The sequence below is a fragment of the Bradyrhizobium sp. LA2.1 genome (assembly GCF_040547725.1).
Lineage (GTDB): Bacteria > Pseudomonadota > Alphaproteobacteria > Rhizobiales > Xanthobacteraceae > Bradyrhizobium > Bradyrhizobium barranii.
The window spans coordinates 110,781-193,461 of record NZ_JBEPQI010000017.1; the positions used below are offsets into that span (position 1 = coordinate 110,781).

Here is an 82,681-nt window from a genome sequence, read left to right on the forward strand (position 1 = left end):
AGCGAGCGCTATAGCGTTAAGCCGGGTGAGAGGCTGGCCTTCGCCATTCCTATGCGCCCGTAATGCAGCGATACGGGTCTCAATCTCAGCTAACCACTCGCCGTGCTGTGACTTCGCAAAGGGGATTGGCGTCCCGCTCGGTATCCGAAGCTGAGCTTCCCAGCGCACCCCATACAAGCGCCCATAGTCGTCGCGCACATCGGCCGGGATACCTTTTCGAGCGATAAAGCCGCCACCCTTCGCTCGAACTAACTCAACCATCCGCAATGCCATTTGTAGCGCCTTTTGTATTTTAGGCGGCGCAAATACATCAGGCCTATCAGTAAGTTGCTGGGAAAGCGGACTTATCCGCAACGGTGGTACAGTTGGGTGGGCTCGAACCACCGACCTCCTGTTCCCACAGACAGCGCCGAAGGGTCGACACGGGTTCGCTCAACTGTCAATCACAGGAGGCCTGCCACACGCAAAAGCCGCCAAGGTCTCCCTCGACGGCTCGTGCCGTTGCGTTTGCGTAGAGGTACTGTGTCGAGCGGTGCTCGAACGCAGCCCGTACTCGCTCTTATTGGACGCACGCGACCTTCAATGAGGGCCGGTGGGTGCGTTGCCAGTGTGCCGGGCCAACGATCCCCGATCCCTATGAGATGTGACTGGCGGCGATGCTCTTCAAGCGAGCACTGCTGTCCCATTCGATGAAATGGCAAAGCGCGTTTTCAATTGAGCACACTTCGATCATCATCAGCAATCAAGGTCAGCAACTGATCCACCACAACCCGGATACACGTTTCGAAACTCGTATCGGTGATGATTTCGCCGAGGGCGGAAGGGGTCTAGCGGCCTTAAAACGTGCGCCCGGCGTTCTACATGCTAGGCCTTCCGGAGCTAGGTCGGAGGGACCACTCTCGCTGCATCTCAAGGAAAACGGCCCGCCAACGGGTCACCGTCTTCGGCGCCGGCTTTGTTGCAAGCACGAAAGCCTCAAAAAGCTCCCAGCAACTCACACTGGGCGAGCGCGGCGCCCCGCCTGCGAACGGCGGGAAGGTATCGGGCCTCTCGTCACGGGCGTAGTCGCCATTCGCGCGCTTCTCCAATAGCTGGATTGCGGGCAACAGATTGTCGCTGACAGCGTCCACGAACAGCGCATGCGCGGTAAGGTTCAACGCCTTCCCCTCGTTGGCGAGGAAGGTTGCGACCCGCGCCAATTCGGCAATCTGCGGCCTCACGGCTTCCCGCACCTCTGGGTCATATTGCCAATCTGCGTGAGGGTCGGACCCTGGATCCTCTTCGTACTCGTCAGGCGCCTCTGGGCGGATCACATTCCACACGACGTGATCGCTGAAGTCCCGCCAGTACTTTGGCTTCCCTGGATCGGCCTCGTGCTGCTTCACGAACCAGTTGTACCAACGGCCCGCAAGCGCGATTGCGTTGAGCTTGGTGAGTGGTTGACCCTCGCCATTCCTTTGGGCTCGCAGGGTCGCGATGCGGGTTTCGACCTCGGCCTCCCACTCTCCGAGGCGGGCCTTGGCTTCGTGCTTAGGCGTACCGGCCGGAAGCTTGAGGTGCGCCTCGCGCTTGTGCCCATAGAGCCGTTGGTAGTCCTCGCGTACGTCCTCGGGGACGCCCTTACGGGCGAACCACCGACCATCTGCGGCTCGATTCAACGCGACCATTCGCAACGCCATTTGTGCAGCCTTTTGTATTTTAGGCGGCGCAAATCCTGCTGGTCTATCAGTAAGATGCTGGGAACGCGGTGTTATCCGCAATCTTGGTACAGTTGGGTGGGCTCGAACCACCGACCTCCTGTTCCACAGACAGGCGCTCTAACCAACTGAGCTACAACTGCATCCTTGCGAGCCGCCTTGGGCGCCTGGACGGGCCGTCGACCTAAGGGGGGCTGGACGGGGCGGAAACTAGGTGCAACGGGCGTTTTTGGCAAGGCCGCAAAACCCGAGAATCGCGCTTCCGACGAGGTTATTTCCAAAGCAAAACCCGGGCTCTAGGCCCGGGTTTCTTAATTTAAACCAGCCGGCCTGATCAGGCGGCGGGCTTGTAGAACTTCGAGGCAGAGGCCTTGATCGGCTCGACGGTCTCGGCCGCGACGCGCTGGGTCAGCTCGGCCAGCTCCTTGGCCTGGGACTGGAAGGTCTCGAGCTGGGTGCGGGTGTGGCCGGTCCACAGCTCCAGCGCTTCCGCCGGCGACTTGAGGCCGAACAGCTGCTGGGCGAAGTCCAGCTGGGCGCTGGTGTTGGCCTTCATGAACTCCACCAGCTTGGCGGTGTACTCGCTCGCGCCCTTGTTGGCGGAGGTGAACACGGCCTCGACGGTGCCGTTGTGGGTCTCGGCCGCGTCCTTGAACTTGGCGTAGCTCTCGCGGGCCTGCGACACGCCCTTTTCGGCGAACGCACGCATCTGCTCGGGAACCTCGAACGGAATGATCGAGGCAGAAAACGGATCAGTCGCACCTGTCATGATGTCCCTCACGATAAAGAAAAAATGGAGTGAGCCTTCTGGCGCCCCCGCCGGCCCCGACCTAGGCCTCAAATTCAGCGGGAACGAACACTGGAACGCGATGGCTCGCCCAGCGCGCATCACTATTGCTGCCTAAGATGTCAACATTGTGCAACGCAAACGTGATCCGGGCTGCGCCGCGAAATTTAATCGCGGTCAGGATGATGGTTCCGCCTGAGGGAACCCTGGGTTGAGGTAGTCTGGTGCCGGAAATTTGGTGACGGCGGCGCCTTTGCCCTCCCCTGGAGGGGTCGAGACGAGCGGAGCTCGCTCGGGGGTCGATCGCGCGTAGCGCGAGCGGGGTGGGGTGATCTCTCCCCTCGGGCACCGCGTCTGCAGAACCACTGTCACCCCACCTCGGTTCGCATTGCGCTTCGCTCCATGCGAACCGATCCTCCCCCTTCAGGGGAGGATGGGCACCTGTGATGCCGCGCCAGCCTTCCCTTTCGGCCAGATCTCCCTGCTTCGGCTTGGCTGTATCCATCGCCACGCGGCTGGCCCGCGAATCCTGCGGATGCCGTTGGGCTGCGGCTTGCGGGGGCGGCTACATTAAGGTTATCGCGGCTTTAGGCTTGGCCGTGTAGACCGGAGCCGTGGACCTGCCTGCGCCTGCGCGCGATACTAACCCTTTCTTAAGGCTGTCATTCCGGCAGCCTTGCACCCTGATGCTACCAAGCGAGACTTGAAGCCGGTCGGATGACGAGTTCGGATTTCCAGTTGCGAGGCGTGGGCGATCCCCGGCTGGCCGTGCACGCGACCTCCCCGCTGCCCGCCTGGCTCTGGTCGATCGACGGCACGCGCGTGCTCTGGGCCAATCCGGTCGGTGCAAAGCTGTTCGGCACGGCTAATGCCACAGCGCTTGCGGACAGGACCTTCGGCCCGGCCGACAGCCATCGCCGCCAGGTCGCCCGGCTCGCGCGCCGGCTGGCGCCGAACGGCGCGATCAGGCTCGAACGGCTGCACGGCTTCGGCGCCCGCTTGGGCATGCTGATGACCTGCGCCTGCGCCCGCCTCGACTTCGCCGATGGGAGCTCCGGCGTGCTCGTCACCGCGATGGATCCGACGCTGCGCTCCATGCCGCTGGTCGAACGCCTGCATCGTCTCGTCGAGGGCGCCAAGGTGCCGATGGCGGCGTTCGCGCCCGACGGCCTGTTCGTCGGCGCCAGCGAAGCCGCCCGCTCCCTGCTCGGCTTCCGCGATCTCGGCGATGCCGGGCTCGACCAGGCCCGCAGCGATGCGCTGATGAAAGGCCGCGCCGAGACGCCGATCGGAATCGGCCAGATGGTGCTGCAACGGGTCGGCGTCGGCGCCGATGTCGGTCTTGTCGCGCTGATCGAGCCGGCCGCCCGGCAGGCGGCGCCCGCTGCCGAAGAGAACGTCGCGCGCGAACAAGACGCTCAGCCCGCACCTGAGGCTCCGCCGCCGGTCCCTCCGGCCGCGGCGCCGGACCAAGCGCAGCCTGCGCAGTCGAACGAGGCTGCATCCGAAATCGCGCTGTTCGACGCCTTCGCCGAGCCGGTCGATACGCCGGCTCCGACCGAGACCGCCCCGCCATCAGCGACGATCGCGGACGTAGTCGCCGCGAGCGACGCGATGCCGGAGGTCGTCACGATCTCGGAGGCGGCCGAAGCGCCTGTCCAGGAAACTGTCAGCGAAGCAGTCGACGCCGCGCCCAAAACTCCGGTTGAAAACCCGCGAGAGGCCATTGTGTCGCCGCAGGCCGCGCCGATCACCTCACACATGGTCGAACCGCCGCCAGCGGAGCCGTCCGCACCGCGTCAGCATCCGCTGCGCTTCCTGTGGCAGGTGGATGCGGGGGGGCGCTTTGTGCTCGGCTCAGACGAGTTCATCCACCTGATCGGTGCGCACACCGCCGCCGGCTTCGGCCGCCCCTGGTGCGAGATTGCTGACGAGTTTGCGCTCGATCCTGATGACCGCGTGGCGCAGGCGCTTGCAAGCCACGACACCTGGGCCGGGATCACCGTGAACTGGCCGGCCGATGGCGGCGAGCATCTGCCGGTCGAGCTCGCGGGCCTGCCGGTCTACGACCGCGAGCGCAATTTCGCGGGCTTCAAGGGCTTTGGCGTCTGCCGCGATCTCGACGGGCTGAACCGGCTCGATGCGCTCAGGCGCTTTGAGCTGCTCGCCGCGCCGCCCGCACAGCACGGCCTCTCCGCCGATGTTGTCGAGCCCGATCCCGAGCCGGAGCCCGTGGCGGAGGCACCGCCGCCGCCGAGCGAGCCGCGCGCGCCCGAGCCTGAGCCTGAGCCTGAGCCGACACCTGAACCCGAACTGCCCGAACCCGTAGCCGACGCGAATTCACACCCAACCGATCCGGAAACACCAGTGGAAACGCCTCCCAATGTCGTGCCGTTCCGCCCGCCCGGCGATGCGCGATCGCCGACGCTGACTCCGGTCGAGAACAGCGCGTTCAACGAGCTTGCCCGGCAATTGTCCGAGCGACTCGAACGCGAACGCGAGACGATCGCCGCCGTCGCCGCCGAGCCGCCGACGGCGGACACCACGCCCGAACCGCCGATGCCGGAGCCCGAGGCGCCGCACGCGCCGGCCGAATGGCTGACCGAACCGGCGCCGCCCGCGCAGGGCCACAGCGTGCGCGACCGCGCACTGCTCGATTTGCTGCCGACGGGCATTTTGATCTACCGGCTCGACCGGCTGCTCTACGCCAACCCCGCCTTCCTCGTGCGCATGGGCTATTCCAGCCTGGGCGCGCTCGAGGATGCCGGCGGGCTCGATGCGCTCTATGTCGAGCCGGGCGTGTCGTCGGCGAGCAGCACGTCGCAAGCCGGCACGCCGGTGACGATCAGCGCGACGGTGGCGAACGGCGAAGAGCCGCTTCCGACCACCGAAGCGCATCTGCACACGATCGACTGGGACGGCGCGAGCGCGCATGCGCTGATCTGCGCGCTGCCGCAAGCGGCGCCCGTCGTTGCTGCGCCAGTCATCGCGCCGCCTGTCGTCGTCGAACCCGTCGTCGCGGAATCCTTCCCCTACGCGCCCGAACTCGAACCCGAGGCCGGCGATGCCGACGCCCAGGATCTCGCCGCGATCCTCGACACCACCGCCGAGGGCATCGTCATGTTCGATGCCGAAGGCAACATCCACGCCTGCAACCGCAGCGCGGAAGCGCTGTTCGGCTACGACGGCGAAACGCTGATGCAGCGGAACCTGGTGACGCTGTTCGCGCCGGAGAGCCAGCAAATCGTGGTCGACTATCTCGAAAGCCTCAAGAGCCAGGACATCGCGAGCCTGCTCGACCACGGCCGCGAGGTGCTGGGGCGCGAGAAGAAGGGCGGCGTCATTCCGCTCGCCATGATCATGGGCCGCACCAGGCCCGACGGCCCGAACTTCTTCGCCGTGTTCCGCGACCTCTCGCAGAGCAAGAAGGGCGAGAGCGAGCTCAAGAACGCCCGCCGTCTCGCCGACGGCGCTGCGAACGCCAAGGCCGACATGCTGGCGCGGATCAGCCACGAGATCCGCACGCCGCTCAACGCCATCATCGGCTTCGCCGAGGTGATGATCTCCGAGCGCTTCGGCACGCTCGGCAACGAGCGCTACGGCGAATACATGAAGGACATCCGCGCCTCCGGTGAGCGCGTCATCACCATCATCGACGATCTGCTGGAGCTGTCGCGGATCGAGACCGGCAAGCTCGATCTCAATTTCGCCAACCTCAATCTCAACGATCTCGTCGAAGCCTGCGTCACGGTGATGCAGCCGCAGGCCAACCGCGAGCGCATCATCATCCGCACCTCGCTCGGGCATGCGCTGCCGCAGGTGAGCGCGGACGCGCGCGCGATGCGGCAGATCACCATGAACCTGATCTCGAACTCGATCCGGCTCGCCAGCGCCGGCGGACAGGTCATCGTCTCGACCGCGCTCACCGACCGCGGCGAGATTGCCCTGCGCATCCGCGACACCGGCCATGGCCTGAGCGAGCGCGAGGTCGCCGCCGCGATGGAGCCGTTCCGCACGCCACCGCCCGGCGATGCCGCGGACAGTTCGGCGCTGAGCCTGTCATTGACCAAGGCCCTGGTCGAAGCCAACCGCGCCCAGTTCAACATCAAGAGCGCGGGCAATTCCGGCACGCTGATCGAGGTTGTGTTCGCACCGGCCCTGGCGAAAGCTTAAGCGACGGCGCTCAGGGACATTCGCGCGCCGCTGTGGAATCGTCGAACCATCGCGACGCGGCCTGAGCGGCCTCCTCATGGTCGGGTGCACCGTCACTGGCCCAGGCGACAATGCCATCGGGGCGCACCAGCACGGCGCTCAGGCCCAGCCGATCCTTAGGCTCATCCGCGACATAATCGATCCGGCCACCCCAGCGGCTTGCAATCGCTTGAAACGGTGCGCGAGCGTCGAAGTCCAGCAATATCCCTCTTGCTGTCCTGAGGCGTTCTCCAACCGTCGTCCCGTCGCGCAACTCGAAATCCGGCGCGCTCCGTCCCATCAGCGGATGGCTGCCACCGAGATCGTAGCGGAGCGAAACGCCGCGCACGCGCTCGGCGAAATAGGTCGCACCGTCCCGTGTCTCGATGAGATCGCGAATGATGGCTTGGAGCGCGCGGGTGCTCGGTGTCGGCCGCATGATCGCGACCTGCGCGCGCGACCAGTCGAGGATTTGCGCGCCCACAGGATGCCGCTCGCGCGAATAGCTGTCGAGGAGATCGGCCGGTGCTTGCCTGCGGATCGTCGCCGCCAGTTTCCAGCCCAGGTTCATCGCATCGCCGAGACCGAGATTGAGGCCCTGGCCGCCCAGCGGCGAGTGGATGTGAGCAGCGTCGCCCGCGAGGAGCACCCGCCCTCTGCGATACGTGGTTGCCTGATGGGCCCGATCCGTCCAGGTGGCGGCGAGCCGAAGCGCCGTGACGGTGACGTCGGTGCAGGAGACGCGACGCAGGACGCTCTGCACATGCTCGCGCGTGATCGGCTCGGTCCGGTGGAAAGCTCCGCCGTCGAAATCGACCATCGCGATCGTCCCGGGCTGCGCATAGGTATACATGCCGGCGAGCGTGTAGTTGCGGCCGTGACGAAGCTTGTCCGGATCGGCCAGCTCGACATCGATGGAATAGCCCGTGAACTCGGGGTCGGTGCCGACGAAGTCAAAGCCGCCAGTCTTGCGTACCGTGCTGCGGGCGCCGTCGCATCCGACAAGCCAGCGTGCCCGGAAGGTCTCGCCGGCCGCCTGCACTGTCACGTCTTCGCTCGAGGCGACAACGGCATTCACGCCAAAACCGCGCCGGATCTCGACGCCCATGCTGCATGCGCGCGCAGCCAGAACGGATTCAAGCGTTTCCATATCGACGGCGAGGTTGGCATCGGCCGACGTTGGCAGACGCCAGGACCACTTCGTGACATCGATGTTGTCCTGATAGAACTGGATGCCGGCGAAATGACCCGCGGGCCGTCGCGTCTGCTGCATCCAGTGGGCTGCGCTCTTGATCGCGCCTGAGGCAAGCTGCTGCGCGGCCACGATCTGTTCCAGCAGGCCGCGCCGGTGAAAGGCCTCGAGTGTGGGGATCGAAAGACCGCGCAGGCCAAACGGGAGTTGCTTCAGGGCCGAATGCGAATCTTGCGATTGCTCCAGCACCAGAACCTGGAGACCAGCGAGCCGCAACTCGCACGCGAGAAACAGGCCGACGGGACCGGCACCGGCAATGACGACGTCGTATGGATTCGAAGATTGATCGTGCATGGGACGCTCCTGAGGTCGATGTTCGACCGGAGCGTTCCCTGGGCTTGAGAATCACACGGACGAACGATTGGGCGCCCTGGTGGCGTCCGATGTTCGTCGCGGGGATCTCGTGCACAAGGCCAAAGAGCAGAGCTTTCGTTACCGAAAGGATTTGGGCTTACCAGACCAAATCTGCCTTTTCCGACACGAGCTGTATAGTTTCGTGACGATCGATCTGCAACGAAAAAGGCACGGCGCTTGCGGCGCCGTGCCTTTCACATTCATGTGGCTTATCTCAGCTGTAGATCTCGAACAGGCCGGCGCCGCCCTGGCCGCCGCCGATGCACATGGTCACGACGCCCCACTTGGCCTTGCGGCGCGCACCTTCCTGGAGGATGTGGCCGGTGAGACGCGCGCCGGTCATGCCGAAGGGATGACCGATCGCGATCGAGCCGCCATTGACGTTGTACTTGGCGGGATCGATGCCGAGCTTGTCGCGCGAGTAGAGGCACTGGCTGGCGAAGGCCTCGTTGAGCTCCCACAGATCGATGTCGTCGATCTTCAGGCCGGTGCGCTTCAGCAGCTTCGGGATCGCGAACACCGGGCCGATGCCCATCTCGTCGGGCTCGCAGCCGGCCGTTGCCCAGGCGACGAAGCGGCCGAGCGGCTTGAGGCCGCGCTTCTCGGCATCCTTGGCTTCCATCAGCACCACCGCGGCGGCGCCGTCCGAGAGCTGGCTGGCATTGCCGGCGGTGACGAACTTACCGGGGCCCTTCACCGGCTCGAGCTTGGCTAGGCCTTCCAGCGTGGTCTCGGGGCGATTGCACTCGTCGCGATCGACGACGTAGTCGACGATCGATTCCGCCTTGGTCGCCTTGTCGACGACCTTCATCCTGGTCTTCATCGGGACGATCTCGTCCTTGAACTTGTTCGCCTGCTGGGCCGCGGCCATGCGGCGCTGCGATTCCAGCGAGAACTCGTCCTGGTATTCGCGGCTGAGCTTGTAGCGCTCGGCGACGATGTCGGCGGTGTCGATCATCGCCATGAAGATATCGGGCGCGACCTTGAGCAGCTCCGGATCGATCGATTCCTTCGGCGAGCCGCCGCCCGGGATCGAGATGCTCTCGACGCCGCCGGCAACGATGCAGTCGGCGCCGTCGGAGCGGATCGAGTTGGCGGCCATCGCGATGGTCTGCAGGCCCGACGAGCAGAAGCGGTTCACGGAGACGCCGGCCGTGGTCGTCGGCAGGCCCGCGAGCAGCGCGGCCTGACGGCCGATGTTCGGCGCGCCATGGGCGCAATTGCCGAGATAGCAATCCTCGACATAGTCCTTCTCGACGCCGGCGCGGTCGACCGCGTGCTGGATGGCGTGGGCCGCGAGCGACATCGGCGGCGTGATGTTGAACCCGCCGCGGCCGGACTTGGCGAGGCCCGTGCGTGCATAGGAAACGATGACGGCTTCACGCATTGTCTTCTCCCTTTCGAACATTGGTACGGAGGCATTGGTACGAGGCGTTCTTGGGCGCCATTGGTACACAAAGTTCGACTGGCTTGGGAGAAATAAAGCGGGCCGCAGCATCAACAAAAACGCCGCCCTCTCGGGAGGGCGGCGTCGTTGTTCCGCAGGTCGGAATATATGATGGCCGTCATTCCGTGGCGCGCGAGCGTCTCAGAACGTCAGTGCCTTGACCTGCTTGACCTGCGGCAGGGCCTGCACCTTGGCGAGCAGATCGGGCGGCACGACGCCATCGACCTCGATCAGCGCGATGGCATCGGAGCCCGGCGCGACGCGGCCGAGATGGAAGGTCGCGATGTTGATCTTGGCGTCACCCAGCAGGCTCGCGAACTTGCCGATGAAGCCCGGCTTGTCCTCGTTGGTCACGTAGATCATCGACTTGCCGAACTCGGCGTCGACGCGGATGCCCTTGACGTCGACGAGGCGCGGCTTGCCGTCATGATACACGGTGCCGGAGACCGAGCGCTCCTGGCGCTCCGTCGCCACAGTGACGGTAATCAGGCTCTCATAGTCGCTCTGGGCGGCGCGCACGATCTCGTCCACCACCATGCCGCGCTCCTTGGCGACGACGGGGGCCGACACCACGTTGACCTCGCCCAGCATCGGCCGCAGCAGGCCCGACAGCACGGCCGAGGTGATCGCCTTGATCTTCATCTCGGCGACGTGGCCCTCATAGGTGATCTGCACCTTGAGGATGCCGGATTCGGTGAGCTGGCCGGCGAACGAGCCGAGCTTCTCGGCGAGCGAGATGAACGGCTTCAGCTTCGGCGCCTCTTCCGCCGTGATCGACGGGAAGTTGACGGCGTTCGAGATCGCGCCGGTGAGCAGGTAATCCGACATCTGCTCGGCGACCTGGAGCGCGACGTTCTCCTGCGCTTCCGTGGTGGAGGCGCCGAGATGCGGCGTGCAGATCACGTTGGGATGGCCGAACAGTACGTTCGCGTTCGCCGGCTCCTCGACGAAGACGTCGAAGGCGGCACCTGCGATGTGCTTGGAATTGAGCGCATCGACCACCGCCTGCTCGTCGACCAGGCCGCCGCGGGCGCAGTTGATCAGGCGCACGCCCTTCTTCATCTTGGCGATCGCGGATGCGTCGATGATGTTCTTGGTCTTCTCGGTGAGCGGGGTGTGCAGCGTGATGAAGTCGGCGCGCTTCAAGAGGTCGTCGAGCTCGACCTTCTCGACGCCGATGTCCTTGGCGCGCTCCGGCGACAGGAACGGATCGAAGGCGACGACCTTCATGCGCAGGCCGAGCGCGCGGTCGGCGACGATCGAGCCGATGTTGCCGCAACCGACGACGCCGAGCACCTTGCCGGTGATCTCGACGCCCATGAAGCGGTTCTTCTCCCACTTGCCGGCCTGGGTCGAAGCGTCGGCCTGCGGGATCTCGCGGGCGAGCGCCAGCATCAGCGTGATGGCGTGCTCGGCGGTCGTGATCGAATTGCCGAACGGCGTGTTCATTACGATGATGCCCTTGGCCGTGGCGGCGGGAATCTCGACATTGTCGACGCCGATGCCGGCGCGGCCGATCACCTTGAGGTTGGTCGCCTTCTCCAGGATTTTTGCGGTCGCCTTGGTCGCGGAGCGGATCGCGAGACCGTCGTAATTGCCGATGATCTCGGCAAGCTTGTCCTTGTCCTTGCCGAGGTTGGGCTGGAAGTCGACCTCGACGCCGCGATCCCTGAAGATCTGCACGGCAGCGGGAGAGAGCGCGTCGGAAATGAGAACTTTGGGCTTGGTCATGGGGATAATCCGTGGTGCGAGCTGCATTTACGGAACGTCGCCCGCGGGCCTGACCCGCGGGTCCATCTCTCTTGATCGATGGATGACCGGGCCAAGCCCGGCCATGACGAGAATGAGTTGGAACGCGTTACGCCGCCTTGGCGAGCTGCGCCTTGGTCTCGGCGAAGGCCCAGTCGATCCACTGGGTCAAGAGCTCGACGTCCCTGGCTTCGACGGTGGCGCCGCACCAGATGCGCAGGCCGGCCGGCGCATCGCGGTAGTAGGCGAAGTCGTAGCCCGCGCCTTCCTTCTCGACCAGCGCGACCAGCTTCTTGGAGAAGTCGGCCTGCGCGTCCTCGGAAAGCGAGGTGATCGCGGGATCGGTGAACTTTAGGCACACCGAGGTGTTGGAGCGGATCGCGGCGTCCTTGGCCAGGAAGTCGATCCAGGGCGTCTTCGCCTTCCAGTCGGCCAGCACCTTGGTGTTGGCGTCGGCGCGCGCGATCAGCGCCTTCAGGCCGCCGATCGACTTGGCCCAGTTCAGCGCATCGAGATAGTCCTCGACGCACAGCATCGACGGCGTGTTGATGGTCTCGCCGACGAAGATGCCTTCGTTGATCTTGCCGCCCTTGGTCATGCGGAAGATCTTCGGCAGCGGCCAGGCCGGCTTGTAGGTCTCGAGCCGCTCCACTGCGCGGGGCGAAAGGATCAGCATGCCGTGCGCGGCTTCACCGCCGAGCGCCTTCTGCCAGGAGAAGGTGACGACGTCGAGCTTGGCCCAGTCGAGCGGTTGCGCGAACGCGGCCGACGTCGCGTCGCAAATGGTCAGGCCTTCGCGGGTCGCGCTGATCCAGTCGGCGTTCGGCACGCGCACGCCTGAGGTGGTGCCGTTCCAGGTGAAGACGACGTCGCTGTTGGGATCGACCTTCGAGAGATCGGGGATCTCACCATAGGCAGCGTTGAGCTTGGTGACGTCCTTGAGCTTCAATTCCTTGACGATGTCGCTGACCCAGCCTTCGCCAAAGGATTCCCAGGCGAGCGTGGTGACGGGCCGCGCACCGAGCAGCGACCACAGCGCCATCTCGACCGCGCCGGTGTCGGACGCCGGCACGATGCCGATGCGATAATCGGCGGGCACTTCAAGCACTTCGCGCGTCAGATCGATCGCGAGCTTGAGCTTGGTCTTGCCGACCTTCGCGCGATGCGAGCGGCCGAGCGCTGCGTCCTTGAGATTTTGGGCGTTCCAGCCGGGGCGCTTGGCGCAGGGGCCGGAGGAGAAATGCGGCACGTTCGGCCGCGAAGCGGGCTTCGCTACAGTCATAATCTACCCTTCCAGATAGTAAGCCTCCCGTTGGGGGGAGGTGTCCCGCCGCGGCTAATACGGGAAACGGGAAGAGTCGTCAAGGAAGTTCCGGCGTCTCACGCTGGAGTGAAGGCGCTTCCGGCGCAATCTTGGGGGATTCGACCACGGCAAGCGCGTTCAGCAAGTCCGTGGCATCGCTGATCAATTGCGCGGCACGACGTCGGCTGCCGACTTTCAAAATGCATTTGTCATTGGCCTGCACGACGTAATCGTTGCCGACCTTGATCATGGAATAGCTTGTCATCGAAATCCCCGAACCGACCGAGCCCGGTGTCCGACGCTGCCGTAGCACCGATCGTTCCCGGCTCAACGTGAACGACGGCTGGGTAGTTTACCGGCTCTTAATATGAACGAATGCGCGATCCGAATTTGCTGATCGCGCAAGGCTCGCGGCGAGCTGCGTCAAAAGCGGACAGTCATGCCGACGTGACTCGCAGCGAAGCCGAGCCGCTTGTAGAAGCGCTGCGCGTCTGTTCGCGTCTGATGCGTCAGCAGTTCGACCAGATTGCAGCCGCGCGCTTTCGCTTCCGCGACCGCCCATTGCACCAACTGCTCGCCGATGCCGCGGCTGCGACAATCGGAAGCAACGCGGACATCTTCGAGCAGACCGCGGATGCCGCCTTGCGTGCTGATGCCCGGCAAGATCGCGAGTTGCAGGCAGCCGACCACCCTGCCCTCGCTCTCTGCCACCACGAGCGTGAGATTTTGATCGCGCGCGACCCGCTCGAACGCCTGATAATAGGACTCAGGCAAGGGATCCTCCACGCGCTCGCGGGCACGCCCGAGATGATCATCGGCAAGCATGGCGACGATCGCCGCAACGTCCTCGCGGCGCGCGGGACGGATGGAGACGGACTTCTCGTTCATGTCGGGAAACTCCAAGAATCAGCGCGCCTCTCAGCGCGCCGGTGGAAGGCCGAGCCAAGCTTCGGCCTCGCCGATCCAGCGACGGATGGCGGCATGGCGGCCGAGATCGAAGCCACCTTCATGCGCGAGGCGGGTATAGGCGAGCAGCGAGACGTCGGCGAGCGAAACCTCCTCGCCGGCGAAGAAGCGGCTTGCCGCAAGATGCTGCTCCATGCGGTCGAGCGCCGCATAGCCGCGCTTGACCTTGTCAGGATCGAGCTCGGATGCGTCCTTGCCGAGATAGACCAGCTGGAAGCGGCATACCGCGATATAGGGCTCGTGGCTGTACTGCTCCCAGAACAGCCATTCGTCCATCTTGGCCGCAGTGAAGGCATCGCGCGGAACGAGCGCGCTGTCGCGGGCGAGGTAGCGGATGATGGCATTGGACTGCGCCAGCGTGCGGCCGTCGTCGAAGGCGACAGTGGGCACCTGGCCGGCGCCGTTCATCTTCAGGAATTGCGGCGTGCGCGTCTCGCCCTTGCGGGTGTCGATCTCGATCCATTGGTAAGGCAGCGCGAGCTTGTCGCAGACCCACTTCACCTTGAGACAGTTGCCGGAATTGGTGTCGCCGTAGATCTTCATCGCCGTCGCCCCGTTTTGGAGCGACAGAGCATCAGGACTGACCGGGCCTGTCAATTGCCCCGGCGCACAAGATCAGAACTTGTAGCCGAGGCCCGCGCGAACGGTGTTGATGTTGGTGTCCACTTGGGCGGCGAAGCGGATATATTCCCACTCGGCGCGCATGAAGAGACCGCCCACGAGATTGATGTCCACGCCGAGACCGGCGCTGTAGCCGTAGATCAGATGGTTGTGCTGCACGTCGGTCGAGGAGATCGGCCCCTGCAGAACGCCGGCCGGGGTCACGAAATCCTGCGCACTCACAGACCGCGTGATGTCGGCATTTCCGAGCGCGAGTCCGGCGAACATGTAGGGCAGGAAGCATCCCCACGCATAACCGGCCCTGCCGCGGAATGTTGCCATATCCTTGATCGCGATCGAAGACGTCGAGCTCGCCGTGACCGAGTGCACGTTACCGTCGGACAATTGGTTGCTGCGGGCTTCGCTGGCCGTGGCCGATCCGCCGAAGGAGCCGTGGAGGTAGCTTGCTTCCAGGCTGAGGACGACATCGTCCCACTGGGCATTGTAGCCGGCGAAGAAGCCGTATCCGGTGGTGCGGCGGGAGGCCTTACCGAGGCCCAGATTCCACTGCGAGACACCCATTTCCGACTCGATCAACGTGTCGGCCAGCAGCGCCGCCATCATGTTGTTGGTCGAACCGTTGAAGTTCTCGTCGGAGGCCCCGTAACCGGCCTGGGCGCCGACGTAGCTGCCCTCCCAATTCGGCCGCGAGTTGGTCAGACCGTCGGTGAACGAGCCGCGCAGGATGGGCAGATCCGGCATGTCGGCCGCTTGCGCAGCAGACACCGTCCCCAACATCGCCGCCGCCAACATCAGCCCACGCATTGCAACGCTCCATCGAACTCGAACTTTCGCTCGTGATCATGGCTCGTTAACCTTAACCAATGGTTGCGTCTGACGTTTTCGTCGCCGCTCGCCATGAAAAATATGCAAAGCAAAACGGCGCGGGATGATCCCGCGCCGTTAAGAGACGTTAAGCGATGAGGCTGACGATCAGCCCTTGGTGATGAGCGGCGGCGGCATGTAGGCCGGCGGGCTGCTCAGGTCCCAGCGCACGCCGAGCTTCACGTCATGCGAGGTGATGTCCTTGACCTTGATCGTCGACGGGCCCGAGATGCTGTTGTCGTAGGCGCGGAAGTTGCCGGGATTGGCGTCGCCGAGATCCATGTAGCTGTAGGCGAGTTCGACGGTGAGGCCGGGGCTGACCTTGTAGGCGAGACCGGCATGGGCGGCCCAGGCGAAATTCCACTTACCGTTGTCGGCGAAGTAGGTCACGCTGTTGGAGAGCCCGCCGGGATTGATCCGGGTGCCGTCGTCACGGAAGCCGCTGAGCTTGTTGTAGGAACCGCCGACACCGGCGCCGATGAACGGGGTGATGCACCACCAGGTGCCGAGATCGACATAGGCGTTGGCCATGACGACCCACTCGGATTTGCTGCCGGAGTAGTTGTTGGCTTCGAAGTCGGTCGCGCTGAGCGTGACATTGTCCGAACCGTGCAGATTGGCCTTGCCGCGATACTGGCCGATCACGTCGGTGCGGAACCAGTTGTTGAAGCGATAACCAACGCCGAGGTCGAACAGCGGCGAGCTATCGAAGCCGAGGCCCACGGCCTGGGTCGGGAACGCCTGCGCGGTCGCGCTGTCGATCCGCTTGGCGCTCTGGTTGGTCATGCCGATGTCACCGCGGAGATACCAGCCGCCGAAGTCGGCGGGCGGAGCCGGCGGCGCGTACATGGGAGGCGGAGCGGCGATCGGCATATCGGCGGCGAACGCCATCGAAGAGATGAGGGTCGCCGCACCTGCGGCAAGGAGAGACTTAACGCTACGCATTTGGCTTCGTCCTTATGGCCGGTGAGGCAAAATGCTGACGCCCCACGTTCTGGAAACTCACGGGAGGACGATGGCACCAAATGTTTAAGCGCCACTTAACCCTAATTTTTAAGGTTGATTTTTTCTCACCACTCGCGCGCATGCCGCGGAAGCGTTGCAAAAATGCGGCGCCCCGACGCGCCAATTGCTAACGATTGATGAAGCCGCAATGCAGCGAGACAGGATTTTTTAACGCAGGTGCCGCGGCAGCTTGGGCAGGAACACCGCAAGCAGGCCGATCGCCGGCAGCCAGGCACAGACCTGGTAGACGAACTCGATCGAGGTGTGATCGGCGAGCTTGCCGAGCACGGCGGCACCCAGGCCCCCGATGCCGAAGGCAACACCGAAGAACACGCCGGAGATCATGCCGAAGCGGTGCGGCACCAGCTCCTGCGCGAACACGATGATCGACGACGTCGTCGAGGAGATGATCAGGCCGATGATGACGCTGAGCACCGCGCTCGCATAGAGCCCGGCATAGGGCAGCGCCAGCGTGAACGGCAGCGCACCGAGGATCGAGATCCAGATGACGATCTTGCGGCCGAAGCGATCGCCCAGCGGACCGCCGAAGAACGCACCGACCGCATTCGCGGCAAGGAAGATGAAGAGATAGATCTGCGCCGCCTGCGTCGACACGCCGAAGCGATCGATCAGATAGAAGATGTAGTAGCTCGACAGGCTCGAGACGTAGAGCTGCTTCGAGAACAGGAGCGCCACCAGCACCGCAAGCGCGACCGCGACGCGGCGCGAGCTCGGCGCGTCGGGATGGGCCTGCACCGTCGCCGTCTTCTTCGCCTTGATCTGCGGCTCATACCAGCGGCCGATGCGCCAGAGGATGAGGATCGCGAGGAACGCGATCGAGGAGAACCATGCGATGCTGCCCTGCCCGAGCGGCACCACGATCAGCGCCGCCAGCAACGGCCCCATCGACGTGCCGAAGCTGCCGCCGAGCTGGAACACCGATTGCGCGAAACCATAGCGGCCGCCAGAGGCGAGCCGCGCGATGCGCGCCGACTCCGGGTGAAACACCGCGGAGCCGAGGCCGACCAGCGCTGCGGCGACGAGGATGACGAGATATTGGTGTGCGGCGCTGAGCAGCAGCAGGCCGAAGAAGGTCGAGGCCATGCCGATCGCGAGCGAATAGGGCTGCGCTTTCTTGTCAGTGTAATGGCCGACCACCGGCTGGAGCAGCGAGGCCGTGAACTGGAAGGCCAGCGTGATCATGCCGATCTGCGCGAAGTCGAGCGCGTAGGTGTCCTTCAGGATCGGATACACCGAGGCGATCAGCGACTGCATGGTATCGTTGAGGAAGTGCGAGAAGCTGATGCCGGCGAGCACGACATAGGCCGGCCCTGCGGCAGCCCGGGCGGCGGGCGCCACGTCGCTGACGACGACCGGTTCGGTCAGCGTTTCCTCGGAGACGACGACAGGCTTGTTCAATGGAGCATCCCGGCGGGCACGGCAGATTGCCGCACCGCCTAACTACGATGCCGGCTGCGGCCGATCCACCGCCAATCGTCGATGGCTGGAATGCACGTGCCGGTTTCACCGCGAGGCGACACGGCCTGCATGGTTCGAGACGCCCGCCGTTGGCGGGCTCCTCACCATGAGGGTCCGGGGATTTCGTAGCCCGGATGGAGCGAAGCGTAATCCGGGACGTCTATGTCCGCCGGCTCGATCCCCGGATTTCGCTGCGCTCCATCCGGGCTACGATCGCGCTTCGCGTAGCGATGCGCCTCAGGCCGCGGCCTGTCCGAGCGCGGAGACGATGGTGTCGACGACGTCCTCGACCAGCAGGCGGTCCTCGCCCTCGCCCATGACGCGGATCACGGGCTCGGTGCCGGACGAGCGGATCAGAAGGCGGCCGTGGCCGTTGAGCCGCTTCTCGCCGTCGGAGATCGCCGATTTGACGTCGGAATCCTCGAGCGGCTTGCCGCTCTTGTAGCGGACGTTCTTCAGGATCTGCGGCAGCGGGTCGAAACGGTGGCAGACCTCCGACACGGGCCGGCGCAGCTTCTGCACCACGGCCAGCACCTGCAGCGCCGCAACGAAGCCGTCGCCGGTGGTGGCATAGTCGGACAGGATGATGTGGCCGGACTGCTCGCCGCCGAGATTGTAGCCGCCTTTCAGCATCTGCTCGAGCACGTAGCGGTCGCCGACCGGCGTGCGCACGAGATCGAGCCCCTGCCCCTTGAGGAAGCGTTCGAGGCCGAGATTGGACATCACGGTGGCGACGATGCCCGGCCGCGACAGCCGGCCGTCTTCCTTCCAGCTCTGCGCGATCACCGCGAGCAGCTGGTCGCCGTCGACGGTGTGGCCGCGCTCGTCGACCAGGATGACGCGATCGGCGTCGCCGTCGAGCGCGATGCCGATGTCGGCGCGCATCTCGCGCACCTTCTTCGACAGCGTTTCCGGCGAGGTCGAGCCGCATTCCTTGTTGATGTTGAAACCGTCGGGCTCGACGCCGATCGGCACGACGTCGGCGCCCAATTCCCACAGCGCTTCCGGCACCACCTTGTAGGCGGCGCCGTTGGCGCAATCGACCACGACGCGCAGGCCGTCGAGCGAGAGATCGCGCGGCAGCGTACGCTTGGCGAATTCGATGTAGCGGTCATGCACGCCGTCGATACGGCGGGCGCGGCCGAGGCTCGCGCTCTGAGCGAGCCGCTTGTCGAGGGATTCGTCGAGCAGCTGCTCGATCTGCTTCTCGACGTCGTCGGACAGCTTGAAACCCTGCGGGCCGAACAGCTTGATGCCGTTGTCCTCGAACAGATTGTGCGAGGCCGAGATCATCACTCCGAGATCGGCGCGCATCGACTTGGTCAGCATCGCCACCGCCGGCGTCGGCATCGGGCCGACCAGCAGCACGTCCATGCCGACCGAGGTGAAGCCCGCGACCATCGCATATTCGATCATGTAGCCGGACAGACGCGTGTCCTTGCCGATCACGACCCGGTGGCGATGGTCACCGCGCTGAAACGCAAGGCCTGCGGCCTGGCCGACCTTGAGCGCGAGCTCCGGCGTGATCAGTCCGTTGGCGCGGCCCCGGATCCCGTCCGTCCCGAAATATTTGCGGCTCATATCGTCCCCCACGCAACAATCAGGGACCCCTCTACAACTACGGGATGCCCGAAAGGGACCCGCATCCCTGATTTGCTGAGACGTTATAATGCCTTCGCGGCTAACTTGGCTTCAAAAAATGTGATTAATCATTACGGGACCGGGCCCAAGGCGCCCCGGTAACTTATTGTTAGCACTATATTTCCGGCCGACAGGGCGGAACGGAGCGGAACCCGCCCCTAGTCGGAGCGCTTCACATGGCCGTCCTGGCGGCTCGGCGCCGGCTGGGTGACGTTGACGGGATCGGACCCCGGGAAGGTCTCTTCCAGACCCTCCTCCAGCGCGTCGTCGAGATCCTGCTTCTCCTTGATCTCTTCCGGTGTCGGCTGGCCGCGCGGTTTGCTCATGGCGCCCTCCTCCCAAACGATTTGGCTGTGCATCCAACCATGCTAGATGACCCCTCGATCTTCCGATGCAAGACTTCTGAAGCAAGACTTCTGATGCAAGACGGGCCGGGGAAACGTTCATGAAGCACATCACCTGTATCGACGATCTTCGCACGCTGCATCAGCGCCGCGTGCCGAAGGCGTTCTTCGACTATTGCGACCGCGGCTCCTATGCCGAGGAAACGCTGCGCGCCAACCGCGAGGACATGCAGGCGATCAAGTTCCGCCAGCGCGTCCTGGTCGACGTCTCCAGGCGCGACACCTCGACCATGATCCTCGGCGAGTCCTCGACCATGCCGTTGATATTGGCGCCCGTCGGCCTCCTGGGCATGCAGTATGGCGACGGCGAGATTCATGCCTGCCGCGCCGCGCAGGCCGCCGGCATCCCGTTCACGCAGTCGACGATGTCGATCTGCTCGATCGAGGACATCGCCGCGAATGTCGAGAAGCCGTTCTGGTTCCAGCTCTACGTGATGAAGGACCGCGGCTTCATCAAGGAATTGATCCAGCGCGCGATGGCGGCGAAATGCAGCGCGCTCGTGCTGACCGTCGATCTCCAGGTGATCGGCCAGCGCCACCAGGACATCAAGAACGGCATGACGGTGCCGCCGGAATGGTCGCTGTCGAAGCTGATCGATTTCGCCACCAAGCCGGCCTGGGTGTCGGGCGTGCTGCAGGGCAAGCGCCGCACCTTCGGCAATCTCGCCGGTCATCTGAAGGTCAGCGACGACATCACGTCGCTGTCGACCTGGATCAACTCGCAGTTCGACACCTCGCTGAACTGGAACGACATCGAGTGGATCCGCAGCATCTGGCCGGGCAAGCTGATCCTGAAGGGCATCCTCGACGTCGAGGACGCCGAGCTCGCCGCGAAGACGGGCGCGCAGGCGCTGGTCGTCTCCAACCATGGCGGCCGTCAGCTCGACGGCGCACCGTCCTCGATCGAGGCGCTGCCGGAGATCGTCGACGCGGTCGGCTCGCAGATGGAGATCATGTTCGACGGCGGTGTCCGCTCCGGCCAGGACGTGATGCGCGCGCTCGCGCTCGGCGCAAAGTCCTGCATGATCGGCCGCGCCTACGCCCATGGCCTCGGTGCCGGCGGCCAGGCCGGCGTCGCCAAGGCGATCGACATCATCCAGAAGGAGCTGCTCACGACCATGGGCCTGTGCGGCGTCAACAGGATCGACGAGATCGACGATCACATCATTGCGGTGTGAGCGAAGCGGCGGCGCCGTAGGGTGGGCAAAGCGAAGCGTGCCCACCAATTTCGCGAAACGCGGGAAAGTGGTGGGCACGGCGCAAGTGCGCCTTTGCCCACCCTACGAGTTCAGCGCTAGTCCCTCACATCGGCGGCGTAATCCCGTCGCGACCGACGTTCACCCGGTTGGCCTCGAGCGAGCCGTCCTCCTTCTTCGCCGCGCCGAAGATGATCAGCTTGGCGCCGGGCTTGATCTCGGATTTGTCGCTGGCGACGAAGGTGACGATCGGCGTATCCGGCGGCACCACCACTTTCTTCTCGCCGTCCTTGTACTTGACGGTGATGTTCTGGCCGTCGGTGCCTTCCACAGTCTGCGCCACGGTCGCGTTAGTCATGGTCGAGTTGGCGCGCGCATCCCAGGGACGAAAACCTTCGGCCGCGCCGCGCTGGTTCTCGGGGAAGATGTGCACCGCGATCGCCTTCTGCGTGCCGTCGGGCTGGGGCATGCCGGTGACGCCGATATACGAGCCTTCCTTGATCTCCGACAGTGAGGTCTTCACCACGGCGAAGACCGCGACGTTGTCGGTCATGCGCACCTTGACGTCGCTGCCTTCGCGCGTCTTGATGCCGAGCGTGTTGCCGTCGACGCTCTCGATGGTGCCGCGGATGCGGACGGTCGGCGACTGCTGCGCCGAGGCGGAGAACATGGATGTGACGACGAACGCCGCTACGAACAGGCGCGGCATCCAGCTTGATTTCGACATGTTGCGATTCTCCATCACATCGGTGGTGTCAGGCCGTCGAGGCCGACACTGACACGGTTGGTTTCGAACGAGCCGTCCGGCAGCTGCTTCATGAAGGCGACGACTTTTGCGCCGGCCTTCAGCTCGGATTTGTCGCCGGGCACGAAGGTCACGACCGGCGTGTTGTCGGCGACGAACACCTTCTTCTCGCCGTCCTTGTACTTCACCAACAGCGTATGACCGTCATTGCCGACCACGCTCTCCGACACCGTGGCGTTGGTCATGGTGGAGTTCGGCTTGAGGTCATAGGGCCGCGAGCCCTCGCCGGTGCCGCGCATGCTCTCCGGAAACACGTGGACCTCGACCGCGTTCTGGCCGCCGTCCGGACCCGGCACCGTGGTGGCGCCGACGAAGGAGCCGACCTTGATGTCGGCGAGTGAAATTTTGGTAACGCCCGACACGTTCACGTCAGGGGCGATGCGGAGCTTGACGTCCTCGCCGCTGCGCGACTTGACCTGCATGGTGTCGCCATTGACGCTCTCGATCGTGCCGCGCACGCGCGTCGGCACCGGCGCCCTCTGCGCGACGGCATAGAGGGTGGAAGCGGCCACCATCGCGACGGCGATGAGCGGACGTGTGAAAGTTGCACGTTGAACAGGCATGACGGTCTCCGGATTGTCCCCACGGGGATAGAACTCCGGAGGTGGGGTGCTATTCGCCGTTATCCTTTCAAGTCTTTGTGAGATCGGCCTCGACCAGCGCGCGCAGCTCGGCCGTGACAGCAGGCCTTTGGCCGAACCACAGCTCGAAGCCGCGCACCGCCTGATGCAGGAGCATGCCGAGGCCGTCGGCGGTGTTCAGGCCGCGCGCCTTCGCAGCCGCCAGCAGCGGCGTCACCAGGGGAACGTAGACGAGGTCGGCGACGACCGCCCCGTCCGGCAGGCGCGCCACGTCGACATCGAGTGAAGGCTGGCCGTGCATGCCGAGCGAGGTCGTGTTGAGGAGAAGTCTTGCGCGCGGCAGCACGTCGTTGATGCCGTCCCAGGGGATCGGATGCACGTTCGGCCCGAACTGTCTTGCCAGCGTCTCGGCGCGCGCGATGGTGCGGTTGGCGAGGTGGATGCGCTTGATGCCGCGTTCGAGCAGGCCGAACACGACCGCGCGCGAGGAACCGCCGGCCCCGAGCACCAATGCCTCTTCCGCGCTGTCCCAACCGGCCGCTCCGGCATCGAGATTGCCGATGAAGCCTTCGACATCGGTATTGGTCGAGCGCAGCTCGCCGTCGGCAAACCACAGCGTGTTCGCAGCGCCGACGGCCCTGGCACGCGCATCGGGCGTGGACAGCGCCAGCACATCTTCCTTGTGCGGGATCGTGACGTTGGCGCCAACGAAGCCGCGCAGCGACAGCCGCAGCACGAAGTCGCGCAGATCCTCGGGCGGGACCGCCTCGATGACGTAACCTCCCTCGATTCCGAGCGTGCGCAGCCAAAAACGATGGATCAGCGGCGAGCGCGAATGCGCGGCCGGCCATCCGATCAAACAGGCTGCGGGAGTCCTGAGCGCGGTCATCTGTCCCTCGGGTCGTGTTCGAGGCGATCCATTTCGCGTCCCGCCGGCTCTGTCAAGCGCGCGGCCGCCGCATCGCCACTGCCACGATCGCGGCCAAAGCCAGCGCCGCGGCAGCGGCGAACCAGATCGCGGCGAGGTTGATCCGGGCATAGCCAAGCGCGCCGCCCGCCGCCCCCGCAACGAGCGCCGCCCACAACAGCAGGTTCGGCGCCCAATTCCAGCGCGGCCCGCCGGTGAGGCTCACCGCGAGGAACTGGCCGACCTTGACCAGCGCGCCCGTGACATAGGTGAGGCCGAGGCCCGCGCCACCATCGATCTGGAACACGGCGTTCTCCAGGCCCATCGCGAGTACGATGGCCGCGATCGCGAGGTTCGACAGGCCGTAAGCATGGCAAAGTCCGGCACCCGCAAGCAGCCCGGTTTCAATGAGAAGCAGCCAGGGCTGCCGCTCGGCCCCGCCGCCGAGCACGACGAGGCTGCCGGCCGCAGCACCGGCCACGAACAGCGCGATCAGGCCGAGGGCGCTGGCGGCCTGCCACCACTGCGCTTCCGCAAGGCTGACGCCGAGACGCGTGGAGTTGCCGCTCATGAACGAGACGAACAGGCCGCCGAGATGCAGGAAGCCGATGCCGTCGACATAGCCCGCCAGCATGCTGAGCGCGCAGGCCAGCGCGATATTGCGACGCGAATCCAGCATTCCCTGCACCACCGCCGTGACGCGGCAGTGTCGATCAAATCGGCCGGCTTGAGAAGTGCGCTGCCGTCAGGTCGCGGCCGCGTCATCGGCCACGGGCCGCGCCGCGCCGCCCTTGATGTCGGCAACGGCACGCGCGATCGTCTCGCGATAGCGCGCACGCGGCGGCGTCACGCCATGGGTGAGCAGCGCGCGACGAACCGGGGGCGACGCCCCCGTGATGAACAGCCGGATGCCCTGGCGGTGCGCCTTGGCGGCGACGCGGCCGAGCACGTTGGCGGCCGTCGAATCCAGGAACGGCACAGCGGCGAAATCGACCACAAGACCCTTGCGCTGCTCGGCGATGCTGTCGAGCACGTTTCCGATTGCCGAGGCGGCACCGAAGAAGAACGCACCGGTGATGCGATAGACCAGCACGTCGCGATCGATGGCGAGCGCGGGATCGTAAGGCACGCGCTCGCCATTGCCGTCATCGGGACGATCGGCGGCCACCAGCGGGGAGCGCTCCTCGATGCCCGTCATCTCCGCCATGCGGTGGATGAACAGCACCGCGCCGAGCGCGAACCCGACCAGGATGCCTTCGGTCAGGTCGCGGAAGATGGTGAGCAGGAAGGTCGCGAGCAGCACGACGGCATCGCCCCAGGATGAGCGCAGCAGCGTCGCGAATTCGTGCTTCTCCGCCATGGTCCAGGCGACCACGACGAGCACGGCGGCGAGCACGGCCAGCGGGATGTAGCTCGCGAGCGGCGCTGCGATCAGCATGAACAGCAGCAGAAAGACCGAATGCAGCATGCCCGCGAGCGGCCCGCGTCCGCCGGCGCGGATGTTGGTGGCGGTGCGCGCGATCAGGCCGGTGACGCAGATGCCGCCGAACAACGCCGAGCCGATGTTGGCCGCACCTTGCGCCACCAGCTCGCAATTGGAGCGGTGGCGGCGTCCGGTCATGCCGTCGGCCACCACCGCCGACAGCAGCGATTCGATCGCGGCCAGCAGCGCGAACGAGATCGCATCGGGCAGCACGGCCGTCGCCTTCGCGAGCGAGAACGCCGGCAGCGCCGGCGACGGCAATTCGCGCGGAATGCCGCCGAACCGGCTGCCAATCGTCTCAACCGGCAGCGACAGCACGGCAGTCGCCACCGCCGCGAGCACGACCGCGATCAGGATGCCGGGCCAGGATGGCCGCCAGCGCCGCAAGGCCGCGATGATGGCAATGCTGACGATCGCGACCGCGACGGCGGAGGGATTGATCGTGTGCAGGCCTCCGGCGAGCGCAACGAGTTTCGGCACGAATTCGCTGGGCTCTTTCCGAGCCAGCGTGATCCCGCCGAGATCGCGGAGCTGGCTGGCGAAGATGATCACGGCGATGCCCGCGGTGAAGCCGACCGTGACGGGGTAGGGAATGAACTTGATGTAGGTGCCGATCCGCAACAGGCCCGCGGCGATCAGGACCATGCCCGCCATTAGGGTGGCGAGGATGACTCCGTCGACGCCATGCCGCTCCGCGGTTACCGCGACCAGCACGATGAAGGCGCCGGCGGGCCCGCCGATCTGGAAGCGACTGCCGCCGAGCAGCGACACGATGAAGCCACCGACGACAGCGGTGTAGAGCCCGCGGTCCGGCGTCACGCCCGAGGCGATTGCGATCGCCATCGACAGCGGCAGCGCGACGATTGCAACCGTGAGGCCCGCGAACACATCGGCGCGGAGATCCGCGAGGCCGTAGCCTTCGCGCCAGACGGTGACGAGCTTGGGGAGATAGAGTTCGGCAAAGGTCGGTCGACGCAGCTGATGCAGCTTGCCTGCGTGTTCGCCAGTGATGCTCATGTCCGAAGAGTGCTCCGCTGCCCACAATGCTCCGGTGCATCGTGCAGCGCGCGTGCGACGATGCGCTAGCTCATCCAGAGCACGATCAACGCGATCATGCTCCCACGCGGCGCGGCGGCCCCGGCTCCTTCAGGCGAACGCCCCGCCCGCCGCTGTCGCTGCGGGCCTGCTCGCCGATCAGCTCGACACCGGCCCGGTCGAACGCCTCGACCACCTTGATCAAGGTCTCGACCACGCCGCGCACATTGCCGGTGCTGGCCTCCATCCGCTGGATGGTCGGCAGCGAAACGCCGGCGAGCTCGGCCAAGGCTTTCTGGTCAATGCCAAGCAGCGCGCGGGCTGCCCGCATCTGGAACGACGTGATCACCGTGGCCTCACGTATCAGAGTTTATAAGTGATATCTGGAGCATGTACAATGATGTAAAATACATCATTGTAAGGGGGAACGCAAGGGGCTGCCCCGTCTGCCTCCTCCGTCATTGCGAGGAGCTCTTGCGACGAAGCAATCCAGACCGCCTCCGCAGAGCCAGTCTGGATTGCTTCGCTGCGCTCGCAATGACGGAGGTTGGGCGCGGGTTCGGCCAAACGAAACACCGTGGGCGCGGAAACGGCCCCTCACCTCAGCCTCTCCCCGTAAAGAACGGGGAGAGGGAGTGAGAGAGCCGTGCTTCCCTTACATCACGCCGCGTGCTGATGCGCGGCGATGATCTGGTCGGCGGCGCGGCCGGTCACCTCGGCCATGTGGTCGAACTGACGGGTGAAGCTGCCGGCTCCAGCCGTGGCCGAACGCAGCTCGACGATGAGCTCGCCGATCTCCGCTTCCGGCATCATGGCGCGGACGCAGTCCCATCCGCTCCAGCCGTCACGGGTGTCGAAGCCGAGGATCTGGCCGCGCCGCGCCGACAGGATCGCGTTGATCTTGGCGGTGGCGTCGGTCGGGCAGACGATCTCGACCACGTGGATCGGCTCCAGCAGCACCGACTGGCATTGCGGCAGGCCTTCGTTGAGTCCGACCCGCGCCGCCGTGCGGAAGGCGAGGTCGGAGGAGTCGACGCTGTGATAGGAGCCGTCGGTCAGCGTCACCTGCAGATCGGTGACGGGGAAACCGAGCGGGCCGCGCGTCAGCCCGTCGACAACACCCTCTTCCACCGCGCCGATATAATTGCGCGGCACCGCGCCGCCGACCACCTTCTCGGTGAACTTGAAGCCCTCGCCGCGCGGCAGCGGCTTGATGTCGAGCACGACATCGCCGAACTGACCGTGACCGCCGGATTGCTTCTTGTGGCGGCCGCGCTGAACGATCGGCTTGCGGATGGTCTCCTGGTAGCCGATGGCGGGTGGATGCGAGGTGATCTTGACGCCGAAGCGGTCGCGCAGCCGTTCGCTCGCCACGCGCAGATGCATCTCGCCCTGGCCCCACAGCACGGTGTCGTGGGTCTGGGCGTTCATCACGACGCCGAGCGAGGGATCCTCCTCATGCAGCCGGGCAAGGGCCTGGCCGAGCTTGACGTCGTCCTTGCGGTCGGTGGCGGCGACCGAGATCGCGAGCACCGGCGGCGTCGGCTCCGGGGCGAACAGCGCAGCCGGCGGGGACTTGCCGCTCGAGACCGTGTCGCCGGTCTTGATCGGGTCGACCTTGGCGAGCGCAACCGTGTCGCCGGCTTCGGCCGCGGCACGCTTGGTATCGTAGGCGCCGTTGACGGCGAGGATGCCGGAGATGCGGCCGCTCCCGCCGGAGGCGGATTGCAGCGTCGCTCCGTCGTCGAGATGGCCGGCGAGCAATCGCGTCAGCGACAGCTTTCCGCCGTGCTGCGAATGCAGCGTCTTGAAGACGTAGCCGAGCGCCTCCTTGCTGGCCGGCACACCGAGACGCTTTGCAGTTTCCTCGATGCCGGGCGCCTCGTGGCGCAGGGCCTTCATCAGGCGCAGCACGCCGTTTTCGCGCGCGGCGGCACCCAGCAGCACGGGGCAGATCTGCCCCTCGCGCAATTCGCGGGCGAGATCGTCGAACACCGCATCGCGCGGCGGCTGGATGTCCTCGAGCAATTGCTCCATCAGCGCGTCGTCGTGATCGGCGAGCTTCTCCAGCATCGAGAAGCGGGCCTCCTTCTCGCGATCGAGATCTCCGCCTTCGAGCGCGACCACCTCGGAGGCCTTGTGCTCGCGGTAGATGAACGCACGTTCCAGCGCGAGATCGACGAAGCCCTCGATCAGCTCGCCCTTCCAGATCGGGATCTGGCGCAGCACCAGCGGTACGCGCGAGGCGGGCTGGAGTGTCGCCAGCGTCTCGCGGATGCGCTTGTTGGCGCGATCGATCTTGTTGAGGAACAGGAAACGCGGGATCTTCAGCTCCTCCAGCTCGCGCAGGATGATCTGAAGCTGCGGCAGCTTCTTCTCGTCGGCCTCGCAGACCACGACCGCGGCGTCGACAGCGGGAAGCGCTGCACGCATGTCGTGGGCGAACTCAACGGAACCGGGACAATCGAGGAAGGTGTAGCTGTCGCCCATGAAACTCGTGGTGGCGGCAGTCAGGCCGACGGTCATCTTGTGATGACGGGCCTCAGGCGAGGCGTCGCCGACGGATGTTCCGGCGTCGACGCTGCCGACGCGGGGGATTGCGCCCGTTCGCGCCAGTATTGCTTCGAGAAGTGTGGTTTTACCGCTTTGGAATGGGCCCACCAGTGCGATGCACCGTGGACCTCGGGGACTTCTGACGTCTTGTCCCATTCGCCGCCTCCTTGGTGTGGAGCTCGGCCCATGATTGGGTCGGCAAACGCCGATGCTCTGCCCGTCCCCGAGATTTGGCAAGCATCAAAAATCGCTGCGGTGCGTCGTTGCCGAGATCGCGTCGGACTGACGCGATCTGCACACGCGAAATTGTCAACGACCCGGACGGAGTTCCAGGCTCTCGAGGCCAGCGGCGACGTTGAGGCCGACCTGGCCCTGCACGCTGAGCGGCTGGAGCGCGATCGAATTGTTGGAGCCGCCGATCAGCGCGTTGCCACCGATACCGACGCCGACCGAGGCGCTGCCCTGCGCGCCGGCATAATTGCCCGAGAGATCGCCGGGGCCGAGCCGGTCGACCGGCGCGAACACGCCCCAGGCCAGCGTGGTCTCCTGGGTGATGCCGATGTCGAGGCCCACTTTACGAATGGTCGCGACGTAGCGATCTTCCGGCAAACCGTCGGCACGCAGGACGCAACCGAGATTGGTCACCGAGCCCACGATGAAGCCGACGCTGGCGCCGCCGCGGCATTCGAGCACGCCGACCCGGACCATCCGCTGCTGCTGAGCGCCGCTGTTTGCGACGGAGGCAACGAGGCTGGCCGCGGCGAGCCCGGCGAGGATGAACGAACGGCGCATGAATATCTCCGGCGATGAATGTGATGCGAGCAGAGAGAGCGCCCCACCCGTGTTGCGCGATGGTCTATGCCACAACAGCCGTACTGGTGCCAGATCACGCGTGACGATAAGCGTGCAAACAATAAAAAGGCCCGCCGGAGGCGGGCCTTTTCGAAAGGTATTCGCGACAGGCTCAGCGGAGATTACCGCAGAAGCGCTGGATGCGCTTGCAGGCGTCTTCGAGGTCCGAGGTCTTGGTCGCGTAGGAGATGCGGAACGCCGGGCCGAGGCCGAAGGCCGAACCCTGCACCACGGCGACGCCTTCGGTCTCGAGCAACTCGGTCACGAAGGTCTCGTCATTGTCGATCACCTTGCCCGACGGCGCGGTCTTGCCGATGGTGCCGGCGCAGGAGGGATAGACGTAGAACGCGCCTTCGGGACGCGGGCACTCGATGCCCTTGGCCTGGTTGAGCATGGAGACCACGAGGTCGCGGCGCTCCTTGAACACCTTGTTGTTGGCGGGGATGAAGTCCTGCGGACCGTTCAGCGCTTCGACCGCGGCCCATTGTGCGATCGACGACGGGTTCGAGGTCGACTGCGACTGGATCGTCGACATCGCCTTGATGAGCTGCGCCGGACCGCCGGCGTAGCCGATGCGCCAGCCGGTCATGCAATAGGCCTTCGACACGCCGTTCACGGTGAGCGTGCGGTCGTAGAGTTTCGGCTCGACCTGCGCGACCGTGGTGAACTGGAAGTCGTCATAGACGAGGTGCTCGTACATGTCGTCGGTCATCACCCACACATGCGGATGCCTGACCAGCACGTCGGTGAGCGCCTTCAACTCGGTCCTGGTGTAGGCCGCACCGGTCGGGTTCGACGGCGAGCACAGGATCACCCATTTGGTCTTCGGCGTGATCGCGCGCTCGAGCGCCTCGGCCTGGAGCTTGAAGCCGGTCGCGGCGGTGCAGACCACCGGCACCGGCTCGCCGCCGGCGAGCGCCACCATCTCGGGATAGCTGACCCAGTACGGCGCGGGGATGATCACCTCGTCGCCCGGATTGATGGTCGCCATCAGCGCGTTGTAGAGCACCTGCTTGCCGCCGGTGCCGACGATGATCTGGTTCGGCTTGTAGGCCACGCCGTTCTCGCGCTGAAACTTGCCGATGATGGCTTCCTTCAGCTCGGGAATGCCGTCGACGGCGGTGTACTTGGTCTTGCCGGCTTCGATGGCATGGATCGCAGCCAGCTTGATGTTGGCGGGCGTGTCGAAGTCGGGCTCGCCGGCACCGAGGCCGATGACGTTGCGGCCCGCCGCTTTCAGCGCACGTGCTTTATCCGTGACCGCGATGGTCGCGGACGGCTTCACACGGTCGAGCGCAGCGGCAAGGAAGGACATCGTCATCTCCTGACAAGCGTCGTGAACCCTTTGGCCTCACGACTCCGATTGTGGGAATGAGCCACCCTAAAACGTGTGCCGCTGCGCTGCAAGAAACTTCGGCCCGATCTCGAAAAAGTTTACGGATCTAGAGCGTTTCAAGGCGCGATTTCCCGCAATTTTCCGTAACTTTGCCGCCGGAATCCCTCATATCCGGCAAGGCCTGTCCTCGGAGCAATTTTGCGCGTTGCGCGCCGCCATGAAGCTGACGGCAGTCTGACGCTCGAGAGGACGCTTGAGACAACCTTCGAGCGACTTGCTTTGAAAGACTTTGGCCGTCAGCGGCCGAGGCGATCACGATCGTTCAACCGTCCCGCACGAACGTGCGGCCGCGCGCTAACGCAAGCGTGATCTGATTTGCAGCGTCGCACGAAAATGATCTTTCGCGGCATTGCGGTGCGGTAGGGTTTTCGAGTTTTTCTATGGCGCGGGTCTTGCGGCGGATTCGCAACGGCATCATTGTTTAGCCGCGGTGCGGGGCAACGAACACCGCGCCTTCCCGTCCTCGGAACGAACTCCAGAATGTACAAGCTCTATTCGATGCAACGCTCCGGCAACAGCTACAAGGTCCGCCTTGCGCTAGCCCTGCTGAACGTGCCTTACGAAGCGGTCGAGGTGGACATTCTGCGCGGCGAGAGTCGCACGCCGGACTTTCTGACCAAGAACCCGTCGGGACAAGTGCCGCTGCTCGAGGTCGGCGACGACCGCTATCTCGCCGAGTCCAACGCCATCCTCTGGTACGTCGCGGTCGGCACGCCGCTCGCGCCCGAGAACCGCATCGACCGCGCCGAAGCGCTGCAATGGATGTTCTTCGAGCAGCACGCGCTCGAGCCGAACATCGGCGCCGCCTATTTCTGGCTGTCGCTGGTCAAGGGCGGCCGCGATCTTCAGACCCACTCCCTGGAAGATTGGATGGAGCGCGGCTATGGCGCGCTCCAGGTGATGGAAAACCACCTCAAGACCAACGCCTATTTCGCCGCCCGCCAGCTCACGGTCGCCGACATCGCGCTCTACGGCTACACCCACCTCGCCGAGCGCTGCGACTTCGACCTCTCGACCTTCCCGGCGATCCGGGACTGGCTGAAGCGCGTGGAAGCTGCACCCGGCTTCGTAGCGATGGACTGGCGGCCGGCCGACGTCGACGACCCCGCCAGCATCGCGGCGGGCGCCTGACGGCGCGCTGGCTCCGGGAATAGCGGGCATAAGGGCAGCCTGTGCCGCATTCTCGCCATTTTCGACGCTATGGCCGCCCCAATATTGCCGGTTGAAACAGGGAAATTGTTCGAGTCGCGGGTGATTCGCTCGCACGTTGAAGGATTTAGAGCATGATTCGGGCGTCCGGCACGGCAGGCTTTCGGGGCCCAACCGTTACCGTTTCGTCTTCCCGGCTGACCAACGCGGTCGTGGCCTCGCTCGCCGTCGCCGCGCTCTCGCTGTGCCTGATCGTCACCCTGACTGTGCTGTCGACCAAGGCGACCATGGCGATGGGCCTGCCGGTCTGATCCCCGTTTCATCCCGGACCCGCCTTCAAGGTGCCGCGCGGCCCGCGCCGACCGGCATCGCGACAGGACACCGATGAAATCGCCTGTGGTAGTCGTTGCAATCACCCTGACTGCGGCCATCCTGGTCGCGGCATCGCTGTTGATTTTCACCGGCGTGCGCAAGAGCTCGGGGACGTCGACGCTGAATGCGCCGGCGCAGCAGCAGCGCCTCAGGCACGCGCATTTGGCTTAAAATCATCCGAAAGCCTTGCCCTTACCGGCAAGTGCTCCTTAAGCGCACTGCATGAAATCGCATCGCATGGGCGCAACGATCAGCCAGTGTTGCGGCCTTACCTCGTTCGGGAGGAGCGAGACTGGCCCATGCGGTTCGGATGGCGTGCGATCTCCGGTCCGGCGCTGACAGCGGCAATTGCGCTGCTGGCGATCCTGCTCGATCGCTATATCCATGTTCCCTCGCCCGCGCCCCTGTTCGTCTGCATCGTGGCGCTCGCCGGCTCACTGTCGGGTCTCGCTTCCGCCATGACCAGCGCTGCCGTCGCGGTGATCGGCGCGGCGTTGTTCTTTCTGGCCCATCGGGCCCTGCCGGGCTATGCGGCGGCGGATCTGGTCCGGCTCGGCCTCCTCGCCGTGACGACTGCCGGCACGGCCGCAATCACCGGCCTGATGCGCGAGCGGCTGCTCGGCACATTCGCCGCCGAGCGCCAGAGCCACGCCACCGCCGCGCGGCTGTCGGCCGCGCTCGACCAAGTCGATATCGGCATCGTGCTGCTCGACGCCGAAACGCGTGCCGAATTCATCAACCGCGCATTTCGCGACTATTTTGCGCTGCCGGACGAAGTGGCCGACGGCAAGCCGCCCTTCATTGCGCTGATGTATCACGGCCGCGACACCGGCGCGTTCGAGCTGCCCGAGGACGAGCTCGGCACCTTCATCGCACAGCGGATGCAAATGGTGCGGATCGGCGACGCCACGCCGATCAACATCGCCTTGCGCAATGGCGAGGTGCTGCGCTTCGTCTGCGCCGTCCTGCCCGATGGCGGGCGCATGCTGGGCTACACGCCCGTGACCGACCTCGTACGCCACACCGACCCGCCCGCGCGCGCCGAGTACTACCGCTCGCTGCGCGACCCTGCGGGCCGCAGGCTGATGCGGTACTTGCGCGTCGCGGAGTGATGCGACGGCGCGATTGATCGGCAGTGCGATCATCACGTATGAAGGACGCTTCATCGCCTTGCGTCCTCCGAGATCGCGGAAACTCACATGTCGCTCATCATTCGCTCCGTCACGAAGCAGGACTACGATCAATGGCTGCCGTTGTGGGATGGCTATAACGCTTTCTACGGCCGCTCCGGCCCGACCGCGCTGGCGCCCGAAATCACGCGCATGACGTGGCAGCGCTTCTTCGATGGCTATGAGCCGGTGCATGGGCTGGTCGCCGAGAGCGACGGCAAGCTGCTCGGCATGACGAACTATCTGTTTCACCGCAGCACCACGGCGATCGAACCGTCCTGCTATCTGCAGGACCTGTTCACGCTGGAGGCCTCGCGCGGCAAGGGCGTCGCCTCAGCGCTGATCTACGGCGTCTACGAGCGCGCAAAGCTCGCGGGGTCCCCGCGGGTCTACTGGCAGACGCACGAGACCAACGTCACGGCGCAGAGCCTGTACGACAAGGTCGCCGAGCGCTCCGGCTTCATCGTCTATCGCAAGATCTTCTGATCGCGGCAGCCGCGGAGTCCCTGTGGATAACTCTGCCTGTCACCCGCGCGTAACATAGCGGGACTACGTTGCACCTGCGTCTGATCAGGCCCCCCGTCACCGATCAAGCGCCCCAAAGCGGTCCCCGTCAGTCGCCGCGTCTGACAGGGGCCGCATTTTTTTGGCTTCAGTTCCCGGCAGCATGGCAGCAACGCAAGGCGACGCCTTGCCGCTAGCGGGCAGCGCGGCCACAATGGCCCGCTTTCTCCTGACAGGACCTCCCATGGAAATTCGTAATCTCGGCGCCTCCGGCCTCCGCGTGTCCGCGGTCGGGCTCGGCTGCAACAATTTCGGCCAGCGCATCGACCTCGAGGCCTCGCGCAAGGTGATCCACCGCGCGCTCGATCTCGGCATCACGCTGTTCGACACTGCCGACATCTATTCGGCCATGGGCGGCTCGGAAAATGTGCTCGGCGCCGTGCTGGGCGATCGCCGCAAGGACATCGTGCTGGCGACGAAATACTCCAAGCCGATGGCGGAGGACGGAACCAAGCAGGGCGCCTCGCGCCGCTACATCATGGCGGCCGTGGACGCGAGCCTGAAGCGGCTGAAGACCGATTACATCGATCTCTACCAGCAGCACGATTACGACCCGCTGACGCCGATCGAGGAGAGTCTTCGCGCGCTCGACGATCTCGTCCGCCAGGGCAAGGTCCGCTACATCGGCAATTCCAACTTTCCGGCGTGGCGGATTGCGGAAGCGGAGTATGTCGCGCGCGCGATGAATGTCAGCCGCTTCGTCTCCTGCCAGGACGAATATTCCCTGGTCGTGCGCGACATCGAGAAGGACCTGCTGCCGGCAGCAACGGAATACAAGCTCGGCCTGTTGCCGTTCTTCCCGCTCGCAAGCGGACTTCTGACCGGCAAATACAAAAAGGGTGAGTCTGCACCCGGCGACACCCGCTTTGGCCAAACTCCGCGACTGCGCGACCGCTACGTCACCCCGCGCAACGAGGCGATCGTCGAGAAGCTGCAGGCCTTTGCGCAAGCGCGCGGACACTCGATGCTCGAGCTCGCCTTCTCCTGGCTCGCCGGCCGCCCGCAGGTCTCGAGCGTCATCGCGGGCGCCACCCGCGTCGAGCAGATCGAGCAGAACGTCAAGGCGATCGCGTGGAAGCTCAGCGCCGATGAGATGGCGGAGATCGACAAGATCACTCAGGGCTGATGTTGATGGCGCGGCGCTACTTCGCGCCGCGTCCCACCGTCTGCATCACCTCAAAGCCTTCGAACTGGGGATGGCCGAGATAGAGCGGCTTGTTATCGCCAGCGCGCTGATGCGCCGCGCGAAACGCCTCCGACTTGGTCCACGCCTCGAAAGCGGCATGGTTCGCCCAGATCGTGTGCGAGGCGTACAGCGTGTGGTCCTCGAGCTCGGGACCGCGCAGCAGATGAAACTCGACAAAGCCAGGCACCCCGTCGAGAAACGTGTCGCGCGAGAGCCAGACCTGTTCGAAAGCGGATTCAGAGCCCTTGGTGACGCGGAAGCGGTTCATGGCGATGTACATGCGGGTGATCTCCTGATGCGCGGCTCATCATGTCGTCATTCCGGGACGCACCGCAAGGCGCGGGCCCGGAATGACGGCTAAGCAACCAATCCCTTCATCGGCCGCGCTCCCGCGCTGTCCGGGAACACCGTCTCCGCCAGCACGCGATCCGACAAACCAAACTGTCCCTGCAGCACGCCCTTGATCACGGAGCGCAAATCCGTGGTGGGCTTGAGGTCGCGTCCCTCATACAAGTTCGCGAGCTTGAGACCGGGCCAGTCGGAGATGACGCGGCCGCCTTTCACCGCGCCGCCGGCGAGCAGCGCGATCGTTCCCGTGCCGTGATCGGTGCCGTCGGTGCCGTTGATGCGCGCGGTGCGGCCGAACTCGGTGGCGACGACGATTGCGGTGTCGCGCCAGCGCTCGCCAAGGCCGCTTTCGAACTCGGCGAGCGCGCCATCGAGGCCGCCGAGCAGGAAGGCCAGACGCCCGACCGGACCGCCTTCATTGGCATGCGTATCCCAGCCGTCGAAGGCGAGCGCGGCGATGCGCGGGCCGTCATCGACCGCCATCAGCTTTGCGGCGCCGCGCGCGACCTGGCGCATCTGCGCAACCTGGTTGCCGGGTTTCGGCTTCATGTCGTCGCCGCTCGCTGCCTTCTCCAACTGGAGGCCCTGCGACAGCGCGGAGGCCAGCGCGGGATCGCGGTGACGGTAGAGATCGACGAGGCGCATGGCGGTGTCGTCGTCGGCTTGCGGCAGCGCCACCGGCGCCCAGCCGACGGTCGGCGCATTGCCGCGCAAGACCAGCGGCGTGGTCGGACCGACCGCGAGCCCACTCGACACACGCTCGCCGCGCGGCAGCGCTTCGAGCGCGCGATTGAGCCAGCCCGATTGAACGCGGCCGGGACCGGCATAACCGCTTTCGAGCACGTCCTGGCCATCGAAATGCGAGCGGTCGCGATAGGGCGTCGCCACCGCATGGATCACCGCGGCATGCATGTCGCGATACATGCGCGCGAACTCCGGCATCGCCGGATGCAGCGCGAAAAAAGTATCGAGCATGATCGCGGGATGCGCGCCGTCGGCGGCAAGCGCGATCGAGCCGTGCAGGCCGGCATAATCGGGATCGCCAAGCGGCGCGACGGTCGAGAGCCCGTCGAGCGCGCCGCGCAGGATCACCACGATCAATCGCGGATCGCGCCCGCCGGCCGCGCGCGCGAATTTCGGCAAATAAGCCCATGCCGCGAAGGACGCGCCGCCGAGCAGGAGGCCGCGGCGCGAGGTGAGGAGCCGGTTCTCGACGCAGTCGATCATCATCATCTCCTCTGCATTTCCGGCGACATCAGCAGCAGCGCCAGCGCCTGCTGCCGCGACTCCGCGCGCTCGATGGTTTTGCGCGTCTCGATGGAGGCCGCATCCGCAGCCGCGAACTCCAGCAGGTCGAGCGGATCGATGTTGTTGCCGAGCCGCGCGCCCATTTGTGCCGCGATGTCGAGCCGGAGCTTGATGCCTTCGGGTGCGGCCCAGGCCGCGCTGGTATCCGGAAAACCGTTCGGCCCGGCCGGCGACCACAGCGGCTGGCCGAGCAGGTTCAGATTATTGAGATAGCCGCCGGGATCTTCCGGCACGCGCGCGAGCAGCCGGCCACTCGCGACCACGAAGTCGTAGGGCGAGCGCATCTTGGTCAACGGCGCCTTCCACGCTTCGTCGGAATCGACGAGCGCCGCGGCAAGCGCCTTGAGATCACCGTCGGTCTTGACGAAGATGTCGCGCAATCGCGCCACGAGCGCCGGCGGCGGATCGTCGGCAACGAAATGACGGACGAATTTGGTGGCGATGAAATTGGCGGTCGAGGGATGCCGCGCGATGTCGGCGAGCGCGGCCTCGCCCTGCGCAAGGCCGGTCGGCTCGTAGGTCTTACCGAGCAGCGTCTGCGGACCGGGCTGGTGCGCGTTGACGTTGAACACGAAGGAGCCGGGCGTTCCCAGCTGCCCCTGCCGTCCCGCAAAGGTCCAGCCGGTGATGATGCGCGCGAGCGAGGTGACGTCGTCCTGCGTGTAGCCGCCACCGACGCCGAGCGTATGCAGCTCCATGATCTCGCGAGCGAGATTTTCGTTCAGCCCGCGCTTGCGGTTTTGCCCAGCGCGCGAGTCCGGCCCGAGCGATTGCTGGTTGTCGAGGAAGAACAGCATCGCCGGATGCTGCTCGACCGCCCTGAGCATGTCGGCGAAGCGCCCCAGCACATGCGGCCGGATCGCCTCGCGCTCGAACGCGCCGGCCCAGATCCGCGCCAGCTCGCCCTTGCTCGCGGAGATGCAGAAATGGTTGGACCAGAACACCACCAGCCGCTCGGTGAAGCCGCACTCGACCAGCGTCGCGCGCTGCAGGCGCGCCAGCGCCTCGGCGCGAAAGGTTTTCTGGATCACGTTGAGCGGCTGCGGCGCGGGCTTGACGGCAGGGGGCGCGGCAGCGTTGGGCTGCATCGTATCCGGCTTCGCCGAACTATCTGGCGGTTTCGCGTCAGTCATCTGCCCGGCGATCTCGGTCGCGGCCGCATTGAGCGAGAGATTGCGGCGCAGCCCCGGCTTCTGATCGCCCGGTGCCTGCTGCGACCCTTCAGCGGGCGCAGCGGCCTTCGCGGCCTCGCGCGCCTGCTTGACCTGGTCCTGATAGGCGAACACGGCCTGCCCGAGTTGCGGCGTCGATTGCAGCCCCGGCGCTTCCAGCAGCACGCCGTTGGGGCGCGCGAGTTCCGCCTTCACGAAGCCACGCGGATCGGACGCCGCGTTGATGAGATCGCCGGACGCCCCGCCGCGCGCTCCGAAACCGAAACGGTTGAGCGCGACGAGGGCAGCTTGCGAATCGCGGGCCATCGATGTGTCCTTCGCGCGTTGCCAACCGCTTTCCGAGTCTGAGCGCAGCGCCTATTATACCGTAGCGGGAGATGAACCCGGCATGAAAATGACGGCGAAGCCTTTGGGCAAATCATGACAAATCCGAAAGAATTTCCCTCCGATTTTCCCTTGCCGGAACCGCGCCGCCTCGCCTGCTCCCGTTGCGGCACCGAGTTCGGCTGCGATCTCTCGGGAAGCTGCTGGTGCGCGGAGGAAACGGCGCGGCTGCCGATGCCAGTCAAAGGCGAGGATTGTTTGTGCCGGGAATGTCTGAGGAAGGCGGCGGCGGTGCGTAGCCCGGATGGAGCGCAAGCGTAATCCGGGAATCCTTCCGCAGGCGCAAATCCCGGATTTCGCTTCCGCTCCATCCGGGCTACGAAGCTTAGACGGGATGTCCCGGCGATTTTCGCGCCATGCCGTCGAACGCGTCGAGCAGTTTTTCGCGCCACGCATAGACGGGATCATCCACTTCCAGCAGCCTGAACGGGCTCACCACACGCGCCCATTGAAAACCGCCGAACACGATATAGTCGGCATAGTTCGGCGCGCTGCCGCCGAGATAGGCCTGCGTCTTGAACGTCTGCCGCATCACTTCGAGCGACTTGCGGAACGCGACGACGCCGGTCTCGCGGCTCGCCTGGACCTCTTCCAGGGGCTTGCCGAACCGCGCCTCACGCGACTGGCGGAAATAGGCGGCGTCGACCTCGCCGAGGTTTTTCGGGATGTCGGCGACGATCAGCAGAGAGAGGCCGCCGACGATCGCGATATCGCCCCAGGCGTTGAGCAAGCGCGCCATGGCGCGGCCGCCGTCGCCGCCGAACAGGGACGGCTGGTCTGGAAAATTGTCTTCGAGATAATTCGCGATCGCCCAGGAATCGATCACGGGCTTGTCATGATGCAGCAGCACCGGGACCCTCTCCGAGCCGTGCGGCGATATCGCGCTCTTCTCGGTGAAGCGCCAGGGCAGCGATTCCGCCGACAGGCCCTTGTGCGCCAGCGCCATCCGCGTGCGCCAGCAATACGGGCTGAACGGGCGCGAAGCGTCGGTGCCGACGAGTTCGAAGAGTTTGAGCGACATGGCTGGTGTTCCGTCATTGCGAGCGCAGCGAAGCAATCCAGACTGCCGCCGCGGAGACATTCTGGATTGCTTCGCTTGCGCTCGCAATGACGATGTGGAGGCGGAGGTGTGTGTCACCGCCCGTTCGTGCGCAGCAACCTCTCGCCGTCCGTCGTCACCGCGATGATCAGCCCCACGCCTGCAATCGTTTCGCGGGTGACGTAGCCGCGCTCGGCGGCGTCTTCCCAGATGGTGAGGCGCGGGCACGAGGTCTTCCAGGTCGCGATCACCTCGGCATAGGCGCGCGGCTCGCGCGCGATCCATTCGACGAAGTCCAGCACCAGCGGGTCGGCCGTCTCGCTCATTGCAAACCTCCCTTGTCGAAGGCCGCCAGCACCGGGGTACGAAGCAGGAGCCAGCCGCCATAGGCGATGTAGTAGCAGGCGATGGTGGTGATCAGCTTGTTCGACCAGGTCACGAATTGCTGGTCGGTCATGGCTTCGAGGATGCGCCGCGCCAGCGTGGTGCCGAGCATCGAGGCGATAATCGCGACGCCCGCGAGCACGGGATCGAGGCTCGCGGCCTGGTCGATGATGCCGCCGAAATAGACGAGCTTGGTGAAATGGCTGACGAGCTGGCACATCGCCTTGGTCGCCACCTTCTCGCGCCGGCCGAAATCGCCGCCGAGGAAGAAGGTGTCGAGCAACGGTCCCGACACGCCGGTCATCAGCATCAAGCCCATGCAGATCGTACCATAGACGGTGCCCTGCCAGAGACGGTCGGGATCCGGCTTGATGTTCGACGGCAGCAGCCGCGCCATGAACGGGGTGATGCCGAGCAGCAGCAGCGCCATCGGCTTGTCCGGCACATAGCGGGTGAGCGACCAGGCCGCGAGCGCGACGGCAGCGCCGACCATGTAGTTCGCGACCGGCCGCCAGCGGATATGCGCCCGCCACAGAAATGCGCGCCAGCCGTTCGAGGCCATCTGCGTGATCGCATGCAGCACCATCGCGGTCGGCAGCGGCATCAGCGCCAGCAGCACACCGATCAGGATCAACCCGCCCGCCATGCCGAACAGCCCCGACAGGAACGCGGTGGCGACCATCAGCAATCCAAGGGCAGCGATCATGATGGGCGTCACGAGAGATTCTCCTGCACGTGCGTAAGAGACGAAGGCTGCATCACTCCCTCGCCCCGCTTGCGGGGAGAGGGTGGGGTGAGGGGGAGTCTCCGCAAGGAAGGTGGCAGAGGGACTCGCGGAGAGACCCCTCACCCGGAATTTGCTCTCGCAAATTCCGGCCTCTCCCCGCAGGCGGGGGAGGTGAAGAAGCAGCGGCGGCGGCCCCAAACACAACTTGGAATTACTCTCATTCTTGTGCCTCGCTTGCCCCGGCTTCGCAAACTGAGTTATCTTGGCCTTGCATCAGTTTTCCTGAGGGTGGGTCATTTGCGGCGGCTGCTGTTTCTCAACGGCATCAAGGCATTCGAGGCGGCGGCGCGGACCGGCAGCTTTGCTGCGGCCGGGCTCGAGCTCAGCGTGTCGGCGGCCGCCGTCAGCCGCATGGTGCATCTGCTGGAGGAACGTCTCGGCGTCGCGCTGTTCGAACGCAAGGCCAACAAGCTCGTGCTGACGCAGGCAGGCCGCGCCTATCAAAGCGGGCTGACGCCGATCTTCGACGCGCTGGCAAGTCTCACCGCGCAGGTGACGGCGCCCTCCAGCGTCCGCGTGCTCACCATCGGCGTCGGCCACACCTTTGCGATGCGCTGGCTGATTCCGCGGCTGTCGGAGTTTCGCAGCGAGGAGCCCGACATCGAGGTGCGTTTCACCACCGGTGGTGCCGAGGTCCCATTCGGCGAGGACTGGAGCTGCGGCATCAAGCTCGGCACCGGCGACTGGCCCGGCCTGGTCGCCGAGCCCTTGTTCGCCGGCGACCTCACGCCGGTCTGCGTGCCCCGCCTCGCCACCGGCCTGAAGCGGCCCGCCGACCTCAAAGGGCCAGGCCTGATCCGCGTCACGCATTCGCCGGAGGATTGGCCGATCTGGCTCAAGGCGGCGAACCTCACCCGCATCAACGCGCGCGGACCGGAATTCCAGTTCTACGGCCAGGCGCTCCAGGCCGCCGCCGACGGCCTCGGCATCGCCATGGGCATCCGGCCCTATATCGACGACGATCTCGCCGCCGGCCGGCTGGTCGCGCCGTTCGATCTCTCGGTTCCCAAGGGCATGCGCTGGTACCTGCTGTATCGCAGTTTTCAGACCGAGCAGCGCGACTTCGCCGCGTTCCGGCGCTGGATCATGCGGGCGGCCTCGGAGCCCGCCGCACGCCCCGCCAGGCGGATCGGCCGCGCCGCGCCGCGGAACTGACGCCCGTTCCACGAGGCCCTGGGCAAAAAAGCCGGCCGCTTGTGAATGGCTTCACATACTGAACCCGCCAAACGTGGTCCCCTGACCCTTCAACAAGACACTTACGGAACATTTGGGGACTACAATGACGACCATCTACGACGGCTTTGACATCGAATCCTTCGAGGCCGGCAAAGGCCTCTGGCATGCCCGCATCCGCCGCGCCGATCTCAGCCCCCTCGCCATCGACGGCGTGCTGTTTCCGGCCATGGAAGTCGGTTTCGCCTGGCCGGATCAGAACGCGGCGATCGCCGATGCCAAGCACCACATCGACCGCTTCCGCCGGCGGGCCGACGACCACGACGACGAATAAGCGCGGGACTCCAGGCGAACCAAGGGACAGCGCAGCATAAAGGGGGAACCGGTCATGTCGGTCATCGAATTCGAAGATACGCCGCGGCCGAGGATTTATGCCCGCAATGTGCTGTCGAAATGTCCCGAATGCGACGGCGACCTCGCGGTGCTCCGTGTGATCGGAGGCCGCGCCGGGTGCGAGTACTGGACCATGCGCTGCACCGATTGTGGCGGGATCCATCTCGACATCCTCGAGCCGCACCGGGCGAGCAACGACGACGAGGCCCCGCCGCCGGCGGCGTAAGGAGGCTGCTGCCAACCTGCTGTCAGCAGCCTGAGAACGGACGTACCTTCGCCCTTTTCTGAAGCGCTGACTCGTCCCATATTCGGGGCATGGCGAAGAAACCTGCTCCCCCGAAATCCCCCAAATCCAAAGCCCCGAACTCCAAGGCACATCGGCCTGACGTGCAGCCGATCGGGCCGGCGCTGGCCGAGTTGCTCAATCCCGCGATCAATCGCGGCGATGCCGGGCTGGGATCGGGCACCGGGCTGCAGCCGCCGCCGGACAATTCGCGCGACCGCCGTGCCGGGGGCGAAGCTGCCGCCCATCGGGCGCGCGCCTCGACACCGAAGGAGTTTCCGCAGGATAATGCCAAGCCGCTGCGGCCGAATCCGCAGCCGCCGGGCGCGCGCGCGACCACCGAAGGCTTTGAAGAAGCGCCGCAGGCCAATTACGGCACCGCGGCCACGATCCCGACGCTCGATCCGGAACTGGCGCGGCAGCTCGGGCTTCCCACCGAAGAGGACGATGCCGAGGCGCTGGCGCGTCCGCCACGTACCAAGATGGAGGCGCTCGGCGTCAAGGCGACCGCCGACGCGCTGGAATCGCTGATCCGCGAGGGCCGGCCGGAGTTCCGCAGGGACGACGGCTCCACCAAGGTGTGGACCCCGCACCGGCCGCCTCGCCCGGAGAAGTCCGAAGGCGGCGTGCGCTTCGAGATCAAATCGCCCTACCAGCCGCGCGGCGACCAGCCGACCGCAATCGCCGAGCTGGTCGAAGGCATAGAACGTAACGACCGCTCGCAGGTGCTGCTCGGCGTCACCGGCTCCGGCAAGACCTACACCATGGCCAAGGTGATCGAGGCGACGCAACGGCCCGCCATCATCCTGGCGCCGAACAAGACGCTCGCCGCCCAGCTCTATGGCGAGTTCAGGAGCTTCTTCCCCGACAACGCGGTCGAATATTTCGTCAGCTATTACGACTACTACCAGCCGGAAGCCTACGTTCCGCGCACGGACACCTACATCGAAAAGGACTCCTCGATCAACGAGCAGATCGACCGCATGCGCCACTCGGCGACGCGCGCGCTGCTCGAACGCGACGACGTCATCATCGTGGCGTCCGTATCCTGCATCTACGGTATCGGCTCGGTCGAGACCTACACCGCGATGACCTTCGCGCTGAAGAAGGGCGAGCGCATCGACCAGCGCCAGCTCATCGCCGACCTCGTTGCCCTCCAGTACAAGCGCACCCAGGCCGATTTCACCCGCGGCACGTTTCGCGTGCGCGGCGACGTCATCGACATCTTCCCGGCGCACTATGAGGACCGGGCCTGGCGCGTAAACCTGTTCGGCGACACCATCGAGACCATCGAGGAGTTCGATCCGCTCACCGGCCACAAGCAGGACGAGCTCGAATTCATCAAGATGTACGCCAACTCGCACTACGTGACGCCGCGCCCGACGCTGGTGCAGGCGATCAAGTCGATCAAATCGGAGCTGAAGCAGCGGCTCGACCAGCTACACGACCAGGGCCGTCTGCTGGAAGCGCAGCGGCTCGAGCAGCGCACCACCTTCGATCTCGAGATGATGGAGGCGACGGGAAGCTGCGCCGGCATCGAGAACTATTCGCGCTATCTCACCGGGCGCTTGCCCGGCGAGCCGCCGCCGACGCTGTTCGAATACGTCCCCGACAACGCGCTGGTGTTCGCCGACGAGAGCCACGTCACCGTGCCGCAGATCGGCGGCATGTTCCGCGGCGACTTCCGCCGCAAGGCGACGCTGGCCGAATACGGCTTCCGCCTGCCGTCGTGCATGGACAACCGCCCGCTCCGCTTCGAGGAGTGGGATATGATGCGGCCGCAGACGGTCGCGGTGTCGGCGACGCCGAGCGGCTGGGAGCTGAACGAGAGCGGCGGCGTGTTCGTCGAGCAGGTCATCCGCCCGACGGGCCTGATCGATCCGCCCGTCAACATCCGCCCCGCCCGCACCCAGGTCGACGATCTCGTCGGCGAGGTCCGCGCCACCGCGCAAGCCGGCTATCGCTCGCTGATCACCGTGCTGACCAAGCGCATGGCGGAGGATCTCACCGAATATCTGCACGAGCAGGGCATCCGCGTCCGCTACATGCACAGCGACATCGACACCATCGAGCGCATCGAGATCATCCGCGATCTTCGCTTGGGCGCCTTCGACGCGCTGGTCGGCATCAACCTCTTGCGCGAGGGCCTCGACATTCCCGAATGCGCACTGGTCGCGATTCTGGACGCCGACAAGGAAGGCTTTTTGCGCAGTGAAACGTCCTTGATTCAGACCATCGGCCGCGCCGCGCGCAACGTCGACGGCAAGGTGATCCTCTATGCCGACCAGATGACGGGCTCGATGGAGCGCGCCATCGCGGAAACCAACCGGCGCCGCGAAAAGCAGGTCGAGTACAACACTGCCAACGGCATCACGCCGGAGAGCGTGAAGAAGCAGATCGGCGACATCCTCAACTCGGTCTACGAGCGCGACCACGTGCTGGTCGAGGTCGGCGGCCACGATATGACCGACGATGTCATCTCGATCGGCCACAATTTTGAAGCCGTGCTCGCCGATCTCGAAACAAGGATGCGCGAGGCCGCGGCCGATCTGAACTTCGAGGAAGCCGCCCGCCTGCGCGACGAAGTCAAACGCCTGCGCGCCACCGAGCTCGCAGTGGTCGACGATCCCACCGTCAAGCAACGCACGGTGCAGGGCAAGGCCGGCGCGTATGCCGGCACCAAGAAGTACGGCGACGCCGCCAACTTGCCCGTCAGCGCGATGAAGAAGAAAACCGTGAGCTCCGCGTTGAAAGCCAGCGGCGGCGGCAGCGGATCGAAGGTACACAAGCCGCATCTCGACGAGATGCACGGGCCGGAGTCGTTGCCCTATCGCGAGAACCCGAGCCTGCCGGCAAAGCCGTTCGGCAGCACGAGCCGGATCATCCAGCCGACGGATTCTAGGCAGTCAGGGCCGGAGTTCGGGCCGGCGCCGAAGTCGACGGGTGGGCAGCCGGGGCGACGGGGTGGGTGGAAGAAGAGGTAGACGACGGAGTATCGTCCGCACTTGTCGTGGCGATGGATTCCGGGCTCGCCGCTTTGCGGCGCCCCGGAATGACGAGGGAGCATGTGGTGCCGTTCGCGCCTACAACTTCCCCTGCCCGTTCACCTGCCCCTGCTGTTGCTGCTGCTTTTCCTGCTCCTTGGCGTGATGCCTGCCGTAGAGGCAGCCGGCGGCGGCGCCCAGGACGCCGTGATGGCCGGCATAGTGACCGGCGACGCCGCCGACGACGGCGCCCTTGATGCAGCCCTTGGCGTTGGCGGCCGAGGTCGCGCCAAGCATCAGCAGGGCTGCGGCGACGGTGAGAAGCGGGGATTTCATGATCGATGTCTCCGGATCGGTTTCGGCGTCTCAACGAGCACCGACGGGCGCGGGTTCCCGTGTGCCGTGCATGGCGAAACGCGCCCGCCGGCATGCACGCGGCGTCATGCGGGGCGCGAAAACCCGCTCGAATTCTTGCAAGTAGCCAAGAACGCAACCGGTAATTGCACCTCATGAACCGGGCCTTGCATCGGCGCGTCATATAATCCGGACACCTTCGTTTTTGCGGATTGATGGACCCGCAGAGCGCGCATTGGCGTTTGCAATCGACACCCCACGAGGGCGGGAGCGGCATGACGGTTGGATCGCTGAACAGGCAACGCGTGCTGCATCTGCTGGACAGCTTTGCTCGCGGCGATATCGAGGCCGCGCTGTCGTGCTGCACCGACGACGTCGACTTCCTCACCCACGCGCCGATCGACGTGCTGCCGCACATGGTGCCGCGTCACGGCAAGCAGGAGCTGCGCGAGCTGTGGCAGACGGTCTGGTCGCGCTATTCCGAAATCCGCTACAAGGCGCCGCACATCCTCGCCGAGGGCGACGAGGTCGCAACCTACATGCACACCTACTTCAAGAAGCGCAGCAACGATCGCGTCGTGCAATTCGACATGGCGGTGTTCTACAGCTTCCGGGGCGGACTGGTGGCGCAGATCCGCGAGATCATCGATTCCTACGATCTGGTGCAGCAGGTGCTGGAGCGGGAGATCGGGCCGCTGATCGTGGGCACGCGGGTGGACGGAGGATGACCCTTCGCCCTCGCCACCGTTCTTACGGACAGATGAAGCAGCGACCGGAAGATTACGGGGTTCTGTTGTAAATCTCACAAACTCGCATCAATTGTGCATTGCGAAAACGTGAATTGCGTTTTGGCCGAAATCGCCTATTTTATTTGTATACGAATGAGTTGAGCGGCCCCCGCACCTTTTCTGTGCATGGGGTTGCTTTCCGTTTTTTCTGCAAGCCAGCTTCAGGACGCCCCCAAATGACAGAGCACAGCCTCTGGCGTTTCTCGCGCGCGTTGCATCGCGCGGTGAACGACCGGGATTTCAGGGACATCGAGGCCCTGATCGACGAGGACGTCGAGTGGGCGATCTACGGCCCGATCGACATGTTTCCGTTCCTCGGCGCGCGCCAGGGCCGGGACGCCGTGCTCGACGTCATCCGCCAGCTCGCCGACAATTTCCATGTCCGCCGCTTCGACCGCGAGAGCATCATGCTCGGCGTGGATTCCGCCGCTTCGATGCTGCGCTATTCGCTGACCGCGCTGGATTCCGACAAGCCGATCAGCTTGCGGGTCGCACAGTTCGCCCAGTTCAGGGCCGGCAAGCTGATCAGCATGCGCGTGCTGGTCGACACCTTCGATCTGGTTGAACAGGCACTCGGCCGCGCCATTCATCTGCCGAAGATGACCCGCGTCGGCTGAGGGGGACGCCAACGGGCCCCGCTTGCCGGGACCGATGATTGATGCTCGCCCGACCCGCGTCCTGGCCTCCAGCCCCGCCGGATGCCGTCGTGGCGAAGCTCGTCATCGGGCGCGCGCCTTTCGCGCGGCCCGTTGGTTCGCCATTCCAGTGGTTTGAGCATGATCTCCGCGCAAACGCGTTCCGCGTTTGTCGCGAGGGAAAACCGCTGCACACTTTGCGCCGGCGCGGCCCTTCGGGGCCGGATCATGCTCTGGCCGAGGCGAGCCGCCACAATTTCGCAACGATAGATCACCATGTGTTGAGCGGACCGAATGGCGCATGGTCATCACCGAAGGCCGCTTTATAGTGGCGGCAAGCATGCGCTGGGCTCGCGGGCAGGACGATGGAATTCTCGACAGGTTTTGGCTGGACCAGGCTGCCGGTGCTGGCGGCCGCATTCATTTTGGGCTCGGTTCTGACGGTCTCGGCGCAGATCATCCCGCCCTTCTCGGCGGCTGCGCCTGACGACGAGGCCGAGACCGAAGCCACAGAGACCGCCGCAGCCCCCGACGTCAACGACCCCGACATTTTAAAGGGCATCGACGTCGACAAGCTCGACTGGAGTCAGCTCGCGGTCGACGCCGGCACCGGCAACGACGTCATGGCCGCCAAGAAGCGCGCCCAGGCCGCCGCCAAGGACGGCCTGAACTGGTCGTCGAACGCGAACGCCAACGGCTCCTCGGCGGTGACGGTGAAGCAGTCGGTCTCCTCGTTCTGGGACGCCCGCATCGGCGCCGACATGACGGTGACGAGCGAGCCGCGGACGATGTCCGAGCTGCTGGCGCAGAAAGCCACCAATGGCGGCAGCCTGCCGCAATCCTCCGGCAGCGCCTGGGCGGCCGCGACCGCGCCGGGCGCCGGCTCGATCTGGGACAAGACCGCGGTGGAAGCCCGCGTCGATCCCGGCGCCGAGCAGAGCAAGATCGGGGCGTCGCTGATCAAGTCGGTGCCGCTGTCGAGCGACACGTCGCTGACGCTCCAGAACGGCTACAGCGTCAACCAGCAGGGCACCACCGCGGTGCCCGGCATCGGCGGGCGCATCACCCGCAATTACGAGACCGACCAGACCGCCAAGGTCACCCTCACCGACACCGGCACCAGCATCACCGCCGGCCAGTCGCTGTCGACCACCGACGACAAATGGCTGCGCAAGGTCGGCGCCGAGCAAAAGCTGTTCGACAACGTCACCGTCTCCGGCTCGGTCGGCGAGACCTCGCAGGGCGCGATCAACAAGAGCCTGACGGCGGGCTTCAAGAAGAGCTGGTAGCAGTCCAGCCCCCTCTCCCATCATCCCGGGATAGGTTCGTTTTCCCAGCAATTCAGACTCTCGTAACCATACGCCACGGCAAAGCCCCCGAATCGTCTGCCCTTGCCGTATCTCCGCCAAGTTGCGGTCAAAATCCGACGCCCTAGTCGGATGACCGAACTCGTCGTGCGGGGGACACTCGCGCCGCGCTCAACGCGAACAGGGGAATAACGATGAACGCCATGCGTCCGGAAAAGACCGAAGCCACCGAGACCGAGACGGTCGACACCAACCTCGCCGCAGTGACGGAAGTTGAAGCCGGCATCCGCGACTTCGTCCGCAACGACATCGCCTATCTGCGCCGGCCGGCATCGGGAACCACCGACACGCCGCCGCTCGATCCGAGCGCGGAAGCCACCGTCACCAACGTCAACTCGCTGATCCAGCGCGTCGCCGGCACCTCGCTCGCCGAGATCGAGAACCTGATCTCCGAGCTCGAGAGCCTGCGCGATCTGCTCCATGCCGAAGGCCAGCGCGTCCAGCGCGAGATCTCCGGCTACGCCCAGCTCAGCCAGGCCGCGATGAAGTCGACCCGCATGATCGCCGACAACGTCGCGCAGTGGAAGCGCGCCGCCGACGGCCTGCGCAACAGCTGATCACTCACGTCAAGCATCACCAGCCGCCGTGTTCCGCAAGGGGCGCGGCGGTTTTGATTCGTGGGGAGTTGGATGCGCACAAGCTCCCCACAATAGGTGTCATCGCCCGACTTGCCGCCTTCGCTAAGGCTTCGGCGGCCGAGTGAGTTCTTGGCCCGGCGAAGCCCTTGGCGGAGACGGGATCGGGCGATCCAGTATTCCAGAGACAATGAGGCAAGAGCCGAGACGCCGCAGCGTACTGGATGCCCCGGTCCCGGCTCCGCCAAGGCTACGCCGGGCCACAAGCTCGCCCGGCCGCCGAAGCTTCAGCGAAGGCGGCAAGCCGGGGCATGACAGCGGAGGGTGTGGCTGCGAAAGATTGGGGCAGTGGACATGCGTTCACACAGTCAATGCAGCCGACCCGGTTCACTTTGAACCCTCCGCGCCCCAGCGCCGACCAATGCCAAGCGCCCGCAGCCTTGCGGCCGGGCCTGGGGACATTTCAGATGGAAAGCATTCGGCCCGACAATACGGACCCTATACCGCTGCGGCCCGCGCCGAACCAGTTCGGCACGATCATGCTGCGCTTCGTCGGATTGCTGGCGGTCGCGATCGCGGTGCTGGCGTTCGTCTATAGCCGCTGACGGCGGAGGCCGGACGTCCGGCCCCGAAGAGTTAACGAGCCCTTAACGGCTCGCGTCGACCGTCGAGGCTTCCAGGGTGTAGCCGCCATCGGCATAGCCCTTCACCACCATGCCGGCGACCAGCATCACTGCCAGCGTCGCGGTCGCAAAGATAAATCCCACCAGCTTGAGTGCGCCGCGGTCTGCCATGGTCCTCGTCCCCTGTTCTCTGCCCAATTCGTTTCAATTAGACAGCGACAGGTTCATAATTGGTTAGCAACTCGATGGTTCCGCCAACTGCTTCGCGGGTCATCATGTTGAGCAGGCTTATGGCAGCCGCCCGGAATCGCGTCCATAGCGCGCGGGCAACACTCGCGCACACATTTGGACTGTTCATCTTGGAACAGGTCTAACCGCCCTTCCGCATCGGCACGAAGGCGCTGGCGGTGATGGAATAGACCTCCTCGCCGCGCTGGTTGGTGCCGGTGGTGCGGGCCGTCAGAATGCCCCAGCCGGGGCGCGAGGCGGAGCTGCGCTTGTCGATGACTTCGTTGACGTAGGCGACGGTGTCGCCGGCGAGCACCGGCCTGATCCAGCGCAGGTCGCGAAAGCCCGGCGACGGCCCCCACACCGCGACCTCCTCGCCGCGCGAAACGGCCTCACGCGCCAGGCGCTGGCCGTCCGCGACAAGCAGGCTCATGCAGGCCGAGCCGACGTGCCAACCGGAAGCTGCGAGCCCGCCGAACAGCGAGTTCTCGCCTTCCTTCTCGTCGAGGTGGAAGCGCTGCGGATCAAACTTTGCGGCGAACGTCTTGATGGACTCCGCGGTGAACGTGTAGGCGCCGATCTCGCGCCGGTGGCCGATCTCGATCTCCTCGAAGAAGGGCATCAGACTGCTCCCTCGCGCCGCTTGATCAGGATCGGCGAGGTCATCTCGCACAGCGCCTCGCCCTTGGCGTTGCGCACCGTGCATTTGAACTTGACGATGCCGAGCTCCGGCCGGCTCTTCGAGGCGCGCGCCTCCAGCACGTCGACGTCGAGCATGAGATCGTCGCCGGGCCGCAAGGGTGACAGCCAGCGCACCTCGTCGACGCCGGGCGAGCCGAGCGAAGCGGCGCGTGTGATGAAGCCATCGGCCATCATCCGCATCATCAGCGAGCAGAGGTGCCAGCCCGAGCCGGACAGGCCGCGCAGCATGCTCTTGGCCGCGGCCTCCTCATCGAGGTGCATCGGCTGCGGATCGAACTCGGCGGCGAAAGCCAAGATCTCGTCGCGGGTGACATGGCGCGGGCCGAATGTTCCGAACCGGCCGGGCGGGAAATCTTCGAAGGTCAGGGTCATCTCGGGAATGCTTTGAGGGAATGACAGATTGTGGCCGCACTTTGCGGCAATCTCAACCCGCCGGCCCGCATGGCTCGTGCTACATATGGGGTGTCGGCGTTGGTCTTGAGTCGGATCAACCGGCAGGCCGAGGCCCGATTTGCCCTGGGGAGAGCAATGTTTTCATTCAGCGACCTGTTTCAATGGGACCGATTCATAACCCCTACGATCATCAAGACCTTCTACTGGCTGGTGATCGCACTGATCTGCCTGTTCGGCCTTTCCGGAATCTTCTCCGGTCTCGCGACGATGGCGATCAGCCCGTTCGGCGGCTTCCTGGTGCTGCTGTCATCGATCGCGAGCATCGTCGTCGGCATCGTGTTCTCGCGCATCGCCGCGGAGCTGATCCTGATCGTCTTCCGCATCAACGAACATCTCGGCGCGATCCGCGACCAGGGCGGCGGGGCGCGGTGAGGCGGCCGTAGGTGCCGTAGGGTGGGTTAGCCGAAGGCGTAACCCACCTCTTCTGTTTCCGCGGATAGAAACAGCGGTGGGTTACGCTTCGCTAACCCACCCTACGCATCCGTTGAGACCTTACGTATTAAACCTGAAATGCATCACGTCGCCGTCGGCGACGACGTATTCCTTGCCTTCGAGACGCAGCTTGCCGGCATCGCGGGCGCCGGCTTCGCCGTTCAGCGCGACATAGTCCTCATACGCAATCGTCTCGGCGCGGATAAAACCCTTCTCGAAGTCGGTGTGGATCACGCCGGCCGCGCCCGGGGCCTTGGTGCCGCGATAGATGGTCCAGGCGCGCGCTTCCTTCGGGCCCACCGTGAAATAGGTGATGAGGTCGAGCAGGGTGTAGCCGGCGCGGATCAGGCGATCGAGGCCGGCTTCTTCGAGACCCAGCGTCTCCAGGAAGTCGGCGCGCTCCTCGCGTGAAATGGTGGCGATCTCGGATTCGATCTTGGCGGAGATGACGACGGCAACGGCGCCTTCCTTGGCCGCCTGCTCCTCCACCGCCTTGGAGAACGAATTGCCCGTGGCGGCCGAGCCTTCCTCGACGTTGCAGACGTAGAGCACGGGCTTCGACGACAGCAGGCCGAGCATCCCGAAGGCGCGCTCCTCCTCCGCCTTGCGCTCGACGAGGCGGGCGGGCTTGCCCTCGCGCAGCAACACCAGCGTGCGGTTGACGAGGTCGAGCTGCTCCTTGGCGTCCTTGTCGTTGCCCTTGGCCTTCTTCGTGAGGTTGTCGACGCGCTTCTCGAGGCTGTCGAGGTCGGCGAGCATCAGCTCGGTCTCGATGGTCTCGATGTCGGCGAGCGGGGCGATCTTGCCCTCGACATGCGTGATGTCGGAATCCTCGAAGCAGCGCACGACATGCGCGATGGCGTCGACCTCGCGGATGTTGGCGAGGAACTGGTTGCCGAGGCCTTCACCCTTGGAGGCGCCGCGCACGAGGCCGGCGATGTCGACGAAGGTCAGCCGGGTCGGGATGATCTGCGCCGATTTGGCGATGGCCGAGAGCTTGTCGAGCCGCGGATCGGGCACGGCGACTTCGCCGACATTCGGCTCGATGGTGCAGAACGGATAGTTCGCGGCCTGCGCCGCGGCCGTCTCGGTCAGCGCGTTGAACAAGGTCGACTTGCCGACATTGGGCAACCCGACGATCCCGCATTTAAATCCCATGGTCGTCCTCTATTCGTATTCGTCATGGCCGGGCTTGACGGAGAAAACGGCGCCCTATTCCTTGCCGTTCTCGTCCTTGGTCAAAAAGCCCTTCGCCTGCATGGCGAGATGCACCCTGTTGGCGAAGGTCGCGTCCGTGCCCTTGGCGACCAGTGCCGCGTGCTCGGCCACCGCCTCGCACAACGTCGCCACCCAGTCGTTGTCGGCCTTGGCGAAGTCCGACAGCACGTGGCCGTGCACCAGTTCCTTGACGCCGGGATGACCGATGCCGAGCCGGACCCGGCGATAGTCGTTGCCGATGTGCGCCGAGATCGAGCGCAGGCCGTTGTGGCCGGCGATGCCGCCGCCGATCTTCACCCGCACCTTGCCCGGCGGCAGTTCGAGTTCGTCATGGAACACGGTGACGTCGCCCGGCGCGATCTTGAAGAAGCTTGCCGCCTCCTGAACGCTACGGCCCGAGTCATTCATGTAGGTCGTCGGCTTGAGCAGGATGATCCGCTCAGTGCCGATCGCACCTTCCGAGGTCTCGCCCTGAAAACGACGGCGCCATGGCGAGAAACCATGACGCCGCGCGATCTCGTCGACGGCCATGAAGCCGATATTGTGCCGGTTACGTGCGTATTTAGCGCCGGGATTGCCGAGCCCAACAAAGAGTCGCATGACGCGGCGCGCCCCTCGCTCGGCGCGCGATCAAGGACCGCGCGCCAGCTTTGAGAGATTACTTCTTCTTGTCGCCGCCGGCGGGAGCCTTGGCAGCCGCAGCCGGAGCAGCAGCACCCGCAGCCGGAGCCGCAGCGCCAGCCGCCGGAGCAGCCGCAGCAGCGCCCGGAGCTGCAGCCGCAGCGGCGGCCTTCTGCTCTTCGGCGTAGCCGGACGGCGGCACGATGGTGACCAGGGTCGCGTCCTCGCGGGTCAGCGCCTTCACGCCGGCCGGCAGCTTGACGTCCGACAGATGGAGCGAGTGACCGATTTCGAGTGAGCCGACATCAGCCTCGATGAATTGCGGGATGCTCTCGACGCCGCATTCGAGCTCGATCGAATGCGCGACGATGTTGACGGCGCCGCCGCGCTTCACGCCGGGCGAACCTTCCGCTTTCACCACATGCAAGGGAACGCTGATGCGGATGGTGGCACCTTCGCCGAGACGCATGAAGTCGACATGGATTGGGAAATCCTTGACCGGATCAAGGTGATAGTCGCGCGGGATCACGCGGTGCTTCTTGCCCTCGAGGTCGATGTCGACCAGCGTGGTCAGGAACCGGCCGGCGAGGATGCGCTGGCGCAGTTCACGATCGTCAACCGAGATCGGGAGCGGGGGTTGCTTGTTGCCATAGATCACTCCGGGCACTTTCCCGGCGCGACGCTCAGCCCGGGCGGCCCCCTTGCCGCTCTTCGGACGTGCGGTCGCCTTCAATTCCTTGACGGTCGTCGCCATAGTCTAAGTCCTTGTTTTTGCAAAAGTTAATGGGCCGCAGCGCGGCCCATGGTGCAGTTCGCAGCAAGCCTCCAGGGGTGCGGGGGCCGCGAACTTGGCGGGCTTTTACCCGGAAGATGCGGAAATGACAAGGAGAATGGCCCGCCCGGCGGGGTCCCTACCCTCCCCTGGAGGGGAGGGTAAGCGAGAGCGGCGGCCTTACGTCGGCGTTCCGCCGAACTTGGCCTCCAGCGCCACGATGCGCGCCTTCAGGGCCTCGTTCTCCTCGCGGGCGAGGCGGGCCATGTCCTTGACCGCCTCGAACTCCTCGCGCTTGACCAGGTCCATGTCGCGCAGGAATTTCTCGGCCTGGGTGCGCATCACGGTGTCGAACTCGCGCTTGACGCCCTGGGCGGCACCGGCGGCGTCGTTCATCAGGCGGCCGATCTCGTCGAAAAACCGGTTGTTGGTCTGGGTCATGTCGGTCTCCTGGCGGCCTCAGATAAACTTTGCGCGAACGCGCGAAAAGACAATGGCAATCCGGGCGAAACGGTTCAAGGGCCGATCGGCGGTATCCTTGTCATGCCCCGGTTTCCTTGCAATCGTATTCAACGTCCCTGCATAACAAGAATCAGAAGGCGCACGAGATGATCGATCAGCAGATCGCGATTCCCACCAAGGACGGCCACACCGCAACCTTCATCACCCATCCCGAACGCGGCGGGCCGTTTCCGGTCATCCTGTTCTACATGGATGCGCCGGCAATCCGCGAGGAGCTGCGCGACATGGCGCGCCGGCTCGCCACCTCGGGCTATTACGTGATGCTGCCGAACCTCTATTACCGCTCCGGCGTGATGGAGCTCGGCGCGCTGCCAGCCGATCCGAACGCGCCCGAGCGCAAGCGCATGTTCCAGCTCATGGCCTCGCTCAACATTCCCATGATCATGGAGGACACCAGGGCCCTGCTCACCTATGCCGAGGGCCAGGCGGCTGCCAATACGAAAATCGTCGGCACCGTCGGTTATTGCATGAGCGGCCGCTACGCCGTCAACGCGGCCACGCACTTTGCCGACCGCGTCAAGGCCGCCGCCTCGATCTACGGAACGCATCTGGCGACCGACGAAGACAACAGCCCGCATCTCGCCGCCGGCAAGACCATGGCCGAGCTGTATTTCGCCTGCGCCGAGACCGACATCTACGCGCCCGCCGAGGTCATCGAGAAGGTCAAGCAGGGCATGAGCGGAGCCAAGGCCGAGGTCGAGATCTATCCCGGCACGCATCACGGCTTCGCCTTCCCCAAGCGTCCGGTCTACGACCGCGACGCTGCCGAGCGGCATTGGGAGCGTCTGCTGGCGCTCTATCGCCGCAATCTCGTTTAAGTCTAGAAGGCCTGATGCCCTTTCTGCTCATCGACTTTCCCGCCTTCAAGCCGATCGCCATCGAGATCGGTCCGTTCGCGATCCGCTGGTATGCGCTGGCCTATATCTGCGGCATCGTGTTCGGCTGGCTCTATGCGCGCTCGCTGCTGAAGAGAGAGCGCCTGTGGGGCGGCCCCGCGCCGATGTCGCTGGTGCAGATCGACGACTTCATCCTGTGGGTCACGCTCGGCATCATCCTCGGCGGCCGCACCGGCTACGTGCTGTTCTACAATCTGCCCTTCTTCATCGATCACCCCGCCGCGATCTTCAAATTGTGGGAGGGCGGCATGTCCTTCCATGGCGGCTTCCTCGGCTGCGTCGTCGCGGTGATGTGGTTTGCCTATCGCAACCGCATCTCGATCCTGTCGCTGGGCGACATCACCACGGCGGTCGCCCCGGTCGGGCTGCTGCTCGGGCGCATCGCCAATTTCATCAATGGCGAATTGTGGGGCCGCGCCGCCGACCCCAGCCTGCCCTGGGCGATGATCTTCCCCAACGATCCGACGCAGCTGCCGCGCCATCCGAGCCAGCTCTATGAGGCCGGCATGGAGGGCATCCTGCTGTTCACCGTGCTCGCGATCATGATCCGTTTCGGCGCCCTGAAGCGGCCCGGCATGATCCTCGGCGCCTTCATCCTGATCTATGGCCTGACCCGCATCGCCGGCGAGCATTTCCGCGAGCCGGACGTCCAACTCGGCTTCCTCTGGGGCGGATTAACCATGGGCATGCTGTTGTCGATCCCGATGCTTATTGTAGGCCTCATACTTATTGTATTGGCTATCAGGCGCGGCGCGCCGAAGCCCGTCGGGGCTATCAGTTAATTCCTTTCGAGAAGACAGACCGTGACCGAACAGCCGCTACTCAACGAGATCAGGGCGCTGATCAAATCCTCAGGGCCCATGCCGGTCTGGCGGTACATGGAACTGTGCCTGATGCATCCGCGCTATGGCTATTACGTCTCGCGCGATCCGCTCGGGCGCGAAGGCGACTTCACCACCGCGCCCGAGGTCAGCCAGATGTTCGGCGAGCTCCTGGGGCTGTGGACCGCCTCGGTGTGGAAGCAGATGGGCTCGCCGCAATTCTTGCGGCTGATCGAGCTCGGCCCCGGCCGCGGCACCATGATGGCGGATGCGCTGCGTGCACTGCGCGTGCTGCCGCCGCTCTACCAGGCGCTTCACGTCCACATGGTCGAGGTCAATCCGGTGCTGCGCGAGCGGCAGAGTGCGACGCTGGCGGGTGTGCGCAACATCGCCTGGCACGACAGCATCGACGACGTGCCGGAAGGCCCGAGCATCATCCTCGCCAACGAATATTTCGACGTGCTGCCGATCCGCCAGATGGTGAAGCGCGAGAGCGGCTGGCACGAGCGCGTGATCGAGATCGATCCCAACGGCAAGCTTCAATTCGGCGCGGCCGCCGACCCGACGCCGCGCTTCGACGTGCTGCTGCCGCCTCTGGTGCGCGCCGCTCCCGTCGGTGCCGTGTTCGAATGGCGGCCCGACGGCGAGATCATGAAGCTCGCCACGCGCGTGCGCGACCAGGACGGCGCGGCACTGATCATCGACTACGGCCATCTGCGCAGCGATGCCGGCGACACCTTCCAGGCGATCGCGCGCCACACCTTCACCGATCCCCTGAAGGCGCCGGGCCAGGCCGACGTCACCGCCCATGTCGACTTCCAGGCCCTGGCGCGCGCGGCCGAGGATGTCGGCGCCCGTGTGCACGGCCCGGTGACGCAGGGCGATTTCCTCAAGCGCGTCGGCATCGATACCCGCGCAGCTGCCCTGATGCAGAAGGCGACGCCTGACGTCGCCACCGACATTTCGGTCGCGCTCAAGCGCCTGACCGATACCGGGCGCAGCGGCATGGGCTCGATGTTCAAGGTGCTCGGCATCTCCGAGCCGCGGCTGACCGGCATCGCCGGCCTCAGCGATCTCGACCGGGCCGGAGGCGCCTCATGACGCTTGCTTCGTCGCTGCTGTCGGCCGTGCCCGGCCTGCGCCATGCCTTCTTCACCCGCGAGGGCGGTGTCTCAGGCGGGATTTATTCGGCGCTCAATGGCGGGCTCGGCTCCAACGACGATCCGGCGCATGTCGCGGAGAACCGCCGCCGCATGGCCGAGCATGTCGGCGTCGCCCCGGAACGCTTCATCAGCCTGCACCAGATCCATTCGCCCGATGTCCTCGTTGCCGAAGCGCCGTGGCCGAGCGGGCCGCGGCCGAAGGGCGATGCGCTCGTGACCAGAACGCCCGGCATCGCGCTCGGCGTCTCCACCGCCGATTGCGGGCCGGTTCTGTTCGTCGATCCCAACGCGCGCGTGATCGGCGGCGCCCATGCCGGCTGGAAGGGCGCACTGACCGGCGTGCTGGAACAGACGATCTCGGCGATGGAGAAGCTCGGCGCCACGCGCAGCGGCATCATCGCCGCGATCGGCCCCTTGATCCGCCAGGACAGCTACGAGGTCGGCAACGAGTTCGTGGCGCGCTTCATCGAAGCGGACGCGGACAACGCCATGTTCTTCATCCCGTCGGTGCGCGCCGGACACGCGATGTTCGACCTCGCCGGCTTCATCCGGAAGCGGCTGGAAGCCGCCGGCATCCTGATGATCGACGATCTTGGTCTGGATACCTACGCCGATGACCGCTTCTTCAGCTATCGCCGCTCGGTGCATCGCAAGGAGCCGGATTACGGCCGCCACATCCACGCGATCGCGCTCGAGGGGTAAGCTGGCCGTCGCTTCGTTCCTGCTTCAAAACGGCCTTGACTCTCCACCTGCTGGAAACCGCAGAAACGCGGAATGAAGCAACGCACCTACAGCATCGGCGAAGCGGCACGGCTCTGCGGCATCTCGGTCCGCAAGCTTCGCTTCTATTCGGACGAGGGATTGTTGCCGCCGGCAGACCGAACTGCGAGCGGCTACCGCGTCTTCACGGATAGCGAACTTGTCCGACTGGAGCTCATCCGCTGTCTCCGTGATGCCGGCCTTGGCCTGGATGCGATCCGGGAGGTCCTCTGCCAGGAGCTGTCGCTTGCCGAGGCTCTGAAGCTGCGGCTCGAAGCGCTGGAGGCGGAGATCGCCGCCCAGCGCCGCGTCGCCGCCGCGCTGCGGGCTGCGTTGCGTTCACCGCAACTCACCGAAGCCGATCTGAGGAGATTTTGGAGCATGACGCAACTGTCCCGCGTGGAACGACGCAACGTGGTTGAACGCTTTTTTGAAAGAGTGTCCGACGGCATCAACATCAATCAGGAATGGGTCCGCCAGATGGTGGAAGCGACCGTCCCGGAACTGCCCGACGCGCCAACGCCCGAGCAATGCGACGCATGGATCGAGCTTGCAGCGCTCCTGAGCGATCCCTCCTTCATCGCCAATATGCGAGCCAACGCCGGCGATGTCTGGGATCGCGAGGTCATCGATATGAAGGCCTGTCAGGAAGCAAGCGACGCCATAGTGCTCAGGGCGAACCAAGCCATCGAACAGGGGCTTGAACCGTCATCCGCGCAAGCCAATGAGCTGGCGCGGGATTGGCTGGAGATCTCGGCTCGCCTGATGAACCAGAAGCCCGACGCCGGCTTCCGTAACTGGATGCGCACGAAATATGTCCGGCACGATGCTCGCGCGAACCGCTATTGGGAACTGGTGGCCATCATGAGAGGGCAGTCCCCGGACACCAGCCCAAACCGGGAATGGGTGTGGATCCAGGCTGCGATGCGCCATCATCTGGCAGCCTGAGCGAGCATGCACATCGCGGCCGGGCCGCCCACCGGCCCCGGCCCCGATGCGCTCCAGAGGGCCGATGTAGCATTCCCGCCCTAGACGTTAATGCGTTTTAACGATATCGCTGCCCCCCATAATGAGGGACGCGTCATTCATCCTGGGCCGCGCGGGTTCGCGTGTGCTGGCGGTCATGCTGCTGGCAGCGGCGGTCGCGCTTGGCGGCTGCGCCGGCGGCGGCGGTGCCGCCAACTCCTATGCGATGGCGCCGAGTACCGGCTCAGGGGCGACCGTGGCCTTCGAATCGATCGACGGGCCGCCCCCGCAGGTGTTCGACCGCATGGTCGGCGTGCTCGACAGCGAATCCAAGCTGCGCAGCCTGTCCGTCGTCTCCCGCGAGGGAACGGCTGCCTATCGCGTGCGCAGTTACCTCTCCGCCCAAATCGTGCGCGGCAAGACCGTGATCGCCTGGGTCTGGGACGTCTACGACGCCAATCAGCAGCGGGCATTGCGCCTCTCCGGCGAGGAACTGACCGCCGCCAAGGGCGGCCGCGATCCCTGGGGCGCCGCCGACGACCTGGTGCTGCGGAAGATCGCCCAGGCCGGATTCAGCGGACTTTCCAACATGATCAACGGAACCCCGGACGCGCCGGGCACTGTTCCCGGCTTGCGGGGCCCGGCGGTGGCCAGCGTGATCCCGGAGGCTCCGGCGGCCGAGATGCCGGCCTCGGCGCTCGGCTACGCCGAGCGATAACCCCCGCGAAACCACGGCCCCAAGTTGCCGCCAAACCGTTGGCCCGACTCAGGATTTCGGAGGGAAAACGTAGCATGCCGGGTTGCCATTGCAGGCCCCGGCCTGATATTTCCTCGCCCGTCGTAACCGTGCTTCCAGTGGGTATTCTCTGATGTTGAACGTCGTATCCAGCAAAGCGCGGGAGGAAGCGTCCATGTCGGCCAAGAACGGCTCCATCAAGCTTGTCGCCGGCAACTCAAACCCGGCTCTCGCGCAGGCGATCGCGCAAGGCCTCGACCTGCCGCTAACCAAGGCGGTGGTACGGCGCTTCGCCGACATGGAGATCTTCGTCGAGATCCAGGAGAACGTCCGTGGCTCGGATGCCTTCGTCATCCAGTCGACCTCGTTCCCCGCCAACGACCATCTGATGGAACTGCTGATCATCACCGATGCGCTGCGCCGCTCCTCGGCACGCCGCATCACCGCGGTGCTGCCCTATTTCGGCTACGCCCGGCAGGACCGCAAATCGGGTTCGCGCACGCCGATCTCGGCCAAGCTCGTCGCCAACCTGATCACGCAGGCCGGCGTCGACCGCGTCATGACGCTCGACCTGCATGCCGGCCAGATCCAGGGCTTCTTCGACATCCCGACCGACAATCTCTACGCGGCGCCGCTGATGGTGCGCGACATCAAGGACAAGTTCGACCTCTCCAAGACGATGGTGATCTCGCCTGACGTCGGCGGCGTGGCGCGCGCACGTGGCCTTGCCAAGCGCATCAACACCCCGCTCGCGATCGTCGACAAGCGCCGCGAGAGGGCGGGCGAATCCGAGGTCATGAACGTGATCGGCGACGTCGCCGGCTACACCTGCATCCTGATCGACGACATCGTGGATTCCGGCGGCACGCTGGTGAACGCGGCCGACGCGCTGATCGCCAAGGGCGCCAAGGACGTCTACGCCTACATCACCCACGGCGTGCTCTCCGGCGGCGCGGCCGCCCGCATCGCGGGCTCGAAGCTGAAGGAGCTCGTGATCACCGACTCGATCCTGCCGACGGAGGCGGTGACCAAGGCTCCGAACATCCGCACGCTTCCGATCGCCAGCCTGATCTCGGACGCCATCGCGCGCACCGCGGCGGAAGAGTCGGTGTCGAGCCTGTTCGACTGATTTTTCTTCGCCTCTCCCCGCTTGCGGGGAGAGGCCGGAATTCAAGCAAAGCCTGAATTCCGGGTGAGGGGGACTCTCCGCGAGTCTCACTCTCACCGCCCCGTGGAGACTCCCCTCACCCCACCCTCTCCCCGCAAGCGGGGCGAGGGAGCGCGTGCGCCGTCCGTCCCTTACGACGCAGCCCCCCGGGTTGTTGCCAACGACCGCCCATGACATCATCCGGATACCGAGTCATCTCTGCCCCCCTGGATTCTTGATGCCGCGCCGGAAATTTGCCTGGGAGAAGCTGTCGGATGACGAGTTGCTCAAGCAGCGCCTCTCCAGCCTGAGGGTTACGGTCAAAGGCACCTGGCTCGAGGACTGCGTCAGCACGCTCCATGAGGAGCTCGAAGAGCGGGGCATCCGGCTGCGACCGCACACATGGATCTCGAGCGAATGGTTCAGTCCGGGCGATGTGCCGGGCATCGCCATCCCCTTCTATCTCGCTCATCCCCGTCTGATGAAGCTCGAGAAGAAGATGATGTTCGACGTCGAGGGCGGAACCTGGCGCGAGTGCATGGGTATCCTCCGTCACGAGGCCGGCCATGCCGTGCAGCACGGCTATCAGCTGCAGCGCCGCCGGCGCTGGCAGCAGCTGTTCGGCCCGTCGTCGAAACACTACCCGCGCTACTACCGGCCCAATCCTGCCAGCAGGCGCTACGTCCAGCACCTCCGGCTGTGGTACGCGCAAAGCCATCCGGATGAAGACTTCGCCGAGACCTTCGCGGTGTGGCTGCGCCCACGCTCGAACTGGCGGACGCGATATGCCGGATGGCCGGCGCTGAAGAAGCTCGAATATGTCGACGAGCTGATGCACGAGATTGCGGGAAAGCGGCCGCTGATCACGACGCGGGAGCGTGTCGATACGCTGGGCCGGCTCAGCCAGACGCTCGAAGACCACTACAAGAAGAAGCAGGCGTTCTACGCCTTCACAGCGCCGAAGACCTACGACCGCGACCTCTCCCGGCTGTTTTCAGCCGATCCACGGCATCACCGCTCAAAGCCGGCTTCGGCCCTGATCAGGCGTCACCGCGCGCAGATCAGGCAGCTGGTCGCGCGGTGGACGGGCGAGAACCAGCTCACGCTCGATGCCGTGCTCGATGATATGATCTCCCGCTGCCGTGAGCTCGATCTGCGAGCCGTCGGCCCCGAACAGAAGCTCGTTCTCGATTTCACCGTCCTCGTGACCGCCAAGACGATGCACGCGCTGTTTGGCCCGTCTCGGCGCAAATGGATCGCGCTATGAGACGCTCACGCATTCTGGTGCTGATGCATCCGGACTTCATGCCTCCGGACTCCTCCGACGGATACACGCCGCAGGAAATCAACGCGTGGAAAACGGAATACGACGTGGTGAGCACCTTGCGCGCGGCCGGCCACGAGGTTCGCGCTCTCGGTGCGCAGGACGAGATCAAGCCGATCCGCGAGGCGATCGAAGAATTCAAGCCGCACGTGGTCTTCACGCTGCTGGAGGAATTCCACAACAACGTCGCCTACGACCAGCACATCGCCAGCTATCTCGAGCTGATGAAGGTCCCTTATACCGGGTGCAATCCGCGCGGCCTGATCCTGGCGCGCGGCAAGGATTTGTCCAAGACGCTGGTGCATCACCGCCGGATCGCGGCGCCGGCCTTCGCCGTCTTCCCGATGCGCCGCAAGGTGAATCGCCCGACGCGCCTTGCGCTGCCGCTGATCGTCAAGAGCCTGAACATGGACGGGTCCTTCGGCATCTCGCAGGCCTCGATCGTCGATACCGACGAGAAGCTCGCGGAGCGCGTCGCCTTCATCCACGAGCGGGTCGAATCCGCCGCCATCGCCGAGCAGTTCATCGAGGGGCGCGAGCTTTATGTCGGCGTGCTCGGCAACAACCGGCTGCGCGTCCTGCCGGTGTGGGAACTGAAATTCGGCAGCATGGGCGGGCGCAGATCACGGCACATCGCCACGGAGAAAGCCAAGCACGACACCGACTATCAGGAGAAGCTCGGCATCGTCGACGGGCCGGCCAAGGACCTTGGGCCCGAAGTCACCGCCCGCATCCAGCGCGCCGCGAAACGCATCTACCGGGCACTCGGCCTCGACGGCTACGCACGCATCGATTTTCGTCTCGCCGCCGACGGCACGCCGTATTTCATCGAAGCCAATCCCAACCCCGAGATCGCCAAGAGCCAGGAGTTCGCCACGGCGGCCCAACATGCCGGGCTCAAATATCCGGATCTCCTGCAGCGCATCCTGACGCTGGGGATCAGCCGGGCCAAGGCGGGGGTGTCGCTGGGGTGATGGCGGCTTGCGCGACTATCGTGGGGTGGGCAAAGGCGCAAAGCGCCGTGCCCACCTTCTTTGTTTGCGATAGAGAATGGTGGGCACGCTTCCGCCTTCGCTCTTCGAGCTACGGCGGACAAGTCGCTTTGCCCACCCTACGAGACCTATTGCGCCTCGACCTTCGCGCTCACCACGTCCGCAAATGACTTGAAGAACTCCCCCGCAAGCTTCGTCGCGGTCGAATTGATCAGCCGCGCTCCCAACTGCGCGAGCTTGCCACCGACCTGCGCATCGACTTCGTAATGCAACACCGTCACGTCGGCGCTCTCGGATTCCAGCCGCACCACCGCGCCACCCTTGGCGAAGCCGGCGACGCCGCCGGAGCCCTCTCCTGAGATACGGTAACTGTTGGGCGGATCGAAATCGGACAGCGTCACCTTGCCGCTGAACGTCGCCTTCACCGGGCCGACCTTGAAGACCACCGTCGCGGTCATCTCGTTCGGCGCGGTCACCTCGAGCGACTGGCAGCCCGGGATGCACTGCTTCAGCACAGCGGGATCGTTCAGCGCCGCCCACACCTGCTCGCGTGAGGCGGGAATTCGCTGGCTGTCGTTCATCTGCATGATCGGTGTCTCACTCTCTGCTTGCTGTTTGATTGGCCGCGCGCTGGCCACGCCGGCGTTCCCTGGTGATCTCGGCGAGGATCGACATTGCGATCTCCTCCGGCGTGATGGCGCCGAGATCGAGGCCGGCCGGCGCCTTGAAATCGTCGATCGCGGCGGCATTGACGCCTTCCGCGAGAAGCTTCGCGCGCAACGAAGCCATCTTGCGGCGGCTGCCGACGAAGGCGTGGTAGTCGGCTTTGGTTGCGACCGCGGCACGCAACGCGGCTTCATCACCCTTGCCTTGTGTCGAGACCACGACGAAGCGCTTTGCGTCGTTAAGCTCGCTGAGGTGATAGCCATCGATGACCGCATCGGCATCCGGCTGCGCCGTCAGATCTGCTGCGGGCGCGGCAAACGTGACGTGATAGCCGAGCACGCGCGCCTGCGCCGCGAGCGACAGCGCCACCGGGCTCGCACCGAGAATGACGAGCGAGGGATGCGGCAGCACCGGCTCGACGAAGATGTCCATCGTGCCCTTGCTCGGGCACATGTTGCTGGCGAAGCGAATGCCGTCACGGCTCTCGCCCGCGCTGACGCCGAGCTCGGCCAGCAGGTTCTCCGGCTGCACCGAGACCATGCGCGGCTCGCCATCGGCGAGCGCCTCGCGCGCCGCCTTCAGCACCGCGCCCTTGGCGCAGCCCCCGCCGATCCAACCCGCGACGATGGTGCCGTCGGCGGCGATGATCGCCTTTGCGCCAGCCTTCGCCGCGGTCACCGACACCGTGCGCACCACCGTCGCGAGCACGAAGGCACGCTCGGCGGCCTTCATCTGAGCGACTACATCAAGCACTTCGACATGAGCGGTCATCGGAAGCCTCCTCAAAGCTTCGCCAGATAGGGTTCGAGCGCTCGCAGGCTTTGCAGCGAATTCGCGGGCGCATAGAGATCGACATGCGGCAACGCAGCTCTTATGCCCCGCGCTTCGGGCGTGTAGCCCTCCCACGCCATCATCGGGTTGAGCCAGACGATGCGGCGACAGCGCCGGTGCAACGCCGCCATCTCGCGGCCAAGCAATGCGGCATCCCCGGTCTCGTAGCCGTCGGACACAATCATCACGCAGCTGCGCGAATGGATGACGCGCGCGGCGTGCCAGCGGTTGAAAGTTTGCAGGCTCTCGCCAATTCTCGTACCGCCGCCCGCGCCTTGCGCCATGATCGAGAGCCGGTCGAGCGCGCGGCCGGCGTCCTTCTCCTTCATCGCGTCGGAGACGTAGGCGAGGCGCGTGTGGAACAGGAACGCCTCGGCCTCGCGGAACTGGTCGAGCACACCGTGGATGAAGCGCAGGAACACGGCGGTATACATGCTCATCGAGCCCGAGGCATCGAGCAGCACGACCAGCCGCAGCGGCTTGTCCTTGCGCTGGCGCTTCACCAGGCTGATCGGCACGCCGCCATGGCTGATGTTGCGATGGATGGTGCGGCGGAGATCAAGCCTATAGCCGCGCCGGCGCGCGAGATCGCGCCGGGTCAGCCGCGTGCGCATTGCCTTGGCGAGCGCTGCTGCGGCCTCATGGGCCTGCGCGAACTGGTCTGGGTCGCTCAGCTTCCTGAAATCGACCTCGGCAAAATTGTCGGCGCGTGAAGCACCTTCCATGCGGCCCTCGCCGGAGCGGCCTTCCGGCGCGTCGTCAGAGGACGGAAGCTGGTCGACAGCGGACTGGTTACTGCCCTGCTCCGCCGCGGCATCCTGCAAGCTCTTCAGCGAGGGATTGCTGGCGCCCGGTGTTGATCCAATCGTGCGGGAGCGCGAACGCACGCGCTTGCCCAACCAGAACGCGTCGAACAGACCGTCGAACTTGTCCCAGTCGGATTTGCGTGCCGAGAACAGGTGCTTGAACGCCGCGCGCAGCAGACCCGGCCGCGCCGCATAGCCCGATGACATCAGCGTCGCCGCATCCTGTCCTTCGGCGAGCCCGACGCGAAAGCCGGCCTCGCGCAGCGTGCGCAGGAAGGCGGCAAGCCTCGCGGAGACGAGGCGCGAGACCTCGTTGAGGTCATCATATCCGGGGCTGGAGCCACAGCAGCTCATGCGACCTTTCCCAGCAGGCGCTGTGTCACCTCTGGCGTGACACGGGCGCGGTCTTCGTGAGTCTTCAACAGGCAGACGAGCGTCTCATGCACAGTCTCGGGCGCGTCGTGAAGATTGGTTACGTCGAGGCCGACGAGAGCTGCCGCCCAATCCAGCGTCTCCGCGACACCGGGAACTTTTCGCAGCTCCTCCTTGCGCACACCCTCGACCATGCGCGCGATCTGGAGCGACAGCGACGGGCTGGCGCCCATGACGCGCGCCAGGATGATGCGGGTCTCGCGGTCGACGTCGGGATAGTCGACATAATGATAGAGGCAGCGCCGGCGCAGCGCGTCGGAGAGCTCGCGCGTGCCGTTCGAGGTCAGCACGACATGCGGGATGGTGACGGCCGCGATCGTGCCGAGCTCGGGGATCGAGACCTGGAAGTCCGAAAGCAGCTCCAGCAGGAACGCCTCGAACTCGTCGTCGGCGCGGTCGATCTCGTCGATCAGCAGCACCGGCGCCTTCGGCCGGCGGATCGCGGCGAGCAAGGGGCGCTCGAGCAGGTATTTTTCCGAGAACACCTGGTCCTCGATGCTATCGCTGCCACGATGGGCCTGGATCGCCAGCAACTGGTGCTGGTAGTTCCACTCATAGATCGCGGCGGACTGGTCGAGGCCCTCATAGCATTGCAGCCGGATCAGCTCGGTCACGTGCACTTTTGCAAGTGCCTTTGCCACTTCCGTCTTGCCGACGCCCGCTTCGCCTTCGAGCAGCAGCGGACGCCGCAACAATTGCATCAGCGAGATCGCAGTCGCGAGGTCCGCATCGGCGATATACCCCGATGCGGCCAGTGCTTGCGCGATCTCGTCGCGGCCTTTCATCGCTACGCTACCGCCCCGAGATCTTTCGCCGCCTTCCAGTTGCGCCAGAAGTCGTGCGGCATCTGGATGTGCGTGCTGCCCAGGAACGAGAACGCGTCGTTGACGGCGTTGGAGAAGGCCGGCACGCCGCCGACATTCGGGCTTTCGCCGACGCCCTTGGCGCCGATCGGGTGATGCGGCGATGGGGTGACGGTGAAGTCGGTTTCCCAATGCGGCGTCTCCACCGCGGTCGGCATGAAGAAGTCCATGAACGAGCCGGTGACGACGTTGCCGACCTCGTCGTAGCGGATCTCCTGGCCCATCGCGATGGCGAAGGCTTCGGTGAGGCCGCCATGCACCTGGCCCTCGATGATCATCGGGTTGATGCGGGTGCCGCAATCGTCGAGCGCATAGAAGCGCCGGACCTTGTACACGCCGGTGTCGACGTCGATGTCCATCACGCAGAGATAGGCACCGAATGGATAGGTCATGTTGGGCGGATCGTAATAGCTGACCGCCTCCAGCCCCGGCTCCATGCCTGGCGGCACCGAGTTGTAGGCCGCCCAGCAGATATCCTTCATCGACATGAATTTTTCCGGCAGGCCCTTCACCCGGAAGCCGTCGATGTCGAATTCGAGGTCGTCTTCGTGGACCTCGAGCTTGTAGGCTGCGATCATCTGCGCCTTGGCCTTGATCTTTCGCGCCGCCATTGCAATCGCGGCGCCCGCCACCGGTGTGGAGCGCGAGCCGTAGGTGCCGAGCCCGTAAGGTGCGGTGTCGGTGTTGCCCTCTTCCACCATGATGTTGTCAGCGGGAATGCCGATCTCGGTCGCGATGATCTGGGCCCAGGTGGTCTCGTGGCCCTGGCCCTGGCTCTTGGTGCCCATGCGCGCGATGCCGGCACCGGTCGGGTGCATGCGGATCTCGCAGGAGTCGAACATGGCGATACCAAGGATGTCGCAGTTCTTCGACGGGCCAGCACCGACGATCTCGGTGAAGAAGGAGATGCCGAGCCCCATGATCTCGCGGGTCTCGCCCCGCGCGAACGCGGCGCGCTTCTCCGCCTGCTCTTTCCGGAGCGCGGCGTAGCCGGTCGTCTCCATCATCTTGCGCATGGCGGTGTGGTAGTCGCCGGAATCGTATTCCCAGCCGAGCGCCGAGTGATAGGGGAACTGCTCCGGCTTGATGAAGTTCTTCAGCCGGAGTTCAGCGGGGTCCATGTTGAGCTTCTGCGCCAGGATATCCATGGCGCGCTCGATGCAGTAGGCGGCCTCCGTGACGCGGAACGAGCAGCGGTAGGCGACGCCGCCCGGCGCCTTGTTGGTGTAGACGCCGTCGACAGCGAGATGCGCGGTCGGGAAGTCATAGGATCCCGTGACGATGTTGAAGAAGCCGGCCGGCCATTTCGACGGGTCGGCGCAGGCATCGAACGCGCCGTGATCGGCGAGCACGTGCACACGCAGGCCCGTCACCTTGCCGTCCTTGGTCGCGGCGACCTCGGTTGTCATGTGATAGTCGCGCGCGAACGAGGTCGCGGTGAGGTTCTCGATGCGGTCCTCGACCCATTTTACCGGCTTGCCGGTGACGATGGAGGCTACGGCCGCGCAGATGTAGCCGGGATAGGCGCCGACCTTGTTGCCGAAGCCACCGCCGATGTCGGGCGCGATGACGTGGATCTTGTGCTCCGGCAGCTTGGCGATCAGTGCCACCACCGTGCGGATCACGTGCGGGGCCTGGAACGTGCCGTAGATCGTCAGCTCGCCCTTGATCTTGTCGAACGAGCAGACGCACTGGCAGGTCTCCAGCGGCGACGGATGGGTGCGGTGGTAGGAGATCATCTCCTTGATCTTGACCTCGGCCTTGTTGAAGGCCGCGTCAGTCAGCTCCTTGTCGCCGACGGTCCACTCGAAGATGTGGTTGTCGTGCTTGCGCGGACCATGCGCGCCGGACATCTTGCCGACGAGATCCTCGCGCAGCACCGGCGCATCCGCGTTCATCGCTTTGAAGGGATCGACCAGTGGCGGCAACGGCTCGTATTCGACGATCACCGCGTTGATGCCATCATCGGCCGCATAGCGGTCGGTGGCGACGACGAAGGCGACCTCCTGATTCTGGAACAGCACCTTGCCGTCGGCGAGCACCATCTGCACGTCGCCGGCCAAGGTCGGCATCCAGGCGAGGTTCACGGTCTTCAGCGTCTCGGCGGTGATCACCGCGAGCACGCCGGGCACCTTCAGCGCCGCGCTGTCGTCGATCTTCTTGACGCGCGCATGCGGATGCGGCGAGCGGACGAAGTCGCCGTGGAGCATGCCGGGCAGCTTGACGTCGTCGACGTAATTGCCCTTGCCCTGGGTGAAGCGGATATCCTCGACGCGCTTGCGCTTGCAGCCCATGCCTTCGAGTGCGGCGGTGCGTTGTTCCCGCGTGGGAGTGAGGTCGTTCATTCTGCGGCCTCCTGGAATTCCACGCCGTTGATTTTGGCGGCGGCGTATTGAATGGCTTTGACGATGTTCTGGTAGCCGGTGCAGCGGCAGATGTTGCCGGAGATGCCCATGCGGATTTCCGGCTCGCTCGGCGAGGGATTTTCCTTCAGCAGCCGATGCGCGCGGACGATCATGCCGGGCGTGCAGAAGCCGCATTGCAGGCCGTGCATCATGCGGAAACCTTCCTGCAAGGCCGACAGCGTGCCGTCGGCATTGGCCATGCCTTCGATCGTGGTGATGTCGGAGCCATCAGCCTGCACCGCAAACATGGTGCAGGACTTCACCGACATGCCGTCGATATCGACGGTGCAGGCGCCGCAATGCGTCGTCTCGCAGCCGATATGGGTGCCGGTCATCTGCAGATTCTCGCGGATGAAATGCACCAGCAGCGTGCGCGGCTCGACGAGGCCTTCGACCTCGGCGCCGTTCACCTTCATGGTGACGTGTGTTTTGGCCATCGATCCCCCTCCCTTACTTCGCGACAGCGGCGGCGCGCTGAAGCGCGCGCGTCACCATGATGCCGCCGACATGTTTTCGGTATTCGACCGGGCCGCGGGCATCCGCAGCTGGCGCCATGATCGCTGCGGCCGCAGCGGCGGCCTTCTTCAACGTCGCCGCATCGAGGCTGGTGCCAATCACGGCCTTGGCGGCATCGGCGGCCAGCAGCGGCGTCTCGTGGACGTTGGTGAGCCCGATCGCGCAGGTCGCGACCTTGCCGCCGGACATGGTGAGAACCACGGCGGCGGCGGCGGTGGCGTAGTCTCCGACCTTGCGCTTGAGTTTTTCGTAGGCGTAGCCGTGGCCGGCCGCGGGCACGGGAACCGAGACGGAGGTCAGGATCTCGCCGGGCTCGAGCGCGGTGAAATAGGCGCCCTGATAGAAGTCGGCCGCCGCGACGTCGCGGGAGCCACCCGGGCCTTCGAGGCGATACGTCGCACCCAGCGTCATCATCAGCGCCGGCATGTCATTGCCGGGATCGCCATTGGCGACATTGCCGCCGATCGTCCCGCGGTAGCGCACCTGCGGGTCGGCGATCAGCAGTGCCGCTTCATGCAGGATCGGCATCGACTTGGCGACGTCGTCCGAGGCCAGCAGCTCGTGCTGGGTAGTCATCGCGCCGATGACCAGATTGTTGCCGTCGCGGCTGATGCCCTTGAGGGCGGCGATGCCGTGCAGGTCGATCAGATGGGCGGGGGTGGCGAGCCGAAGCTTCATCATCGGCACCAGACTGTGCCCGCCGGCCAGCGGCCGGGCATCCTCGCCAAGGTCTGCCAAGAGCTTGACGGCATCGGCGACACTCGCCGGCCGGTGATAGCTGAATGAGCCTGGGATCATCATCTCCTCCTCGTCGTCCTCTGGCGCGTGACGGCGCGGACGTTGGAGGGGACGGTCACTCCGAGAGGGGCGCCCCGCAATCATTCGGGCACGGAACAGCGGATTTCGCACGAGTTGCGGCGGGGAACGCACGAATTGCGTCAGGTTTGGCGACGTATGGCGCGGCGGCCACTTACCCTCCCCTGGAGGGGGAGGGTCGACCGCGCGAAGCACGGGCGGGGTGGGGTGATCTCTCCACTCGGGGAGTATTCATCGCGGAGGGACCGTCACCCCACCCCGCTCCGCACTACGCTCCGCTCCATGCGAAGCGACCCTCCCCCTCCAGGGGAGGGTAAGAAAGAACGCGCCTCCCGGGCGGCCCGACTCTACGCGTGCCGCCGGTTCGCCAGCCCCAGCCGCGCCTTTACCTCGGCGATCTTCGCCCGGCTCACGGGCACCCGGTGCGGCGACGGGCCGTCGAGCTCGAGCACGGCGCCATCCCCCTCTTTCCGGACCAGCGCGACATGGGGGATCGCGACGATATGGCTGCGGTGCACCCGCAGGAACAGCGAGGGATCGAGCTGGGCCTCGGCCTCCGAGATCGACCAGGGGCACATTCGCTCGCGGGTGCCGTCGTGAACACGGGTGTAGTGCGCGTCGGCCCGGACGCTGCGGACATTGGCCGTCTCGATGAAGTGCGTGCCGTCGGCGCTCTCGACCGGCAACCGGGGAACCGGCGCGCGGGGCGGCTGGCCGAGACCGCCGAGCGGGGCCACCGGGCGCGGAGCTGCGGCCGGCGCAGCGATCAGTTCGATGGCGGCCACCGCGACCGGCGAAGCAACCGGTTCGGCGGCAACAGAGGTCGAAGTCTGACGCCGCTGGTCGGGAACCAGCGACAGCAGGAAGCCGGCTGCGATGACGAAGCACAGCACCGCAACGATGATCGACAGGATTTGTTGCGACGCGGCAAGACCGCCGCCGGCGTGGTGATGCGCCGCACCGGTCAGCGGCTCGAAATGCATGCCCAGCATCGCGGTGTAATGCATGCCGGAGACGGCGACGCCAAAAACAATCGAGCTGACGATCAGCCGGACGCCCTCCTGCTGCGCCAGGAAGGCGCGCAGGCCGCCATAGGCCGTGACGATTGCGACCACGACCGAGAGCAGCACCATGGTCCGGTCGTGGACGATACTGAAATGACCGGCGAGGCCGTGGATGCCGACATAATGCATGCTGGCGATGCCGACGCCGAGCAAAACGGCCGACGAGGCCACTCGCTTCAGGGATGGCTCGCCGATCGAGACAAAGAACAAGGAGATGCCGACCACCAGCGCGCAGATCAGGAACGAGATGATGGTGGGAAGCACGAGATAGACCGTGTCCGGCGGCAGCGGCGCGGCCAGCATGCCGACGAAATGCATGGTCCAGATGCCGACGGCCAGAAACGCGGCCGCACCCGCGAGCAGAACGCGGTTGCTGACGCCGGGCGTGTTGCGGATGCGAGCAGCAAGCGCAAAGCCGGTATAGCCACCCAGACTCGCGACCGCCACAGAGAGCGCGACGAGATAGGGATCGTGTCCTTCGAACATGATCTTGTCGGCCGTCCGTCTCCACGGCACGGCCTCCTCCCGCCGCCGACTTTATAGGGACGGCGACGGGATTGACAATCAGCGGCGTGTGAGCGGACGGCTACACAATGCCCGCCGCGACCTGACCGCGCAGGCGCTCCAGGCCGAGCAATGTCTCGGCACAGGCTGCGGCGACCTCGACGCCCTTGATCGCAAAATGCCTGCGGAAGAAATCGTAGTGCACCTCGGTCTCGTGGAATTGCTGCGGCGTCAACACCGCCGAGAACACCGGCACCTCGGTGCGCAGCTGCACGTCCATCAGCGCCTTGATCACGGTGTCGGCGACGAACTCGTGGCGGTAGATGCCGCCGTCGACGACGAGGCCCGCCGCGACGATCGCGGTGTAGCGCCGCGTCTTGGCGAGGATCTGCGCATGCAGCGGGATCTCGAACGAGCCCGGCACCTCGAACACGTCGACATGATTGAGGTGACGCGCGGCTGCCTCCTTCACGAAGGCGATGCGGGCCTCCTCGACCACGTCGCGGTGCCAGCAGGCCTGCACGAAGGCCACCCGCTGCGGTTTGGCGAAGCGCGGATGCTCGGGTGCCGGATCCTGCGGAACCGGCGGTTGGGTGACTTCGGAAGTTTCGGTTTGGGGGTCTTGCAACATCTGATTCATGGCTTTCCTTCAAAGGACCAGAATCAGGGCATACGGAACGACAAGCAGCCGCACCTTGCGATGCGTCTGCCACCGACCGTTCTCTTTCATCCGGACTTTAACCGTCGGCTTCGGAGTTGCACCGAATCTGCTGACCCTTCCCTTCGGCAAAATTCCTTTTCAGGAAGATCCTTGGGGGAAGGCGCTCGCGGGCTTGGGCCTTGCGACCCTTACCGCCGGTGGGGACTTTCACCCCGCCCTGAGAACATCGGCCGCCCGGGATGAACGGCCTGACCGGAAATATGACGCCACCCGGCGGCCGCAGCAAGCGCGTTCCGCATGAAAAACCGCATGGTCCCATGCCGCCATGACGGGTGTGGCCTCGCCCGGCGGAATTAACGATTGGCGCGCCATCGGCGAATCCGATTCCGATTTGTTCTCATTCGTTAAGAATTGTGGCGGAGATGAGCTGTGGACGAACGAGTCCTGGCTTGTGGACGGACTCGGCAGCCAGTTGCGCAGATTCCGCAAATCACATCACTTGATCCGCGACAGGCTCGCGCTGATCCGAGGGGATCGCGACAGCGACGTTGAGGGAGCGCGCCGGGCCGACCGCGTGCGTATCAAAGACAACAAAAAGGCAAGAGGTCGAGACGGAATGTCCCTGCTCGAAGGCACTATCGATTCCAGAAATCACCCGCTCGCGGTGGTCGAGGACATCGCTGCCAGCAACAACTGGCCGTTCGAACGCTCCGGCGAAGACGAGCTCACGATTGTCTCCAAGGGACAATGGACCGACTATCAGATCTCCTTCACCTGGATGGGTGAGATCGAGGCGCTGCATCTGGCTTGCGCCTTCGACATGAAGATTCCGGTTGCGCGGCGGAGCGAAGTGCAACGGCTGGTCGCTGCGGTCAACGAGCAATTGTGGGTCGGCCATTTCGACCTGTGGACCAACACCGGCATGATCATGCACCGTCAGGCCCTGGTGCTGCCGGGCGGGCTCACCGCCTCGACCGCGCAATGCGAAGCCATGCTCGCCGGCGCCATCCACGCTTGCGAGCGCTACTTTCCCGCGTTCCAGTTCGTGGTGTGGGCCGGCAAGACCACCGCGCAGGCGATGGACGCGGCGATGTTCGACACGGTGGGAGAGGCGTAAGGCCTCTCTCCAAGATGGTGAGGGGCGCGCGCGCCCTCCTCAGCATCGTGCCGGACAAGCGGAGCGCAGATCCGGACCCAAACCGTGTGATTTCTCCGTATCGCGCGATGCTTGTTGCTCCGCCCTCCATCCACTAGAACCGCCTGTGGTTATGGGTCCCGGCCTTCGCCGGGACGACACCTTTGTTTGTGGTGACCACAGTGGCAGACAGCAGCACTCTCAAGAACATCACCGGCACCATCCTCCTCGCCGGCGCCGGCAAGATGGGCGGCGCGATGCTGACCGGATGGCTTTCGGGCGGACTCGACCCGCGTCGCGTCGCGGTGATCGATCCGCACATCTCACCTGAGATCACCGCGCTTGCCGCCAACGGCGTTGCGCTCAATCCCGATGTCAGCGCCGTCGGTACGGTCGAGACGCTGGTCGTCGCGGTGAAGCCGCAGATGTTCCGCGAGGCCGGCGCCGGGCTGAAGCAATTCGTCTCGGACAAGACCTCAGTGGTCTCGATCATGGCGGGAACCACGATCGCATCGCTCGAAGAGGTCTGCGGTGGCACCGTGGTGCGCGCGATGCCGAACACGCCGGCCGCGATCGGCCGCGGCATCACGGTCGCCGTCGCGGCGAAGAACGTCAGCACCGCGCAGCGCGCCGTGGCCGATGCGCTGCTGCGCGCTACCGGCTCGGTCGAATGGGTCGAGGATGAAGGCCTGATGGATGCGGTCACAGCGGTGTCCGGCTCAGGCCCGGCCTATGTGTTCCTGCTCGCCGAAGAGCTCGCGCGCGCCGGCGTCGAGGCCGGACTGCCCGAGGCGCTGGCGACGAAGCTTGCACGCGAAACCGTCGCCGGCTCTGGTGAACTTCTGCATCGGTCGGAGCTGCCGTCCAGCACGTTGCGCCAGAATGTCACCTCGCCCGGCGGCACCACGGCCGCGGCACTCGGCGTGCTGATGGGTGAGCCGGGCCTGCGCGATCTGATGATCCGCGCGATCGCGGCCGCGACGAAGCGGTCGAAGGAACTGGCGAAGTAAGCAGGTGTCGTAGGGTGGGCAAAGCGGCTTGTCCGCCGAAGCTCGACGAGCGAAGGCGGAAGCGTGCCCACCAACTTCGTTCGCGATCCCGAAAAGATGGTGGGCACGGCGCTTCGCGCCTTTGCCCACCCGACGGCATTCACGCTCGCCGCTACGCCCCGAGCCGCTTGTTGAACATCGCGACATTCACGAGCCCGCGCGCATGGCGGCCCTCGCCGAGCCTGCGCGTGCCCTCGAAGGCCTCGACCTCGAAGCGGATGACGCGGCGCTCGACCGCGACCACCTTCGCGGTGGTCCGCACGGTCGCACCGACGAGAGCGGCTGCGAGGTGGCGGATGTCGACTTCGGTGCCGACGGTGACCCAGCCCGGCTGAAGCGCGGCGCGGATCGCATCGCCCGACGTCATCTCCATCTCCAGGATCATCATCGGCGTCGCATAGACCATGGGCATGCCGGGCACGAAATGCCCGACCGTCCGCTCAGCCGGCACTACCAGCGTGCGCTCGGCGCTCATGCCGACCTTGATGAAGTCGCGTGCGTCCATGGGGGCCTCAAACTCCGCTGTCGTCCCGGACAAGCGCAGCGAAGCGGAGCGCTGATCCGGGACCCATAACCACAGGGAGTAGTTTGGCGAAGACTCGGAGTTACCAGCTCGCCAAATAACCACTCCCTGTGGTTATGGGTCCCCGCTTTCGTGCGCAATTGCGCACTCGGCGGGGGCGACAGTGGAGACTGCCGATATAGCGCTGGCTACTTCTTCGCAGCCGCCGCGCGCTCCACAAAGGTCTTGCCGCCCTTCATCTTGTGACGGAGCGGGGCTTCGTTGATCTGGATGACGACGGCATCGGCATCGACGCCGAGATTCTTCACCAGGGCCTGGGTGATGTCGCGCATCATGCCGGCCTTCTGCTCGTCGGTGCGGCCTTCGGCCATGCTGACGGTAATCTCAGGCATCGTTCTCTCCCTTGCGGCCGAACACCGGCCATTGACGGTCGCCATCAAACAAGACGTGGATGCCCAGGACAAGCCCGGGCGTGACGGCCTTCCGGAATGGCTATCCCCACTTTACGTCATGGCGGCCCAGGACTTCGCGCACCTTTGCGACGAGGTCGGCTTCGCTGCACGAGAACTGCGCCGGGCGGCTCTCGCGCCACTCCTGGTTGGAGGCGATCGCGGCGGCGGCCTTGGCGCCTTCGATCAGATCCTTGATCTGCAGCTCGCCGCGCGCCTTTTCATCCGAGCCCTGGATGATCACGCAAGGTGAGTTGCGGCGGTCGGCATATTTGAGCTGGTTGCCCATGTTCTTGGGATTGCCGAGATAGAGCTCGGCACGAATGCCGGCGGTGCGCAACAACGCCACCATTTTCTGATAGTCGGCGACGCGGTCGCGATCGAACACGGTGACGACGACGGGGCCAAACTCGGGCCGCGTGTCGAGCTTGCCGAGCAGCGTCAGCGCGGCCTGGAGCCTGGACACGCCGATCGAGAACCCGGTCGCCGGCACTGGCTCACCGCGGAAGCGCGAAACGAGTCCGTCGTAACGTCCGCCGCCGCCGACGGAGCCGAACCGCACGGGCCGGCCCTTCTCGTCCTTGGTCTCGAGCAGCAGTTCAACCTCATAGACGGGGCCGGTGTAATATTCGAGGCCGCGCACGACGGAGGGATCGATCTTGATGCGGTCCGCGCCGTAACCCGACGCCGTGACCAGCTTGGCAATCTCTTCCAGCTCGCTCACGCCGGCCTGACCAATCTCGCTCTTGGCGAGGTAGGTTTCCGCCGCGGCGATCGCGTCTTTCCAATCGTCGCGCGGCTTGGTGATGGCGAGAACAACGTCGGCCTCGGCGTCGCTCAGATTGGCGCCCTTCGTGAAGTCGCCCTTGCCTTCTTCCCCGCCATCCCATCGTCCGGGACCGAGCAGCTTGCGCACTTCGTCGGCGGAGAACTTGTCTAGCTTGTCGATCGCGCGCAGCACCGTCAGCCTGCGGCCTGCGTTCTCGTCGCCGCCGAGCCCGATGGCCTCGAGCACGCCGTCAAGCACTTTGCGGTTGTTGACCTTCACGACATAGGAGCCGCGCGCGATGCCGAGCGCCTCCATGGTGTCCGCGGCCATCATGCAGATCTCGGCATCCGCCGCCGGCGTCGCCGAGCCGACCGTGTCGGCGTCGAACTGCATGAACTGGCGGAAGCGGCCGGGGCCGGGCTTCTCGTTGCGGAACACGTAGCCGACGCGGTAGCTGCGGTAGGGCAGGACCAGACCGTCGGTGCCGTATCGCTCGCCGACGTAACGCGCGAGCGGCGCGGTCAGATCGTAGCGCAAGCTGATCCACTGCTCGTCGTCGTCCTGGAACGAGAACACGCCCTCGTTCGGACGGTCCTGATCGGGCAGGAACTTGCCGAGCGCGTCGGTGTATTCCATCGCCGGCGTTTCCACGGGCTCGAACCCGTAGAGCTCGTAGACGGCGCGGATCTTCTCGACCATCTCGCGCGTCGCCCGGATCGCTGAGGGGTCGCGATCCTCGAGCCCGCGCGGCAGGCGCGCCTTCAGTTTCTGGGGTTTTTTGGGTTTCTCGGCCATGCGCGGCGTTTACCAGCCGACGCGCAAAGCGGCAACCGAAGTTCGCTTTACCTCGCCCCGCAGGCAGGGAGAGGGGAAGAGAACCTACGGCTGCTCCATCCGGGCCCTCAGGGCATCCGCATCCGCCTTTGGCAGCGACTTCAGCGTCGGCTTGATGGTTTCGCCGCCGACGATCTTGCCGTTGCGCATGAACATCCAGTCTGAAATGTCGGCTTCGCTGAACTTGACCGCGTCGCCGGCCCGCTTGCCCGGCAGATCGCGCGGCTCGTTGGCGAAGAGGCCCGAATAGGTGCCGTTCGGCAGCTTCTTCACGTCACCGATCCAGATATGCTCTCCGCCCCTGCGGGTCGAAAAGCGCACCTTCAAGGCGTGCCCGGTCTCCGACGGCTTTGGCGCGTCATAGGACGCCCAGAAGGTCGGGAGCGTACCGCGGGCGCGCGCGATCGAGGTGTTCATCTCGGGATCGGTGGTGCGCACGTCGACGATCGGCGAGCGGTCTTGTGCGACGACCTCCGGCATGGGCCCGATGGTCAGGATGCCGAAAACGCTGACGCCGGTGATTGCGGCGAGAACGACCCATTTCATGGGCTGGGAGAGTTTTGTTGCCATGTTCGCGATGTCCAGGATGCTTCGATGTCTCCTGGCTTTGTCGCGTGTCGGCAGCAGCGCGTTCAGTGCGCAATAAGCCACAAACGTTGCGCGTTTCCCCTCTCCCTTGTGCGAGAGGGGAAACGTAATCGCCGTCGATCAAAACACCTTTTTGATCCAGTTGTGCGGATCGTTGGTGCGGCCGTACTGGATGTCGATGAGTTGCTTGCGCAGGCCCGTGGCGACGGGGCCGGCGGCGCCGCCGCTGATGTCGAAATCGCCGCTCACCGAGCGCACCTTGCCGATCGGCGAGATCACGGCAGCGGTGCCGCAGGCGAACGCTTCCTTCAGCTTGCCGCTTGCCGCATCCTTGCGCCACTGGTCGAGCGAGTACGGCTCCTCGCGCACCGTCTTGCCGACATCCTTCGCGAGCGCGATGATGGAGTCGCGGGTGATGCCGGGCAGGATCGTGCCGAGCGGCGGCGTCGAGAGCGAGCCGTCCTCGAACACGAAGAAGACGTTCATGCCGCCGAGCTCCTCGATGTAGCGGCGCTCGACCGCGTCGAGGAAGACGACCTGATCGCAGCCGTGCTGGATCGCTTCGGCCTGCGCACGCAGGCTCGCCGCGTAATTGCCGCCGCACTTGACGGCACCGGTGCCGCCGATCGCGGCGCGGGTGTAGTTCTCCGAGACCCAGATCGAGACCGGCGCAGGTCCGCCCTTGAAATAGGAGCCAACCGGCGAAGCGATCACCGCGAAGATGTATTCGGACGACGGCTTGACGCCGAGGAAGGTCTCGCTCGCGATCATGAAAGGGCGCAGATAAAGGCTGCCCTCGCCGCCCGGCATCCAGGCGCGGTCGATGCGCACGACCTGCTCGACCGCCTCGATGAAGACGTCCTCGGGCAGCTGCGCCATCGCCATGCGGTCGGCGGAATCCTTGAAGCGGCGCGCATTGGCGTCGGGGCGGAACAGGTTCACACCGCCGTCGTCACGCTTGTAGGCCTTGAGGCCTTCGAAGATTTCCTGCGCGTAGTGCAGGACCGCGCCGGCCGGATCGAGCTGGAAGTTGGCGCGCGCCTCGATGCGTGCTTCGTACCAGCCGCCCTTGGCCTGGTTGTAGCGGACGATCGCCATGTGATCGGTGAAAACCCGACCGAAGCCGGGATCCACCAGCTTGGCGACGCGGTCCTTCTCGGATGTCGGATTGGATGCGGGCTGGATGTCGAATTTCATACTCATGTCCTTGCCTCCCGCTGCCGGTAGCGGCGCTGTTCTGGCGCCCGCCTGCCCTGTTTGGGCCCGGCTGGCTTGATTAGGTTGTGGCTGGACCGCCGCCAGCCTTGTTACGGCCGGTTTCCGTGGCCAGCATGTCGCCGAGGACATGCTTTTGCGGAAGGCGGAAGTCCAGTATGTTTTGCCGAAATGCCGCTCGACAATCGCACGGTAGATCTGCTTCGGCCGTCGCCGCCTGTCCGGCTCTCTCCGGCCGCTCCTAGAACTGCCACCCGACGCGAAGCGATCTAAAATTTCGTGCGGGCTGATCGTTTTGTAACATTGAACCCAAGATACGTCAATATGCCTGACATAAATTTCGCAACTCCCTCTGAAGACGCAGCCGAGCCGCGGCCGGCCGCAGGCGATGGAGGCAATTTGCGCTGGGATATCATCGAACTGCTGTTCTTCGCCTATCGTGATTTCGTCGGCGATCCCGACCAGGAGCTGGAGGCTTTCGGCTTCGGCCGGGCCCACCACCGGGTCATGCATTTCGTCTATCGCTATCCCGGCCTCAAGGTCGCCGACCTGCTCGATGTCCTGCGCATCACAAAACAGTCGCTCGGCCGCGTGCTCAAGCAGCTCCTGGACGAGGGCTATATCGTGCAGAAGACCGGCGACAATGACCGCCGCCAGCGCCTGCTCTACGCGACGCCGAAGGGCGAGGCGCTGGTGCAGAAGCTCGCCGGGCTCCAGACCACGCGGATCACCAAGGCGCTCGCCGAGCTGGCGCCGCAGGATGCCGATACCGTCAAGCGTTTCCTGCGCGCGATGATCGACCGCGACGATCCGGACAAGGTGCTGGAGACGATCTTCGCCAACGTCAATCAGGACGGAAAGGAGTGAACGTGCCGTTCGCTGCCACGCTCGCCCGCCCGCCGGTAGAACCGGCCGATGATGCGCCGCATCTGCTGCTGGTCGACGACGACCGCCGCATCCGCGATCTGTTGTCGCGCTTCCTCGCCAGCGAAGGCTATCGCGTCACCACCGCGGCAAGCGCCGGCGATGCACGCTCGAAGCTCATGGGCCTGCATTTCGATCTCCTGATCCTCGACGTCATGATGCCCGGCGAGACCGGCTTCGACCTCGCCCGCTTCATCCGGACCTCATCCTCGGTGCCGATCGTGATGCTGACGGCGCGGCACGAGGCCGAAGCCCGCATCGAAGGCCTGCAGATCGGCGCCGACGATTACGTGGCAAAACCGTTCGAGCCGCGCGAGCTTGCGCTGCGCATCAACAACATCCTCAAGCGCGCCGCACCGCCGCCGCAAACCGCCGCGGTGGAGAAGATCGCGTTCGGCCCTTACGTCTACCATCTCGATCGCGGCGAACTGCGCCAGGGAGAGGAGGTCATTCACCTCACCGACCGCGAACGCGAGATGTTGCGGATTCTCTCGGAAACGCCGGGTGAGACTGTGCCGCGCAGCGCGCTCACCGGCAATGGCAGCGTCAACGAGCGCGCCGTCGACGTGCAGATCAACCGCCTCAGGCGCAAGATCGAGACCGATCCCGCCAATCCGCTGTTCCTCCAGGCGGTGCGCGGGATCGGCTACCGCCTGGTGGCCTCGCCATAAAGCAGTGAAGCGCGACCGATGAGCACGATCGATACCGGCCTGACGCTGTTGAAGAGCGCCGCCGGCCGCGTCTCCGCCGCCAATGGCTGGATGGGCAACGCGTTCAAGGGCTGGATGCCGACCGGCCTCTATGCGCGTGCGCTGCTGATCATGATCGTACCGATGGTGATCCTGCAATCGGTCGTCGCCTTCGTGTTCATGGAGCGGCACTGGAACACGGTGACGCGCCGCCTGTCGGCCGCTGTCGTGCAGGACATCGCCGCACTGATCGACGTCTACAAGGGCTATCCGCAGGACAAGGACCGCAACGAGATCCGCCGCATCGCCCAGCAGCGCCTCGGCCTCGTGGTGGACTTCCTGCCCGCCGGCGACATGCCGCCGCCGGGCCCAAAACCGTTCTTCTCGCTGCTCGACCAGACGCTGTCGGTGCAGCTCGGTCGCCAGATCGGACGCTCGTTCTGGATCGACACCGTCGGCCGCTCCAACCTCGTCGAGATCCGGATCCAGCTCGACGATGCCGTGATGCGCGTGTTCGCGCAGCGCAGCGCCGCCTATGCCTCGAACTCGGAGATCTTCCTGTTCTGGATGGTCGGCACCTCCTCGATCCTCCTGATCGTAGCCGTGCTGTTCCTGCGCAACCAGATCAAGCCGATCCTGCGGCTGGCGGACGCCGCCGAAAGTTTCGGCAAGGGCCGCGAGGCGCCGAACTTCAGGCCGCGCGGCGCGCGGGAGGTACGGCGCGCGGCGGTCGCCTTCCTCGAGATGAAATCACGCATCGAGCGCACGATGGAGCAGCGCACCGCGATGCTTGCCGGCGTCAGTCACGATCTGCGCACCATCCTGACCCGGTTCAAGCTCGAGCTGGCGCTGATTGGCGACAACCCAGAGCTCGAGGGCATGCGCAAGGACGTCGACGAGATGTCGATGATGCTGGAGGACTACCTTGCGTTTGCCCGCGGCGATTCCGGCGAGCAGTCGCAGCCGACCGACATGGCGCAGGCGCTCGAGGAGCTGCGCAGCGACGCCGAGCGCCACGGCCACACCGCGACCGTCGCGTTCCACGGCCTGCCCGTGGTGACCGTGAAGCCGGCCTCGTTCAAGCGCTGCCTCGCCAACCTCGTCACCAACGCGGCGCGCTACGGCAAGAGCATCGCCATCAACGGCCAGCGCGATCACCGTTATTTGACCGTCACGGTCGAGGACGACGGCCCCGGCATTCCCGCGCACTTGCGCGAAGAGGTGTTCAAGCCGTTCCTCCGTCTCGACAACGCCCGCAACCAGGACGAAGGCGGCACGGGCTTGGGGCTAGCCATCGCCCGCGACATCGCGCGCTCGCATGGCGGCGACATCACCCTCGGCGACAGCCCGATGGGGGGATTAAGGGCGAGCGTTCGGATTCCGGTGTAGGCGGCTCTTCCTTCTCCCCTTGTGGGAGAAGGTGGCGCGAAGCGCCGGATGAGGGGTTGTTTCCGCGAATTCAGAAGTAAGAGAGTCACGCGCGGAGAGATACCCCTTGTAAGTCGAAGCGCCGCAGGTCTGCTATTGTAGACGTTGCGGTGACGGACGGGAGCCCGCAAACCCCCAGGTCGTTGCAGGCCGTGGG

The 82,681-nt window shown here is 65.2% G+C and carries 85 protein-coding genes, 1 tRNA gene and 1 riboswitch (1 of these 87 running past the window's edge); of the genes, 33 read left to right on the forward strand and 53 right to left on the reverse strand.

What is annotated here, in order from left to right; genetic code table 11:
* The 4 genes from ABIB95_RS29355 to ABIB95_RS29370 all read right to left on the reverse strand — a co-directional run.
* A protein-coding gene (locus tag ABIB95_RS29355; RefSeq protein ID WP_135216032.1) for a hypothetical protein crosses the window boundary here: on the reverse strand, positions 1-273 show its 5' portion. It extends 165 nt beyond the left edge of the window; 273 of the gene's 438 nt are visible here — the first part of the coding sequence; its start codon is at positions 271-273; the stop codon falls past the left edge of the window.
* A gap of 584 nt (positions 274-857) precedes the next feature.
* Complete coding sequence (locus ABIB95_RS29360; RefSeq protein WP_354244464.1) at positions 858-1,667, reverse strand: hypothetical protein; 810 nt, start codon at positions 1,665-1,667, stop codon at positions 858-860.
* Between the two features lie 96 nt (positions 1,668-1,763).
* Positions 1,764-1,840, reverse strand: a tRNA-His gene (locus ABIB95_RS29365).
* Between the two features lie 191 nt (positions 1,841-2,031).
* On the reverse strand, positions 2,032-2,466 hold the full coding sequence (locus ABIB95_RS29370; RefSeq protein ID WP_063985516.1) for a phasin: 435 nt from the start codon (positions 2,464-2,466) through the stop codon (positions 2,032-2,034).
* A gap of 735 nt (positions 2,467-3,201) precedes the next feature.
* On the opposite strand from ABIB95_RS29370, the gene ABIB95_RS29375 reads away from it, so the two are divergent.
* Entirely contained in the window at positions 3,202-6,657 is a 3,456-nt protein-coding gene (locus ABIB95_RS29375; protein ID WP_354244467.1) for a PAS domain-containing protein, read from the forward strand.
* Positions 6,658-6,667: 10 nt separating this feature from the next.
* Here the strand turns inward: ABIB95_RS29375 and ABIB95_RS29380 are convergent, their stop codons facing one another.
* From ABIB95_RS29380 to ABIB95_RS29435, 12 genes are all read right to left on the reverse strand, one after another.
* Positions 6,668-8,221, reverse strand: coding sequence for an FAD-dependent monooxygenase (locus ABIB95_RS29380; protein WP_354244471.1), 1,554 nt, complete (start codon positions 8,219-8,221; stop codon positions 6,668-6,670).
* Between the two features lie 274 nt (positions 8,222-8,495).
* Positions 8,496-9,668, reverse strand: a complete 1,173-nt coding sequence (locus tag ABIB95_RS29385; RefSeq protein ID WP_071909594.1) for a thiolase family protein — start codon at positions 9,666-9,668, stop codon at positions 8,496-8,498.
* A 201-nt stretch (positions 9,669-9,869) separates the two neighbouring features.
* Positions 9,870-11,459, reverse strand: a complete 1,590-nt coding sequence (gene serA / locus ABIB95_RS29390; protein ID WP_085399315.1) for a phosphoglycerate dehydrogenase — start codon at positions 11,457-11,459, stop codon at positions 9,870-9,872.
* 127 nt (positions 11,460-11,586) lie between these two features.
* Positions 11,587-12,759, reverse strand: a complete 1,173-nt coding sequence (locus ABIB95_RS29395) for a phosphoserine transaminase (protein ID WP_166103400.1) — start codon at positions 12,757-12,759, stop codon at positions 11,587-11,589.
* A gap of 79 nt (positions 12,760-12,838) precedes the next feature.
* Positions 12,839-13,030 carry a hypothetical protein gene (locus tag ABIB95_RS29400; RefSeq protein WP_014492058.1) on the reverse strand — a complete coding sequence of 64 codons (192 nt, stop codon included), beginning with the start codon at positions 13,028-13,030 and terminating at the stop codon, positions 12,839-12,841.
* Between the two features lie 173 nt (positions 13,031-13,203).
* Positions 13,204-13,668 (reverse strand): GNAT family N-acetyltransferase, encoded by a 465-nt coding sequence (locus tag ABIB95_RS29405; protein ID WP_063985523.1) that lies wholly within the window; start codon positions 13,666-13,668, stop codon positions 13,204-13,206.
* A 30-nt stretch (positions 13,669-13,698) separates the two neighbouring features.
* Positions 13,699-14,289, reverse strand: a complete 591-nt coding sequence (locus tag ABIB95_RS29410; RefSeq protein ID WP_028151832.1) for a glutathione S-transferase family protein — start codon at positions 14,287-14,289, stop codon at positions 13,699-13,701.
* A gap of 72 nt (positions 14,290-14,361) precedes the next feature.
* Entirely contained in the window at positions 14,362-15,171 is an 810-nt protein-coding gene (locus ABIB95_RS29415) for an outer membrane protein (protein ID WP_354244478.1), read from the reverse strand.
* A 168-nt stretch (positions 15,172-15,339) separates the two neighbouring features.
* Complete coding sequence (locus ABIB95_RS29420) at positions 15,340-16,176, reverse strand: outer membrane protein (RefSeq protein ID WP_354244481.1); 837 nt, start codon at positions 16,174-16,176, stop codon at positions 15,340-15,342.
* 228 nt (positions 16,177-16,404) lie between these two features.
* On the reverse strand, positions 16,405-17,655 hold the full coding sequence (locus ABIB95_RS29425) for an MFS transporter (protein WP_354244484.1): 1,251 nt from the start codon (positions 17,653-17,655) through the stop codon (positions 16,405-16,407).
* Positions 17,656-17,952: 297 nt separating this feature from the next.
* Positions 17,953-19,296, reverse strand: a complete 1,344-nt coding sequence (gene glmM, locus ABIB95_RS29430; RefSeq protein WP_071909589.1) for a phosphoglucosamine mutase — start codon at positions 19,294-19,296, stop codon at positions 17,953-17,955.
* Positions 19,297-19,514: 218 nt separating this feature from the next.
* A complete protein-coding gene (locus ABIB95_RS29435) occupies positions 19,515-19,682 on the reverse strand; it encodes a hypothetical protein (RefSeq protein ID WP_166103414.1) in 168 nt (55 codons plus the stop codon).
* Positions 19,683-19,801: 119 nt separating this feature from the next.
* On the opposite strand from ABIB95_RS29435, the gene ABIB95_RS29440 reads away from it, so the two are divergent.
* Entirely contained in the window at positions 19,802-20,938 is a 1,137-nt protein-coding gene (locus ABIB95_RS29440) for an alpha-hydroxy acid oxidase (RefSeq protein WP_354244487.1), read from the forward strand.
* A 124-nt stretch (positions 20,939-21,062) separates the two neighbouring features.
* Here ABIB95_RS29440 and ABIB95_RS29445 read toward each other — a convergent pair whose 3' ends face one another.
* The 9 genes from ABIB95_RS29445 to ABIB95_RS29485 all read right to left on the reverse strand — a co-directional run bounded on the left by ABIB95_RS29445 (position 21,063) and on the right by ABIB95_RS29485 (position 30,487).
* Positions 21,063-21,683 (reverse strand): single stranded DNA-binding domain-containing protein, encoded by a 621-nt coding sequence (locus ABIB95_RS29445; RefSeq protein ID WP_354244490.1) that lies wholly within the window; start codon positions 21,681-21,683, stop codon positions 21,063-21,065.
* Between the two features lie 14 nt (positions 21,684-21,697).
* Complete coding sequence (locus tag ABIB95_RS29450) at positions 21,698-22,324, reverse strand: hypothetical protein (RefSeq protein ID WP_028151813.1); 627 nt, start codon at positions 22,322-22,324, stop codon at positions 21,698-21,700.
* 67 nt (positions 22,325-22,391) lie between these two features.
* Positions 22,392-23,231 (reverse strand): shikimate dehydrogenase, encoded by an 840-nt coding sequence (locus tag ABIB95_RS29455; protein WP_354244493.1) that lies wholly within the window; start codon positions 23,229-23,231, stop codon positions 22,392-22,394.
* A 52-nt stretch (positions 23,232-23,283) separates the two neighbouring features.
* Positions 23,284-23,928 carry a YoaK family protein gene (locus tag ABIB95_RS29460; protein ID WP_354244496.1) on the reverse strand — a complete coding sequence of 215 codons (645 nt, stop codon included), beginning with the start codon at positions 23,926-23,928 and terminating at the stop codon, positions 23,284-23,286.
* Positions 23,929-23,994: 66 nt separating this feature from the next.
* Positions 23,995-25,749, reverse strand: coding sequence for a SulP family inorganic anion transporter (locus ABIB95_RS29465; protein ID WP_354244497.1), 1,755 nt, complete (start codon positions 25,747-25,749; stop codon positions 23,995-23,997).
* Positions 25,750-25,843: 94 nt separating this feature from the next.
* The gene (locus ABIB95_RS29470; protein ID WP_014492044.1) at positions 25,844-26,116 is read right to left on the reverse strand and encodes a helix-turn-helix domain-containing protein; all 273 of its coding nucleotides are present in this window, start codon (positions 26,114-26,116) and stop codon (positions 25,844-25,846) included.
* A gap of 311 nt (positions 26,117-26,427) precedes the next feature.
* Positions 26,428-28,476 carry an elongation factor G gene (locus tag ABIB95_RS29475; protein WP_063985533.1) on the reverse strand — a complete coding sequence of 683 codons (2,049 nt, stop codon included), beginning with the start codon at positions 28,474-28,476 and terminating at the stop codon, positions 26,428-26,430.
* Between the two features lie 153 nt (positions 28,477-28,629).
* Positions 28,630-29,112: a DUF992 domain-containing protein gene (locus tag ABIB95_RS29480; RefSeq protein WP_063985534.1), complete on the reverse strand. Its 483-nt coding sequence runs from the start codon at positions 29,110-29,112 to the stop codon at positions 28,630-28,632.
* A 172-nt stretch (positions 29,113-29,284) separates the two neighbouring features.
* Positions 29,285-30,487, reverse strand: coding sequence for a pyridoxal phosphate-dependent aminotransferase (locus ABIB95_RS29485; RefSeq protein WP_039157959.1), 1,203 nt, complete (start codon positions 30,485-30,487; stop codon positions 29,285-29,287).
* A gap of 561 nt (positions 30,488-31,048) precedes the next feature.
* Here ABIB95_RS29485 and ABIB95_RS29490 point away from each other — a divergent pair.
* From ABIB95_RS29490 to ABIB95_RS29515, 6 genes are all read left to right on the forward strand, one after another.
* Positions 31,049-31,699, forward strand: coding sequence for a glutathione S-transferase family protein (locus tag ABIB95_RS29490; protein WP_063985535.1), 651 nt, complete (start codon positions 31,049-31,051; stop codon positions 31,697-31,699).
* Positions 31,700-31,851: 152 nt separating this feature from the next.
* On the forward strand, positions 31,852-32,028 hold the full coding sequence (locus tag ABIB95_RS29495; RefSeq protein WP_014492039.1) for a hypothetical protein: 177 nt from the start codon (positions 31,852-31,854) through the stop codon (positions 32,026-32,028).
* A gap of 73 nt (positions 32,029-32,101) precedes the next feature.
* Positions 32,102-32,260: a hypothetical protein gene (locus ABIB95_RS29500; RefSeq protein ID WP_085965621.1), complete on the forward strand. Its 159-nt coding sequence runs from the start codon at positions 32,102-32,104 to the stop codon at positions 32,258-32,260.
* Positions 32,261-32,388: 128 nt separating this feature from the next.
* On the forward strand, positions 32,389-33,201 hold the full coding sequence (locus ABIB95_RS29505) for a PAS-domain containing protein (protein WP_085399305.1): 813 nt from the start codon (positions 32,389-32,391) through the stop codon (positions 33,199-33,201).
* Between the two features lie 87 nt (positions 33,202-33,288).
* On the forward strand, positions 33,289-33,744 hold the full coding sequence (locus ABIB95_RS29510) for a GNAT family N-acetyltransferase (protein ID WP_354244500.1): 456 nt from the start codon (positions 33,289-33,291) through the stop codon (positions 33,742-33,744).
* Between the two features lie 262 nt (positions 33,745-34,006).
* Positions 34,007-34,948, forward strand: a complete 942-nt coding sequence (locus tag ABIB95_RS29515) for an aldo/keto reductase (RefSeq protein WP_028151823.1) — start codon at positions 34,007-34,009, stop codon at positions 34,946-34,948.
* Between the two features lie 16 nt (positions 34,949-34,964).
* On the opposite strand, the gene hmuQ is transcribed toward ABIB95_RS29515, so the two are convergent.
* The 3 genes from hmuQ to ABIB95_RS29530 all read right to left on the reverse strand — a co-directional run bounded on the left by hmuQ (position 34,965) and on the right by ABIB95_RS29530 (position 38,142).
* The gene (gene hmuQ, locus ABIB95_RS29520; RefSeq protein WP_166344625.1) at positions 34,965-35,288 is read right to left on the reverse strand and encodes a heme-degrading protein HmuQ; all 324 of its coding nucleotides are present in this window, start codon (positions 35,286-35,288) and stop codon (positions 34,965-34,967) included.
* Positions 35,289-35,365: 77 nt separating this feature from the next.
* A complete protein-coding gene (locus ABIB95_RS29525) occupies positions 35,366-36,583 on the reverse strand; it encodes a DUF1501 domain-containing protein (RefSeq protein WP_354244503.1) in 1,218 nt (405 codons plus the stop codon).
* 2 nt (positions 36,584-36,585) lie between these two features.
* Entirely contained in the window at positions 36,586-38,142 is a 1,557-nt protein-coding gene (locus ABIB95_RS29530; RefSeq protein WP_354244506.1) for a DUF1800 domain-containing protein, read from the reverse strand.
* A gap of 114 nt (positions 38,143-38,256) precedes the next feature.
* On the opposite strand from ABIB95_RS29530, the gene ABIB95_RS29535 reads away from it, so the two are divergent.
* Positions 38,257-38,481, forward strand: coding sequence for a cysteine-rich CWC family protein (locus ABIB95_RS29535; RefSeq protein WP_354244509.1), 225 nt, complete (start codon positions 38,257-38,259; stop codon positions 38,479-38,481).
* A 64-nt stretch (positions 38,482-38,545) separates the two neighbouring features.
* Here the strand turns inward: ABIB95_RS29535 and ABIB95_RS29540 are convergent, their stop codons facing one another.
* From ABIB95_RS29540 to ABIB95_RS29550, 3 genes are all read right to left on the reverse strand, one after another.
* Positions 38,546-39,241: a glutathione S-transferase family protein gene (locus ABIB95_RS29540; RefSeq protein ID WP_354120910.1), complete on the reverse strand. Its 696-nt coding sequence runs from the start codon at positions 39,239-39,241 to the stop codon at positions 38,546-38,548.
* A gap of 113 nt (positions 39,242-39,354) precedes the next feature.
* Positions 39,355-39,585 carry a hypothetical protein gene (locus ABIB95_RS29545; protein ID WP_208084552.1) on the reverse strand — a complete coding sequence of 77 codons (231 nt, stop codon included), beginning with the start codon at positions 39,583-39,585 and terminating at the stop codon, positions 39,355-39,357.
* The gene (locus tag ABIB95_RS29550; RefSeq protein ID WP_354120909.1) at positions 39,582-40,361 is read right to left on the reverse strand and encodes a TSUP family transporter; all 780 of its coding nucleotides are present in this window, start codon (positions 40,359-40,361) and stop codon (positions 39,582-39,584) included. The genes ABIB95_RS29545 and ABIB95_RS29550 overlap by 4 nt, the downstream gene beginning before the upstream one ends.
* Positions 40,362-40,667: 306 nt before the next feature.
* On the opposite strand from ABIB95_RS29550, the gene ABIB95_RS29555 reads away from it, so the two are divergent.
* From ABIB95_RS29555 to uvrB, 4 genes are all read left to right on the forward strand, one after another.
* Positions 40,668-41,585: a LysR substrate-binding domain-containing protein gene (locus ABIB95_RS29555; RefSeq protein ID WP_028151584.1), complete on the forward strand. Its 918-nt coding sequence runs from the start codon at positions 40,668-40,670 to the stop codon at positions 41,583-41,585.
* A gap of 124 nt (positions 41,586-41,709) precedes the next feature.
* Positions 41,710-41,937 (forward strand): hypothetical protein, encoded by a 228-nt coding sequence (locus ABIB95_RS29560; RefSeq protein WP_071909573.1) that lies wholly within the window; start codon positions 41,710-41,712, stop codon positions 41,935-41,937.
* Positions 41,938-41,991: 54 nt separating this feature from the next.
* On the forward strand, positions 41,992-42,222 hold the full coding sequence (locus ABIB95_RS29565; protein WP_063985544.1) for a hypothetical protein: 231 nt from the start codon (positions 41,992-41,994) through the stop codon (positions 42,220-42,222).
* An 89-nt stretch (positions 42,223-42,311) separates the two neighbouring features.
* A complete protein-coding gene (gene uvrB, locus ABIB95_RS29570) occupies positions 42,312-45,263 on the forward strand; it encodes an excinuclease ABC subunit UvrB (protein ID WP_354244514.1) in 2,952 nt (983 codons plus the stop codon).
* Between the two features lie 99 nt (positions 45,264-45,362).
* Here uvrB and ABIB95_RS29575 read toward each other — a convergent pair whose 3' ends face one another.
* A complete protein-coding gene (locus tag ABIB95_RS29575; protein ID WP_028151579.1) occupies positions 45,363-45,599 on the reverse strand; it encodes a hypothetical protein in 237 nt (78 codons plus the stop codon).
* 293 nt (positions 45,600-45,892) lie between these two features.
* On the opposite strand from ABIB95_RS29575, the gene ABIB95_RS29580 reads away from it, so the two are divergent.
* The 5 genes from ABIB95_RS29580 to ABIB95_RS29600 all read left to right on the forward strand — a co-directional run bounded on the left by ABIB95_RS29580 (position 45,893) and on the right by ABIB95_RS29600 (position 49,587).
* Positions 45,893-46,345 carry a nuclear transport factor 2 family protein gene (locus ABIB95_RS29580; RefSeq protein ID WP_354244516.1) on the forward strand — a complete coding sequence of 151 codons (453 nt, stop codon included), beginning with the start codon at positions 45,893-45,895 and terminating at the stop codon, positions 46,343-46,345.
* A gap of 236 nt (positions 46,346-46,581) precedes the next feature.
* The gene (locus tag ABIB95_RS29585; RefSeq protein WP_063985546.1) at positions 46,582-47,022 is read left to right on the forward strand and encodes a nuclear transport factor 2 family protein; all 441 of its coding nucleotides are present in this window, start codon (positions 46,582-46,584) and stop codon (positions 47,020-47,022) included.
* A 383-nt stretch (positions 47,023-47,405) separates the two neighbouring features.
* Positions 47,406-48,329 (forward strand): hypothetical protein, encoded by a 924-nt coding sequence (locus ABIB95_RS29590; RefSeq protein ID WP_354244519.1) that lies wholly within the window; start codon positions 47,406-47,408, stop codon positions 48,327-48,329.
* Positions 48,330-48,541: 212 nt separating this feature from the next.
* Positions 48,542-48,964 (forward strand): hypothetical protein, encoded by a 423-nt coding sequence (locus ABIB95_RS29595; RefSeq protein ID WP_063985548.1) that lies wholly within the window; start codon positions 48,542-48,544, stop codon positions 48,962-48,964.
* A 485-nt stretch (positions 48,965-49,449) separates the two neighbouring features.
* Positions 49,450-49,587: a hypothetical protein gene (locus tag ABIB95_RS29600; RefSeq protein ID WP_014492018.1), complete on the forward strand. Its 138-nt coding sequence runs from the start codon at positions 49,450-49,452 to the stop codon at positions 49,585-49,587.
* A 42-nt stretch (positions 49,588-49,629) separates the two neighbouring features.
* Here the strand turns inward: ABIB95_RS29600 and ABIB95_RS29605 are convergent, their stop codons facing one another.
* From ABIB95_RS29605 to ABIB95_RS29615, 3 genes are all read right to left on the reverse strand, one after another.
* A complete protein-coding gene (locus ABIB95_RS29605; protein WP_166103493.1) occupies positions 49,630-49,776 on the reverse strand; it encodes a hypothetical protein in 147 nt (48 codons plus the stop codon).
* Between the two features lie 199 nt (positions 49,777-49,975).
* Positions 49,976-50,455, reverse strand: coding sequence for a MaoC family dehydratase (locus ABIB95_RS29610; protein WP_354244522.1), 480 nt, complete (start codon positions 50,453-50,455; stop codon positions 49,976-49,978).
* The gene (locus ABIB95_RS29615; protein ID WP_166103499.1) at positions 50,455-50,907 is read right to left on the reverse strand and encodes a MaoC family dehydratase; all 453 of its coding nucleotides are present in this window, start codon (positions 50,905-50,907) and stop codon (positions 50,455-50,457) included. Before ABIB95_RS29615 ends, ABIB95_RS29610 begins: the two co-directional genes overlap by 1 nt.
* Positions 50,908-51,063: 156 nt before the next feature.
* On the opposite strand from ABIB95_RS29615, the gene ABIB95_RS29620 reads away from it, so the two are divergent.
* The gene (locus ABIB95_RS29620; RefSeq protein ID WP_063985551.1) at positions 51,064-51,360 is read left to right on the forward strand and encodes a DUF4282 domain-containing protein; all 297 of its coding nucleotides are present in this window, start codon (positions 51,064-51,066) and stop codon (positions 51,358-51,360) included.
* Positions 51,361-51,480: 120 nt separating this feature from the next.
* Here ABIB95_RS29620 and ychF read toward each other — a convergent pair whose 3' ends face one another.
* From ychF to ABIB95_RS29640, 4 genes are all read right to left on the reverse strand, one after another.
* Positions 51,481-52,578, reverse strand: coding sequence for a redox-regulated ATPase YchF (ychF, locus tag ABIB95_RS29625; protein ID WP_028151572.1), 1,098 nt, complete (start codon positions 52,576-52,578; stop codon positions 51,481-51,483).
* 54 nt (positions 52,579-52,632) lie between these two features.
* The gene (pth, locus tag ABIB95_RS29630; protein WP_259256185.1) at positions 52,633-53,238 is read right to left on the reverse strand and encodes an aminoacyl-tRNA hydrolase; all 606 of its coding nucleotides are present in this window, start codon (positions 53,236-53,238) and stop codon (positions 52,633-52,635) included.
* Between the two features lie 58 nt (positions 53,239-53,296).
* Positions 53,297-54,013 (reverse strand): 50S ribosomal protein L25/general stress protein Ctc, encoded by a 717-nt coding sequence (locus ABIB95_RS29635; RefSeq protein WP_063985553.1) that lies wholly within the window; start codon positions 54,011-54,013, stop codon positions 53,297-53,299.
* A 198-nt stretch (positions 54,014-54,211) separates the two neighbouring features.
* The gene (locus tag ABIB95_RS29640) at positions 54,212-54,472 is read right to left on the reverse strand and encodes an accessory factor UbiK family protein (RefSeq protein ID WP_071909564.1); all 261 of its coding nucleotides are present in this window, start codon (positions 54,470-54,472) and stop codon (positions 54,212-54,214) included.
* A 167-nt stretch (positions 54,473-54,639) separates the two neighbouring features.
* Here ABIB95_RS29640 and ABIB95_RS29645 point away from each other — a divergent pair, with 167 nt between their 5' ends.
* From ABIB95_RS29645 to ABIB95_RS29685, 9 genes are all read left to right on the forward strand, one after another.
* Positions 54,640-55,371, forward strand: coding sequence for a dienelactone hydrolase family protein (locus tag ABIB95_RS29645; protein ID WP_354244527.1), 732 nt, complete (start codon positions 54,640-54,642; stop codon positions 55,369-55,371).
* 14 nt (positions 55,372-55,385) lie between these two features.
* Complete coding sequence (lgt, locus tag ABIB95_RS29650) at positions 55,386-56,231, forward strand: prolipoprotein diacylglyceryl transferase (RefSeq protein WP_354244530.1); 846 nt, start codon at positions 55,386-55,388, stop codon at positions 56,229-56,231.
* Positions 56,232-56,252: 21 nt separating this feature from the next.
* On the forward strand, positions 56,253-57,371 hold the full coding sequence (locus ABIB95_RS29655; RefSeq protein WP_354244533.1) for a class I SAM-dependent methyltransferase: 1,119 nt from the start codon (positions 56,253-56,255) through the stop codon (positions 57,369-57,371).
* The gene (gene pgeF, locus ABIB95_RS29660) at positions 57,368-58,135 is read left to right on the forward strand and encodes a peptidoglycan editing factor PgeF (RefSeq protein WP_354244536.1); all 768 of its coding nucleotides are present in this window, start codon (positions 57,368-57,370) and stop codon (positions 58,133-58,135) included. The genes ABIB95_RS29655 and pgeF overlap by 4 nt, the downstream gene beginning before the upstream one ends.
* Before the next feature lie 72 nt (positions 58,136-58,207).
* A complete protein-coding gene (locus ABIB95_RS29665; RefSeq protein ID WP_354244539.1) occupies positions 58,208-59,140 on the forward strand; it encodes a MerR family transcriptional regulator in 933 nt (310 codons plus the stop codon).
* Positions 59,141-59,261: 121 nt separating this feature from the next.
* Complete coding sequence (locus tag ABIB95_RS29670) at positions 59,262-59,876, forward strand: hypothetical protein (RefSeq protein ID WP_208084535.1); 615 nt, start codon at positions 59,262-59,264, stop codon at positions 59,874-59,876.
* A 193-nt stretch (positions 59,877-60,069) separates the two neighbouring features.
* On the forward strand, positions 60,070-61,023 hold the full coding sequence (locus ABIB95_RS29675) for a ribose-phosphate pyrophosphokinase (RefSeq protein WP_028151562.1): 954 nt from the start codon (positions 60,070-60,072) through the stop codon (positions 61,021-61,023).
* Between the two features lie 256 nt (positions 61,024-61,279).
* Complete coding sequence (locus ABIB95_RS29680) at positions 61,280-62,308, forward strand: putative zinc-binding metallopeptidase (RefSeq protein WP_063985560.1); 1,029 nt, start codon at positions 61,280-61,282, stop codon at positions 62,306-62,308.
* On the forward strand, positions 62,305-63,339 hold the full coding sequence (locus ABIB95_RS29685; protein WP_354244542.1) for a D-alanine--D-alanine ligase family protein: 1,035 nt from the start codon (positions 62,305-62,307) through the stop codon (positions 63,337-63,339). The genes ABIB95_RS29680 and ABIB95_RS29685 overlap by 4 nt, the downstream gene beginning before the upstream one ends.
* Before the next feature lie 146 nt (positions 63,340-63,485).
* Here the strand turns inward: ABIB95_RS29685 and ABIB95_RS29690 are convergent, their stop codons facing one another.
* From ABIB95_RS29690 to ABIB95_RS29730, 9 genes are all read right to left on the reverse strand, one after another.
* Positions 63,486-63,944: an SRPBCC family protein gene (locus tag ABIB95_RS29690; protein WP_354244545.1), complete on the reverse strand. Its 459-nt coding sequence runs from the start codon at positions 63,942-63,944 to the stop codon at positions 63,486-63,488.
* 10 nt (positions 63,945-63,954) lie between these two features.
* Positions 63,955-64,794 (reverse strand): XdhC family protein, encoded by an 840-nt coding sequence (locus ABIB95_RS29695; protein ID WP_354244548.1) that lies wholly within the window; start codon positions 64,792-64,794, stop codon positions 63,955-63,957.
* Between the two features lie 11 nt (positions 64,795-64,805).
* A complete protein-coding gene (locus tag ABIB95_RS29700; RefSeq protein WP_354244551.1) occupies positions 64,806-66,014 on the reverse strand; it encodes a vWA domain-containing protein in 1,209 nt (402 codons plus the stop codon).
* The gene (locus ABIB95_RS29705) at positions 66,011-66,877 is read right to left on the reverse strand and encodes an AAA family ATPase (protein WP_354244554.1); all 867 of its coding nucleotides are present in this window, start codon (positions 66,875-66,877) and stop codon (positions 66,011-66,013) included. The genes ABIB95_RS29700 and ABIB95_RS29705 overlap by 4 nt, the downstream gene beginning before the upstream one ends.
* A 2-nt stretch (positions 66,878-66,879) precedes the next feature.
* Positions 66,880-69,300, reverse strand: a complete 2,421-nt coding sequence (locus ABIB95_RS29710; protein ID WP_354244557.1) for an aerobic carbon-monoxide dehydrogenase large subunit — start codon at positions 69,298-69,300, stop codon at positions 66,880-66,882.
* Positions 69,297-69,797, reverse strand: coding sequence for a (2Fe-2S)-binding protein (locus ABIB95_RS29715; protein WP_063985567.1), 501 nt, complete (start codon positions 69,795-69,797; stop codon positions 69,297-69,299). The genes ABIB95_RS29710 and ABIB95_RS29715 overlap by 4 nt, the downstream gene beginning before the upstream one ends.
* 13 nt (positions 69,798-69,810) lie before the next feature.
* Positions 69,811-70,674 carry an FAD binding domain-containing protein gene (locus ABIB95_RS29720; protein WP_166344671.1) on the reverse strand — a complete coding sequence of 288 codons (864 nt, stop codon included), beginning with the start codon at positions 70,672-70,674 and terminating at the stop codon, positions 69,811-69,813.
* 365 nt (positions 70,675-71,039) lie between these two features.
* Positions 71,040-72,242 carry an MHYT domain-containing protein gene (locus ABIB95_RS29725; protein ID WP_071909552.1) on the reverse strand — a complete coding sequence of 401 codons (1,203 nt, stop codon included), beginning with the start codon at positions 72,240-72,242 and terminating at the stop codon, positions 71,040-71,042.
* Between the two features lie 100 nt (positions 72,243-72,342).
* On the reverse strand, positions 72,343-72,900 hold the full coding sequence (locus tag ABIB95_RS29730) for a 6,7-dimethyl-8-ribityllumazine synthase (protein ID WP_071909551.1): 558 nt from the start codon (positions 72,898-72,900) through the stop codon (positions 72,343-72,345).
* Between the two features lie 74 nt (positions 72,901-72,974).
* Positions 72,975-73,150, reverse strand: a riboswitch (FMN riboswitch).
* A gap of 387 nt (positions 73,151-73,537) precedes the next feature.
* On the opposite strand from ABIB95_RS29730, the gene ABIB95_RS29735 reads away from it, so the two are divergent.
* Entirely contained in the window at positions 73,538-74,038 is a 501-nt protein-coding gene (locus ABIB95_RS29735) for a type III secretion system chaperone family protein (protein ID WP_028169834.1), read from the forward strand.
* 191 nt (positions 74,039-74,229) lie between these two features.
* Entirely contained in the window at positions 74,230-75,066 is an 837-nt protein-coding gene (gene proC / locus ABIB95_RS29740) for a pyrroline-5-carboxylate reductase (protein ID WP_354244560.1), read from the forward strand.
* Positions 75,067-75,217: 151 nt separating this feature from the next.
* Here the strand turns inward: proC and ABIB95_RS29745 are convergent, their stop codons facing one another.
* The 5 genes from ABIB95_RS29745 to ABIB95_RS29765 all read right to left on the reverse strand — a co-directional run bounded on the left by ABIB95_RS29745 (position 75,218) and on the right by ABIB95_RS29765 (position 79,471).
* The gene (locus ABIB95_RS29745) at positions 75,218-75,610 is read right to left on the reverse strand and encodes a thioesterase family protein (RefSeq protein ID WP_354244562.1); all 393 of its coding nucleotides are present in this window, start codon (positions 75,608-75,610) and stop codon (positions 75,218-75,220) included.
* Positions 75,611-75,816: 206 nt separating this feature from the next.
* On the reverse strand, positions 75,817-76,065 hold the full coding sequence (locus ABIB95_RS29750) for a tautomerase family protein (RefSeq protein ID WP_071909549.1): 249 nt from the start codon (positions 76,063-76,065) through the stop codon (positions 75,817-75,819).
* 55 nt (positions 76,066-76,120) lie between these two features.
* Positions 76,121-77,641: a histidine--tRNA ligase gene (gene hisS / locus ABIB95_RS29755; RefSeq protein ID WP_354244565.1), complete on the reverse strand. Its 1,521-nt coding sequence runs from the start codon at positions 77,639-77,641 to the stop codon at positions 76,121-76,123.
* A gap of 84 nt (positions 77,642-77,725) precedes the next feature.
* Complete coding sequence (locus tag ABIB95_RS29760) at positions 77,726-78,250, reverse strand: YegJ family protein (protein WP_354244568.1); 525 nt, start codon at positions 78,248-78,250, stop codon at positions 77,726-77,728.
* Between the two features lie 138 nt (positions 78,251-78,388).
* On the reverse strand, positions 78,389-79,471 hold the full coding sequence (locus ABIB95_RS29765; protein WP_354244571.1) for a branched-chain amino acid aminotransferase: 1,083 nt from the start codon (positions 79,469-79,471) through the stop codon (positions 78,389-78,391).
* A gap of 336 nt (positions 79,472-79,807) precedes the next feature.
* On the opposite strand from ABIB95_RS29765, the gene ABIB95_RS29770 reads away from it, so the two are divergent.
* From ABIB95_RS29770 to ABIB95_RS29780, 3 genes are read left to right on the forward strand one after another with little or no spacing between them, the layout of a single operon-like run.
* Positions 79,808-80,350 (forward strand): MarR family winged helix-turn-helix transcriptional regulator, encoded by a 543-nt coding sequence (locus tag ABIB95_RS29770; RefSeq protein WP_354244574.1) that lies wholly within the window; start codon positions 79,808-79,810, stop codon positions 80,348-80,350.
* The gene (locus ABIB95_RS29775) at positions 80,347-81,078 is read left to right on the forward strand and encodes a response regulator (protein WP_028169830.1); all 732 of its coding nucleotides are present in this window, start codon (positions 80,347-80,349) and stop codon (positions 81,076-81,078) included. Before ABIB95_RS29770 ends, ABIB95_RS29775 begins: the two co-directional genes overlap by 4 nt.
* Positions 81,079-81,096: 18 nt before the next feature.
* A complete protein-coding gene (locus tag ABIB95_RS29780; RefSeq protein ID WP_028151545.1) occupies positions 81,097-82,485 on the forward strand; it encodes an ATP-binding protein in 1,389 nt (462 codons plus the stop codon).
* Positions 82,486-82,681 lie beyond the last annotated feature (196 nt).

Coding starts and splice junctions, on each gene's coding strand:
- ABIB95_RS29515 (WP_028151823.1), top strand. CDS start 34,007: ATGGAAATTCGTAATCTCGGCGCCTCCGGCCTCCGCGTGTCCGCGGTC.
- ABIB95_RS29385 (WP_071909594.1), bottom strand. CDS start 9,668: ATGCGTGAAGCCGTCATCGTTTCCTATGCACGCACGGGCCTCGCCAAG.
- ABIB95_RS29685 (WP_354244542.1), top strand. CDS start 62,305: ATGAGACGCTCACGCATTCTGGTGCTGATGCATCCGGACTTCATGCCT.
- ABIB95_RS29510 (WP_354244500.1), top strand. CDS start 33,289: ATGTCGCTCATCATTCGCTCCGTCACGAAGCAGGACTACGATCAATGG.
- ABIB95_RS29485 (WP_039157959.1), bottom strand. CDS start 30,487: ATGTCCTTCCTTGCCGCTGCGCTCGACCGTGTGAAGCCGTCCGCGACC.
- ABIB95_RS29500 (WP_085965621.1), top strand. CDS start 32,102: ATGAAATCGCCTGTGGTAGTCGTTGCAATCACCCTGACTGCGGCCATC.
- ABIB95_RS29455 (WP_354244493.1), bottom strand. CDS start 23,231: ATGACCGCGCTCAGGACTCCCGCAGCCTGTTTGATCGGATGGCCGGCC.
- ABIB95_RS29725 (WP_071909552.1), bottom strand. CDS start 72,242: ATGTTCGAAGGACACGATCCCTATCTCGTCGCGCTCTCTGTGGCGGTC.
- lgt (WP_354244530.1), top strand. CDS start 55,386: ATGCCCTTTCTGCTCATCGACTTTCCCGCCTTCAAGCCGATCGCCATC.
- ABIB95_RS29540 (WP_354120910.1), bottom strand. CDS start 39,241: ATGTCGCTCAAACTCTTCGAACTCGTCGGCACCGACGCTTCGCGCCCG.
- ychF (WP_028151572.1), bottom strand. CDS start 52,578: ATGGGATTTAAATGCGGGATCGTCGGGTTGCCCAATGTCGGCAAGTCG.
- ABIB95_RS29380 (WP_354244471.1), bottom strand. CDS start 8,221: ATGCACGATCAATCTTCGAATCCATACGACGTCGTCATTGCCGGTGCC.
- ABIB95_RS29360 (WP_354244464.1), bottom strand. CDS start 1,667: ATGGTCGCGTTGAATCGAGCCGCAGATGGTCGGTGGTTCGCCCGTAAG.
- ABIB95_RS29565 (WP_063985544.1), top strand. CDS start 41,992: ATGTCGGTCATCGAATTCGAAGATACGCCGCGGCCGAGGATTTATGCC.
- ABIB95_RS29610 (WP_354244522.1), bottom strand. CDS start 50,455: ATGCCCTTCTTCGAGGAGATCGAGATCGGCCACCGGCGCGAGATCGGC.
- ABIB95_RS29705 (WP_354244554.1), bottom strand. CDS start 66,877: ATGAAAGGCCGCGACGAGATCGCGCAAGCACTGGCCGCATCGGGGTAT.
- ABIB95_RS29415 (WP_354244478.1), bottom strand. CDS start 15,171: ATGCGTGGGCTGATGTTGGCGGCGGCGATGTTGGGGACGGTGTCTGCT.
- ABIB95_RS29440 (WP_354244487.1), top strand. CDS start 19,802: ATGAAGCACATCACCTGTATCGACGATCTTCGCACGCTGCATCAGCGC.
- ABIB95_RS29580 (WP_354244516.1), top strand. CDS start 45,893: ATGACGGTTGGATCGCTGAACAGGCAACGCGTGCTGCATCTGCTGGAC.
- ABIB95_RS29435 (WP_166103414.1), bottom strand. CDS start 19,682: ATGAGCAAACCGCGCGGCCAGCCGACACCGGAAGAGATCAAGGAGAAG.
- ABIB95_RS29505 (WP_085399305.1), top strand. CDS start 32,389: ATGCGGTTCGGATGGCGTGCGATCTCCGGTCCGGCGCTGACAGCGGCA.
- ABIB95_RS29695 (WP_354244548.1), bottom strand. CDS start 64,794: ATGACCGCTCATGTCGAAGTGCTTGATGTAGTCGCTCAGATGAAGGCC.
- ABIB95_RS29495 (WP_014492039.1), top strand. CDS start 31,852: ATGATTCGGGCGTCCGGCACGGCAGGCTTTCGGGGCCCAACCGTTACC.
- ABIB95_RS29615 (WP_166103499.1), bottom strand. CDS start 50,907: ATGACCCTGACCTTCGAAGATTTCCCGCCCGGCCGGTTCGGAACATTC.
- ABIB95_RS29700 (WP_354244551.1), bottom strand. CDS start 66,014: ATGAGCTGCTGTGGCTCCAGCCCCGGATATGATGACCTCAACGAGGTC.
- ABIB95_RS29545 (WP_208084552.1), bottom strand. CDS start 39,585: ATGAGCGAGACGGCCGACCCGCTGGTGCTGGACTTCGTCGAATGGATC.
- ABIB95_RS29525 (WP_354244503.1), bottom strand. CDS start 36,583: ATGATCGACTGCGTCGAGAACCGGCTCCTCACCTCGCGCCGCGGCCTC.
- ABIB95_RS29645 (WP_354244527.1), top strand. CDS start 54,640: ATGATCGATCAGCAGATCGCGATTCCCACCAAGGACGGCCACACCGCA.
- ABIB95_RS29530 (WP_354244506.1), bottom strand. CDS start 38,142: ATGGCCCGCGATTCGCAAGCTGCCCTCGTCGCGCTCAACCGTTTCGGT.
- pth (WP_259256185.1), bottom strand. CDS start 53,238: ATGCGACTCTTTGTTGGGCTCGGCAATCCCGGCGCTAAATACGCACGT.
- ABIB95_RS29680 (WP_063985560.1), top strand. CDS start 61,280: ATGCCGCGCCGGAAATTTGCCTGGGAGAAGCTGTCGGATGACGAGTTG.
- ABIB95_RS29465 (WP_354244497.1), bottom strand. CDS start 25,749: ATGAGCATCACTGGCGAACACGCAGGCAAGCTGCATCAGCTGCGTCGA.
- ABIB95_RS29445 (WP_354244490.1), bottom strand. CDS start 21,683: ATGTCGAAATCAAGCTGGATGCCGCGCCTGTTCGTAGCGGCGTTCGTC.
- ABIB95_RS29595 (WP_063985548.1), top strand. CDS start 48,542: ATGAACGCCATGCGTCCGGAAAAGACCGAAGCCACCGAGACCGAGACG.
- ABIB95_RS29620 (WP_063985551.1), top strand. CDS start 51,064: ATGTTTTCATTCAGCGACCTGTTTCAATGGGACCGATTCATAACCCCT.
- hmuQ (WP_166344625.1), bottom strand. CDS start 35,288: ATGTACATCGCCATGAACCGCTTCCGCGTCACCAAGGGCTCTGAATCC.
- ABIB95_RS29665 (WP_354244539.1), top strand. CDS start 58,208: ATGAAGCAACGCACCTACAGCATCGGCGAAGCGGCACGGCTCTGCGGC.
- ABIB95_RS29450 (WP_028151813.1), bottom strand. CDS start 22,324: ATGCCTGTTCAACGTGCAACTTTCACACGTCCGCTCATCGCCGTCGCG.
- ABIB95_RS29605 (WP_166103493.1), bottom strand. CDS start 49,776: ATGGCAGACCGCGGCGCACTCAAGCTGGTGGGATTTATCTTTGCGACC.
- ABIB95_RS29780 (WP_028151545.1), top strand. CDS start 81,097: ATGAGCACGATCGATACCGGCCTGACGCTGTTGAAGAGCGCCGCCGGC.
- ABIB95_RS29670 (WP_208084535.1), top strand. CDS start 59,262: ATGAGGGACGCGTCATTCATCCTGGGCCGCGCGGGTTCGCGTGTGCTG.
- ABIB95_RS29460 (WP_354244496.1), bottom strand. CDS start 23,928: ATGCTGGATTCGCGTCGCAATATCGCGCTGGCCTGCGCGCTCAGCATG.
- ABIB95_RS29575 (WP_028151579.1), bottom strand. CDS start 45,599: ATGAAATCCCCGCTTCTCACCGTCGCCGCAGCCCTGCTGATGCTTGGC.
- ABIB95_RS29640 (WP_071909564.1), bottom strand. CDS start 54,472: ATGACCCAGACCAACAACCGGTTTTTCGACGAGATCGGCCGCCTGATG.
- serA (WP_085399315.1), bottom strand. CDS start 11,459: ATGACCAAGCCCAAAGTTCTCATTTCCGACGCGCTCTCTCCCGCTGCC.
- ABIB95_RS29420 (WP_354244481.1), bottom strand. CDS start 16,176: ATGCGTAGCGTTAAGTCTCTCCTTGCCGCAGGTGCGGCGACCCTCATC.
- ABIB95_RS29475 (WP_063985533.1), bottom strand. CDS start 28,476: ATGGGACAAGACGTCAGAAGTCCCCGAGGTCCACGGTGCATCGCACTG.
- ABIB95_RS29590 (WP_354244519.1), top strand. CDS start 47,406: ATGGAATTCTCGACAGGTTTTGGCTGGACCAGGCTGCCGGTGCTGGCG.
- ABIB95_RS29745 (WP_354244562.1), bottom strand. CDS start 75,610: ATGGACGCACGCGACTTCATCAAGGTCGGCATGAGCGCCGAGCGCACG.
- ABIB95_RS29715 (WP_063985567.1), bottom strand. CDS start 69,797: ATGGCCAAAACACACGTCACCATGAAGGTGAACGGCGCCGAGGTCGAA.
- ABIB95_RS29375 (WP_354244467.1), top strand. CDS start 3,202: ATGACGAGTTCGGATTTCCAGTTGCGAGGCGTGGGCGATCCCCGGCTG.
- glmM (WP_071909589.1), bottom strand. CDS start 19,296: ATGAGCCGCAAATATTTCGGGACGGACGGGATCCGGGGCCGCGCCAAC.
- ABIB95_RS29480 (WP_063985534.1), bottom strand. CDS start 29,112: ATGCGCCGTTCGTTCATCCTCGCCGGGCTCGCCGCGGCCAGCCTCGTT.
- ABIB95_RS29535 (WP_354244509.1), top strand. CDS start 38,257: ATGACAAATCCGAAAGAATTTCCCTCCGATTTTCCCTTGCCGGAACCG.
- ABIB95_RS29710 (WP_354244557.1), bottom strand. CDS start 69,300: ATGAACGACCTCACTCCCACGCGGGAACAACGCACCGCCGCACTCGAA.
- hisS (WP_354244565.1), bottom strand. CDS start 77,641: ATGGCCGAGAAACCCAAAAAACCCCAGAAACTGAAGGCGCGCCTGCCG.
- ABIB95_RS29675 (WP_028151562.1), top strand. CDS start 60,070: ATGTCGGCCAAGAACGGCTCCATCAAGCTTGTCGCCGGCAACTCAAAC.
- ABIB95_RS29585 (WP_063985546.1), top strand. CDS start 46,582: ATGACAGAGCACAGCCTCTGGCGTTTCTCGCGCGCGTTGCATCGCGCG.
- ABIB95_RS29395 (WP_166103400.1), bottom strand. CDS start 12,759: ATGACTGTAGCGAAGCCCGCTTCGCGGCCGAACGTGCCGCATTTCTCC.
- ABIB95_RS29635 (WP_063985553.1), bottom strand. CDS start 54,013: ATGGCGACGACCGTCAAGGAATTGAAGGCGACCGCACGTCCGAAGAGC.
- pgeF (WP_354244536.1), top strand. CDS start 57,368: ATGACGCTTGCTTCGTCGCTGCTGTCGGCCGTGCCCGGCCTGCGCCAT.
- ABIB95_RS29400 (WP_014492058.1), bottom strand. CDS start 13,030: ATGATCAAGGTCGGCAACGATTACGTCGTGCAGGCCAATGACAAATGC.
- ABIB95_RS29765 (WP_354244571.1), bottom strand. CDS start 79,471: ATGAGTATGAAATTCGACATCCAGCCCGCATCCAATCCGACATCCGAG.
- ABIB95_RS29770 (WP_354244574.1), top strand. CDS start 79,808: ATGCCTGACATAAATTTCGCAACTCCCTCTGAAGACGCAGCCGAGCCG.
- ABIB95_RS29730 (WP_071909551.1), bottom strand. CDS start 72,900: ATGAATCAGATGTTGCAAGACCCCCAAACCGAAACTTCCGAAGTCACC.
- ABIB95_RS29370 (WP_063985516.1), bottom strand. CDS start 2,466: ATGACAGGTGCGACTGATCCGTTTTCTGCCTCGATCATTCCGTTCGAG.
- ABIB95_RS29735 (WP_028169834.1), top strand. CDS start 73,538: ATGTCCCTGCTCGAAGGCACTATCGATTCCAGAAATCACCCGCTCGCG.
- ABIB95_RS29600 (WP_014492018.1), top strand. CDS start 49,450: ATGGAAAGCATTCGGCCCGACAATACGGACCCTATACCGCTGCGGCCC.
- ABIB95_RS29405 (WP_063985523.1), bottom strand. CDS start 13,668: ATGAACGAGAAGTCCGTCTCCATCCGTCCCGCGCGCCGCGAGGACGTT.
- ABIB95_RS29750 (WP_071909549.1), bottom strand. CDS start 76,065: ATGGCGACCGTCAATGGCCGGTGTTCGGCCGCAAGGGAGAGAACGATG.
- ABIB95_RS29410 (WP_028151832.1), bottom strand. CDS start 14,289: ATGAAGATCTACGGCGACACCAATTCCGGCAACTGTCTCAAGGTGAAG.
- ABIB95_RS29490 (WP_063985535.1), top strand. CDS start 31,049: ATGTACAAGCTCTATTCGATGCAACGCTCCGGCAACAGCTACAAGGTC.
- ABIB95_RS29760 (WP_354244568.1), bottom strand. CDS start 78,250: ATGGCAACAAAACTCTCCCAGCCCATGAAATGGGTCGTTCTCGCCGCA.
- ABIB95_RS29560 (WP_071909573.1), top strand. CDS start 41,710: ATGACGACCATCTACGACGGCTTTGACATCGAATCCTTCGAGGCCGGC.
- ABIB95_RS29720 (WP_166344671.1), bottom strand. CDS start 70,674: ATGATCCCAGGCTCATTCAGCTATCACCGGCCGGCGAGTGTCGCCGAT.
- uvrB (WP_354244514.1), top strand. CDS start 42,312: ATGGCGAAGAAACCTGCTCCCCCGAAATCCCCCAAATCCAAAGCCCCG.
- ABIB95_RS29690 (WP_354244545.1), bottom strand. CDS start 63,944: ATGCAGATGAACGACAGCCAGCGAATTCCCGCCTCACGCGAGCAGGTG.